At 67.8% G+C, this 115,343-nt stretch carries 101 protein-coding genes, 1 tRNA gene and 2 pseudogenes (1 of these 104 running past the window's edge); 27 read left to right on the forward strand and 77 right to left on the reverse strand.

Features of this window, described 5'->3' with window-relative positions:
* The first annotated feature begins 313 nt into the window (after positions 1-313).
* Together OXU32_11805 and OXU32_11810 are read left to right on the forward strand one after the other, a co-directional pair.
* Complete coding sequence (locus tag OXU32_11805) at positions 314-865, forward strand: hypothetical protein (protein MDE0074633.1); 552 nt, start codon at positions 314-316, stop codon at positions 863-865.
* A 5-nt stretch (positions 866-870) separates the two neighbouring features.
* Positions 871-2,247, forward strand: coding sequence for an aminotransferase class V-fold PLP-dependent enzyme (locus tag OXU32_11810; GenBank protein MDE0074634.1), 1,377 nt, complete (start codon positions 871-873; stop codon positions 2,245-2,247).
* 155 nt (positions 2,248-2,402) lie between these two features.
* On the opposite strand, the gene OXU32_11815 is transcribed toward OXU32_11810, so the two are convergent.
* Complete coding sequence (locus OXU32_11815; protein MDE0074635.1) at positions 2,403-3,653, reverse strand: ATP-binding protein; 1,251 nt, start codon at positions 3,651-3,653, stop codon at positions 2,403-2,405.
* 193 nt (positions 3,654-3,846) lie between these two features.
* Here OXU32_11815 and OXU32_11820 point away from each other — a divergent pair, with 193 nt between their 5' ends.
* From OXU32_11820 to OXU32_11830, 3 genes are read left to right on the forward strand one after another with little or no spacing between them, the layout of a single operon-like run.
* Entirely contained in the window at positions 3,847-5,013 is a 1,167-nt protein-coding gene (locus OXU32_11820) for a cation:dicarboxylase symporter family transporter (protein ID MDE0074636.1), read from the forward strand.
* A 38-nt stretch (positions 5,014-5,051) separates the two neighbouring features.
* Positions 5,052-5,735, forward strand: a complete 684-nt coding sequence (locus OXU32_11825; GenBank protein MDE0074637.1) for a hypothetical protein — start codon at positions 5,052-5,054, stop codon at positions 5,733-5,735.
* A complete protein-coding gene (locus OXU32_11830; GenBank protein ID MDE0074638.1) occupies positions 5,732-6,028 on the forward strand; it encodes a hypothetical protein in 297 nt (98 codons plus the stop codon). The genes OXU32_11825 and OXU32_11830 overlap by 4 nt, the downstream gene beginning before the upstream one ends.
* A gap of 87 nt (positions 6,029-6,115) precedes the next feature.
* Here the strand turns inward: OXU32_11830 and OXU32_11835 are convergent, their stop codons facing one another.
* From OXU32_11835 to OXU32_11865, 7 genes are all read right to left on the reverse strand, one after another.
* Positions 6,116-6,493, reverse strand: a complete 378-nt coding sequence (locus OXU32_11835) for a type II toxin-antitoxin system VapC family toxin (GenBank protein MDE0074639.1) — start codon at positions 6,491-6,493, stop codon at positions 6,116-6,118.
* A 2-nt stretch (positions 6,494-6,495) separates the two neighbouring features.
* The gene (locus OXU32_11840) at positions 6,496-6,747 is read right to left on the reverse strand and encodes a type II toxin-antitoxin system prevent-host-death family antitoxin (GenBank protein MDE0074640.1); all 252 of its coding nucleotides are present in this window, start codon (positions 6,745-6,747) and stop codon (positions 6,496-6,498) included.
* 46 nt (positions 6,748-6,793) lie between these two features.
* Positions 6,794-7,411, reverse strand: coding sequence for an HAD-IA family hydrolase (locus OXU32_11845; GenBank protein ID MDE0074641.1), 618 nt, complete (start codon positions 7,409-7,411; stop codon positions 6,794-6,796).
* Between the two features lie 16 nt (positions 7,412-7,427).
* Complete coding sequence (locus tag OXU32_11850) at positions 7,428-8,792, reverse strand: DUF1080 domain-containing protein (protein ID MDE0074642.1); 1,365 nt, start codon at positions 8,790-8,792, stop codon at positions 7,428-7,430.
* Between the two features lie 43 nt (positions 8,793-8,835).
* A complete protein-coding gene (locus OXU32_11855) occupies positions 8,836-13,161 on the reverse strand; it encodes an Ig-like domain-containing protein (GenBank protein ID MDE0074643.1) in 4,326 nt (1,441 codons plus the stop codon).
* Entirely contained in the window at positions 13,161-14,507 is a 1,347-nt protein-coding gene (locus tag OXU32_11860; protein MDE0074644.1) for a Gfo/Idh/MocA family oxidoreductase, read from the reverse strand. The genes OXU32_11855 and OXU32_11860 overlap by 1 nt, the downstream gene beginning before the upstream one ends.
* A gap of 157 nt (positions 14,508-14,664) precedes the next feature.
* Positions 14,665-15,666, reverse strand: a complete 1,002-nt coding sequence (locus tag OXU32_11865; protein MDE0074645.1) for a hypothetical protein — start codon at positions 15,664-15,666, stop codon at positions 14,665-14,667.
* Positions 15,667-15,762: 96 nt separating this feature from the next.
* On the opposite strand from OXU32_11865, the gene OXU32_11870 reads away from it, so the two are divergent.
* Positions 15,763-16,701, forward strand: a complete 939-nt coding sequence (locus tag OXU32_11870) for an ATP-binding cassette domain-containing protein (protein MDE0074646.1) — start codon at positions 15,763-15,765, stop codon at positions 16,699-16,701.
* Positions 16,698-17,957, forward strand: coding sequence for an ABC transporter permease (locus OXU32_11875; GenBank protein MDE0074647.1), 1,260 nt, complete (start codon positions 16,698-16,700; stop codon positions 17,955-17,957). Before OXU32_11870 ends, OXU32_11875 begins: the two co-directional genes overlap by 4 nt.
* Before the next feature lie 24 nt (positions 17,958-17,981).
* Here the strand turns inward: OXU32_11875 and OXU32_11880 are convergent, their stop codons facing one another.
* Complete coding sequence (locus OXU32_11880; protein MDE0074648.1) at positions 17,982-18,989, reverse strand: SDR family oxidoreductase; 1,008 nt, start codon at positions 18,987-18,989, stop codon at positions 17,982-17,984.
* 193 nt (positions 18,990-19,182) lie between these two features.
* Here OXU32_11880 and OXU32_11885 point away from each other — a divergent pair, with 193 nt between their 5' ends.
* Both OXU32_11885 and OXU32_11890 read left to right on the forward strand, forming a co-directional pair.
* Positions 19,183-20,409, forward strand: coding sequence for a 6-bladed beta-propeller (locus OXU32_11885; protein ID MDE0074649.1), 1,227 nt, complete (start codon positions 19,183-19,185; stop codon positions 20,407-20,409).
* A 61-nt stretch (positions 20,410-20,470) separates the two neighbouring features.
* Positions 20,471-21,751: a hypothetical protein gene (locus OXU32_11890; GenBank protein MDE0074650.1), complete on the forward strand. Its 1,281-nt coding sequence runs from the start codon at positions 20,471-20,473 to the stop codon at positions 21,749-21,751.
* A gap of 6 nt (positions 21,752-21,757) precedes the next feature.
* Here OXU32_11890 and OXU32_11895 read toward each other — a convergent pair whose 3' ends face one another.
* From OXU32_11895 to OXU32_11920, 6 genes are all read right to left on the reverse strand, one after another.
* The gene (locus tag OXU32_11895; protein MDE0074651.1) at positions 21,758-22,099 is read right to left on the reverse strand and encodes a P-II family nitrogen regulator; all 342 of its coding nucleotides are present in this window, start codon (positions 22,097-22,099) and stop codon (positions 21,758-21,760) included.
* Between the two features lie 28 nt (positions 22,100-22,127).
* On the reverse strand, positions 22,128-23,429 hold the full coding sequence (locus tag OXU32_11900) for an ammonium transporter (protein ID MDE0074652.1): 1,302 nt from the start codon (positions 23,427-23,429) through the stop codon (positions 22,128-22,130).
* A 251-nt stretch (positions 23,430-23,680) separates the two neighbouring features.
* Positions 23,681-25,186 (reverse strand): sigma 54-interacting transcriptional regulator, encoded by a 1,506-nt coding sequence (locus tag OXU32_11905; protein MDE0074653.1) that lies wholly within the window; start codon positions 25,184-25,186, stop codon positions 23,681-23,683.
* Positions 25,183-26,652 (reverse strand): amidohydrolase family protein, encoded by a 1,470-nt coding sequence (locus OXU32_11910; protein MDE0074654.1) that lies wholly within the window; start codon positions 26,650-26,652, stop codon positions 25,183-25,185. The genes OXU32_11905 and OXU32_11910 overlap by 4 nt, the downstream gene beginning before the upstream one ends.
* Entirely contained in the window at positions 26,649-27,737 is a 1,089-nt protein-coding gene (locus OXU32_11915) for a 6-bladed beta-propeller (GenBank protein ID MDE0074655.1), read from the reverse strand. The genes OXU32_11910 and OXU32_11915 overlap by 4 nt, the downstream gene beginning before the upstream one ends.
* 89 nt (positions 27,738-27,826) lie before the next feature.
* Positions 27,827-28,228: a hypothetical protein gene (locus tag OXU32_11920; GenBank protein ID MDE0074656.1), complete on the reverse strand. Its 402-nt coding sequence runs from the start codon at positions 28,226-28,228 to the stop codon at positions 27,827-27,829.
* A 128-nt stretch (positions 28,229-28,356) separates the two neighbouring features.
* On the opposite strand from OXU32_11920, the gene OXU32_11925 reads away from it, so the two are divergent.
* Positions 28,357-29,403, forward strand: a complete 1,047-nt coding sequence (locus OXU32_11925; GenBank protein ID MDE0074657.1) for a histone deacetylase — start codon at positions 28,357-28,359, stop codon at positions 29,401-29,403.
* A 55-nt stretch (positions 29,404-29,458) separates the two neighbouring features.
* On the opposite strand, the gene OXU32_11930 is transcribed toward OXU32_11925, so the two are convergent.
* From OXU32_11930 to OXU32_12075, 30 genes and pseudogenes are all read right to left on the reverse strand, one after another.
* Positions 29,459-30,733, reverse strand: a complete 1,275-nt coding sequence (locus OXU32_11930; GenBank protein ID MDE0074658.1) for an aminotransferase class V-fold PLP-dependent enzyme — start codon at positions 30,731-30,733, stop codon at positions 29,459-29,461.
* 118 nt (positions 30,734-30,851) lie between these two features.
* Positions 30,852-31,298: a hypothetical protein gene (locus tag OXU32_11935; protein MDE0074659.1), complete on the reverse strand. Its 447-nt coding sequence runs from the start codon at positions 31,296-31,298 to the stop codon at positions 30,852-30,854.
* A gap of 221 nt (positions 31,299-31,519) precedes the next feature.
* A complete protein-coding gene (gene selB, locus OXU32_11940; protein ID MDE0074660.1) occupies positions 31,520-33,424 on the reverse strand; it encodes a selenocysteine-specific translation elongation factor in 1,905 nt (634 codons plus the stop codon).
* Between the two features lie 15 nt (positions 33,425-33,439).
* On the reverse strand, positions 33,440-34,183 hold the full coding sequence (recO, locus tag OXU32_11945; protein ID MDE0074661.1) for a DNA repair protein RecO: 744 nt from the start codon (positions 34,181-34,183) through the stop codon (positions 33,440-33,442).
* 3 nt (positions 34,184-34,186) lie between these two features.
* Positions 34,187-35,407: a hypothetical protein gene (locus OXU32_11950; protein ID MDE0074662.1), complete on the reverse strand. Its 1,221-nt coding sequence runs from the start codon at positions 35,405-35,407 to the stop codon at positions 34,187-34,189.
* Positions 35,388-35,909: a bifunctional nuclease family protein gene (locus OXU32_11955; GenBank protein ID MDE0074663.1), complete on the reverse strand. Its 522-nt coding sequence runs from the start codon at positions 35,907-35,909 to the stop codon at positions 35,388-35,390. The genes OXU32_11950 and OXU32_11955 overlap by 20 nt, the downstream gene beginning before the upstream one ends.
* A 69-nt stretch (positions 35,910-35,978) precedes the next feature.
* Complete coding sequence (ahcY, locus tag OXU32_11960; protein MDE0074664.1) at positions 35,979-37,427, reverse strand: adenosylhomocysteinase; 1,449 nt, start codon at positions 37,425-37,427, stop codon at positions 35,979-35,981.
* A 74-nt stretch (positions 37,428-37,501) separates the two neighbouring features.
* Positions 37,502-38,689: a methionine adenosyltransferase gene (gene metK / locus OXU32_11965; GenBank protein ID MDE0074665.1), complete on the reverse strand. Its 1,188-nt coding sequence runs from the start codon at positions 38,687-38,689 to the stop codon at positions 37,502-37,504.
* A complete protein-coding gene (gene raiA / locus OXU32_11970) occupies positions 38,686-38,988 on the reverse strand; it encodes a ribosome-associated translation inhibitor RaiA (GenBank protein MDE0074666.1) in 303 nt (100 codons plus the stop codon). Before raiA ends, metK begins: the two co-directional genes overlap by 4 nt.
* 88 nt (positions 38,989-39,076) lie before the next feature.
* Positions 39,077-39,520 carry a transcription antitermination factor NusB gene (nusB, locus tag OXU32_11975; protein ID MDE0074667.1) on the reverse strand — a complete coding sequence of 148 codons (444 nt, stop codon included), beginning with the start codon at positions 39,518-39,520 and terminating at the stop codon, positions 39,077-39,079.
* 6 nt (positions 39,521-39,526) lie between these two features.
* On the reverse strand, positions 39,527-40,000 hold the full coding sequence (gene ribH / locus OXU32_11980) for a 6,7-dimethyl-8-ribityllumazine synthase (GenBank protein MDE0074668.1): 474 nt from the start codon (positions 39,998-40,000) through the stop codon (positions 39,527-39,529).
* 23 nt (positions 40,001-40,023) lie between these two features.
* Positions 40,024-41,223, reverse strand: a complete 1,200-nt coding sequence (locus OXU32_11985) for a bifunctional 3,4-dihydroxy-2-butanone-4-phosphate synthase/GTP cyclohydrolase II (GenBank protein ID MDE0074669.1) — start codon at positions 41,221-41,223, stop codon at positions 40,024-40,026.
* Positions 41,224-41,228: 5 nt separating this feature from the next.
* Positions 41,229-41,852: a riboflavin synthase gene (locus OXU32_11990; protein ID MDE0074670.1), complete on the reverse strand. Its 624-nt coding sequence runs from the start codon at positions 41,850-41,852 to the stop codon at positions 41,229-41,231.
* Positions 41,852-42,988: a bifunctional diaminohydroxyphosphoribosylaminopyrimidine deaminase/5-amino-6-(5-phosphoribosylamino)uracil reductase RibD gene (gene ribD / locus OXU32_11995; GenBank protein MDE0074671.1), complete on the reverse strand. Its 1,137-nt coding sequence runs from the start codon at positions 42,986-42,988 to the stop codon at positions 41,852-41,854. The genes OXU32_11990 and ribD overlap by 1 nt, the downstream gene beginning before the upstream one ends.
* A 13-nt stretch (positions 42,989-43,001) precedes the next feature.
* Positions 43,002-43,949, reverse strand: a complete 948-nt coding sequence (locus OXU32_12000; protein MDE0074672.1) for a hypothetical protein — start codon at positions 43,947-43,949, stop codon at positions 43,002-43,004.
* Entirely contained in the window at positions 43,946-44,983 is a 1,038-nt protein-coding gene (purM, locus tag OXU32_12005) for a phosphoribosylformylglycinamidine cyclo-ligase (protein MDE0074673.1), read from the reverse strand. Before purM ends, OXU32_12000 begins: the two co-directional genes overlap by 4 nt.
* Complete coding sequence (locus tag OXU32_12010; protein MDE0074674.1) at positions 44,976-45,905, reverse strand: PfkB family carbohydrate kinase; 930 nt, start codon at positions 45,903-45,905, stop codon at positions 44,976-44,978. The genes purM and OXU32_12010 overlap by 8 nt, the downstream gene beginning before the upstream one ends.
* A gap of 11 nt (positions 45,906-45,916) precedes the next feature.
* Positions 45,917-47,614 (reverse strand): arginine--tRNA ligase, encoded by a 1,698-nt coding sequence (gene argS / locus OXU32_12015; GenBank protein ID MDE0074675.1) that lies wholly within the window; start codon positions 47,612-47,614, stop codon positions 45,917-45,919.
* A complete protein-coding gene (locus tag OXU32_12020) occupies positions 47,611-48,045 on the reverse strand; it encodes a zinc ribbon domain-containing protein (GenBank protein MDE0074676.1) in 435 nt (144 codons plus the stop codon). Before OXU32_12020 ends, argS begins: the two co-directional genes overlap by 4 nt.
* Positions 48,046-48,104: 59 nt before the next feature.
* Positions 48,105-49,676: a methylmalonyl-CoA mutase family protein gene (locus OXU32_12025; protein MDE0074677.1), complete on the reverse strand. Its 1,572-nt coding sequence runs from the start codon at positions 49,674-49,676 to the stop codon at positions 48,105-48,107.
* Positions 49,673-49,945: pseudogene (locus tag OXU32_12030) on the reverse strand (acetyl-CoA carboxylase biotin carboxyl carrier protein subunit). Before OXU32_12030 ends, OXU32_12025 begins: the two are co-directional and overlap by 4 nt.
* Before the next feature lie 335 nt (positions 49,946-50,280).
* Positions 50,281-51,786, reverse strand: a complete 1,506-nt coding sequence (gene accC, locus OXU32_12035) for an acetyl-CoA carboxylase biotin carboxylase subunit (protein MDE0074678.1) — start codon at positions 51,784-51,786, stop codon at positions 50,281-50,283.
* A gap of 183 nt (positions 51,787-51,969) precedes the next feature.
* A complete protein-coding gene (locus OXU32_12040) occupies positions 51,970-53,514 on the reverse strand; it encodes an acyl-CoA carboxylase subunit beta (GenBank protein ID MDE0074679.1) in 1,545 nt (514 codons plus the stop codon).
* 67 nt (positions 53,515-53,581) lie between these two features.
* Complete coding sequence (locus OXU32_12045; protein ID MDE0074680.1) at positions 53,582-54,787, reverse strand: penicillin-binding protein activator; 1,206 nt, start codon at positions 54,785-54,787, stop codon at positions 53,582-53,584.
* A 12-nt stretch (positions 54,788-54,799) separates the two neighbouring features.
* Entirely contained in the window at positions 54,800-56,818 is a 2,019-nt protein-coding gene (locus tag OXU32_12050) for a 30S ribosomal protein S1 (GenBank protein ID MDE0074681.1), read from the reverse strand.
* Between the two features lie 229 nt (positions 56,819-57,047).
* A complete protein-coding gene (gene cmk / locus OXU32_12055) occupies positions 57,048-57,851 on the reverse strand; it encodes a (d)CMP kinase (GenBank protein MDE0074682.1) in 804 nt (267 codons plus the stop codon).
* Positions 57,849-59,153, reverse strand: a pseudogene (gene aroA, locus OXU32_12060) (3-phosphoshikimate 1-carboxyvinyltransferase). The gene cmk and the pseudogene aroA overlap by 3 nt, the downstream one beginning before the upstream one ends.
* Complete coding sequence (locus tag OXU32_12065; GenBank protein ID MDE0074683.1) at positions 59,105-59,974, reverse strand: prephenate dehydrogenase; 870 nt, start codon at positions 59,972-59,974, stop codon at positions 59,105-59,107. Before OXU32_12065 ends, aroA begins: the two are co-directional and overlap by 49 nt.
* Positions 59,971-60,924: a ribonuclease Z gene (rnz, locus tag OXU32_12070; GenBank protein ID MDE0074684.1), complete on the reverse strand. Its 954-nt coding sequence runs from the start codon at positions 60,922-60,924 to the stop codon at positions 59,971-59,973. The genes OXU32_12065 and rnz overlap by 4 nt, the downstream gene beginning before the upstream one ends.
* 27 nt (positions 60,925-60,951) lie before the next feature.
* Positions 60,952-63,171, reverse strand: a complete 2,220-nt coding sequence (locus OXU32_12075; protein ID MDE0074685.1) for a TonB-dependent receptor — start codon at positions 63,169-63,171, stop codon at positions 60,952-60,954.
* A 310-nt stretch (positions 63,172-63,481) separates the two neighbouring features.
* On the opposite strand from OXU32_12075, the gene OXU32_12080 reads away from it, so the two are divergent.
* Complete coding sequence (locus OXU32_12080) at positions 63,482-64,792, forward strand: aminotransferase class V-fold PLP-dependent enzyme (GenBank protein MDE0074686.1); 1,311 nt, start codon at positions 63,482-63,484, stop codon at positions 64,790-64,792.
* A gap of 181 nt (positions 64,793-64,973) precedes the next feature.
* Here the strand turns inward: OXU32_12080 and OXU32_12085 are convergent, their stop codons facing one another.
* The 3 genes from OXU32_12085 to OXU32_12095 form a co-directional block, all read right to left on the reverse strand.
* Positions 64,974-66,323 carry an aminotransferase class I/II-fold pyridoxal phosphate-dependent enzyme gene (locus OXU32_12085; protein ID MDE0074687.1) on the reverse strand — a complete coding sequence of 450 codons (1,350 nt, stop codon included), beginning with the start codon at positions 66,321-66,323 and terminating at the stop codon, positions 64,974-64,976.
* 154 nt (positions 66,324-66,477) lie between these two features.
* Positions 66,478-66,560: transfer RNA gene (locus OXU32_12090), tRNA-Leu, on the reverse strand.
* Between the two features lie 89 nt (positions 66,561-66,649).
* Complete coding sequence (locus OXU32_12095; GenBank protein MDE0074688.1) at positions 66,650-67,810, reverse strand: site-specific integrase; 1,161 nt, start codon at positions 67,808-67,810, stop codon at positions 66,650-66,652.
* Between the two features lie 359 nt (positions 67,811-68,169).
* Between OXU32_12095 and OXU32_12100 the strand changes: the two genes are divergently transcribed.
* Together OXU32_12100 and OXU32_12105 are read left to right on the forward strand one after the other, a co-directional pair.
* Positions 68,170-68,340: a hypothetical protein gene (locus tag OXU32_12100; GenBank protein MDE0074689.1), complete on the forward strand. Its 171-nt coding sequence runs from the start codon at positions 68,170-68,172 to the stop codon at positions 68,338-68,340.
* A gap of 89 nt (positions 68,341-68,429) precedes the next feature.
* Positions 68,430-69,059: a hypothetical protein gene (locus tag OXU32_12105; protein ID MDE0074690.1), complete on the forward strand. Its 630-nt coding sequence runs from the start codon at positions 68,430-68,432 to the stop codon at positions 69,057-69,059.
* A gap of 356 nt (positions 69,060-69,415) precedes the next feature.
* Here OXU32_12105 and OXU32_12110 read toward each other — a convergent pair whose 3' ends face one another.
* The 12 genes from OXU32_12110 to OXU32_12165 all read right to left on the reverse strand — a co-directional run bounded on the left by OXU32_12110 (position 69,416) and on the right by OXU32_12165 (position 80,017).
* Positions 69,416-69,601: a hypothetical protein gene (locus OXU32_12110; protein ID MDE0074691.1), complete on the reverse strand. Its 186-nt coding sequence runs from the start codon at positions 69,599-69,601 to the stop codon at positions 69,416-69,418.
* Positions 69,602-69,664: 63 nt separating this feature from the next.
* Positions 69,665-70,510: a hypothetical protein gene (locus OXU32_12115; GenBank protein MDE0074692.1), complete on the reverse strand. Its 846-nt coding sequence runs from the start codon at positions 70,508-70,510 to the stop codon at positions 69,665-69,667.
* 709 nt (positions 70,511-71,219) lie between these two features.
* Positions 71,220-71,825 carry a hypothetical protein gene (locus OXU32_12120; protein ID MDE0074693.1) on the reverse strand — a complete coding sequence of 202 codons (606 nt, stop codon included), beginning with the start codon at positions 71,823-71,825 and terminating at the stop codon, positions 71,220-71,222.
* A gap of 175 nt (positions 71,826-72,000) precedes the next feature.
* Entirely contained in the window at positions 72,001-72,324 is a 324-nt protein-coding gene (locus tag OXU32_12125; protein MDE0074694.1) for an MGMT family protein, read from the reverse strand.
* 374 nt (positions 72,325-72,698) lie between these two features.
* Positions 72,699-74,876: a hypothetical protein gene (locus OXU32_12130; GenBank protein MDE0074695.1), complete on the reverse strand. Its 2,178-nt coding sequence runs from the start codon at positions 74,874-74,876 to the stop codon at positions 72,699-72,701.
* 238 nt (positions 74,877-75,114) lie between these two features.
* A complete protein-coding gene (locus OXU32_12135) occupies positions 75,115-75,804 on the reverse strand; it encodes a hypothetical protein (GenBank protein MDE0074696.1) in 690 nt (229 codons plus the stop codon).
* Positions 75,801-75,950 (reverse strand): hypothetical protein, encoded by a 150-nt coding sequence (locus OXU32_12140; GenBank protein ID MDE0074697.1) that lies wholly within the window; start codon positions 75,948-75,950, stop codon positions 75,801-75,803. Before OXU32_12140 ends, OXU32_12135 begins: the two co-directional genes overlap by 4 nt.
* 127 nt (positions 75,951-76,077) lie before the next feature.
* Positions 76,078-76,473, reverse strand: a complete 396-nt coding sequence (locus OXU32_12145) for a hypothetical protein (GenBank protein MDE0074698.1) — start codon at positions 76,471-76,473, stop codon at positions 76,078-76,080.
* 427 nt (positions 76,474-76,900) lie between these two features.
* Positions 76,901-77,056, reverse strand: coding sequence for a hypothetical protein (locus tag OXU32_12150; GenBank protein ID MDE0074699.1), 156 nt, complete (start codon positions 77,054-77,056; stop codon positions 76,901-76,903).
* Positions 77,053-77,694 carry a transposase gene (locus OXU32_12155; protein MDE0074700.1) on the reverse strand — a complete coding sequence of 214 codons (642 nt, stop codon included), beginning with the start codon at positions 77,692-77,694 and terminating at the stop codon, positions 77,053-77,055. Before OXU32_12155 ends, OXU32_12150 begins: the two co-directional genes overlap by 4 nt.
* A gap of 1,135 nt (positions 77,695-78,829) precedes the next feature.
* Positions 78,830-79,729: a hypothetical protein gene (locus OXU32_12160; protein MDE0074701.1), complete on the reverse strand. Its 900-nt coding sequence runs from the start codon at positions 79,727-79,729 to the stop codon at positions 78,830-78,832.
* Positions 79,730-79,807: 78 nt separating this feature from the next.
* Positions 79,808-80,017, reverse strand: coding sequence for a hypothetical protein (locus OXU32_12165; protein ID MDE0074702.1), 210 nt, complete (start codon positions 80,015-80,017; stop codon positions 79,808-79,810).
* A gap of 454 nt (positions 80,018-80,471) precedes the next feature.
* On the opposite strand from OXU32_12165, the gene OXU32_12170 reads away from it, so the two are divergent.
* Positions 80,472-80,663 carry a hypothetical protein gene (locus OXU32_12170; GenBank protein ID MDE0074703.1) on the forward strand — a complete coding sequence of 64 codons (192 nt, stop codon included), beginning with the start codon at positions 80,472-80,474 and terminating at the stop codon, positions 80,661-80,663.
* Between the two features lie 346 nt (positions 80,664-81,009).
* On the opposite strand, the gene OXU32_12175 is transcribed toward OXU32_12170, so the two are convergent.
* The 6 genes from OXU32_12175 to OXU32_12200 form a co-directional block, all read right to left on the reverse strand.
* Entirely contained in the window at positions 81,010-81,318 is a 309-nt protein-coding gene (locus tag OXU32_12175; protein MDE0074704.1) for a hypothetical protein, read from the reverse strand.
* A 194-nt stretch (positions 81,319-81,512) separates the two neighbouring features.
* Positions 81,513-82,130: a hypothetical protein gene (locus OXU32_12180; protein ID MDE0074705.1), complete on the reverse strand. Its 618-nt coding sequence runs from the start codon at positions 82,128-82,130 to the stop codon at positions 81,513-81,515.
* The gene (locus tag OXU32_12185; GenBank protein MDE0074706.1) at positions 82,123-83,067 is read right to left on the reverse strand and encodes a DNA methyltransferase; all 945 of its coding nucleotides are present in this window, start codon (positions 83,065-83,067) and stop codon (positions 82,123-82,125) included. Before OXU32_12185 ends, OXU32_12180 begins: the two co-directional genes overlap by 8 nt.
* Positions 83,068-83,577: 510 nt before the next feature.
* The gene (locus OXU32_12190; GenBank protein ID MDE0074707.1) at positions 83,578-84,300 is read right to left on the reverse strand and encodes a hypothetical protein; all 723 of its coding nucleotides are present in this window, start codon (positions 84,298-84,300) and stop codon (positions 83,578-83,580) included.
* Complete coding sequence (locus OXU32_12195) at positions 84,297-86,921, reverse strand: hypothetical protein (protein MDE0074708.1); 2,625 nt, start codon at positions 86,919-86,921, stop codon at positions 84,297-84,299. Before OXU32_12195 ends, OXU32_12190 begins: the two co-directional genes overlap by 4 nt.
* A 159-nt stretch (positions 86,922-87,080) precedes the next feature.
* A complete protein-coding gene (locus OXU32_12200; protein MDE0074709.1) occupies positions 87,081-87,260 on the reverse strand; it encodes a hypothetical protein in 180 nt (59 codons plus the stop codon).
* A 302-nt stretch (positions 87,261-87,562) separates the two neighbouring features.
* On the opposite strand from OXU32_12200, the gene OXU32_12205 reads away from it, so the two are divergent.
* Complete coding sequence (locus OXU32_12205) at positions 87,563-88,210, forward strand: hypothetical protein (protein ID MDE0074710.1); 648 nt, start codon at positions 87,563-87,565, stop codon at positions 88,208-88,210.
* A gap of 625 nt (positions 88,211-88,835) precedes the next feature.
* Here the strand turns inward: OXU32_12205 and OXU32_12210 are convergent.
* The gene (locus OXU32_12210) at positions 88,836-89,798 is read right to left on the reverse strand and encodes an MBL fold metallo-hydrolase (protein ID MDE0074711.1); all 963 of its coding nucleotides are present in this window, start codon (positions 89,796-89,798) and stop codon (positions 88,836-88,838) included.
* Positions 89,795-91,267, reverse strand: a complete 1,473-nt coding sequence (locus tag OXU32_12215; GenBank protein MDE0074712.1) for a sodium:proton antiporter — start codon at positions 91,265-91,267, stop codon at positions 89,795-89,797. The genes OXU32_12210 and OXU32_12215 overlap by 4 nt, the downstream gene beginning before the upstream one ends.
* Before the next feature lie 559 nt (positions 91,268-91,826).
* Here OXU32_12215 and OXU32_12220 point away from each other — a divergent pair.
* The 9 genes from OXU32_12220 to OXU32_12260 all read left to right on the forward strand — a co-directional run bounded on the left by OXU32_12220 (position 91,827) and on the right by OXU32_12260 (position 103,477).
* A complete protein-coding gene (locus OXU32_12220; protein MDE0074713.1) occupies positions 91,827-92,117 on the forward strand; it encodes a DUF2335 domain-containing protein in 291 nt (96 codons plus the stop codon).
* A gap of 78 nt (positions 92,118-92,195) precedes the next feature.
* Positions 92,196-92,537, forward strand: coding sequence for a TIGR04076 family protein (locus OXU32_12225; protein MDE0074714.1), 342 nt, complete (start codon positions 92,196-92,198; stop codon positions 92,535-92,537).
* A gap of 78 nt (positions 92,538-92,615) precedes the next feature.
* On the forward strand, positions 92,616-93,620 hold the full coding sequence (locus OXU32_12230) for an aldo/keto reductase (GenBank protein MDE0074715.1): 1,005 nt from the start codon (positions 92,616-92,618) through the stop codon (positions 93,618-93,620).
* A 130-nt stretch (positions 93,621-93,750) separates the two neighbouring features.
* Positions 93,751-98,343, forward strand: coding sequence for a glutamate synthase large subunit (gene gltB / locus OXU32_12235; protein MDE0074716.1), 4,593 nt, complete (start codon positions 93,751-93,753; stop codon positions 98,341-98,343).
* A gap of 11 nt (positions 98,344-98,354) precedes the next feature.
* On the forward strand, positions 98,355-99,806 hold the full coding sequence (locus tag OXU32_12240; GenBank protein MDE0074717.1) for a glutamate synthase subunit beta: 1,452 nt from the start codon (positions 98,355-98,357) through the stop codon (positions 99,804-99,806).
* A gap of 235 nt (positions 99,807-100,041) precedes the next feature.
* Complete coding sequence (locus OXU32_12245; protein ID MDE0074718.1) at positions 100,042-100,515, forward strand: redoxin domain-containing protein; 474 nt, start codon at positions 100,042-100,044, stop codon at positions 100,513-100,515.
* A 107-nt stretch (positions 100,516-100,622) separates the two neighbouring features.
* Complete coding sequence (locus OXU32_12250; GenBank protein ID MDE0074719.1) at positions 100,623-101,024, forward strand: VOC family protein; 402 nt, start codon at positions 100,623-100,625, stop codon at positions 101,022-101,024.
* A gap of 634 nt (positions 101,025-101,658) precedes the next feature.
* Positions 101,659-102,210, forward strand: a complete 552-nt coding sequence (locus OXU32_12255; GenBank protein ID MDE0074720.1) for a hypothetical protein — start codon at positions 101,659-101,661, stop codon at positions 102,208-102,210.
* A gap of 772 nt (positions 102,211-102,982) precedes the next feature.
* The gene (locus OXU32_12260) at positions 102,983-103,477 is read left to right on the forward strand and encodes a hypothetical protein (protein ID MDE0074721.1); all 495 of its coding nucleotides are present in this window, start codon (positions 102,983-102,985) and stop codon (positions 103,475-103,477) included.
* A 161-nt stretch (positions 103,478-103,638) separates the two neighbouring features.
* Here the strand turns inward: OXU32_12260 and OXU32_12265 are convergent, their stop codons facing one another.
* From OXU32_12265 to OXU32_12305, 9 genes are all read right to left on the reverse strand, one after another.
* Positions 103,639-103,836: a hypothetical protein gene (locus OXU32_12265; protein MDE0074722.1), complete on the reverse strand. Its 198-nt coding sequence runs from the start codon at positions 103,834-103,836 to the stop codon at positions 103,639-103,641.
* A gap of 692 nt (positions 103,837-104,528) precedes the next feature.
* Entirely contained in the window at positions 104,529-105,404 is an 876-nt protein-coding gene (locus OXU32_12270) for a hypothetical protein (GenBank protein MDE0074723.1), read from the reverse strand.
* 60 nt (positions 105,405-105,464) lie between these two features.
* A complete protein-coding gene (locus OXU32_12275) occupies positions 105,465-106,511 on the reverse strand; it encodes a nucleotidyl transferase AbiEii/AbiGii toxin family protein (protein MDE0074724.1) in 1,047 nt (348 codons plus the stop codon).
* The gene (locus OXU32_12280; protein ID MDE0074725.1) at positions 106,504-107,100 is read right to left on the reverse strand and encodes a DUF6088 family protein; all 597 of its coding nucleotides are present in this window, start codon (positions 107,098-107,100) and stop codon (positions 106,504-106,506) included. The genes OXU32_12275 and OXU32_12280 overlap by 8 nt, the downstream gene beginning before the upstream one ends.
* Positions 107,101-107,255: 155 nt before the next feature.
* A complete protein-coding gene (locus OXU32_12285) occupies positions 107,256-107,843 on the reverse strand; it encodes a hypothetical protein (protein ID MDE0074726.1) in 588 nt (195 codons plus the stop codon).
* 41 nt (positions 107,844-107,884) lie between these two features.
* Complete coding sequence (locus tag OXU32_12290; protein ID MDE0074727.1) at positions 107,885-108,670, reverse strand: ABC transporter permease; 786 nt, start codon at positions 108,668-108,670, stop codon at positions 107,885-107,887.
* A 40-nt stretch (positions 108,671-108,710) separates the two neighbouring features.
* The gene (locus OXU32_12295; GenBank protein ID MDE0074728.1) at positions 108,711-109,925 is read right to left on the reverse strand and encodes an ABC transporter permease; all 1,215 of its coding nucleotides are present in this window, start codon (positions 109,923-109,925) and stop codon (positions 108,711-108,713) included.
* Between the two features lie 58 nt (positions 109,926-109,983).
* Positions 109,984-111,063 (reverse strand): ABC transporter substrate-binding protein, encoded by a 1,080-nt coding sequence (locus OXU32_12300; protein MDE0074729.1) that lies wholly within the window; start codon positions 111,061-111,063, stop codon positions 109,984-109,986.
* A 44-nt stretch (positions 111,064-111,107) separates the two neighbouring features.
* The gene (locus OXU32_12305) at positions 111,108-112,217 is read right to left on the reverse strand and encodes an ABC transporter ATP-binding protein (protein MDE0074730.1); all 1,110 of its coding nucleotides are present in this window, start codon (positions 112,215-112,217) and stop codon (positions 111,108-111,110) included.
* Between the two features lie 254 nt (positions 112,218-112,471).
* Here OXU32_12305 and OXU32_12310 point away from each other — a divergent pair, with 254 nt between their 5' ends.
* The 3 genes from OXU32_12310 to OXU32_12320 all read left to right on the forward strand — a co-directional run.
* Positions 112,472-112,936, forward strand: coding sequence for a hypothetical protein (locus tag OXU32_12310; protein MDE0074731.1), 465 nt, complete (start codon positions 112,472-112,474; stop codon positions 112,934-112,936).
* Positions 112,937-112,941: 5 nt separating this feature from the next.
* A complete protein-coding gene (locus OXU32_12315) occupies positions 112,942-115,113 on the forward strand; it encodes a TonB-dependent receptor (protein MDE0074732.1) in 2,172 nt (723 codons plus the stop codon).
* 70 nt (positions 115,114-115,183) lie between these two features.
* Positions 115,184-115,343: the 5' end (the start) of a hypothetical protein gene (locus OXU32_12320; GenBank protein ID MDE0074733.1), read on the forward strand. Its footprint extends 296 nt past the window's final position; only the first 160 of its 456 coding nucleotides appear in the window; it begins with the start codon at positions 115,184-115,186; its stop codon lies beyond the right edge, outside the window.

A 115,343-nucleotide genomic window follows, 5' to 3' on the forward strand; every position in this document is an offset into this window, starting at 1 on the left:
ACCCGCAATCGGCGGGAGTCAAACGGCTGGAATCCGCCCATCCAATCTCGTAAGTGCAACTTCCATAGGAAGATGCGAATTCACTCGCGTCCGCCGGACGGGCGAATCGTCGTCACGGACGTGAGACGCCTGGCTTTTCCCCACCCGCGAGGGCGCAGCGATCTTCTCGGACGGCATTCGCAAGATCATGCGCACCGACCTGTCGTCGGAGGAGGCGCGAGTCGAGCCGTTCGTGGAAGCATGGGCGCCGCCGGAAACCGAAGCGAGGTTCGGGAGTCTATCCGAGGTGGCGAGCGGCCCTGTATGGGGATTCGTGCCGCCTCTGGTCTTTGACGCGCTGCCGGGGGGCGGGATCGCGTTTTCGGATTCTTCCACGTATGCGATCAAGGTGACCGGGCCGTCCGGCCAGGTGTTGCGGATCCTACGCCGCCCAATCGTCCCGCAGCCGGTCACCGGTCGGCTGAGGCGGGCGGAGATTGACCGCCAGTTGGCGGAATTGACCTCGGACGACGATCCGGGGCTTGGCAACGTCCCTCCGACCGCTCGGGCGATGCTGGCAGGATTTCGCGCGGGCCAGGAGCAAGCGATCGAAGAGATGCAGTTCTTTCCGGAAGTGCCGGTGCTGTACGCGTTGCGCACCACCTGGGAAGGCAATCTGTGGGTTCAACGACGCGGAGAGGAACCGGACGTAGACCTCGGTCCGATCGACGTGCTTACACCGAGTGGCCGCTATCTGGGCACGCTCGACGGGCGGATGCGGATGCCGGACGAATTCGGCCCCGGTGGCCTCGTAGCCTTCATCGAAAAAGATGAGTACGATGTTCCGGTCATCGAGGTGAAGAGACTGCCGCCGGGAATTCGCTGAGACGAATGGCTTCAGAAGAATCTCTACCGGGATTCAGGCCCCAGGCGATCCCCCGACGCAGCTTTCTTCGCCGATCTGCGGGGGCGCTGGCGCTGGCTCCGGTGGTGCCGGTTGGGCAGCTCGCCCTGCTGGGCGGGCGGGATGGCGCGGGCGCTGAGCACACGACCGGCCCGGCGGCGGAAGCGGCTTTGCGACCGACCGGCCAGACAGCACCCCAAGAGGCCTGGGTCGCCCGCGCCCGCGCCGAAATCCCGGCCTCGACCGGCAGCCTCTACTTCCAGACCGGCGGCATCGGCCCCTCCCCCGAGGCGGTTATCGACCACGTCCAGGAGCGTCTCGCCTTCCAGAACGAAAGCCCCGCCGAGCCCCGCATCGCAACCGACATGGGCCGCATCGAACCCGACCTGCGGGCGCAGCTCGGGCGCGTATTCGGCGCCGGAACCGATGAGGTCGCGCTCACCCACAGCACCTCGGAGGGAATCTCCATCGTCGCATGGAGCCTCAACTGGATGCCGGGCGACGAGGTCGTGATCTCCAACACGGAGCATCCCGCAAACGTCATCCCGTGGTACGTCCTGCGGGACCGGTTCGGGATCGTGATCCGTGAGATCGACCTGAGCACGGGGACGGGACTCCTCGACGAGGTGCGCGGCCAGCTCTCGGACCGCACGCGCATGGTGAGCGTCAGCCATGTGTCCCGGAACAACGGACGGACGCTGCGTACCGATGAATCCGCCGAACTGGGCGCGCTGCTCCGCTCCCGCGCCGTGCGCTACCACCTCGACGGCGCGCAGGGCCCCGGCTGCGTCCCCACCGACTTCCGCGCACTCGGCTGCGACTGCTATTCCACCTGCGGCCACAAGTGGCTCCTGGGACCCAAGGGGACAGGCGCGCTCTTCGTACGGCGGGAGGTGCTCGACGACGTCCAGCTCAGTTGGGCAGGCTCGCACAGTCACGCAACCATGGACTACGAAGGCGCCTACACCCTGCTTCCGAGCGCCGCCCGCTACGAATTCGGCACGCGCGCCCTCGCGGACTTCGCCGGTTTCGCGCGCGCTGTGGAGTGGATGGAGGACGTCGGTCTGGCGCGGGTCGAGGAGCGGATCCAGTCCCTGGTCGACCACGCGATCGAGGCGGTCGACGGCACGGACGGGCTGGGCGTGTCGTCCCCGCGCACGCGGCCGGACCGGTCGGGCGTGTTCGTCATCGAACTGCCCGAAGGGTGCGACGCCACGCAGCTCTACAACGAACTGCGCGAAGACGATGGGATCCTCGCGTCGCCCGTCCGGCAGCCGCGCGATTTCCGGCTGTCGATCCACTTCTTCAACACCCGCGACGAGATCGACGCGGCGATCGCCGCGATTGGGGCGCGGTGCGGGTGAGTATGGGACCCCAGACGTTGTGGATCACGGAATGCGAAATGTCGACCAATCGAGAGGCCGATCAACGTCCGAATGAAAGGTTGGTGTCCGTCCAAACGAAAGAATATCGTTCGTCCAAACGAAAATACCAAGCGGTATCCCACGCCACGGACAGGCTATCCGGCGCCCTCCATGAGCTGCCGCAGCGGCACCGCAAACAGCCGATCGCCAAACGGCACCGTGGCTTCCCCATCGTACAGGACCACGCCAGCGGCGAATCGCTCTCGCAGTGCCTCCCGGAGCTTGCGGAGACCGCGAAAGTCCCCTGTTCCCACCGTCCCCGACGCCTTGACCTCGACGCCCGCGACCCCGGTAGCACCACGCTCGATGACGATGTCCACCTCCGCCCCGTCCTTGTTGCGGAAGTGGTGGAAGGACATGCGCGCATCGTTCCAGCTGGCCTGTCGCCGAAGTTCCTGGAACACGAAGGTCTCGAGAAGCTGGCCGAGCAAGGTACGGTCGTAAGCCAGAGCCGGACCGTCCAGGCCAAGAAGCGAAGAGGCGATTCCAGTGTCGCACAGGTGTAACTTCGGCCGCTTGATGAGCCGGCTCAAGCGGTTGCTGTGCCAGGCCGGAACGCGCTCCACAAGGAAGACCCGCTCAAGCAGCGTCGTGTAGTCGCGTATCGTCGGCCGACTCACCTCGAAAGGCGCGGCCAGGTCGCTCGCGTTGAACATCCTCGCGGTCTGGCTTGCGGCGGCCGCGAGCAGCCGCGGAAGGATGTCGAGCTTCCGGATGCTCGCGAGGTCGCGTACATCGTGCTGGACCAAGGCATTGACGTGATCGTTGTACCAGTTGGCGCGCCGACGGCCCGGCGGACGGGTAAGCGCTGCCGGATACCCGCCGGCGACGATGCGAGCAGGAAGGCGGTCACCCAGCCGGGCAGTGTGTCCGATCGCGAATTCGGCTGCGAACAGCGCATCCAGGAAACCGGAGTCACTCTGTTCCAGCTCGCACTGCGCCAGCGGATGGAGCCGGAGCGTCTGAAGGCGGCCAGCCAGCGATTCCGAGAGTTTCGGCACCAGGAGCACATGCGTGGAGCCGGTGAGCAGGAATCGTCCGGGGACGCGCCGCCGGTCGATCTCCATCTTGAGGGCCGTGAACAGCGAAGGCGCTCGCTGCACTTCGTCCAGAATGACTCGCGCGGGGAGGGCAGCGGCGAACCCCAGCGGATCCTCCTCGGCGGCGCCGCGAACCACATCGTCGTCGAAGGTGACGTACCTGTATCCGCGCGACGCTCCCACGATCCGCGCCAACGTGGTCTTGCCGCACTGGCGGGGCCCGTGAATCAGGACCGCCGGCGAGTCGGCGAGCGCGTCAAGCAGGTGCGGCTCGACGAAACGGGGATACAACGTGGTGTCGATCATCGTCCAAACGTAGCGTTTGTATCGTCTAAACGAAAGAACAATGTTCGTCCAAACGAAAACGCTACGGTCGTTCAAACCAACAAACCAAGCACCTGCACCGGAAATTGTCAAACATCGCCTTCCGCGGCTATGATATGCGCGCCCGAACCGAAAGGAGGCAAGGCTGCCGGCAACCCGCAGGATCCCCACGTATGTGTGGACGTTTCTGGCTCTGCTGGCGGGTCTGACGGCAGGGGGTCTTCTCCCGGGCCCTCTCGCCCCCGTCGCCGACGCCACCGCCACGCTCATCGCGTGGGTGGTCGCCATTGTGCCGCTCCTGATCCTCGCGGCCCTGAGCCCGGCCATCGCCACCCTGGTGCGGCGCGGGCTGGCGGGTCGTTTCGCGGGAGCGGTGGTTCTCTGGTACGTCTTCACGTCGACCGTCGCGGGGCTCATCGCCCTCATCACTTCCGCGGTCATCTTCCGCATTCCGCTGACCACGGGCGGCCGGGGCGTGTGGACCGAAGCCGCGACGATGCTCGAGAGCCTCGGGGCGGGAGGCGCCTCGTGGCCGCTCCTGGCGATCCTCGCGGGCGTCCTGCTGGGGCTCTGGGGCGCCCGCCACGACCCGACGTACCGGGTGCTCAAGCGCATCGCCGACGCCATCGAAAGCGCGGGCAGCGGGCTCGCCTATGTGATGCTGCCGCTCATCCTCGCCTTCGGCATCACCCTGGGCGTCCGCTTCGGGGCGCGGCTGGGGCTGTCCCACTACCTCACCATGACGGCCTACACGGGCGCGCTCGTGCTCGTCTGGTGGACGTTCTACACGTTCGTGCTCGTGCGCCGGGTCGGGCGCCGGCCCGTAGGACCGGTGCTGAGCGGATACTACGTCCCCACGGCCGTGTTCGCCGCGGGCACGTGCTCGTCGCTGGCGACGCTCCCCGTCAACCTCGCCAACGCCAAGCGGGTCGGCGTGCGCGACGAGGTGGCCGACTTCGTGCTGCCGTTCGGCGCGGTGGTGAACCTGGACGCCAGCGCGCTGGCCTACGTCGCCTACGGGCCCTTCGTCGTGAGCCACGTCTTCGGCCTGGAACTCAGTTGGATGATGATGCTGGCCGCGTGGCCCGCCGTCGTGCTCTTCACCATCGCCGCTCCGGGGCTGCCCGCGGGGATGGGGACGGCGCTCTGGAGCGCGACCCTCTTCGCGAGCATTCTGGGGCTCGAGGGCCCGGCGCAGGGTGAGTTCATCGCGAGCTGGATCGCCCTCTCCGGAGGCATCCCCGACATGCTGCGCACCGCGACCAACTGTACCGGGGACGGCTACACCGCGATCATCTTCGATGGCCGGTTCGACGAGTTCTTCGGGAGGAGACGTGGCTGAGGTGGGCGTGACTGCAGCGGGCAGCGGCGGAGGCGGGAATGTCTGAGGTGGGCGTGGACCTGTCCCCCGGCGCGCGGCGGCTCGTGCACGTGAACGGACGCGTCCAGCCGGGCGAGGCGGTGCTGGTGGTGACCGACCCCACGATGCGGCGCTACGCGGATGCCGTCGCCGGCGCCGCGCGCGAGGCCGGGGCGGCCGTCACCGTCAGCGTCATCCCGGTGCGGGACCAGGACGGCCAGGAGCCGCCCCCGTCCGTCGCGCGCGCCATGACCCAGGCGGCCGTGATCTTCTCCCCGGTCCGCATCTCCATCACCCACACGCGGGCGATGCGGGCGGCCCTCGAAGCGGGCGCGCGGGTGTGCATGATGACCGCGTACACCGACGCGATCATGACCAGCCCCGCCCTGCTCGAGACCGACTTCGAGGCGCAGGCCCACGTCTGCCGCCGGCTGGGCGCCGCGTTCACGGAGGGCCGGACGGTCCGCCTCACCTCCCCGCGCGGCACCGACCTCCGCTTCGGTATCGAGGGCCGGGCCGCCAACGTGCTGACCAACATCCCCGATCCCGGGCAGTTGGCGCCCGTCCCCGACATCGAGGTCAACGTGGTGCCGGTCACGGGTTCCGCCGAGGCACGATCGTCGCCGACGCCTCCGTACCCTATCTCGGCATCGGCATTCTGGAAGAGCCCATCGTCTGCTCGGTGCGCGCGGGCTACATCGTGAAGATGACCGGCGGCGCGCAGGCCGATTCCCTGCGCGAGCACCTGAAGTCGTTCGGCGACCGGCACTGCTTCAACGTCGCGGAGCTGGGCGTGGGCCTGAACCCGAACGCCCGCCTCACGGGGGAGATGCTGGAGGACGAAGGCGTGATGGGCACGATCCACATCGGCATCGGCACGAGCCACACGCTCGGAGGGGAGATCGTCGCCCCCACCCACTACGACCTGCTCATGTGGCAGCCGACCATCTCCGTCGACGGACGTATCGTGCAGCAGGACAAGCAGGTGCTGGTGTAAGGCGGCCACCACCGATAGCGACGCGACGGGGCCCGGTGTCCTCCGCCAAGGGGGAGTCGTCGATGAGCCGGGAGGACCGCGCGCTCGTCAGACCGCCATGGTCAGGACGTCATACAGACGCATGCGCTCGTCTCTTGTGACGAGGACAAGCCCTTCGGCTTGCGCCTGCGCAATCAGCATCCGGTCGAACGGGTCACGATGATGCAGCGGCAGAACCGCGGCTCTCTCGACGTGCTCGAAGGTCAGCGGAAGGTGCTCGAACTGCTTCGCCTCGACCACCGCGCTCAGGCTGTCCGGCGCGACGAGCCGACCCTTGGCCTTCCTGACCGCGATTTCCAAACCTGACACCGCACTTACGAAGACCTCGTTTCCGGGATCGGCGATGGCATCCCGGGCGGTCTCGTCGATTTCACCCCAATCCGACACCCACCACAGAAACGTGTCCGTGTCCAGGAGAAGGCGCATCGTCAGTCGGTGCCCGGGAAGAGCGTGTAGTTTTCGAAGGCCTCGACGATCTCTTCATCGTCCGCGTCGAAGTCGGGCCCGATGCGGATCTGGCCCTCCAGCCCACCCGGCTGCCGGCGTTCCAGTCGCTCCCGATACGGAATCAGCCGCAGCCACGGCTGTCCCGACTTGCAGATCACGACCTCCTCGCCTTGCCACGCCCGTCTCGCCAGACGCGACAGCTGCGACTTCGCCTCGTGCATGTTGACCTTCATTGGGCTTTCACCGGCCGGAGATAGTATCTAGCTAGACCAAGCTAAGCTAGATACTGGCGATCACGCCGTCCAGCTTCCTCAGATCGTCGACCACCGCGACAGCGAGCTTCTCCGCCCCGCCCCCATCCAGCCCCGCCGGATTGTGCCACACGACCTTGAGGCCCGCCGCGACCGCGCCCCGGATGTCGCGCGGCGAACCGGCCACGAACAACACCTCGGCCGAGGGGACGCCGAGGGCTTCCACGCCCGCGTCATACATGCGCGGGTCGGGCTTGTAGAACCCTGCCGATTCGGCCGTGACGACCGAGCGAAAAGGGGCTCCGACCAGCTCGGCCGCGCGCACGCCCAGCACCTGGGAGCAGTTGGTCGCGACGCCGATCGGCATTCTTCGGGCAATTCGCCGCAACGCCGCTCCCGCCCCCGGCCACGGGGCCAGTTCGTCCCAGCGCGCCTCCAGCTCGCCGGCGAACGCGCGCGGCAGGCCGACGGCGGCCGCCGACTCCTCCACGAGATCCAGGTACGGCACGTAGGCGCCGGTCCCGTACGTGAGCCGCAAGTACTCGAAGCGCCAACGACGCCCGCGCTCCTCGCTCCCCGCGATGTCGTCCCAGAGCGACCACGAGTCGATCAGCGCCGAGAGCAGGTCGAAGAGGACGGCTTTCACGGAATCTCCGCGCGCCTCATCCCCCGAGGTCCACTATCCGGAGATTCCGCCAGCGCACCTTGATCCCGCCGCCATCGTGGATCTGGAGCGCGATCGACCCCTCGGCTTCGCCGATCTGTGCATCCTCGAAATCCACCATGCGGGTCCCGTTCAGCCAGGTCGTGACCCGGTCGCCCACCGCCCGGACCCGCAGCGTGTTCCAGTCGCCCATCTTCAGCGCAGCGTCGAGCGCCGGATCGGGCTGCACCAGCCAGCCGCGCCCGTAGGACTCGTAGATCCCGCCGGTGAAGAGTCCCGGCGGCGCCACTTCGGCCTGCCAGCCGGTCACGACCGTGCCCTCCACGCTGGAGCGGAAGAACACACCGCTGTTGCCGTCCGCCTCCTGCCTGAAGTCGACGGTCAGATCGAAGTCTTTAAATAACTGTTCTGTCGTCAGGTAGCCGTATTCGGCATCAGGGCCGCTTTCGCACACCAGTTCCCCGTTCTCGACATACCAGCGCTCGGTTCCGTGCACGCGCCAGCCGTCGAGGTCCTCGCCGTTGAAGAGCGAAACCGGCCCCAGCGGAAGAATCTTGATGTTGCGATAGAAGACGTTGCGCCCGTGGTCCTGGAGCCCGATGGGACCCGAGGCCGCGCGCCCGTAGCGCGGATAGGGCGCGAACTTGCTGGCCCCGACCAGTGCCTCCCACTCCGGCGAGCCGAGCTCGTACTCCACCGTCTTCACGCCGTTCAGCCAGTGCTCCACATGGTTGTTCGCGATGCGGATGCGGCCCTCGTTCCACTCGCCGGGGCCGTGCAGGGTCTTCTCGCCCGCGGCGTGCAGGTCGTAGTTGTCGCCGGTGAGGTGGGTGCGCATGTCCATCGTGCCCATCTCGATATACGCGGTGTCGTCGAGCACCTGATACTCGGGGGCGTTGAACCAGATCTCGGCGCCTTCCTCCTCGATCACGCGGTAGAGGACGCCGCTGTTGGCCACCTCCGAGAGCATGAACTCGAATCTGAGGTCGAAGTCCGCGAAGGACTCGGTGGTGACGATGTCGCCGCCCACCGGGACATCGGGATCCACGGCGGTTGCTCCGACCACAAGCACGCCGTCGATCACCGCCCAACCCGTGTCGGGGAAGGACTCGCGGTTGTAGCCGCGCCAGCCATCCGTGGTCTCGCCGTCGAAGAGGAGGCGCCAGCCGGCGTCGCGCTCGGCGTCGGTGAGGGTGTTGGGGGCTGCAGCCTGTGCCGTCCCCGGAGCGGCCATGTCGGAATCGGGCGTGGTCTGCTCCGGAGCGTCGGCGGCATCTGCGCACGCCGCGGCCAGGACGCACCCCGCGAACAGCGCCACCGCGAGCAGCCCGCTGACTTGCGATCCCGCTCTTCCTCCAGCCATGAAGCCATGTCTCATCGTCTTACGCATTTGTGTATTCCATCCATCAAGGCACCGGTTCCGGCAATCCATAGCTGACCAGCACGCGCTCGCGAGGCACGGCCCTGGAACGCCCGTCAGCTGCCACCGTCGCACCGGCCGCTTCGGCGGCCTCGCCCCGCAGGATGGACCGGATCCGTCCGGTTGCGCGGTCCGTCACGATGGCCACCGGCGACGCGCGCGTCTCCCGGTCCAGCGTCGCGGTGCCTTCCGGTCCGGAGAGCACGATGCGCTCCAGTGCGGCGATGCGATCCTCGGCAAACGGGAGAAGGAAGAAGAAGCTGCCGCCGCCCTCCGAGACCATCTCCATGTCGAAGTCGAGCGCGAACGCGCGGCTGCCATCCGTGGAAAAGCCTTCGACGCGATAGGGACCGGACCCCGAGGGCAGCTGCGCCGGCGCGTCGAGCGCGAACGCGGGATCCAGGTGAAGTTGGCCCTCGGCGCTCACGTGGCCGCGCAGCAGCAGCCGGCTTCCCCGGGGTTCGTCCCGGGCGGCCAGAGCGCGTGGGCTGGTCTCCGCGCGGAGCCGGTACTCGAGCGCCTTCCTGAAGTTGTAGTCGCTGATCCATTGCGGATGGCAGTAGGACATCAGGTCGTGCGTCGAGGAGTCCACCAGCTCCTCGGATCGGGCGTCGTAGCCGAGCACGCCGATACTGCCGTCCGGATAGGGGTAATCCGGATCGATCTGCCATGGATTCCCGCAGGGCGAGTGCATGAGGCTCATGCTGTGACCCAGTTCGTGCGCGAAGACCTCGGCATCGGGGACGCCGAGCCCGACCCGGCCCTCCACCAGGGCGATCCCCCGAATGCCTTCGTCTCCGTCGCGGTTCACCACGCCATACCAGTATCCGCGGCCGCCCTCGGCCTTCCGGACCAGCTCGATGTCCTCGAGGATGACGATCCATTCCGCGCCCTTCGAGGCATCCGGGGCCGATGCGATTCTGAGCGGCTCGCGCACGGTCAGGTTGAGTTCACCGACCGGCAGCACAGCCCGCATGAACTTCACCGGCGGAGCTTCGGCGTCCTTGACCCATTCCCGCACGTTCGCGTCCGCGCTGGATCCGGTCACGACGGGTACGATGGTGAGATCCAGGGGCGGCAACTCGCGCACGTCGAGGGGAACCCGCACTTCATCCAGCGTCGCTCTGGGCATGGTGCTGTCGGGATCGATCCGCACGGCCATCTCGACTCCGGGACGCAGCGCCGCCGCCGGGATCGCAGCTTGATACCACTGGTCCAGTTGCCCTGGAAGGCTCTCGGCCAGGCCGCGGGACGATTCAAGCGCCATGTCGGCCGCGTGGGCCTCGCTGCCATCCACGACGAACGCGGCGCGGGCACTCGGCCTGAAGTCGTTGGCCCGGTCCGCGGTGGCCAGAACCCGCACAAGCCCGGGACGCCCGGCGATGAGCGGAACCCCGCCGCCGACGCCCTGGGTGGCCTGCGACAGGTGTGCTTCCGCGACTGACACCGAGAAGATCCCGTCGCAGGTCGGCCCGGAGCGGGTCTCCACCGACTCGAGCCAGGTCTGGAACCATGCCACCTCGGGGGCGCAGGCGCCGCTGTTTCTCCAGTTGAAGTCGGAAAGCGAACTCAGGCTGGTCAGGATGCCTGGGAGCGCGCCTCCCAGTTCGTTGTCGGACAGGTCCAGGCGTTCCAGCGTCCCGAGCTGCGCGAGATCGCGTGGGACCGGTCCCGAAAACCCGTTGCCCGACAGGTCGAGGGCCTCGAGTTCCAGCAGGTTTCCGAGGTCCGGGGGCAGACGGCTCGTCAGCGCGTTGCCCTCCAGGTCCAGACGCTTCAGGTCCAGGAAGTCGCCCACCGCGGGAGGGAGCGTGCCCGAAAGCCCGTTGTCGGGGAGGTCCAGCGCCGTGAGCAGGCTGTCCTCCACGGTCACGCCGAACCACGAAGCCACGGGTGCATCCCTGAGCCAGTTCGCGTTGTTGGTCCAGCCCGCACCGCCGGTCGCCTCGAAGAACGCCGTGAAGATCTCGCGCGGCGGGAGCGTACAGCCAGGGCCTCCCTGGTGGTTGAGGATACTCGCCAGCCATGACTGGAATACGCGATCGCGCGGGGCGCACAGGGCGGTGGCCTGCCAATTGAAGTCGTCCAACCGGACCTGCATGAGTTCGCGGGGAAGCGCCCCGGTGAGACCGGCGTTTCTGAACACCGAGAGGTACTCCAGGTTCGGCAAATTCCCGAGCTGGGGCGGCAGTGCGCCGGTCAGCAGATTGTTGCCCACCGCCAGCGATTCCAGGTTCGTCAGGCGGCCGAGTCGCGGCGGGATCAGGCCGAAGAGCCGGTTGGTGCCGAGGCTCAGCCGGACCAGTCCGGTCATCCGCGTAACGCTCGTGGGTATGGGCCCGGTCAGGAAGTAGTTGCTGGCGAGATCGAGGAATTCCAGGTCGTCCAGGTCATCCATCCACGCGGGGATGCCTCCTTCGAACTGGTTGCCGGACAGATCCAGGTGGCGCAGTTGGCGAAGCTGCCGGACGACCGAAGGAATCGGGCCGTCGAGCGAGTTGCAGGTCAGCGACAGGTATTCGAGCGCGCGGAGCCTGGCGAATGCGGACGGGATCGTGCCGGTGAACTTGTGTCCCCGGAGATCCAGCTCCTTCAGGCGGACCAGATTCCCGAGTTGCGGCGGGAGCCGTCCCGAGAGCACATACCGCGGACGCGGGGGCGTGAGCGTGAGATCGTAGCTCACCGCGAGGTTCAGGCTCTCGAGTCGGATCAGGTTGCCCAGCTCGGGTGGAAGCGTGCCCGTAAGCCGGTTTCGCGAGAGCGACAGTGTTTTCAGGTTCGCGAGCTTTCCCAGTTCCGGCGGGATCGACCCCGACAGTTCGTTCGAGTCGAGAGAGAGCGTCTCGAGATTGGCAAGTTCGCCGAGTTCGGGCGGAATGGGTCCCGCCAACCGGTTGCCACCGTTCCGGAGGCCGGTCGCAAAGCTGAGCGGCGCACCCATCGGGATGTCGGTCACCAAGCCGGCTCCGTGCTCGCGGCCTGCGTCGGTGCGCCTCGCCCACGAGAGCCAATGCAGGCTTCCGCCTCCCCGTGCGGATCCGGACCAGCCGATGTCGCTTCCGTTGCGCGCACTCGACTCGGGAGGACTGGACGGCCGATAGCACCAGGTCTGGGGGACCGTAGCGGCGTCGAGCAGGAGCTCCCTGAGCTCATCGAGGCGACCGAGTTCGGGCGGAATGTGCCCCTCCAGGTTGTTGGCGACCAGGTCAAGACCGACGACCCGTCCGTCAGCGTCGGTATCGACACCGTACCAGTCCCCCAGCGGCGCGTCGCTGAGCCAGTTGCGGTTGTTCCTCCAGAAACGGCCTTCGGTCGCGTCGTACACGGCTTCGAGGATCGCGCGGTCCTTGGCGGCGCCCGCAAGCAGGCTCACCGTCACCGCCGCGCTTCCCGCGACCGATGCGGTCGTGGCCGTCACCACGCCGGTCCCTTCACGTACCGCGGTCACTAGGCCCGTGGCGCTCACGCGCGCCGCCCCGCGGTCGTTCGACCACTCGAATTCCATGTCGGGCACTTCCGCCCCGTTCGCGTCCAGCGCCCGGGCAGCGAGCTGCGCCGTGGTGCCGACGGAGAAGAGCGTCACCCAGCCAGGCAACACCTGCACCTCCGCCACGGCCTGTTCCACGTTCACCGTCGCCTCGCCGGACACCGTCCCGGTGGTGGCCGTCACCACCGCGCTCCCGTTCCTCACCGCCGTCACCAGGCCGTCCCTGTCCACCGCAGCCACCGAATCGTTGCTCGACCACTCGAACACGTGTGTCCCCGGCACCCCCCGACCTTGCGAGTCGAGGGCCTCGGCCTCCAGCCGCAACGTGTCCCCGATGGCAATCAGCGTGGCCGAGTCGGGCGACACCCGTACCTGCGCCACCATCTGCTCGACGGTCACGGTCGCGACCCCCGTCGCCGCGCCGCTCGCGGCCGTCACCACCGCGCTCCCGTTCCCGATCGCCGTCACCAGGCCGAAACCGTCCACCCGCACCACCGACGCGTCGGTGGTCGTGTACGCGATCGGAACCCCGGTCATCGGGTCACCGTTCTGGTTGAGCACCGTGGCGGCGAGTCGAATCGTGTCGCCCAGCGCGTCCAGCGTCACCGACGAGGGTTCCAGGGTGACGGTCGTGGCGACCAGCCCGGGCGGCGGGGGCGGAGCCAGCACCGCGGGCACTTCGTCTCCGCAGTTGACGATCAGGCACAGGATGGCTGCCAGGCAGAGGACTCTCGAGCGGCGGTAGTTCGCCGCCCGGGCCGTCCCTCTCGCCGGATCGGGTCCAGCCGGCACGGATGTCATCCCGCTCGTCGGAGCCAGATCCATCAGGCGAGTCTCATCGCGTCGGGATCCCAGCGCACGATCCGGTCCTCGAAATAGCTGAGGTTGCACGCCAGCGCCGGAGCCGCCGCGCGCAGGCCGAAGACGGCATCCTCGATGACCGGCGGGCCTCCGCGGATCGCCTGGAAGAAGTTGAAGAAGTGATCGACGTGCGCGCCCCGGTAGCCGCGCTCGACCTCATAGCGGGCCTCCGCCGGCGGAAGCATGCGCACGCGCGCGGGGAGACCGCCTTCGCCCGCCGCCGCCTCGGCCATCTTCTCCTGCGAGAAGGCGTCCATGGGATCGACCGCTACGTTCTTGCGCAGCACCACGTCGGTCCAGGTCACGTCCATGGCGCCCTCGCTTCCCACCAGCCGAAGGAAGGTGCTGCCCGAGGTGCCGTCCACGAAGTTGACGCGCAGCGAAAGATTGAACCCCGGATGCGCGTCCGTCTCCGGATAGTCGAAGACGCCGAGGAGCACGTCCGGCACCTCCCGCCCGTCCTTCCAGTAGCGCAGCCCTCCCGCGGCCTGGATGCGCGTGGGTCCACGCGAAGAGACCACGAAGTGGAGGCTGGAGAAGAGGTGGACGAAGAGGTCGCCGGCGACCCCCGTGCCATAGTCGCGATAGTTGCGCCAGCGGAAGACCCGCAGGGGGTCGTAGGGCCGTTCGGGGGCCGGACCCAGGAAGCGCTCCCAGTCGACGGTCTCCTCCGAGGCGTCGGGCGGGATGGGGTACTGCCATGCCCCGATGGGATCGTTGCGCGCCCAGAAGCCCTCCGCATAGTTGAGATGCCCGATGGCGCCCTGCTCGTACAGCTCCTTCGCCTTCTCGTTGCCGAGCGAGCTCATCCCCTGACTGCCCACCTGGAATACGCGTCCCGATTCCTCCTGGGCGCGGATCAGATCGTGGCCTTCGGCGATGTCGTGCACCATCGGCTTCTCGCAGTAGACCGCCTTCCCCGCCCTGAGCGCGTCAATGGAGATGGGCTGATGCCAATGGTCAGGCGTGCCCACGATGACCGCGTCGATGTCGTCTCGGACGAGGACTTCCCGGTAGTCACGGGTGGTGAAGATGTCGCCATGGCGCTCGCGGGCAGCGTCGAGGCGCCCGTCGAAGATGTCGCAAGCGGCCACGAGTTCGACGCCGGGGATGCGCAGCGCCGTGTCCACGTCGGCAATGCCCATCCCGCCCGCGCCGATGACGGCCAGGCCGACGCGGTCGGAGGGGGCAACCTGACCGGGCGGAATCGGTTCCCGGGACAGCGTCCGGCGGACGGTTCGACTTCCTTCGGCTGCAAGCGCCGAAGGGAGACCCGCGGCGAGTGCGGACCCGGCTACCGCGGACTTCACGAAGTCCCGGCGGGTCCGGGAGCGAGGTTCGGATCTTGACAGTGAACGGGGCTTCGTTCTTCCGGTTTCGGTCATGATGAAAACGCGTGTGGAAGTCCGTGCGAGAGCGCTGTTCGCCAACGCTTGCGTCCGACAACCTAATTACACGTCGATCCGGTCAGCAAAGGTCGGATTTGTCGATGACACCGTCGGGCAGCAGGAGCCGATCGGCGATCGCGGCGATCTCCTCGGCCTCGCGCCAAGCCTGCTCCAGGCGCCACAGCTCACCTTCGAGCGCGCGCCGCTCATCTTCCTCGTGGAGGGCCATCTCCAGCGCGAGCCGGACCGGACCGGGCATCCTGACCAGAGAGCCGGGAGTTCCGTGGCGAAGATAGCCCTCGCTTCGGATCGCGATCTGCTCGAGGAATGCGTGCGCATGCCCGCGTTCGCTGATCTCCGAGACGGCGGCCTCCACCGTGCGCGCCTCGCCGCCAAGAGCGTTGAGGGCTGGGAGCGTGGCTCGGAGCACGCGCAGCGCGTCCTCTCCTTCAAACCACTCCGCCGAAGTGATGTCGAAGCGCTGAGGCAGCGCCAGCACCCGAAAGAGAGACTCGTCGTCGGTCGGCCGGATGCGCATCTCACGGAGACCACGGGCGCTCATCCGCCTGAGCAGCCCATCTTCCGGCCGAAAGCGGATTGAGGGACGAACGTAATTTAACAGATTCACCCAGTAGGCTCCCTCGAAGGCCAGGAGCGCACCCACGGCACCTCCCGCGACGCCCGCCACGGCCACCCCACCGGCCAGCCCCAAGCCCGCCACGGTCCACCGCAGGATGCCGCGCCTGCGCCTGCGCCCGAACTGGTCTCCGTAGCGCCAAGCGGCGAACTCCGCCCGCAGCGGCTTCCCGATCCGCACCAGTTCCAGCCCCTCGGGGTGGCGCGCCAAGCCGACGTTCTCCGAAGACATGCGCGTGCGGGTGTCGCGAAAGAGCTTGTCGCATGTCTCGACCGCTTCCCAGCGTTCCTCCAGCGGCGTCAGATTCCAGCGCTCGCACCTCCGGCATACGACCCAGAGACGTCCCCTGGCCGCGTCGAAGGCGAGCCGTCGCCCCACTGGAAAGGTCTCGACGACCTCGTTGGCGCCCAGGGACCGCTGGCAGAACATACATGTGGTATACATGGCATTCGGGCCTGCTTCTGAACATTCCGGCTCCACAAACGTACCTGCCAACGGCCATCGAAGTCATCTCAAGCCTCTTCAGCAGAGCGCCGATACGTGAACGAAACAGCAGTCCGGCTGTCGGGCGTCACCAAGTCGTTCGGGGCGCACACGGCGGTTTCCGACTTCGACCTCGACATCCCCCGGGGCACGATCCTCGGATTGCTCGGCCCGAACGGATCGGGCAAGACGACGACGATCCGCATGATCATGGCCATCCTGCTGCCGGACGAGGGCTCTGTCGAACTGCTCGGCGGCTCACCCGACATGAAACGCAGGGGCCGGGTCGGATATCTGCCCGAGGAACGGGGCGTCTACCCGAAGATGAAGGTGATCGAGCAGCTCGTTTTCCTCGGTGAACTCCGCGGTCTGGCGCGGCGCGATGCGCGGCGGCGGGCGACGCAATGGCTGGACCGGCTGGGTCTCGAGGACTGGGCGGCCAAGAAGGTGCAGGATCTCTCGAAGGGGATGCAGCAGAAGGTTCAGTTCATCGGTACGATCCTTCACGACCCGGACCTCCTCATCCTCGACGAGCCCTTCAGCGGGCTGGACCCGATCAATCAGGACGTGCTGGAGTCGATCGTCCGCGAGGAGAGGGAACGCGGCAAGACCATTCTCTTCTCCACTCACCTCATGGAGCAGGCGGAGCGGCTGTGCGAGCGCGTCTGCATGATCTCCCGGTCCCGCAAGGTGCTCGACGGCGACCTCAGGGAGCTCAAGCGGCGGGAGCGGACGGGCGCGATGGCCGTGGAATTCGAAGGCGATGCCGGCTGGCTCCATCGGGCAGGCGTTGTCGACGCCGAGAAGGTGAACGGCGCCTGGCACATCCCGCCGGGCCGGATCTCCCATCACGAGCTGCTCGGCGCCGCCATGCGCGAAGGCGTGAACCTGCGCCGCTTCGAGGTGCTGGAGCCCCGCCTGCACGAGATCTTCGTGCGCCACGCAGGGGAGGAATCGACCGAACCGGCGATGCTGCCCAAGGGAGGCGCTCGGTGAGACAGGTCTGGGTGGTGCTGCGGCGGGAGTACCTGGAGCGGGTCAGGACGAAGGGTTTCATCATCGGCACGATCGCCCTTCCGCTCTTCATGATCGGGATCATGGGGCTCAACATCTTCATTGCGGTGCAGGCCGCGGACTCCGACCGCGAGCTGGCCCTGGTGGACTTCACGGGCAGCATCGGCGAGGAGGTGGCCGGGCGGCTCGACGGACTGGGCTACGACGTCGAGGTAATGGGATCGGACGTCAGCCTGGAAGAACTGGATCGCCAGGTCATCGACGACGAACTGGAAGCCTACCTGGTGCTCGACGACCGCACGCTGTCGGAGGGGGTGTTCGCCTACCACGGGCAGGACTCGCCCGGCATCACGCGCGTGGCCCTCTTCGAGTCCGCGGTGAACGACGTCGCGCTGGAAAGCTACCTGGCGACGATCGGTACCGGGGAAGAGCTGCGGTCGCTCATCGAAGGCGGGCGGCTGGAATTCGAATCGGTCGTCGAAGTGGAAGACCAGGCGGAGGCCGAGGCGGCCCGGATGTCGGGGATGGCCTTCGGCTTTGGCGGAGCCTTCTTTCTGTACATGGCCACGCTCCTCTACGGGGCCTTCGTGCTCCGGTCCGTCCTCGACGAGAAGCGGAACCGGGTGGTGGAGGTGGTGATCTCGTCGGTTACCCCGTGGCGGCTCCTGCTGGGCAAGGTGCTCGGCGTGGGATCGATGGGGCTGACCCAGATGGGGATCTGGGCGGCGTCCGCGGGCATCCTGCTTCTCGTCGCGGCACCGATCATCGCGGTCCAGATCCCGAACGCGGACCTTGAGCTCTTCACGCAGGTCCTGCCGGGGCCGGGCGCCCTGGTGCTCCTCATCGTTTTCTTCCTTCTCGGCTACTTCCTCTATGCGTCCCTGTTCGCGGCGGTCGGGGCCATGTGCGCCACCGAGGAGGAAGCCGGACACGCCCAGTTCCCGGTGATCATGCTGCTCATCATCCCGTTGATCCTGCAGTCGGCCACCCTCGGGGGAGGCACGATGCCGTGGATGGACTGGGTGGCGCTCTTTCCGTTCTTCAGCCCGATCATGATGTTCCCGCGCGCATTGCAGGGAGCGGTGCCCTGGTGGATGACGGGGCTGTCGCTCGTCTTCATGGCCGGCGCCGTGGTGGGCACGTCGTGGGTGGCCGGGAGGATCTATCGCGTCGGGATTCTCATGCAGGGGAAGCGGCCCACCCTGCGCGAGCTGGTGAGGTGGGTGAAGGAGGCCTAGCAGCTCACGGACTGCCAGCCGGGTTCATTCGTGCCGTGCGAGCCAGGTGCGGAGGCGCTCAGCCTCCCTCGCGGCGGACGAGTCGAGTTCCGCCTGATAGAGCCGGCTGCGTACGACAAAAAGGTCCATTTCGTCCGGCGGCGCGTCCCGAGAGAGGATCTCCCGCACCTTGCCGAGGAAGAAGCTGCCCCAGTCCGGCCTGCGCCCGTCGACGTCGGTGAAGCCGTACTCCTTCGCCAGCTCCCAGCTCGAGTAGAGCCCGCCGCTCTTCCGGGCAACCTCGGGGTCGGCGGCGAGCGCCGCGATCGCACGGCCGACGAAGCACGGCGTCTCGGACTCGGCGAAGTACTCGTCCTTCTCGATGGCGTCGCGCCAGTTGCCCTCGGAGACCCCGAAGTGGTCGAGCACCGCCTCCGAGCGCAGGAATCCGGGGGTGACCGCCAGTGCCGTCACGTTGTGGGCGTGGAGGTCGCCGGCCATCGCGTAGGCGAGCCGCACGACCGCGTTCTTGGCGAGGTCGTAGAAGAGGTTGCCGCGGTAGCCGAAGGTGTCGCCGTCCGTGACCTCGACGATGAGCCCGGTGTCGCGTTCGACCATCGCCGGCACGCCGTGGCGGCTGGTGATGATGTGGGTGTGGACGGCGCGCTCGAGCAGCTCCGGCCCCTTGGCGGTGGAGAGCTCCCAGAAGGGTGTTCCCCACTCGGTGAGCGCGTCGCCGCCCCAGATGTCGTTGACCAGGATGTCCAGCCGGCCTGCCTCAGCGCGGATGCGCGCGAAGAGCCGCTCGACTTCCGACTCGATGGTGTGGTCGGCGCGGACGGCGATGCCACGGCCTCCTTCCGCCGTGACGAGCTCCGCTGTCTCCTCCAGCGTCTCGGGGCGGCCGGGGGTGGCGGGGCGGCCTTGGACGCTGCGGCCCGTGCAGTACACCGTCGCGCCCGCGGCCCCCAGCATGCGCGCGATGCCTCGGCCTGCGCCTCGCGTGGCGCCGGCGACGACGGCTACCTGGCCCTGGAGTGGAAGGACCGGCACGGTGCCTCCTTCGCTCTGGAGGATGGGAGTTGGTTGTCTTCGCTCGAAGATACAGCGACTTGCAGCTGCGGCGTCCCGCGACCCATGGTACGCCGATGCCGACACAAAGCGCGATGAACCGAAGCGAGCGTCGCCCCGGGACAACCCGAGCGAGCCGCGCGAGCCGCCCATGGGCCCTGTAGTGGACCCCGTAGTGCGTTTGAAGCGACTCATCGCAGTGGCGATGGTCACCGCAGCCACGTTTGGCTGCAGCGCGGACTCGCGCGTCGCCAGCGATTGGGCGGGCACCATCTACGACAGCGCCGGGGTGACCGTCGTCGCCAACCCCATAGCCGGCCTGTGGACGGAAGCCACGGCCTGGAGGCTCGAGGAGGAACTGCGCATCGGCGTGGTGGACGGCGATCCGATGCGGGAGTTCGGGTCGATCAGAGGTCTGGCGGTTGACGACTCCGGCCGCATCTACGTTCTCGATTCGATGGCCCGCGAAATCCGGGTCTTCGACCCTGACGGCAAGTTCCTCAGCGCATTCGGCCAGCGGGGGAGCGGACCGGGCGAACTGAGCTCGCCATCCGCCGTATTGATCGGCGGGGGCGACACGATCCTGGTACCGGATGTCCTCAATGGACGGGTACAGAGGTTCCTCACGGATGGATCGCCCGCCGGCCATTCCCCAATGGACCTGGCGGGCGGGATCCCTATCGACTGGCGCGCCCGGGATGGGCTCCTGCTTGAAGTACTCAGGCCACATCCCTCATCTGCCACCGGCGACGCGTCCCGGACCCTGTTACTGCTTCGGAACAGTGGCGGCGAGGTGGTCGACACGTTGCTCGAAATGGAGGAGAGCGGAGCGCTCGAGTATCGCAACGGCATGGCGCACATGGTCGCGTTTTCGCCTGAGCCGCGATGGACATTGCTCGAAGATGGTCGCCTGGCAAGCGGGCGTCTCTCGGCCTACCGGCTGGAGATTCGGGATCTGACTGGCCGCTTGGAGCGCGTCGTCACCAAGTCGTTCGAACCCAGGCCTCTACGCGACTCCGACCGGCGGGCGCTGCGCGAGCGCATACGAGCGTCCTACGGGCGTGGCCCTCTGTCCGCCGACAGGGAACACATGATCCGCACCATGGAGTTCGGAACGCACTTCCCCGCGTTCGCGAACCTGTTCGGAGGCCCTCACGGAACCCTCTGGGTGCAGCGGGCGCTTCAGGTGTCGGCGTTCGGACCCGACGACGATGTGGAGTTCGGCCTGCACGCGTTCGCCACGCCCGAGCACGACACCTTCGACCGCGAAGGACGCTACCTGGGCACGATGACACCACCCAGGGGTTTCGATCCGATGATGTCCCGGGGGGAGCATCTCTACGGCGTGCAGCGCGACGATCTCGACGTGCAGTACGTCGTGCGGCTGAGGGTCGTGCGGTGAAGTCGCCGCTGGCAACGGTCCGCGCGACGAGGCGTGACGACGCAACTTTGCGGGGATGAAGATGAAGACTCGCGGATTACTCGCGACCATTCTGGCCGCGACGGCGATCTTCATGGCAGGCGCCGCGTGCGACTCCTCCTCCCCGTCTGTGCGCACCATCCACACCGACTCGGCCGGCATCCCCATCGCAACGGCCGTCGAGCCGCTGTGGGGCCGCGGTGAAGGTTGGACCGTCGAACCCGAGCCGCTCCTCGAAATCGGCACCATCACCGGTGCGCCCGAGTACCAGCTTACCGATGTGGTCGCGGCCGTGCGTCTGAGCAACGGCGACATCGTGGTCGCCGAGCGGGCTGCTTCGGAACTGCGCGGCTATGACGCAGCAGGGAACTTCCGGTGGCGGGCGGGGAGGTCCGGGGAAGGACCAGGTGAGTTCAGGAGTCTCGACTTCGTCGGAACCACGGCCGGTGATTCACTGGTGACCTACGACGGAGCTCTGCTGCGGGCCCAGCTCTTCGACCCGCAGGGCCGCCTGGCGCGAAGCTACCGGGTGGCGATCACCGAGGGCGAGGGCGCCAACAGGGCGGCGGTGGCCGACAAGGCGGTGGGCGTCGTGGACGGTCTGCTCATCGTTCGCTTCGCCGAGTACGGTGACGAGGTTCCCAACGGCGTCGTCCGATGGCCCCTGGAGCGCTTGGCGACGGTCGACCTTGATGACGGCGCCGGGAGGTCGCTGATCGTGCTGCCGGGGAACGAAGCGTCTGCGCGGGTCCGGGAGGACGGAGGCTGGTCCCTCAGCACTTATGTCTTCGCCAGGGGGCCGGAGTTCGGTGCCGCGGACGGGCGCCTTGCGGTGATCGACACGGAAGCCTGGTCGGTGCGCCTGATCTCACCCCACGATGGAGCGATCACGGCAGTCTATCGGCGTGATGTGGCCCCCCGCGACGCGACCACCGCCCTCTTCGATCTCCATCTGGACGGCATCATGGAGATAGCCTTTCCGGATCCGGACCAGGCCGCTGCGGAACGCGTTGCGGGGTTGCGGCGGATGTGGCGGGGAATGCCGCGGGCGCCGCACCTACCCGTTCTCCGGTCCGTTCACGTGGATGAGACCGGGCACTTGTGGCTCCAGCCGTACTACGTGGCCGGCGCCGACCCCCCGCCCTTCGAGATCCTCGCCCCGGACGGCACCTGGCTCGGCAGCGTGTCGCTGCCCCCCGGCCTCCACCGGGCCTTCATCCAGTACCAGGCGCCCTACATGGAGATCGGCGACGACTACCTACTCGGCGTCTGGACCGACGAACTGGACGTTCAGTACGTCCGCATGTACCGGATCGACAAATAGTCGGGGTCAGCCGATCGCGGGGGAGCCCTCCTCTCCGGTCCGGATCCGGTAGCACTCCGCCAGTTCCAGCACGAAGATCACACCGTCGCCGATGTTCCCCGAGCGCGCGCCCTTGATGATCGCCTTCCTGGTCCGTTCCAGGAAGTTGTCGTTCACGGCGATCTCGAAGCGCACCTTCTTGCGGAGCCTCACCTCGAAGTCCGCTCCCCGGTAGGTCTCCGTGAACCCTCCCTGCTGCCCGCAGCCGAGGGCGTTGGTCACCGACATCCGTCCCACCTCCACCTCGGCCAGGGCTTCCTTGACGCTGTGCAGCCGATCGGGCTGAACGTACGCAATCACGAGTTTCATCATGCACTCCCGTTTCGGGTGGGTGGCCTTAGCGAGCCGTGAAGATGGTGTAGTCCGGGTAGGCTTCCATGTTGTGCTCGGCCAGGTCCAGGCCCCGCCGTTCCTCCTCCGGACTCACCCGGAGGCCGATGGTACTCCTGAGGACGAGGAAGATGAGGGCGGCGGCCGGGAAGGCGATGGCGCCGCACGCCGCCACGCCCACCAACTGGGTGAGGACGCTGTGATCCGCGCTGAAGATCCCCACGGCGAGCGTCCCCCAGACGCCGCAGGTCAGGTGCACGGAGATCGCCCCGACGGGATCGTCGAGCCTCGCGCGATCGAACGTCTCGACGGAGATGACGACGATGACCCCCGCGACGAGGCCGATGATGACCGCGGCCGTAACGCTCACCACATCCGCGCCGGCGGTGACCCCGACGAGCCCGGCGAGCGCCCCGTTCAGGACCATCGAGGCGTCCGGATGCCTGTGGACCACCCAGGTCGTCGCCATGGCCCCGACGATGCCGGCGGCGGCCGCGAGCGAGGTGGTGACGAGCACGTACGAGACCAGTCCCGGGTCGGCGCTCAGCACCGAACCCCCGTTGAAGCCGAACCACCCCAGCCAGAGGAGGAACATCCCCATGACAGCGAGCGGAAGATTGTGGCCGAGGATCGGCCGGATCTCGCCATTGACGTATTTCCCCAGCCGGGGACCGAGGAAGATCACGCCCGCGAGCGCCGCCCAGCCGCCCACGGAGTGGACGATCGTCGAACCGGCGAAATCGTAGAACCCCAGCCCGTCCAGCCAGCCACCGCCCCACTTCCACGACCCGACCACGGGATAGACGAACATGACGTAGATCGTCGCGAAGAGGAGGAACGAACCGAGCTTCACCCGCTCCGCCACGGCCCCGGACACGATCGTTGCCGCCGTGGCGGCGAACATCGCCTGGAACAGGAAGTCCGTCCAGTAGGTGTAGCCCGGGTTGTACTCAGCCGTCACGCCGGCGGCGTCCGTCCCGATGCCCATCCCGGTGAAGCCGAGGAAGCCGCCGAGCGCGAACTCGTCCGGATACATCAGGTTGAACCCCACCAGGGTGTAGGTGAGGAGCCCGATGGCGATGATCCCCATGTTCTTGAAGAGGATGTTGACGGTGTTCTTCGACTGGGTCAGCCCGGATTCCAGGGTTGCGAACCCCAGGTGCATGACGAAGACGAGGAAGGTCGCCACCATCATCCAGGTGTTGTTGACCGCGAAGAGCGCGTCGGCCGCTGAGCCCGTCTGCGCGGCAGCCGCATCGGGGAAGGCGGCAAGGAGCACGACTGACGCAAGCGTCATGAGGAACCGCATGGTTCACCTCCCGGGAGTCGGTCCAGCGTGGGCGCGGGCGCGCGGATTCGTCCGCGGGCTGCTCGGTCCGCGACCGGTTCGGGGCCGTGCATGGGCAAGCGGCGTGCCGGGGACGTGCTGGGTGCGCAACCCTTTGCCGCCAATATTCTTACGAGATGTGCCGCAGGCGGATGGGGGCACGGCCGCAAACACCCGTTCCTACATTTTGGTAGGATTGAGAAGGAAGCTACAGAATTGTAGGTCGCGGGCGGTCAGCGTCTGGAGAGACCGTACTTGGCGACGCGAAGCCCCATCACCCGCTCGGTGATGCCGAGCTGTCGGGCGGCGGCGGCGCGATTGCCGCGACTCACCTTGAGGGCGTCGACGATCAGCTCCTTCTCGAGCGCATCCAACTGGACCTTGAGCGGCCCCGAACGCCCGGCGCCCGGGGTGGCCATCTGGAGGCTGGGCGGGAGGATGCGGGCGTGGATCACGTCACCATCAGCCAGAAGCACGGCTCGCTCGATGGCGTTCTCCAGTTCGCGCACGTTCCCCGGCCAGTGGTAGGCCATGAGCAGATCGATGGCGGGGGTGGAGAGGCGGACGATCGCGCGCCCGTGCCGCCTGTTGTACATCTCGACGAAGTGGTCCGCGAGCAGGATGATGTCGGTCCGGCGGTCGCGCAGCGGCGGCACGTGAATCGGGAAGACGTTCAGCCGATAGTAGAGGTCCGTCCGGAAGCGGCCGTCCTCGATGTCCGCCTCCAGATCGCGGTTGGTTGCGGCGACCACCCGGACATCGGTCTTGAGCATCCTGTTGCCGCCAACCCGTTCGAACTCGTGCTCCTGCAGCACGCGAAGAAGGCGGATCTGCACGGACGGGGGAAGATCGCCGATCTCGTCGAGGAAGATCGTCCCGCCCGAAGCCCGCTCGAAACGGCCGGCCCGCTGCTGGAGTGCACCCGTGAACGCGCCGCGCTCATGGCCGAACAGCTCGCTTTCGACGAGCCCCTCGGGGAGCGCCGCGCAGTTGACGCGGACGAAGGGCCCTTCGGACCGCTGGCTTCCGTAGTGCACGGCCTGGGCGATCAGTTCCTTCCCGGTGCCGCTCTCGCCGCGGATGAGCACGGTGGCGTCGCTCCCCGCAACCTGGCCGATCATCTCGAACACCGGGACCATCTCCCGCGAGTTGCCGACGATGTTGTCGGGCCGGTACCTGTCGGCCAGCTCCCGCCGAAGGCGCCGGTTCTCGGCAACCAGTGCCTTCTCCTCTTCCGCGAACTGCCGGAGCCGCACGGCGTGGGCGATGAGGGAAGCCAGCACCGAGAGGATCTGGATGTCCTCGTCGAACGAGGCCGCCTCGCCGCAGGGGCGTTCGGCGCTCAGTGCTCCGATCGTTTCGTTGCCGTGCCGCACCGGAACGCAGACGAAGCCGGTCCCGTCGCGCTCCTCCAGGGGGCGGGCCCGGCTCAGAAAGCGCGGCTCGGTGGCGACCGACGGAATGACGACAGGGACGCCCGTCTCGACGACGCGTCCAGTGATGCCCTCACCGAGCCTGTATCGCGCGCGCTCCCGCTGGTCGTCCGTCAGGCCCACCGCCTCGTGTAGCAGGATCTCGGACGTCCGGCGGTTCAGAACGGTGAGCGTCGCGCACTCGAGCTCCATGCGCCGCGAAAGCGCGCCGAGGATGGGCCGCACCGACGAGCCCAGGTCCGCCGTCTCGTCCAGGATGGTGCTGACCTCGCGGAGGAGCGCGAGGGGGTGCGACTCGGCCGTCATCGTCCCGCTGGCCCCGCCCGCGGTGCTCCGAGCACGAAGTCCCGCCGGTAGTACGGGGTACCGCGCTTCACCGTCAGTACCACCGAACGCAGGCTCTCCGGCCCGGCCAGCGGGTCCTCCCGCAGGAAGACGATGTCGGCGTGCTTGCCGGGCTCGATCGTGCCGATCGAGTCCTCCAGCCCCAGCGCAACCGCGCCATGATGGCTCGCCGCCTTCAGCACGTCCGGCATCGGCATGCCCACGTCGTCGTGCAGATGGCGGATTTCGTCGAAGAGCGCCGGGAAATCGGAGGTGGGCGGAGTCATGCCGTCGGTCCCGGTCGCGACCATGACGCCCGCCTCCCAAGCCCGGCGGGTGAGCGCGATCGCGTCGGCGGTCTCGCACCCGGCACGCACGCCGCGCCGGCGCCGGTCGATGGGCGGTCGCCGGGGCCCCGGACCTGCCCCCGCCCTGTCCGCTGTCTCACCGGGAGCGGGCGCGTTGACCGTGTCGATCGCCGCCATGCGCCTCAGTCCGACCTGGACGACGACCCGGATGGTCGCGTCCAGCACCGTGCCGTGCCGCCTCATGAGGGCGAACACCGAGTCCACCGCGGGGTGGTTGAGGTCCACATCGACGAACCCGGTGCGGCGCCCCTCCTGCCCCTCGCGAAAGACGTCGTCCGGAATCGCCGCGCTGCCGACGCTGCACACGTGCGACATCGAGCGCACGCCCGTCCCGGCCACCTCGAGCGCACGCGCCGGCCCGACGTGCGTATGCGACCACACCGGGATCCCCTGCCTGCCGGCTTCGGCGGTGATCGCGGCCAACAGGTCTCCGTCGATCGCCGCATAGGTCTTGATACCGGTCGCCCACGTGCCCCGCGCCAGCGCCACGGCCTGCGCCAGATCGGTCTCCTCCGTGACGGCCTGCATCCACGACACCTCGCCGGGCGTCTCGCCCGCCGCCGATGAGACCGTGCGCGGATCGGTGAAGAACACCGGTCCCGCCATGAGCGCCGAGAAGTACAGGTCGGGCGCGTCGATCTCCTTGACGAGGGATGCGCGCTGCAGGTCCATGAGCGAACGCACGTCGCCCGCCATGTCCCGCGCCGTCGTGATCCCCGCATAGAGCTGGCGGTTGAGGATGAACTCGGCCCGCCCACGGTTGGCCATCGTGGCCACGTGGGTATGCGACTCGACCAGACCGGGGATGGCGAACCACCCGCTCGCATCGATCACCTCGGCGCCCTCGCGTAGCTCGTCGGTCAGGTCCGCAGCCGGGACGACGGCGGCGATCCCTTCCCCTTCCACCACGATGGCTAAGCCCGTCCGGGCCGAGGCTCCGGTGCCGTCGATCACCGTCGCCCCGTCGAAGATGGTTCTGGGCGGGGCGGAGGCCTGCCCCGGCGGGCCGGCCTGGGCTCCGAGCGTTACCGGCAGCGCCAGCCCCATGGCGATCAGGATCGGGATAACGCGGCCGGTCATTTCGCACTCCTCTCCGAGACGGCAATGACATCCACTTTCGGCCACGGATCGTTCGCGAACAATGCCATGCGTCCGCCGTGCCAATCGATCAGACCCGGATATGGAAAGTCGATCTCGCCAACCGCGCCCGAGGTTGGGTCGATGACATAGCTGTGAATCGCCTTCGGGGCATCCGCATCGACGGCTTCCTGGTCGTACAGACTCAATTGCACCAGAAGATGCGAAGCGACCGGCGCCACCGCGTACAGCATGTGCATCTCGCTGCGCCCCGGGGTCAACCCCATGGCCACGGAACCCGATTCCGCATTCTCGACGATTCCCATGGGCCGATGATCCGGCAGCCGGGCGATCCAGCGCAACACGCCATCCGTTCCATACATGTGCACTTCGTTCAGGCGCGTCGGCACCCAGGCGATGCCACCGATCTCCGGAAGGCAGGCGAGCCGGCCCTCCGTCGTCGCATCGCGGACGATCGGGTTGTCCCAGCGGTAGGAGATCCCGAACGACGCAACCACCTCGTCCTGTTCCAGCCGATGAATGAAGCCGGACGCCTCATCCCTCAGGGCAAGCAGGTACAGGCCATCGTCCATGAAGCAAGCGTCCATGGGGAAGAACGGGACGGGGACATCCCGCGTCCACGACCACTCCCCCTCCATTCGGTCGAACACATGGATCATCTGCCGCTCATCGGCCACGAAGATGCGATCTTCGGACAGCGCGAGGCCCCGCGGGAAGGCCAGTTCCCCCGGGCCCTGGCCCGGCCTCCCGACCCGCACGTGCGTTCGCGCCGGGATGTTCAACACGTGCACCACGTTCAACTGGTCATCGAGGACGAAGATCTCGTCGCCCCGAAGCTGCGCCATCGCGATCCTGCCGATGAGTCCGGCTTCCGGCGTTTCCCGGGCGCCGAAGGCGGCGACCAGCGAGTCGGGTCCCGTCTCGAGATTCACCCATACCGGCGCCTCCTGCACGTCTGCGACGAGGCCGGGATGAAATGCGCTCGCCAGGCTGTCCGGCAGGGGATGTTCGATGCCTGGGGTCTCGAGGGTGCAGCCGGAGGCGAGCCCCCACATCGCCAGGGCCATCAGCAGCCAGACGCGAACTCTGTACGAGGCCGTGGAAGATGGACCGACGCTATCGACCCCGCCCCTCGTCGACCGAATCCGGCGAAGCCTCATCCCGAGGCGCGGGCCTCCGCCGAGCCCCGCAAACGCGCGGCCCGGATGAACAGGCGCGCCGACACGACCCAGAGCACCACGAAGAACCCGTTCAGGCCCAGGATCTCGACCACGGAACTGACCGGGGAGTGCTGCTTGCCGATGATCAGGGCGATCACGGCCACCAGCGCCTGGGCGAGCGCCGCCGCGACCATCGCGCGCGCCAATCCGCGCGGCCGGAAGCGGGCGATCACGGCCCCCATCATGCCGACGGCGAGCACGCCCCCGTACGAACGGTCGAAGGGATCGCCCTCCACGCCGATGAGCCCGACCGCACCGATGATCCAGAGCAGGATGAGCCCCGTCGCGAGCGCGGCGACGATGGCGAGTCGGTACGCCGACCTCGGTTCGGACTTCATGGCTTTCTCCGGCTGGGGCGACCGTCTCAGGCAATCTTTCGGGCGACTCGACAACAGAAGTATTATGCCCGCCGGAGGAAAAGCGATCCCGGTCGACAAGTGGGGTGGTCATGGACAGGCGCGATTTTGTGAAATCCTCAGCCGCGGCGCTCGGGGCCCTGCCCGTCCTGGCGACACCGCTTTCCGCGCACGGCGGACCCTTCGGCGCGGGCACGGCCGCTTCCCCGCCGAGCCACGAGCGCCCGTCCGCGACGCCTGGACAGGCCACCGGAACCGCCCTCATCTACGACCCGCGCTACCTCGATCACGTGCTCATTCGACCGAACGGCTCCCGCCCGCCCGAGATCCCGGAGCGGCTGGTGCGCATGCGGGCCGAACTGGAGGCGCGCGGGCTCACCGAGGCGACCGTGCCCATCGCACCCACCGTCGATCCCCTGCTCCGCATCCGCGCTCACCACACCGGCGAACACGTAGATTCGGTGCGCCAGCTGGGCGTGAGCGCGAACGTGGCCGAACTCGCGGTGTCCGGCGCCCTGACCGGCGTGGACGTGGTCGCCGAGGGCCGGGCGCGCAACGTCTTCTGCGCCATCCGGCCTCCGGGGCACCACGCCAACAACACCGGCGCCGAAGAGGGCTTCTGCTACTACAGCAACGCGGCCATCGCGGCGAAGTACGCCCAGGAGATCCACGGTCATGAGAAGGTCCTGGTCATCGACTGGGACTACCACCACGGCAACGCCACCCAGAACGCCTTCTACGACGACCCTTCGGTGCTCTTCTTCTCATCCCACGACTGGAACGCGTATCCCGGAACCGGCGATCCTTCGCTCGCCGGAGAGGGAGACGGCGCGGGCCTGAACATCAACGTGCATCTGGAGTGCGGCTCCAGCGACGCCGACATGCTGCGCTACTGGGACAACGCGCTCTCGCCCGCGGTGGCGGCCTTCGACCCCGATTTCGTGATCGTGTCAGCGGGCTTCGACAGCCGCCGCGACGATCTGCTGGGATGCTTCGACCTCACCGACGACGCCTTCCGGCGCATGACCCGCATGGCGATGGACTACGCCGATAGCTGCTGCGACGGACGGCTCGTGTCGCTGCTCGAGGGCGGATACAACCTGGACGGGACCGCGCTCGCCGCTGCGGCGCACGTGGAGACGCTGCTGGAGCACTGACTCCAGTCCGCGGTCCGCGTCCCGTCCGGCGCCTGCGGGGGCGCTGGCGAACGTCCTAGACCATCCGCGAGAGCACCCCCAGCAGGCGGTCCACGTCCTCGCGGTTGTTGAACATCGCCACGGCGGCGCGGAGCAGCCTTCCCTCTTCCTGGAACGTGATGGCGATGCCCTCGTCGGCGAGAGCCTTCGCCAGCGCTTCATGTTCCAGGCCGTGGTAGAAGCTGACGATCGGCGAAGAATTACGGGGAGGGGTGAAGAGTTGCATCCCCAGCGCTTCCGCTCCGTCGCGCAGTTCGCCGGCCAGCGCGTGGGTGTGCCCGGCGATGCGGTCCAGTCCCACCCGGGCGAGGAAGTCGAGCGCGGCCGCCATGGCGGCCACCGGACCGTTGGCCAGGCTCCCGTACTCGAACTTGGCGGCGCTGCTGCGCAGGCGGTAGCGATGCCCCGGCAGGGTTTCGGCCACCTGCCGATGCCCGTAGCGGTCGGGCGCCATCCAGTCCAGGTGCTCGCGGCGGACGAAGAACGGGGCGCAGCCGAAGTCCGCGTGCAGCCACTTGTAGCCGTTTGCGCCAGCGAAGTCGACGCCCTCCTCCCTCAGGTTCACGGGGAAGGTGCCCAGCGCCTGGACGGCATCGGTGTAGAGATAGGCTCCGTGCGCGTGCGCCAGCTCGGCGAGCGCGGGCAGATCGTGGCGGAAGCCGTTCCGGTTGGACACCCACGCCACGCTGACGAGCCGGGTGCGCGCGTCCGTCCGGCGCGCAAAGTCCTCGGTCGTGACCACGCCGTCGCGCGACGGCACCACCCGCAGTTCGACGCCCATCCGCTGCTCCAGTTGCCGGTGGAGCACGTAGGTGGAGACGAAGTGCAGCTCGTCGACCACGATGTTGTCGCCCTCGCGCCAGTCGAGCGCGCTCGCGACGATGTTCTCCGCGTCGGTCGTGGAATAGAGCAGGGCCACCTCGTCCTCGTCGGCCCCGAACAGCCCGGCGAAGCCGGCGACGGCCCTCTGCCGCGGCGAAGGGCCGGAACCTCCGCCCTGTCTCCGCATCTTGCCGTCCGCGTACGCGTACAGCGCGTCGCGCACGGGGATCGGGATGGGCCCGACGGAAGCCGTGTTGAGGTACGCGAGTTCCTCGGTCACGGGGAAGCTGGCGCGGACGCCGAGCGGATCGTCGAGAGCGAGACTCGGGGGCGCGGGGCTGGCCGATGGGGTGCCCGATGCGGACTCGGCCCCTTCGGCGATGCGGGCCGCCAGCCCTCCGGCGGGAAGCGCGGCCAGACCGGCGGCCGCTGTGGTGCGGATGAAGTTTCGGCGGTCGAGCGGCGTCATGCGGCTCCTCCCCTGACGGTCGCCCGCTTCCACTCGGGCGATAACTGGCTGCGACCCGCGAATCGGGCGCGGACAGGCTAATCGTAGGGTTGGGACGGAGCGGTGGCCAGCCGCCAGCCTACTTGGTCACGAACATCTTGATGACGCTCGAACGACCGTTGACCTCCAGTACGAGGAGATAGATCCCGGACGCAACCTGGTTGCCTTCGAGGTCGCGCCCATCCCAGTAGGCCTCGTATTCCCCCGGTGTTTCGTACTCCATGTCGGACACGGGGAAGCCGTCGCTGCCCGGGTTGCGCAGGGCCGTGGGGGAGGCGACCAACTGCTGGAGCACGTTGTAGATGCGAATCGACACGACGACCGGCTCCCCGCCCGAAAACAACTCGTCACCCAACGAGAAGGGGATGCGGGTCTCCGGGTTGAACGGATTCGGATAGTTCTGACGCAACTCGAATCCGGGATTCTGCTGGCGTCCCCGATCACCCGTTTCCTGGGCCGAGGTAGGATCCAGACCAACGAGCGGGATGAGGAGGAGGCCTGTCAAGACGCGTAGGAAGCGTCTCATATCAACCCCTCCGCACAGTTTTTTCTGTGCAGTAGCTTAGGAACGATAGCCCTCCCAGGCATCCTTGAAAAAATGAATCTGCACCACCACGGCATGGTACGAGCGCCTCACCCTTTCTGTCAACATCGACGGGCGCCGGCGTGGCGTACCTGGTTGCTTCGATAGGACACCGCTCAGGCTCGAAATGTTCAACTCTTCCGTCAGGCCGCGAGACGCGTCGCTCACGGGCTCGGACCCGGGCTGGCGGGCACTTCCCGCCCGCTGCCGCGCCGAACCGTGACTCCGAGCCGGTCGAAGCAGGCGAGCAGAGGGAGCAGGTGCCGGCGGGTGACGGGCAGAACGTCGCGGAAGTCTGCGGGACCGAGGCCGGATCGGCCCGCGAGCCGTTCCTGAACGTCCCGTGCCCCCCGTTCGACCGCGTCTGCGTCGGCGAAGAAGTCGTCGTTCAACACGACGATGTCGCCCGCCTGTTCCATCAGCTTGAGGATGGGCCACAGGTCTGGATGGTCGCGGAGCGCGGCGGGAAGGTCGCGGATGGAGGGCGGAGAGAGACCCGCGGCCCGGTATTGCTCCGCCAGGCGCGACCGCACGCCTTGCTGCTCCGCGGTGAGGGAGGGCGTGAAGCCGGGCTTGCGCACCAGGTCGCGGCGGACCTCCAGTTCGCCCTTTTCCGCCAGGTGCGCGAGCAGGGCATCGGCCAGTTCCGCGCCCGCGCCGGCGGGCAGAGCCTCGCGCGCCTCGGCGAGCGGCATGCCGGGTCTGAGCGGCTGGGCTCGGTGGTAGCGGGCGACCTGGCGTTGGAGTAGGCGTCGGCCCTGGTCGGCCACCGTTCCCGAATAGAGCGCCCGGCCAGTCGCGAAGCCGGTCTCGTCCTCGCCGGAGGCAAGCGTCCCCGGCGGATCGCCGGTGCGGATGGGGAGTTCCTCCTCCGGGACGCCCGCCCACCCGGCCAGGTCGAGCGCCGCCCGGCGGCGGAGGCCCCCGTCCGGTCCCACAATCGCCTCGAGCAGTTCGCCCTCCCTGCCCCGCAGCCGCGTCCGCGGCGGCGGTGACGGCTCGGCCACGATGCCCCCGCCGATGGTGGTCATCGGCGAGTAGGAGCGCAGGACCACGTGGTCGCGCGCTCTCGCCACCAGGGGCGCCTCCAGCCGAAGCTGCGCCCACGCCACCTCACCCGCCACCATCTCGGCGCAGTCGAGCAGGAAGACCCGTGCCATCACCTCGGACGTGCCCAGGTGCACCCGCACCCGCTGGCCCCGCTCGATGCCCCAGGCGGTGTCGGGGAGCAGTTCGATGCGCGCTGTTACCCGGTCGGCGGCCACCCATGGATCGGCGCCGACCACCACCTGTCCGCGCCCCACCGCCTCCCTGCCCACGCGGCTGCCGGCGAGGGCGACGGCCGTGCGCTCCCCCGCGCGCGCCGTCCGCACCGAACGCCCGTGCACCTGCAGGCCGCGCACCCGCGCCGCCAGCCCGCCCGGCTCGAGCCTGACGCGCTGGTCGAGGGACAGCGACCCCGACCAGAGCGTGCCCGTCACCACGGTTCCGGTGCCGCGCACCGTGAAGACCCGGTCCACCGGCAGGCGCACGATGTCGTCGTCCAGGCGCGCATGCGCCCTCGCGCCCTCGCGCGCGAGCGCTGCCTGCAGCTCGTCCAGGCCCGCCCCGGTCACCGCGGAGGTCGGCACGATGGGCGCATCTGCATGCGGCGTGCCGGCGAGCAGCTCGCGGACGTCGTCCAGCGCGAGCTCCAGCCATTCCTCCTCCACGAGGTCGATGCGGCTGAGCGCCACGACCACCCGCTCGACCCCGAGCAGGCGCACGATCGCCAAGTGCTCGCGCGTTTGCGGCATGGTGGCCTCGTCCGCCGCCACGACCAGCAGCACCAGGTCCATCCCGGTGGCGCCCGCCAGCATGTTGCGGATGAAGGACTCGTGGCCGGGGACGTCGACCACACCGAAGGCCAGATCTTCGCTCACCGGGAGTTCGGCGAACCCGAGGTCGATGGTGATGCCGCGCCGCTTCTCCTCGGCCAGCCGGTCCGTGTCCACCCCGGTGAGCGCCTGGACGAGAGCGGTTTTGCCGTGGTCGATGTGCCCGGCAGTGCCGAGGATCAGCCGGCGCATGGGCTCTCGCGCGGTTCAGACAGCTTCGCCAACGACGCTCTCGAGAAAGGGAAAGGAGGGCAGCGGACGGGACCCGCAAATGTGATGGTGCACGTAGTTGCGCAGCACCTTCAGGTGCTGGGTGACGCGGTCGAGCCCGTCCACCGGTTCTCCCAGGAGAAGTGTCCTCAGCTGTTCCCGCGCGCGCGGCCCGATGCGGGGAGCCTCGGAGGCCGGCCCCGCGCAACGCGGGCAGCGCACCCCTCCCGCCGCATGGTCCAGGCGGCCAACGGCGGCGGTGTCCAGTCCGTCCCCGCACGCCACGCATACGGTGAGTTCAGGAGCGTACCCCATCAACGATACCAACGCCCAGGCGCCGGACAGGATGAGGACCGCGATCATCTCCGGAGGAGCCTCGGCCAGGCGCCCCAGCGACGCGTCGAGTCCGGCGAAGAGGGCCCCGCTCGGCTCCTCGCCGGCGTGGTGCAGCACCAGGTCGGCGAGCAGCGACGCCCCCGCGAACCGCCGCACATCGCCGGCCAGAGCCCGGTGCGCGTGCATGACCGAGAACTCGCGATAGTTCTGGAGGTCCCGGTTGCTGCGGTAGTAGAGCACGAGAACCCCCGAGGAGAAGATCTCGGGAGGGGTTCCGCGCCTGCGCAGGCCCCGCGCCATCACGCTCACCAGGCCTCGCTCGCGCGTAAAGAATCGGAGGATCAGGCTGGTTTCGCTGAACGGATGGGACTTGAGCAGGATGGCGCGCGTGGAAAGGAGCGACATCCTCTAACCCCGGGAATCGTCGGTGAGCCCAATGCGCGCCAGCAACCGCTCGCGCCTGCGCCGATAGGCCTTCCGGGCCTTGCTCCCCACCTTCCCCTCTCGCGCATACGCTTCGTCCAGAATGGCCACTTCGCGAAGCAGCCTGCGCCGCTCATCGGCGGCGGAAGCCGTCGCCGCCGCAGGATCGCGGTAGACCGCGTACAGCCCGAGCCATGCGAGCACGACGGTCAGGATGACCGCCATCCATTCCAGCGGAAGTCCCTCCGCTTCCTCCGCCAGGAGCAGGCCCACCGCGTCATCAACGATGTCGCCGGCGGCGTAGCGCCGATAGGTCACGCCCTCCTCCACCTCGATGGGCGGGAGCGGCTGGAGCCCGGTGACGGCGGTCGGCGGAGAAGGTTCGAGGACCAGCAGCTCCATGGTCTCGGTGAGTCCCGGAAGCGGCGCGACGAACTGGTGGCCGGGGACCGTGTAGCGGACCGCGTACAGGCGCTCGCCCGGCGGCACCGGAGCCGCGACGAACATGCGTCCGTCGGCGAAACGCACCGCGTCCTCCGCGAGATCACTCTCGCCGACTTCGAAGTCCTGCGCGCCGCCCAGCAACGGATACGACCACACCGGCTCGCCATTCGCGGGGATCAGGGTGCGGAAGCCGTCGTTGCGGATCTGGATGAGGTCCACCGCGCTCCACCCCGTGCCCACGTCCTGCAGGAAGAGGTTGCGCACCGAGACCGTGAAATCCGCGCCGCCCGGCGGGGCGGGTTCGGTCTCGTACACACGGATGACGTACGTGCTGTCGAGCTGGATGACGCTGTTTACGGGGATGCCGAAGTAGAGGATGTCCTCGTAGAGGGTCGACGCGAAGAAGACGGTTCCCGATTCCGGGTCCGGGACGCGGGGCAGCTCGAAGGCGAAGGATCCGTCGTCTGCGACCACGACGGAGTCGATTTCGCTTCCTCCCCCGAGCGCCACTTCGTGCAGCGTCACCAGCCCGGACCCGACTCCGGCGTCGCCAAGCAGCACCCTGCCCCGGAGCGTCGCGGTAGCCTGCTCGCTGGTCGCGGCGGCCGCGCCGGCTTCCTGCGACGACGGATGCGTCGCCGATGGCGGGCGTGCATCACCGGTCGACGCCGTCGCTGCGTGGGCAGGGATGGCCCCGAAGCCCGGCGCAGAGAGGAACGCGGCCAGCAGGAGCGCCCGCGAGTCAGGGCGTAAAGCGGCCAAAGTCCTCGGGATGAAGCTTGCGCAGGTGTTCCTTGAGCTCCTCCGCGTCCATTCCCGGCGGAGACTCCTCCTCGCCTTCCCCCGAGGCCGCATCTTCCTCGTCCGTCACCTCGATCGAGGTCTTGTGGAGGAGATCCTCCTGGGCGAAGATGCGCGCCTCGGTCCGGAGCGCGACCGCGATCGAGTCCGAGGGCCTCGCGTCGATGGAAACGACGTCGCCGTCCCGCTGCACGATCAGCTCGGCGTAGAAGGTGTTGTCGAGGACGCGGGTGATGAGCACCCGCTTGAGAGTGCCGCCGAGCCCGCCGATCACCGAGACGATGAGGTCGTGGGTGAGGGGTCGGCTGAACTTCATGCTGGCCAGCTCCATCGCGATCGAGCTGGCCTCCCCCGGACCGATCCAGATCGGCAGCACCCGTTCGCCCTCCACCTCCCGCAGGATGACTACCGGCGTGTTGGATGAGGGGTCAAGCCCCAGGCTCTGTACCCTGACCTCGACCAACGGTCCTCCTCGCGGGACGCTACCCCGCCGGCCGTCCCGGACGACCGCAGCAGCAATGCGCGTTGGCGCTCAGTAGCGGTAGTGGTCGGGCTTGTACGGGCCGCCGACCGGCACGTCGATGTATTCCGCCTGCTCGGGAGTGAGCGTCGTGAGCCGCGCTCCCAGTTTGTCCAGATGCAGTCGCGCCACCTTTTCGTCCAGGATCTTGGGAAGGGTGTAGACCCGTTTCGCGTACTCGTCGGTCTCGCGCTTCTGCCAGAGTTCGATCTGCGCCATGCACTGGTTGGTGAAGCTGGTGCTCATGACGAAGCTCGGGTGGCCCGTGGCGCATCCGAGGTTGACAAGGCGGCCGCGCGCGAGAAGGACGATGCTCTTGCCGTCCGGCCAGGTGATCTTGTCGACCTGCGGCTTGATCTCGGTCCACTCCAGGCCCGCCAGCCCGGCCACTTCGATTTCGGAGTCGAAATGGCCGATGTTGCAGACGATGGCGCCGTCCTTCATGCGGTCCATGTGGCCGCGGGTGATTGCGGAGACGTTGCCCGTGGCGGTGACGAAGATGTCGCCGAAGGCGCAGGCCTCGTCCATGGTCACCACCTGGTGGCCCTCCATCGCGGCCTGCAGCGCGTTGATGGGGTCGATCTCGGTGACGTAGAGGGTGGCGCCGAGCCCGGCGAAGGCCTGCACGCACCCCTTGCCGACATCGCCGTATCCCAGCACGACGCACTTCTTGCCCGCCACCATGATGTCGGTGGCGCGCTTGATGCCGTCGACCAGCGACTCGCGGCAGCCGTACAGGTTGTCGAACTTGGACTTGGTGACCGAGTCGTTGACGTTGATGGCCGGGAACAGAAGGGTGCCTTCCTCGGCCATGCGGTAGAGCCGGTGCACACCGGTGGTGGTCTCCTCGCTCACGCCCCGCACGTCGGCCGCGAGCGACCTCCAGAAGTGCGGATCCTCTTCCAGCACCCGGTCGAGCAGCCGGCCGATCTCCTCCTCTTCCTCGGAGGCTCCGGGCGCGCGCGCGACCCCGGCTTCCGCCTGCAGCTCGCGTTCGACCCCCTGGTGGATCAGGAGCGTGGCGTCCCCGCCGTCGTCGACGATGAGGTCAGGACCGCCCTCGGGGTGCGCGAGGGCCATCCAGGTGCACCACCAGTACTCCTCCAGCGTCTCTCCTTTCCATGCGAAGACGGGCACGCCCGCGTCGGCCATCGCGGCCGCGGCGTGGTCCTGGGTGGAGAAGATGTTGCAGGACGCCCAGCGCACCTCCGCGCCAAGCTCCACGAGGGTCTCGATGAGCACGGCGGTCTGAATGGTCATGTGCAGGGAGCCCGAGACGCGGGAGCCCGCGAGGGGCTTCTCGCCGGCGTACTCCTCGCGGAGCGCCATCAGCCCGGGCATCTCCCTGCGGGCGAGCTCGATCTCCTGGCGGCCCCATTCGGCGAGACCCGGGTCCTTGACCTTGAAGGGCGGCCGTGAGACGGCGGGCCGGGCCGGTCGGGATTTCGTAAGCGTAGACATTCTTGCTGGATGGACCCCCGCTTGCGGGTGAAGTTCCGGCAGTTCGACGCAGGGCGGAGCCCGGCCGCCCCGGGTCACATCCCCAGCGCCTGCCTCAACTCTTCGACCTGGTCGGTCTTCTCCCAGCGGAACAGCTCGACCCCCGTGCCGTCCTTCCAGCGCACGCACTCGGGCTTGCGGCCGAAGTGGCCGTGGACGGCGGTGGGGGTGAAGACGGGACGCCGGAGGCCCAGGCGGTCGATGATGGCGGCGGGACGAAAGTCGAACACCTGCTGCACGGCGGCCGCGATGTGCTCGTCCGCCGTCCCGCAGGTGGCCGTGCCGAAGGTCTCGACCGCCACCGAGACCGGCCGCGCCCTGCCGATTGCGTAGGCAAGCTGGATCTCGCAGCGGCGCGCGATCCCGGCGGCGACCACGTTCCGGGCCGCCCAGCGCGCGGCATAGGCCCCGGAGCGGTCGACCTTGGTGGAGTCCTTGCCGCTGAACGCGCCGCCTCCGTGGCGGGCGGCGCCCCCGTAGGTGTCGACGATGATCTTGCGGCCGGTCAGGCCCACGTCTCCATAGGGACCGCCGATCACGAACCGGTCGGAGGGGTTGATGTGGCGGATGCACCCTTGCCACTCGAAACCGGCCGCGGCGAACACGGGGGCGATGACCTTCTCGGTGATTCCCTCCCGGATCTCCTCGTCGGCGGCGTCATCGTCGTGCTGGGCGCTGACCACGACGGTGTGCACGCGCACGGGACGGTCGCCGTCGTACTCCATGGTGACCTGGGTCTTGCCGTCCGGCCGCAGCCAGGGCAGCAGGCCCGACGTCCGTACGAAGGTGAGCCGATGGGCGAGCTGATGGGCCAGGAGGATGGGGGCGGGCATCAGCTCGTCGGTCTCGTCGGTGGCGTAGCCGAACATGAGTCCCTGGTCGCCCGCCCCGCCGTCGTCCACGGCTGCCCCGATGTCCGGCGATTGCGGGTCGATCCTCGACTCGACCCGGCAGCTGTGGCCGTCGATGCCGTATTCGTCGCGGGTGTAGCCGGCCGCAAGGATGGTCTCGCGGACGATCTGCGTGTAGTCGAGGTCGCCGGCCGTCGTCGTGATCTCGCCCGCAACCAGGGCGAAGTTGGTCGAGACCAGGGTTTCGCACGCCACCCGGGCCCGCGGATCCTGCGCCAGGATGTGGTCGAGGATGGCGTCGGAGATCTGGTCGGCGAGCTTGTCCGGGTGCCCTCCGGTGACCGACTCGGAGGTGAAGAGTTTCGTGCTCACCGGCCGGCCCAGTGCTCCACCTGCTGGGTTCGGCCGCGGCGCAGGATCTTGCTCAGGCGATCGGCCACCTGGTCGAGCGCGGTCGCGAAATCACGCGCCTCCCCGCGGGCGACGACAGGCTCATGTCCGTTGAGGGAGAGAAAGGCTTCCACGCGGTGAACGTGGCGCTCAACCCGGAACACGACCTCGGCGGAGGTCAGGCGCGGGTCGAAACGGACCAGCTTGCCGATCTTCCGGTCGGCCCGTTTGGTCACGTATTCGGGCACGTCGCAGCCGCGAGCGACCGTGTTCACTTTCATATCTCTTCCAACCCTGGTTCCAGTGGGTTTGATTTGGGCCCCGTCGAAGGTAGAAAGGACGGGGGCACAGGTCTACGGGCCACGCCGGTCAGCGTTCATCGACGACCGTGCGCGCCTTCATCACCGCGTCCAGCACGCCGTTGACGAAGCGGTCCGAATGCTCGCTTCCGTAGCGCTGCGCCAGCCGTACCCCTTCCTGGATCGCGACTGCGGGCGGCACCCCGTCCAGGAAGAGCATCTCGGTCACCGAAAGGAACAGAATGCAGCGGTCCACGCGGGCGAGCCGTTCGATCCGCCAGTTGTCCAGCGCCTCGCTGACCGCCGCGCGCACCTCTTCCTCGTGCCGGGCGAAGCCGCGCACGACCCGCGCCAGATGAGCCTGGCAGGCGGGCGCCACCCGCCGGTTGGCCAGCGTGGTCTCAAGGGCATCAAGGACAGACTCGCTGTCCGCCGCCTCCCAGCGATAGAGCACCTGGAGCGCCCATGCCCGCGCGCGGGTGCGGTTGCGGCGGGGTCGCTCGGCGAAGGCCATGCCCCTTCAGGCGAGCCCGTCGAACAGCATCGCCATCTCGACCGCGGCCGACGCGACCTCTCCACCCTTGTCCATTTCCTTCGGATCGGCGCGGCGCTCAGCCTGCGCGCGGGTGTCGGTGGTCAGCACGCCGAACACGACGGGGACCGGCGACGAGCGCGCGACCTCGCCCAGCCCGTACGCCGCCTCGCCCGCCACGTAGTCGAAGTGCGGAGTCTCGCCGCGGATGACGCACCCGAGCGCGATGATGCCGTGATGGCCGGCACGCGTCGCCAGGCGCGCCGCGGTCTGCGGAAGCTCCCAGGCTCCAGGGACCCGGTAGACGTCGATGTCCCCGGTCGCAACACCGTGTTCGGCCAGACGAGCCAGGGCCCCGGAGAGCAGGCTGTCGGTGATCTCCGGGTTGAAGCGGGCCGCCACGACGGCGAAGCGCTTTCCCGATCCGTCGAGCGATGCGCTGAAGGTGTTTGAGCCGGTCATCCGGGCTGGCAGTCCACGGGCTGCTATATGAGGTGGCCGAGCTTGGCGCGCTTGGTGTCGAGATAGCGCTCGTTGAAGTCCGAAGGCTCGATCTCGAGCGGCACCCGTCCGGTCACGTGCAGGCCGTATCCCTCCAGGCCGACGATCTTGCGGGGATTGTTGGTGAGAAGGCGGATCGAGCTGAGGCCAAGATCGAGCAGGATCTGAGCCCCAATGCCGTAGTCGCGCAGATCGGGCTCGAAGCCGAGGGTGCGATTGGCCTCGACCGTATCCTGCCCGCCGTCCTGGAGCTGATAGGCCTTCAGCTTGTTGTGCAGGCCGATCCCCCTGCCCTCCTGCTTAAGATAGACGATGGCACCGCGCCCCTCCTCCTGCACCTGGCGCATCGCGGCGCGCAACTGCTGGCCGCAGTCGCAGCGGATGGAGCCGAAGACGTCCCCGGTCAGGCATTCCGAGTGCATGCGCACCAGCACGTCCGCCCGCCCGTCGATTTGGCCCTTCACCAGGGCCACGTGCTCGCGGTCGTCGAGCGGGCTGCGGAAGCCGATCACGTCGAAGGAGCCGACGCCGGTGGGGAGCCGGGCGGTGGCCACCCGCTCCACCAGCCGCTCCTTGGCCAGCCGATAGGCGACCAGTTCGGCCACCGTGATGAAGAGCAGGTCGTGCTCCCGCGCGAACTGTTCCAGCTGGGGACGGCGCGCCATGGTGCCGTCCTGGCTGAGGATCTCGCAGATGACGCCCGCGGGCTCGAATCCGGCAAGGCGGGCCAGGTCCACGGAGGCCTCCGTCTGCCCCACGCGGCGCAGCACGCCGCCGGGGACGGCGCGCAGCGGAAAGACGTGGCCGGGGCGGCGCAGGTCGCCCGGGCGGCTCGCGGGATCGATCAGCACTTCGATGGTTTTGGCGCGGTCGAAGGCGCTGATGCCGGTGGTGACCCCGTACTTGCGGTGCGCGTCCACCGAAACCGTGAAGGCGGTGCCCTGCGGGTCGGTGTTGTCCTCGGTCATGGGCGGAAGGCCGAGTTCGCTGGCCCGCTCGCGCGTCAGGGCCACGCAGATGAGGCCGCGCGCGTGCTTGGTCATGAAGTTGACGACTTCGGGCGTGGCGGCGGCGGCCGCGCACACCAGGTCGCCCTCGTTCTCCCGGTCCTCGTCGTCGGCGACGATGACCATCCTGCCTTCGCGAATGGCGCGGATGGCAGCTTCCACGCGGGAGTGCGGCACGGGGCTCAGCCTTGCGGAGAATCCGGGGTGTGAACTGACAGGAGCTTACCCACGTACTTCCCGATCAGGTCCCCCTCGACGTTGACCGGGGCTCCGGGGGCCAGGTCGGCCAGGTTGGTGTGCTCCCAGGTGAAGGGCACGATCGCGATCCGCACGAGGTCGGGATCGGGCAGCTCGCTGACCGTCAGGCTCACCCCGTTGAGGGTGATCGAGCCGTGCAGGATGGTGGCGCGGGCCACTTCGCGGGGGATGCGGAAGGTGAGGAGGCGAGCGCCGTCCCCGGGGGCGGGATCGGTCCGGGAGACCAGCGATCCGACCCCGTCGACGTGCCCCTGCACCAGATGGCCGCCGAGACGGTCGCCCAGGCGGAGCGCCCGCTCGAGGTTGACGCGGGTACCGGCCTGGTAGGCGCCGGCGATGGTGCGCGCCAGGGTGGCGGGCACCACGTCCACGGCGAAGGTGGCGGCTTCGAGAGCGGCGACGGTCAGGCACGCCCCGTCGACCGCCACCGAGGCGCCGTCGGTGAGGTCGGGCGCGATGCCCGGGGCACGAATGGTCATCCGCCGGCCCTCCGGCCGGGTCGTGACCGCCACGACCGTTCCGATCTCCTCCACCAGCCCGGTGAACATCAGCCGTCCCGGTCGAGGACCCAGAGAAGGTCGCGCGCGAACGCGGCCGGCGGCCCGGCGGGTCGCCATCCCTCCCAGGCCGCCTCGTCCATCCCCGGGAAGGCCGGGACCGAGCCGGATCCCAACGTGAGCGGGGCCAGGAAGAGGTAGAGACGCTGCACGCGGCGCTCGCGCAGGAGCGAGGAGGCGAGCACCCCGCCTCCCTCGCAGAGGATGGAGGTGATGCCCGCCCGGTAACAGGTAGTCAGCACCGCGCCCAGGTCGAGGCCGCTGGCCGAGCGGGGAACGGCGTGGACGGTGGCGCCCCGCCGCCCAAGGGCGCGCGCCCGGTCCGCGGGCGCGTCCACACCCGTGAAGACGCGCACCCGCCCGCCGCCGTGGTCCCGCAGGAGCCGGGCTTCCGGAGCCATGCGGGCAAGGGAGTCCAGCACGATGCGGTCGGGCGCGCGGCGGGGCTCGAGCCGCCCGCGAGCCGTGAGGCGGGGGTCGTCGATCTTCATGGTGTTCGCTCCCACCATGATCGCGTCGAAGCCGGCGCGCAGGTAGTGCACATGCTCGCGCGCCGCCGGCCCGGTCAGTCCGGTCTGCTCGCCCGCGCGCGAGATGCGTCCGTCCAGGCTGAGCGCGAGCTTGAGGGCAACGTACGGCGACCCGTTGCGCGCGACATGGAAGAAGGCGGGACTGGACGACGCGGCCCGGGCGCTGGAGAAGGCAGGCCCGTCTACGAGTATCCCGCCGGCACGCAGCACGGCGCCCCCCCCTGCTCCGACGCCCGGATCGGCGGCGCCGAAGACCACACGCCTGATCCCGGCGTCGAGGAGGGCACCCGTGCAGGGGGGCGTACGGCCCATGTGGGCGCACGGCTCGAGGCTGGTGTAGACGGTGGCGTCCCGGGCACTCTCGCCCGCCTCGGCGAGCGCGTGCACTTCCGCGTGCGGCCCGCCCAGTTCGCGGTGCCATCCCTCTCCCACCACCTCGCCCTTCTGCACCACGACGCACCCGACCATCGGGTTGGGCGACACCCGGCCCCATCCACGCCGTGCGAGTTCGACGGTTCGCTCCAGAAAGGTCAGATCCGCTTCCGACACACGATCATTCGGCGCCGGGGCGAGCCGGCCAGTCCCGCTCTCGGTCATGCGCCCATCTCCGCTATCGCGTAATCCGCAGGCTCAGGGACCCGAACATGCTGCCGGCGCTCGGATCGAAGGGTTGCACCGAGGGATCCGGCAGGCCATCGAACCCCGCGGCCCAACCGATCTCGCCCGCCACCACAAGCACCTGCCAGGTGCGGGAGATACCCATGTGCAGGAGCAGACGATCGAATGGGGGGCCGTCGAGCGTCACGCTGCGCGGCTGACGGCCCGATTCGGGGCCCTCGATGGTTACGGTTCCCGAGTACCGGTCCCATCCCGCGCCGGCAACGATGCCCGCGGCCGAAAACTCCTTGCCGACCAGGGCACGGACGGAGGTTGCCGCAGGTTCGAGTCGCACGGTGATCGCTCGCGCAGCCCCCAGCCGGACATCTCCGAGGAAGCGTCTCACGACGGAGACCGAGACACCCGGAACGTCGAAGGACTCGCGGAGCAGCCCGAGACGGGCACCGACTCCGGCCGAGTAGGCGTCGCCCTCAAAGCCGTGCGCCTGCGGAAGCCGGAGTACGCCGACGGAAGCGACAAGATCCAGCGACAGAAAGCCTCCGTACTGCGGCGCCCAGCGGAAGCCGTCGAACAGCCCGACCGCGCCCTCGAGCGAGGCATGGGAGACGGTGGCGCGGAGTTCCGGAAGTTCGAGGGCAAGGGCTTCAACGAGGTCGGGAAGCGGGATGCGGGCACCCGTGAAGCGGGCGCTCAGCGCCATGCGCGGACCCAATCCACGCCGCCATCCCAGGGTACTCGAAGTCCCCGGGATGTCACTGCCCGCCGATGCGGCCAGGCCGATGCCCGATGCGGCCGCCTGGTATCCCACGGCTCCGGCGGCGCACCAGTTTGCCCCCCCGGACGCGTCGCTGCAGCGGGCGGTGAGTTCCGCGGCCGATTGCGCGCGCACGGGTGCAACAAGGCTCAGGAGAGCGAGCATCAGCCCCGCGTCCAGCCTCACACCAACTCCACTCCCGAACCCCGGACGACTTCCCCAGCGATCCAAGCCTCCTCCCCCCGGTCCCGCAGGCGGGAGACGAGGCCGTCGGCATCCGCAGGCGCGACCACCACCAGCATGCCCACGCCCATGTTGAAGACCCGGTACATCTCCTCACGCGCCACGCCACCCGCGCGCGCCAGCACGTCGAAGACGGGGGGAGGTCGCCAACTGAAGGTGTCGACCTGCGCCCCCAGCCCCGCCCCGAGCGAACGCGGCAGGTTGCCGGGGATGCCCCCGCCGGTGACGTGCGCCAGCGCGCGAACGGCGCCGCGTTCGAGCTCCGGGGTGAGAGACGCCAGATAGCTCCGGTGCACCGCCAGCAGCGTGTCCGCGACCGTCCCCCCGGAATCGGGGAACGGGCTGTCGGCGTCGAGCCCCAGGACGTCGAAGACGATGCGGCGGGCCAGCGTGTACCCGTTGGTGTGGAGTCCCGTTGAGGCCAGTGCCACCAGCGCATCCCCGGCCCGCGTGCGCGAACCATCGAGCAGCGCGTCCCGCTCCGCGATGCCGACGATGAACCCGGCCAGGTCGTATTCGCCGGGGGCGTAGAAGTCGGGCATCTGCGCCGTCTCGCCTCCCAGCAGAGCGCAGCCGTTGTCACGGCACGCACGCGCGACCCCGGTAACTACCTGGCCCACCACCCCGGCGTCCATATCGCCGGTGGCGAGGTAGTCCATGAAGAAGAGCGGCCGCGCGCCCTGGACCAGGATGTCGTTGACGCAGTGGTTGACCAGGTCCGCCCCCACCGTGTCGTGGCGGCCGGAGAGGAACGCCACCTTGAGCTTGGTGCCCACCCCGTCCGCGCTCGACACCAGCACCGGCGCGTCCATTCCGCCCGGCACCGCGTACATGCCCCCGAACGAGCCCATCCCCGAGAGGGTGTGCCGGTCGTGGGTGCTCGCCACCAGCGACTTGATGGCCCTCTTCGCCCGGTCCGCGGCGTCCAGGTCGACGCCCGCGGCGCGGTAGTCCAGTCTCGGGGAATCGTCAGGCAAGGCTCGCTCCTTTCGGCGAGGTTTCGAAAGCAGCCTGCTCGCCGAGGATGCGCGCCCGCTCGGCTACCTCCCCGACATCCAGCTTCCGAAGACGGTCGAGGGCGAAGGACTCGACGGCGAAGGAGCCCATGACGGAGGCATGTACGAGCGCCTCGCGCAGTGCATCCATGCTGCTGCGGGACACCCCCGCCAGATATCCTGCGAATCCGCCGGCAAAGGCATCGCCCGCTCCCGTCGGGTCCACCACACGCGACACAGGAAAGGCGGGGCACCGGAAAGCGGCCTCTCCGTCGAAGAGCCGCGCGCCCCGCGCACCCTCCTTTATGATCACCCGTCGGGGCCCGCGTTCGCGTACCCAGCGTGCGGCCCGCACCGGATCGGCAATGCCGGAAAGCTGATGGACTTCGGTGTCGTTCACCATCAGAACATCGATACGCTCGAGAAGCGACATGAGCGCGTCCCGCTCCCGCTCGATCCAGTAGTTCATGGTGTCACACACCACCAGCTCGGGTTTCTCAACCTGGTCGAGCACCTCTCCCTGGAGAATCGGGTGGATGTTGCCCAGCGAAACGATGCGCGCCTTGCGGAAGGACGAGGGGATGGCCGGGCTGAAGTCGGCGAAGACGCCGAGGGTCGTGAAGGTGGTCTCCCGGGCGCTGAAGTCGGCGTTGTAGGTCCCTCCCCAGCGAAAACTCTCCCCGCGCGCGACTTGAAGCCCCGAGAAGTCGACGCCCCGCTCCTGCAGAAAGTCCAGTTCCGCCAGCGGGAAGTCGTCGCCGACCACCGCCACCACCTGGACCGGCTGATAGAGGCTCGCCGCCGCCGCGAAGAACGAAGCCGACCCTCCGAGCACCTCCTCGGCCCTCCCGAACGGCGTCTCGACCGTGTCGAGGGCTATGCTTCCCACAATCAGGGTCGACATGCCCGGCCGCCTCAGCTCACGCGCCGCGCCATGCGGGTCGGAGCCTGTACGCCCACGAGGGTGAGCGCGTTGCGCAGCACCACGCGCACGGCCCCGGTGAGGGCGAGACGCGCCGCCCTCAGCGCCGGGTCTCCGGCCAGCACCGCGAGGTCGGGATTGCGGGTCGGATTGCCGGCGTGATACCACGAGTTGACCATGCCGGAGGTGTGTTCGAGGTACTCGCACACCAGGTGCGGCGCCCGCGCTCGCGCTGCCCGGCGCACCAGCTCCGGGAACTCGCCCAGCCGCCCCATCAGCTCGCGCTCGCGCGGATGCTCCAGCAGGGACAGGTCGAGACCCTCGGGGGTGAGCTGGTCCGGCGTCATGGAGTCGGGATCCATCCGCGCCTTGCGGAAAATGCTGCACATGCGTGCGTGCGCATACTTGCTCTTGTAGACCGGGTTGCGGTCGGAATGGTCGAGGGCGGCGTCCAGATCGAAGACCAGGTGCGCCTCCGGCTTGCGCATCAGGAAGAAGTAGCGCGCGACATCCACGCCGACGGCGTCGACCAGCTCTCGCAGCGTGGTGTAGCCCCCGGAGCGCTTGGAGAGCTTCACCTCCACCCCGCTGCGCTCGACGGTCACCATCTGGTGAAGGAGGTACTCGGGGTATCCCCGCGGCCGGCCGAGCGCCTGCAGTCCGGCGCGCACCCGGTCGACGGTTCCGTGATGGTCCGAGCCCTGCACGTTGATGACCTCGTGGAAGCCGCGCCGCCACTTGCTCATGTGATAGGCGACGTCGGGGAGGAAGTAGGTGGGGCTGCCGTCGCTCTTGACCATCACCCTGTCCTTCTGGTCGCCGAAGGCCGTGGTGGTGAGCCACATGGCGCCATCGCGATCGTACACGTGCCCGGTCTCGCGCAGCGCCGCGATGGTCGCGTCGACCGCCCCGTCCGTGTAGAGCGAGGATTCGAGGAAGTAGCGGTCGAAGCGCACGCCGAAGTGGGCGAGATCGCGGTCCTGTTCTTCGCGCAGCACGCGCACCGCGAAGCGCCGGCAGACGGCGTGCCGTTCCTCCGGCTCGGCATCCACCCACCGGTCGCCCTCCGCTTGCGCGAGCCGCTCCGCGATCTCGACGACGTAGGCCCCGTGGTATCCATCGTCCGGGAAGTCGGCCTGGACGCCGAAGTGGTGCAGATAGCGGCAGGCGACGCTCTCCCCCAGCCGCTCGATCTGGCGGCCCGCGTCGTTGTAGTAGTACTCCCGGTACGCCGCCCAGCCGGTCCAGTCGAGCAGGTTGGCCAGCGTGTCGCCGAGCGCGGCCTGGCGCCCGTGGCCCAGGTGCAGCGGACCGGTGGGGTTGGCGGAGACGAACTCCACCATGATGGATCTGCCCTGCCCGTCCCCGGAGCGCCCATAGAGTTCACCCCGGCGGAGAATCTCCACGACGACCGAGGATACCCGCGAGGCCGAGAGGCGGAAGTTCAGGAAGCCCGGGCCGGCGACCTCCACCGAGGCGATCCCGGTGCCGTCCAGCTCGAGCCGTCCCGCGATCTCGTCCGCGATGGCGCGCGGAGGCCGCCGGAGCCGGGAGGCGAGGGTGAGCGCGACGGAGGAAGCGATGTCGCCGTGGTCCGGGTCGCGCGGCCGCTCCAGCCGGACTTCGTGTCCCGTCACTCCCATCCCGGCGAGCGCCTGCTCGAGGATGTCGCGCAGCGCCCCCCGGCTCATTGCTCCGAACCGGCTTGGGCCCGACTGCCCGCACCGCTCGCGGACCGGGAACCGCCCGAATCAGCTCCCGATGCTGAACCGGCCCGACCGGCGCCCGAGGACGTCTTGCCCGAATCCGAGGACGACGTTTCCGCCGTCTTCGCTTCGCCCTTCTTCGGGGATTCGCCCGCACCGTCGCCGGCAGCCCTTGCGCCGGATGCCGCGGCAGGCTCTTTACCCGCGTCGGCCGCGGCCCTGTCGCGGTAATCCTGACTGCGGTGATCGGTGATGTAGAAGCCTTCGCCCTTGAAGATGAAGCCGGCCCCGCCGGAGATCCTGCGCCGGGCAGCCGAGCCGCAGTCGGGGCAGCTGGAGACCGGCTCGTCCGACATTCTCTGGAAGACCTCGAAGGCCTGTCCGCAGCCGCTACACTGGTAGTCGTAGGTAGGCATGGATGATGAATCGCGGGGTTGGTTCGACCCGCCAAGGTAATCGTGTTTGCGGAGGACGCCTATTGCCCTGCGTAGCTCCCCCATTCGCGCGCGAGGACTTCGCTGATCTCGCCCAGGGTCGCGCGGGCGCGCACGGCGGCCACCATGGGCGGCACCAGGTTGGCGTCCGTGCGCGCCGCCTCCCGCACCTGGTCGAGGGCGCGGGCGGCTGTGCGGCCATCGCGGCGGGCGCGCAGCTCCTCCAGCCTGGCGCGCTGCCCGGCCTCGAGCACCCGGTAGTCGGGGCCGCGGCGGGGCGGGTCCGCGCCCTCTTCGACGTGGCGGTTTACTCCGACCACGACCTTCTCGCCCGACTCGACCGCGAGCTGGGTGCGGTACGCCGACCGGTGGATGTGGTCGCGCATGTAGTCGAGGGACTGCGCGGCCCCGCCCGTGGCGGCGATGCGCTCCAGGTGAACGCGCGCCCGCGACTCGATCGTATCGGTAAGCGCTTCAACGAAATAGCTCCCCCCGAGAGGATCGACCGTGCGGGCCACCCCGCTCTCGCGCAACAGGATCTGTTGGGCGCGCAGGGCAATGCGGGCGGACTCCTCGGTGGGGAGCGCGAGAGCCTCGTCGTATCCGTTGGTGTGCAGCGACTGCGTACCCCCCAGCACCGCCGCGAGCGCCTGCAGGGTGGTGCGGGTCACGTTGTTGAGGGGTTGCTGAGCGGTCAGCGTCGACCCACCCGTCTGGGTGTGGAAGCGCAGCCGCGCGCTCCGGTCGGAGGCCCCGAACTGCTCGCGCATCAGCCGCGCCCACAGCCGGCGGGCGGCGCGGAACTTGGCCACCTCCTCGAGCAGGTCGCTGTGCGCGGCGAAAAAGAAGGAAAGGCGCGGGGCGAAGTCCTCGAGCGCGACTCCGGATTCCAGCGCGCGGCGCACGTACTCGAGCCCGTTGGCGAAGGTGAAGGCGACCTCCTGGGGGGCGGTCGAGCCGGCCTCGCGGATGTGGTACCCGGAGATCGACACCGGATTCCACCTGGGCAGCTCGCGCGAACAGAACGCGATGACGTCCGACACCAGGCGGAGCGAGGGCTCAGCCGGATAGATGTAGGTGCCCCGGGCGATGTACTCCTTGAGGATGTCGTTCTGCACCGTCCCGGCCAGCTGCGCACGCGGCACTCCCCGCTCGTCGGCCAGCGCGACGTAGAGCGCGAGCAGGGTGGCCGCGGTCGAGTTTATGGTCATGGAGGTGGAGACGTCCTCCAGCGGAATCCCCTCGAAGAGAAGGCGCATGTCCTCGATGGAATCGATCGCCACCCCGACCCGCCCGACCTCGCCGGCGGCCATGGGGTGGTCCGAGTCGTAGCCCATCTGCGTGGGGAGGTCGAAGGCGACCGAGAGCCCGGTAGTGCCGCTCTCGAGCAGGTAGCGGTAGCGCCGGTTGGTCTCGGCCGCGGTGCCGAAGCCGGCATACTGGCGCATGGTCCAGGGACGCCCGCGGTACATGGTGCGGTGGATGCCGCGCGTAAACGGGAACTCCCCCGGCTGGCCGGGATCGTCGCGGGGCGCGGGATCCGACGAATCGGGGCCGTACACCCGTTCGACCGGGATGCCGCTGTCGGTAACCGGGCGCGGATCGTCACTCACGGCGCCGTCTCGCCGCCTGAGTCGCCCGGCGAGCGATCCCGGCCGTCCGCGGCGCCATTGTGGCCTCCGTCCTGCTCGAACTCGACCAGGACGTCGCCGCGCCTGACGGATTCCCCGGCGGCGACGTGGACGCGGCGAACCCGTCCCGCGGCGCGTGCGCGCAACTCGTTTTCCATCTTCATCGCTTCCACGATCAGCAATCCCTGGCCCTCCGCGACCTTCTGACCTTCCTCGACGTCGACCCGCAGCACGAGCCCCGGCATGGGTGCGCGCACAGGTTCGAGGCCAGCGGCAGGGGACATCCCGTCGCTCCGCGCCCGGCGCAGGCGCCAGCTCCGCTCATCCGTTACCTCGACCCGGAAGGCGCGGCCGCGGTGATGGATCTCCCAACTGGTTTCGCCGATCCGTACGCCGAATACGCGGTGAGGGCGGTCGTCCATCGACAGTATGAGAGACCGGCCACACCCTCCTTCGAGCACCCGCGCCTCGTCGCCGGCACCTTCCAGCCGCACGGTGTCGCCGTCCACCTGCACCGGCAGGACGCGTCCCTCGACGGCAACATGGAAGCGCACGGACTTCGTCGGATCCGCGCCCCCCGCCCCGCTCACGGCAGCACCGCCCACTTCGCGCCCGCTCTGCGCCAGGCCGAGAAAGCCGGACGCCCGTCCACATGCGCTCTCCGGGCCGGGTCCGGCCCCCGCTCCCTGTCCGCGAACAGCGCCGCGGCCGCCGCGACCACGGCCAGCTCGCCGGCATCGATGTCGCCGGCCGTGAGTTCGGGGTGGTCTTCGATGAAGCGGATGCTCAGGTCGCCTCGCCGGAAGGCGGCATGCCGCATAACCCGCTGGTGAAAGGGCACACCGGTGGGTACTCCCACGATGGTCAGTTCCTCGAGCGCGCGCGCCATGCGCCGCACCGCCGAGGCGCGGTCGGGTCCCCAGGCGACCAGCTTGCCCAGCAGCGGATCGTAGTGGCGGCCGATCTCGAACCCGGCGCGAATGCCGCCGTCCCAGCGCACCCCCGGCCCTGCCGGAACCTCGAGCACGTCCACCCGCCCGGTCGCGGGCAGGAAGCCCTGGAAGGGGTCCTCGCTCGTGATGCGGCACTCGATGGCGTGGCCGTCCAGGCGCACATCCTCCTGCGTGAAGGGGAGCGTCTCTCCCGCCGCCACCCGAAGCTGCCACTCGACGAGGTCGATGCCGGTCACCAGCTCGGTCACCGGATGCTCGACCTGCAGGCGGGTGTTCATCTCCAGGAAATGGAAGTCACCGTCGAGGTAGAGGAACTCTACCGTGCCCGCGCCTACGTAGTCGACTGCGCGGGCGGCCCGCACCGCCGCCTCGCCCATGCGTGCCCTCAGCCCGGGCGTGCCCACCGGAGAGGGCGACTCCTCCACCAGCTTCTGGTGCCGCCGCTGGATGGAGCACTCGCGCTCCCCCAGATGGACCAGGTTGCCGTGCTCGTCGCCCAGCACCTGCACCTCGATGTGCCGGGGCGCGTCCAGGTACCGCTCAAGGTAGACCGCCGGATCGCCAAAGGCCGCCTGCGCCTCGCGGCCGGCCGCTGCGAGCGCCCGCTCGAGCTCGTCCGGCCCCTCCACCACGCGCATCCCCTTGCCGCCGCCCCCGGCCGCCGCCTTCAGCAGCACCGGAAAGCCGATCTCGCGGGCCTGTCGGTGGACCTCATCCAGATCGCGCACCGGGCCCGGTGAACCCGGAATCACCGGGGTGCCCGCCGCCCGCATCAGCCTGCGGGCGCGCACCTTGTCGCCCATCGCCGCGATGGTCCGGGGCTTCGGCCCGATGAACACCAGCCCGGCGTCCCGCACCGCGCGCGCGAACACGGCCCGCTCCGACAGGAAGCCGTATCCCGGGTGCACCGCCCGGGCCCCCGAGCGCGCCGCGACCTCGAGCAGGCGATCGATGCGAAGGTAGCTCTCGGCGGAGGGCGCGGGCCCGATTTCGTGGGCCTCGTCGGCCGCAAGCACGTGCGGCGCGCCCCGGTCCGCCGCCGAATACACCGCGATGCTCCTCACGCTCAGCTCCCGGCAGGCGCGCACGATGCGCAGCGCGATCTCGCCCCGGTTGGCGATCAGAACCGATTCGAACACCCTAGCAGTCCGTGGATGAATCCGCGCGAGCACCGAGAGCGGCGAGGCGCCGGGCTGGCAAGGCGCTTTGAAGGGCCAATAGCAGCGCTCTTGGTCCGAAAAGCAACGCAGAGCGAAGCGATCCAGCGCGGATGCATCGCCGCTCGAATGCCGGGGGGAGTTCGTCCACGGGCTGCTGCCTCCTCAGAGCGGAATGTTGCCGTGTTTCCTGGACGGGTTGGCGTCGCGCTTGTTCTCGAGGATGTCGAGGGCGCCGGCCAGCCGGGCGCGGGTCTCGCGCGGATCGATGACGTCGTCGACGTACCCGCGGGCCGCGGCGATGTAGGGATGCGCGAAGCGCTCGCGGTACTCCTCCATCCGCGCCTCGAGCGCGGCCTCCGGGTCGTCGGCCCTCGCGATCTCCTTGCGGAAGAGGATCTCGACCGCGCCCTTGGGCCCCATCACCGCGATCTCCGCGCTGGGCCACGCGAGGCTCAGATCTCCACGGATGTGCCGTGAGTTCATCACGTCGTAGGCGCCCCCGTACGCCTTGCGCGTGATGACGGTGACCCGGGGGACGGTGGCCTCGGCGAAGGCGTACAGCAGCTTGGCGCCGTGGCGGATGATGCCCCCGTGCTCCTGGCCCACGCCCGGAAGGAACCCCGGCACGTCCTCGAACACCACCAGCGGGATGTTGAAGGCGTCGCAGAAGCGCACGAAGCGTGCCCCCTTGTCCGACGAATCGATGTCCAGCACCCCCGCCAGCACCGCCGGCTGATTGGCCACCACGCCCACCGCGTGCCCTCCCAGATGGGCGAAACCGGTGATCAGGTTGGGGGCGAAGAGGGCGTGCACCTCGTAGAACACGCCGTCGTCCACGACGCGCCCGATGACCTCCTTCATGTCGTAGGGCTTGTTGGGGTTGGACGGGACGACATCCAGGAGCGCTTCGTCCCCACGATCCACCGGGTCTTCCGTCGGCCGGCGCGGGGCGGGTTCGGCGTTGTTCTGCGGGATGTAGCGAAAGAGCTCGCGCACGGAGGCAAGGGTGTCGGGTTCGGATTCGCCCACGAAATGCGCCACCCCCGAAGTCGACGCGTGGGTGCCGGCACCTCCCAGGCTCTCCATGTCCACGTCCTCGTGGGTCACCGTGCGCACCACCTCCGGCCCGGTGACGAACATGAAGCTGGTGCCGCGCACCATGTAGACGAAATCCGTGATCGCCGGCGAGTAGACCGCCCCGCCCGCGCAGGGCCCCATGATGACGCTGATCTGCGGAATCACGCCCGAAGCCAGCGTGTTGCGCAGAAAGATGTCCGCGTAGCCCCCCAGTGAGACCACACCCTCCTGGATGCGGGCGCCCCCGGAATCGTTCAGCCCCACGACCGGCGCTCCGGTCTTCAGCGCCAGGTCCTGCACCTTCACGATCTTCTCGGCATGGGCTTCCGACAGCGAGCCCCCGAAGACGGTGAAGTCCTGGGAGAAGACATAGACCAGGCGTCCGTCGATGCGCCCGTGTCCGGTGACCACCCCGTCCCCGAGCACTTTGCGCTCCTCCAGTCCGAACCCGGTCGCGCGATGGGTGACGAAGCGGTCGAGCTCCACGAAGCTCCCGGGATCCAGAAGCAGATCGAGACGCTCGCGGGCCGAGAGCTTGCCGCGCGCGTGCTGTGCCGCCAGGCGCTCGTCCCCTCCGCCCTGCTCCGCTTCCCGGCGCAGGCCCTTCAGGCGCTCCAGCTGCTCGCGCATGCTCACGGGCGGGGAAGTTCGGGCAGGACCGGCGTCACCCGGGTGAGGGCGGGCGCACACCGGGACATCAGTAGACCCGGACCAGCTCCCGATCCCGGATCACGACGACCTCGTAGACCCGCGTGATGCGCCCGTTTTCCACGGCGAGGGTTCCGGTCGCCCCCTCGAAGCCGTCGATCTCCTCGAGCGCGGCGCGCACTTCGTCCGGGGCGCGTGCGCCCGTGCGGAATGCCGCAAGCAGCAGGCCCATGATGTCCCACCCGAGCGCGGGAACGTCGCTGCGCAGGGACTTCCGGTGAACCGTCTCGTACGCCCGCACGAAGTCCTCGTACGCCGGTTCCGGGCGTCCCGGCGGGCGGGCGGTCACCGTAAGGACGCCTTCGGTGAAGTTGACGTCGACATCGCGCAGCACGTCGGGTGTCGACCATCCGGCGGTCCCGAGCACGTCGACGCTCAGCGAATCGTCCAGCCCATAGTGCTGTACCTGGCCCGCCACCTGCGGGATGTCCATCGCGGGCAGGGACGGCAGCGGAAGCAGCACCGCATCCGGATCGATGCGGATCAGCTCTCCCACCTCCGCGCGAAAGTCGACCTGTCCCGGGGGATAGTAGAAGGCCCCGGCCAGAGCCCCGCCTCCTAGGCGGAACGCCTCGCGGAAGGTCTCCACCTCGAAGCGCGCGTACGCGGTGGAGGGAGCGATCGCCACAACGCGCCGGATGCCCTGCTCCCATGCCGCCCGGCCCAGCGCTCTGGCGGGACCGGGATCCGGTCCGGCCAGCGAATAGACGCCGGCCTGGCCCTCCGGCAGTTCCCGGGCGGCGGGCGCGATCATCGGCACCGGTCGCCTGCGGCCCTCGGCCACCCGAGCCACCGCGGCATCCTGCAGCGGCCCCACGATCGCCGACAGGCCCGCCGCCTCCAGCTCGGCGAGCGCCCGGCGGGCCTGGTCGACCCCTCTGCCGCTGTCGATAACCTGCACGACAGGCAGACCGTCGCGCTCCGAAGCCGAGGCGACCGCGGCGCGCACCCCCTCCTCGATCAACTCGGAATACTCCCGCATGAACGGTGAGCCCGACATGGGAAGCATGACCCCCACCACGGGAGCCGCGAGCTCCGGCTCGGGCTCGGGCACCTCGGATTCGGGCGCGGTCAGTGGTGGGGGTTCCACCTCCGGCGGCGGGGGCTCGGGCGCCGGCGGCCCTGTCGCCACCGGCACGCAGCCGGCTATGACCGTGAGGACGGCCTGGGCTCGGACACGGAGCGGGCTAGCCATCACGGATAGGCGCTACCCCTCGTCGTCAGGCCGGGCGGCGATCGTCTCGTCCACGGCCTCCCCATCGTCCACGGCCTCCCCATCATCCACGGCCTCCCCACCGCCGACCTCTTCGGCCTCGCCGGCCGCGGCTTCCGGGTCGTCCGCGGCTTCCCCACCGTCCTCTGGCGCATACTCGGTGTCGTCCTCCTCGGTGATGCGCCGGCGGGGCTCCGCCATGACCTCCACCACGATTCTGCGGTTGGCGGCATCCGACTCGAGCACCTTGAGGTCGACCTCGTCCCCGGGCCCGTAGTAGTCCTCGAGCGACTGGTTATCCCGCACACGACTGTGCGAGATGGGGACGAAGGCCTCGACGTTTTCGCCCAGGTCGACCACGACCCCCTTCTCCTGAACCCGCACGACACGGCCTTCGCACTCCACGCCCGGTGCAAAGCGCTCCGAGAGCCAGGGCCAGGGATCGTCGAGAACCTGCTTGATCCCGAGCGAGATGCGCTTGTTCTCGCCATCCACATCGAGAACCATCACTTCCAGTTCCTGGCCCTTGTTCACGATCTCCGAAGGATGCTCAACGCGCTTGGTCCAGCTCATGTCCGACACGTGAACCAACCCGTCGATGCCCGGCTCGATCTCGACGAAGGCGCCGAACGAAGTCAGGTTGCGCACCTTGCCCTGCAGCCGCGTCCCGGTGGGATACTTGAGCGGGAGGGCCAGCCAGGGATCCTCCTCGATCTGCTTCATGCCCAGCGAGATCTTCTCGGCCGCCGGATCCACCTTCAGCACGACGGCTTCGATCTCGTCCGCGATGGAGACCAGCTTCGAGGGATGGCGGATGTTGCGCGTCCACGACATCTCCGAGATGTGGACGAGCCCTTCGACGCCCTTCTCCAGCTCGACGAAAGCGCCGTAGTTCGTGATCGACACCACCTTGCCGTGTACGCGCACGCCGACCGGGTACTTGAGGTCGATGTCGGTCCACGGATAGGGAAGCAACTGCTTGAGCCCGAGCGAGATCCTCTCCCGCTTCCAGTCGATGTCGAGGACCTTGACGTCGAGCTCCTGGCCGATGCTCACCATGTCGGAGGGGTGTCCCACGCGTCCCCACGACATATCCGTGATGTGCAGGAGCCCGTCCAGCCCGCCGAGGTCGATGAAGGCGCCGAAATCGGTGATGTTCTTGATGATGCCGGCCCGCACCTGGCCCACCAGCAGTTCCTTGACCAGGGTCTCGCGCTTCTTGCCGCGCTCGGCCTCCAGGATCACCCGCCGCGATACCACGATGTTGCGGCGCCTCTTGTTCAGCTTGATGATCTTGAAGTCGTAGACGTCGCCAACCAGGTCTTCGATGTTGGGCACCCGGCGGAGGGCGATCTGCGAGCCCGGCAGAAAGGCGTCCACGCCCATGAGGTCCACGGTCATGCCGCCCTTGATCTTGCGCACCAGCGTGCCCTCGATCGGCGAACCGCTCTCGTAGGCTTCGCGGATCTTCTCCCAGACCCGAAGGAAATCGGCCTTCTTCTTCGACAGGACCACCACCCCGTCGTCGTCCTCGAGGCTCTCGAGCAGGACCTCGACCTCGTACCCGGGCGCAAGGGCTTCGTTGTCCCGGAACTCCTCCCGCGGGACCGCGCCCTCGCTCTTGAAGCCGAATTCCAGGATGACGGTGGCATCCGTCACCCGCACGACCTTCGCGCGTACGATCTCTCCCTCGCGCACCTCCTGGATGCCGGACTGGAAATCCTGGAGCATGGTGCCGAAGTCGTCGCGCGACATCGACGGATCGTCGTCGCCCCCGGGGTCGTCCGAGAGGCCGAACCCGGTATCGCCACGCGGATCGGCGAAGAGCTCGTCCGGGGCGTCGAACGCCGCGAAGTCCCCGAAGGCCTGGCTCGGGGACGGATTGACTCGGGCGGTATCGCCGGAACCTCCACCCTCATTGGAATCGGTTCCCTGAGAATCGCCGGAGGGGAGGGCGGAGGAGGGTACGGATTCCGGTGAAGGGGAGTGAGTGCCTTCTGTCTGGTCGGTCATTGGTTGTCGTCCCTGGCGCACCCCCTGGAGGGAGCGCCGTTTCTGGCCGGTCCCGTATGTCGCGGGCCGGGTTCGGGGTTTACGGGATCCAGGAGGAGGGGAGAAACCGGCCGGGCGGGCTTCCGGGTTCGCCGGAGGCCGGGATCGGCACTGCGTTCCTCCAGCAGAGGTACGGGCAAACGGCTATTTTTCAGCACGTTAAGGTATGCGTCGCCGGTCAGTGCGTCAATCATTCCGCGGAAGTGGGAATCCTCGCGTGCCGGTGGCCGGCCCGGGAGCGCACCACGCCGAGGATTGCCTCGACCTGCTCTTCGAACGAGAGGCGGGTTCCGTCGACTTCGAACGCGTCGGCCGCCTTCTTCAGCGGTGCAATCCCGCGGGTGGCGTCGATGCGGTCACGGGCGCGCAGGCGGGCCGCCTCCGCCGCCACCGCACCGTCCGAGTCCGGATCGCGCCCCTTGTCGCGCAGGCGGCGGCGGGCGCGTTCGGTGACATCGGCGACCAGGAAGATCTTCGCCTCCGCATCCGGGAACACTACCGTGCCCAGGTCGCGCCCGTCGCCCACCAGTGACCCCTCCTTCCCCGCCTGCCGCTGGCGGTCGAGCAGCCACCCGCGCACCGCGGGCAGCCGCGCGACGGCGGAAACGTGAGCGTCGACTTCGGGGCTCCTCAGTTCGGTTGTCAGGGCGCGCGCGCCGAGCATCATCCGAAATGCGGATCCGGCGGCCACCATCCGCACGGGATGAGCGTTCAGGTCCGACTCCGTCAGCGCGGGCCATGAGTCCGGCGGCCGGCCCGACTCGAGCAGGGCGCAGGTGAGGGCCCGGTAGAGCGCGCCCGAGTCCAGGTGGCGGAAGCCCAGCCGGCGCGCCACCTCGCGGGCGGTGGTGGACTTGCCGGAACCGGCCGGGCCGTCGATGACGATCACCGGTCCCCGCTCGCGCCCACGGAGGGGTCGCCCCGGCTCCAGGTCCTTCTCGCTCGAATCCGGGACGGAGGGTCGCCCGGCCGGCCTGGAAGCGCGCTCGAGCATCTCCCAGAAGCCGGGGTAGCTGACGCCCACGGCCGCCGGCGCGTCAACGGTGATGGCGTTTCCGGCGAGCGCGCCGAGCACGCCGAAGGCCATCGCGATGCGGTGGTCGCCGCGCGCCTCGACTGCACCGGACAGGGGGCGGCCGGTCCCTTCGATCACCAGGCCGTCGGGAAGCTCCTCCACCTCCACGCCCAGGTTCGACAGGTTGGCCGCCAGCGCGCCCAGCCGGTCGGATTCCTTGACCCGCAGCTCCTCCGCGCCGGTGATGCGCGTGATGCCCCTGGCGCGGGCGGCGAGCACCGCCAGGACGGGCACCTCGTCGATGAGTCCCGGAATCTCCTCGCGCTCCACCACGGTCCCGGTCAGGTCCGACGCGTGGACGATCAGGTCGCCGGCGGGCTCGCCGCCTTCCGGCGCGGACCCGATCTCCACTTCGATGCGAGCGTTCATCCTCTGCAGTACGGGAAGGAGTCCGGTCCGTGTCGGGTTGAGCCCGATACCGCGGAGCACGATCCCTTCCCCCGCCCCACCCAGCAGAGCGAGCGCGAGCGGAAAGGCTGCGGACGAGAAGTCGCCCGGCACGGATACGTCCAGAGGATCGAGGGCGGGCGGCGCGGCGGTCAGGCGCAACCGGTTGGCGCCGCCCTTCGGGGAACTGGCCAGCGCACACCCCGCGGCTGCCAGCATGCGCTCGGTGTGGTCGCGCGAGAAGCCCGGCTCGAGGAGCCGCACCGGCACGCCGCCGGTCACCCCTGCGAGCAGGAGCGCGCTCTTGAGCTGGGCGCTGGCCACGGGGAGGCGATAGTCGAGGGCGCGCAGGGGGCCGCCGGCAATGCGCAGTGGGAGTCTGCCGGGAGCGGCAAGCGGCTCGAAGCGCGCGCCCATCCGCGACAACGGGTCGGTCACTCGCCGCATCGGCCGGCGCCGCAGGGAATCGTCGCCGGTGAGGGTGGCCTCGAGCTCCTGTCCCGCCAGGACACCCAGCATCAGCCGCGCGGTGGTGCCGCTGTTGGCGCAGTCGAGGATCCGGCCCGGGGTACGCAGGCCGCGCACGCCCACTCCGGTGATGCGCAGTTCCCCATCGGCCGGCAGGGGCGGCACGCGCACGCCCAGTTCGCGGAGGATGGAGGCCGTGGCCTGGGGATCCTCTCCGGTAAGGATGCCGCGGATGCGGCTCTCGCCGGCCGCCAGCGCGGCCAGCAGCAGCGCCCGGTGGGAGATGGACTTGTCGCCGGGCACCCTCAGCTCGGTCGTCACTGGCCGGTCCGGCCGGCTTCGCCCGGGCCGCCGCCCGCGCGCCAGGAGCGAGTGGAGTTCATCCAGTCTTCAATGGCCTCCAGATCGCGGCGGTCGAGGGCGTCCGCGAACTCGCGCGCCACCCGCGAGAGGTCCCGGAGCGCGTCCCCGGCCTCGCTGCGCGCCAGCAGCGGAAGCCACATTTCCGGAGAACTGCCCGCGAGGCGCACCATGTCGGCGCCGCCGGTGCCCAGGTCGGAAGGGGCGTGACCGGATTCCTCCAGAACGCGCGCAAGGGCGTTGGAGACCAGTTGGGGAAGGTGGCTGCACCACGACATGAGCCGGTCGTGCTCGCCGGCGGTGGTCCAGCGCGGACGGGCGCCCACGGCCCGCCAGAGCGTCTCCACGGCAGCCGCCCCCGCCCCCGTCCCCGTCAGCCAGACGGTCGCGCCCGCAAACAGGTCGGCCGCAGAGTGACCGAACCCCGACCCTTCCCCGCCTGCCATCGGGTGCGATCCGGTGTAGCGGGCGCTTTCGCCGAGGGCCCCCATCGCTTCCTCCACCGGGCCCTTCAGGCTGACCACGTCGGTCACGACCGCTCCTGCCCGCCAGCGGCCCCGGTGGTCCGCGAGCAGGCGCAGGGTCACGTCGAGGGGGGTGGCGTACACGACCAGGTCGGCGACCGCGAGGACGGCCTCCGGGTCGGTGGACCCCGCGTCGATCGCGCCCGCACGCTCGGCCAGCTCCAGATTGGACGCCGTCTGCGAGGTGGCGACGACGCGAGGCGGCCGGTCGAGGGACGCCAGCGCGCGGGCAAGCGACCCGCCGATCAGCCCGAGCCCCACGATGGCGACCGTGCGGAATCCATGGTCGGGTGTCGAACTCACGCAGCTCCCTCTCGCCCGCGGGCGGGTGGGGTGGCGGGGGGATCATCGCGGTAGGGGACTTCCAGGGTCAGCCCGTCCGCGGCCACGACCGTCGCGGGGAACACCCGGCGCGCCACGCGCTCGAGGCGCGCCGGCTGCTCCGAGTACCGCGCGGAGATGTGCGTGAGCGCGAGGCGGGCCACTCCGGCGTCGCGGGCGACGCGCGCGGCGCCCGCAGCGGTGGAGTGGAAGGTCGCGCGCGCCCGCGCCGTGTCATCGCCGGCGAACGTGCACTCATGGACGAGCAGGTCCGCCCCGGCCGCCGCCTCCACCGTCGAGCGCACGGGACGCGTGTCGCCCGTGTAGACCACCGTCCGGCCGGCCCGGCCGGGTCCCACCACCTCTTCCGGCCGGACCGCCCGCCCTTCGACCTCCACCGTCTCGCCCCGATGCAGACGGCCGAAGGCGGGTCCTTCGGGGACGCCCAGGGCACGTGCCCTCTCGACATCGAACCGCCCCCGGCGATCGTCCTCGCGCAATACGTACCCGAGCGCCGGCATGCCGTGGTTCACCCGGAAGGCGCGCACCTCATAGCCGTCCCGGGAGACGCAGTCCCCCGGCCTGAGTTCCCGGACCTCGACCGGAAAGCTCAGGCGGTCGAATCCCAGGTGGACGGCATCCTCGAGCACCCGCCGGCCGGAGACCGGACAGGTGAGCAGCAGCGGATCTTCCCGCCCCTGCAGCGCCATGGTGCGCAGCATCCCGGTCACGCCCACGAAGTGATCGGCGTGCATGTGTGTGATGAACACCGCCCAGAGCGAGAACCCCGTGCCGTAGCGCATCATCTGGCGCTGGGTGCCCTCGCCGCAGTCGAAGAGCATGAGGTCGCCCTCCCGCTGCACGGCGATCGCGCTCACGTTGCGGCGCACGGTCGGACACGCGGCCGAAGTGCCCAGAAACGTCACTCGCATCATACCTGGCGCGTGAGGCAGGCCCGGTCAGCTCCGCACGTCCAGCCGCACGAAGAGGTGCCGGCCGGGGGCGTCGATGCCCGAGCCGTGAATGCGATACAACTCGTCGAAGAGGTTCTCGATCCCGGCGGAGATGCGCAAACGATCCCGCCAGGACGCGCCTCCCCGAAGGGAGTGGACATGGTACGCGGGCGTCCCCCCCTCCTGGATGCGGCTGTCGATCCGGTCGCGGAAGCCGAGCCGGTTCTGGCCACCCGCCATCTTGCCGAAGTACTCGATCCAGCCCGACCGTTCGTCGCGGGACCACGGCCAGCGCAGGCGATACGACAACGTCGCCGGGGGCACGCGGCTGAGCGGCTCCTCCGCGAGCATCCCGTCGCGCGCAACCACCGCATCTCCCAGGGTCCACGAAGCCGCAAGGTCCAGCTGCCCGCGGGCGGGGAGTCCGGCGGACAGGCCCGCTTCGACACCGTCGATGGTCGCCGAGCCGATGTTCTGAATGGTGAGCACGGGAAGCAGGTCGGGTCCGAAGGTGCTCTGGCCCCGGAAGGTCCCGAAGCTGCGTTCGAGCAGGTCGTCGATTCCGATGCGGAAGACGGTCAGCTCGGCCGTCGCCGAACCTCGCATCCAGCTCGCCCCCAACTCGAGTGTGTAGCTGCGCTCCGGGCTCAGCTCCGGATTGGGCAGCGCGATGCCGCCGGGGACATCTCCGACCAGCGTGAGATCGTAGATGTTGGGCGCGCGGAAGGCCTGGGCCGCGCGCGCCCTGAGCGACATCGCCTGCGCGGGGTGGTAGACCACGCCGAGTTCGCCGGTGACGTTTCCGACCCGCGAGTCCACGTCACCGCCGAAGTCGTCACCGACCCGCGTGGTCGTACGATAGGTGCTGGCGCGCCCCCCGAACTGCACCCGGAACCTCCCCCAGGGTTCGTCGGCGAAGGCGTACAGCGCGGCGCCGCCGAAGCGGGAGCCATCGGGAAACCGACCGGTGGGCACGGCCTCCTCCCCGCTCCAGCGGAACGAGGAAGTCTCCACGCCCGTTGCCAGGTTCTCCTCCCGGCCGTGCGAGCGGGTGACGTTGTCCCACACTTCCAGCCCGTAGGTCACGCCGCTCCGGCCATCGCCGTGTATCGCCTGCCCCTGGACGTCCAGTGCAACCGAACGCACGTCGTCGGAGACGTAGCGGACGCGGTCCGAGGGCATGACGATGTCATCCCTGAGCGATTGGCTCCTGATCGAGCGTCCCTCGCGCTGCACCTGCCACGATACCTGAACGTCCAGAGTGGACATCCAGGGCCGGCTCGTGGCCACGGTTCCCTTCATGCGCGCGAGCGACCGGTCCTGGGGCTCGAAGAGGTAGAGCGCGTTTCGTCCCACTCCTCCCCCGGCCACTCCCGGAGCCCGGAAGTCGACGTAGCGATCGTAGCGCGGGACGTCGCTCTGCTCGGCATGCTGGCCGGCCATCTCGATGCGGAACCGCCGGGTGGCCTGCAGGTCGAGGCGGAGGTCGCCACTCCACTGGTCGTAGCCGGTCGGATCCTGGGGCGGGAGGCCCCCGCCCGGCTTCAGGTGCGACCAGGTGCCGAAGCCGGCGCCGCCGAAGAGCTCCAGACCCGACAGAAAGTCCGGCACGGCCGTTGCCGCCGAGAGCCGCGCACGACTCCCGCTGGTGGCTCCGTCGAAGGTATAGGAGCCCTCCGTCACCCAGTTCTCGCCCGGCTCGAGCAGGTCTCCGGCACGCCGGGTGATCACGTTGATCACCCCGCCCATGGCATCGGAGCCGTAGAGCGCCGACGAGGCTCCGCGCACCACCTCCATGCGCTCCATGATCTCCGGATCCACCGAGGACAGATACTGGCTCGGACCTTGACGGAAAGTGCCGTTGTTGAGGCGCACCCCATCGACCATCAGGAGCACCTGGCTGCCGGTGAGGGCGCGCACGAAGGCGGCCCCCTGCCCCGCGGTGGTCTGCTGGACCAGCACGCCGGGCTCGGCGACAAGGGCATCGAGGAGGAGGCGGTTGGGCTGTTCGCGCAGTTCGGCCCGCCCCACCAGGCTAACCGACACGGCGAGTTCGTCGGTGGTGGTCGCCAGGCGGGTCGCGGTCACCACCAGGGGATCCAGCAGGAACGCCGTCGAGTCCGGATCCGTCTCGTCCGGCGGCGCCTGCGCCAGGGCGGGCAAGGCAGCGGCGAGAAGGGTGGCCGCGCAAACCAGGACGCAGACCCGGCAAGGCAACTTCGGCATCGCAATCCTCTTCCTGTTCATGCCTTGGTTGCCCGGCGCCGCGCGGGGCGGGCGAGGTTTTCGAGGGATCGGCCGCGTTGGACTGGATGAGCTCCGAAAGCACGGAGACGACGCCGGAATAGCCCGTCCACCGACGAAATGTTCCCGGTTGCGGGACGCCCGTGGAGACGCGCAAGGCAGGCATCCCTCCACGCGTGAGGTCGTCCTCATGCCGCCGGCCGGCTGCCTCCACGGGCAGGTGACATTCGATCCCGCTCGTCGTATCGTGCCTGCAACGGAGCGAGCCACCATCCTCTGCAGGAGAGACCCGATGATGCCCAGTCGCCGCCAGTTTCTCGGTTCCATGGCCGTGCCCGCCGTGGCCGCCGCCGGACTCCCCCTATTGCCCGCCCGCCTTTCCGCGGACGCCCGCAAGGTCGCTGACGAGCTGGGCAACTGGTCCGGGTCACCCGCGCAGATCGCGCGCGACGAGGACTTCTGGGTCGAGGTTGCGCGCGCGTTCACCGTGGACCGGAGCCTCATCAACCTGAACAACGGAGGGGTGAGCCCCTCGCCGCGCTGGGTGCAGGAGGCGATGAAGCGCCACCTCGACTACTCCAACGAGGCGCCCACCTACACGATGTGGCAGATTCTCGAGCCGCAGCGGGAGACGGTGCGCGCGCGCCTGGCACGCGAGTGGGGCGTGGATGCGGAGGAGATCGCCCTGACGCGAAACGCGTCGGAGGGTCTGCAGATCCTGCAGCATGGCTTCGACCTGCAGCCGGGCGACGAAGTCCTGACCACAACCCAGGACTACGGGCGCATGATCACCACCTTCCGGCAGCGGGAGCGGCGCCACGGCATCGTCCTGAAGCAGATCCGCATTCCCGTGCCCGCCGAGGATCCCGCCGAGATCGTGCGCTTGTTCGAGGAGGCCATCACGCCGCGCACACGCATGATCCTGTGCTGCCACATGATCAACCTCACCGGCCAGATCCTGCCGGTGAAGGAACTCACCGCCCTGGGGCGCCGCCACGGGATTCCGGTGCTGGTGGACGGGGCCCACGCGCTCGCCCACTTCGACTTCGATCTGGGCGAGCTGGACGTGGACTTCTACGCCACCTCCCTGCACAAATGGCTGTTCGCGCCCCACGGCACGGGGCTGCTCTACGTCCGCCGGGAGAGGATCCCGGAGGTGTGGCCGCTGACCGCCGCCCCCGAGAGCAGGGACAGCGACATCCGCAAGTTCGAGGAGATCGGCACGCACCCGGCGGCGAACTACCTGGCCATCGCGGAGGCGCTGACCTTCCACCAGGGAATCGGCGGGGCGCGCAAGGAGGCGCGCATGGTCTACCTGCGCGACTACTGGGCGGACCGGCTCCTGCAGCACGACCGCGTGCGCCTGCACACCAGCCGCAAGGCGAGGTTCGCCTGCGGGCTGGCCAACGTCCAGATCGACGGCGTCGATCCCGGTCCCCTGAATCAGTACCTCTGGAACGAGCACCGCATCATCGCGGTCGGCATCGGCCACGAGGAGTGCACCGGTTCGCGCATCACCCCCAGCGTCTACACGACCCTGGAGGAGCTCGACCGCTTCGGCGACGCGATGGAGCACGTGATCCGGCACGGCCTGCCGGCCTGACGAGCGACTCTGCCGGGCACCGACGGGCCTGGAGCGGTGTCGATATTGTCAGCAATATACAGTAGACGCCAGTAAACGTCAGAGGAGCAGTTCCGAAAAAGAACGGCGGCGGGCCCGGTGATCGCGACCCGCCGCCGTTCTTGCGTTCGGCCGGCAGACCCGGCCGTCCCGCGGTGTCGCCCTACGCGTTCGCCACCGCCTCGCCGAGGTTGTCGAGCGCCTTCTTCACCAGCACGCGCGAGGTGGCCAGGTTCATGCGCATGCGGCCGCTGCCGCCGGTGCCGTAGGAGTGCCCGGGATTCAGATAGATCCGGGCGTTCTCGGCGAACCAGCGCTGCATGATCTGCTCGGGCGTGACCACGGACTCGGAGGTCTCGTTCTCCTCCGCCGCCTTCTCGCGGGCGCCCACCTTGTCCATCAGCCCGTTCACGTCCAGCCAGGCCAGGTAGGTGCCCTGGGCCTTGGTGTAGTTCACGCCGGGGACGTTCTTCAGGTAGGACTCGGCGAGGTCGTGGTTGCCGTCGAGGTAGACCAGGAGCTGGTCGAGCCACTCGTCGCCGTCGGTGAGCGCGGCCCGGTTGGCCTCCATTCCCAGCGTGCTCAGGTCGGCCCGGGTGAAGGCGCGGGCGCGCGCCATCAGGTTGCGGTTGGTGGAGAAGTACCAGGCGGCCTTCATCGCGGCGAGGCTGAAGGTCTTGCTGGCCGCCTTGAAGGTGAGGCTGTTGTCGACGATTTCCTTGTCGGGCAGGCTCGCGAAGGGCGTGTACTTGTTGTCCGCGGTCACGAAGTCGCAGTGGATCTCGTCGGCGAGCACGATGACCCGGTTGCGGAGACAGATCTCCCCCATGCGCAGCAGATCCTCCTCCGACCAGCAGTTGCCGGTGGGGTTCTGCGGATTGCACAGCAGGAAGGTGTTCACCCGGGTGGCGCGCCGCTCGAAGTCGTCCCAGTCGACCTCGTAACGGCCGTTCACCACGAACATCTCGCTGTCTTCGGCGATCGTGCGGGTGAAGCGCAGGTCGCTGTAGAAACCGTTGTAGGTGGGGGTGTTCATGAGCACCCGCGACCCCGGGGGCGAGAAGGCGTGCAGGGCTGCGATGAGCCCGGGGTGCACGCCCGTGGTCAGCTCGATGGTGGAGGGGTCGACCTCGAGACCGTAGCGCCTGTGGTTCCAGTCGGCGATGGCCTGCGTGTAGGAGGCGGGCCGGGCCAGATAGCCCCAGTTCTCATGGTCGCAGCGCTTGGCGAGTGCCTCGGTGATGCAGGGGGCGGCGCGGAAGTCCATGTCCGCGATGCCCATCCCGACCTCGATGTCCTCGCCGAAGGCCGCGATGGCCCGGTCCCACTTGGTACAGTCGGTGCCGCGGCGGTCGTAGATCTCATCGAAGTCGAAGCTCTGCCGGGATGTCGAGGCCATGAGATCGGCGGCCCCCCCGATGCCGCCCGGCCGGGCCCCCACCGCGCCGAGAACCGCCGTCGCTCCGGCGCCTCTCAAAAAGGTTCTGCGGCTGAACTGATGCTTCTGCGACATGGGGCCTCCTCGCCGTTGTGTTCCTGGGAAACGGTTCTCGTTTCCAGATCGTTGTCGGGGTTCGACGGGCATAGTAACGTCTCGCGCCGGGTTTTTCACGCACGCGCGCAGTTCGCGCGATCGGGCACCGACATGAGCCCCGCCGCGAACCGAGTGCCGGGAGTGGGATTCGAACCCACACAGGCCTGAGCCTGGGGGATTTTAAGTCCCCTGCGTCTACCGTTCCGCCATCCCGGCAAGATGTCGTAGATCGGCAGCCTTCAGTGGGTATTGAACTTACGAGTTTGGCTGGCCGGATTCCAGCCATTTGGTTCCCGCTGATTGCGTCAGGTGCCGACTCTCTGACGCTTGGCAAGCGCCTTCCGAAGCTGAGCCTCGTCCGCCTTCTGATAGCACTGGAGCACCGTCTTGGCCGTCTGCCAGCCCCCGAGCTCGCAGAGCACCTTCAGCGGCTGGTTCATCAGATCCGAAGCGAACTTCCGCCTCAGCGAGTGCCAGCCCCGGCCACGCTTCGGCTCCAACCCCGCACGTGTTTCGGCCTTTTGCCACCAGTCACGGACCAGCCAACGGCTGACGCATGTGGAGGGATCCGTGGAAGTAGGTAGCACAGGTGTGTCTCCCGAGCCGGAGTTCCTTCGCCGCGCCTCTTCGAGGACCGCGAGCGCTTCGTCGGTCAGCGGCGTGATGTGCTCGTAGCCGGACTTGTCGTGCTCGCCCCGCCACCGGACGGTCTTCATCTCCATGTCAATGTCGGACCATCTGAGTTGCCGAATAGCCCCGATGCGATGTCCCGTCTCGTGTGCGAGGACGAGGGCTACGCGGAAGCGCCAGTCCGTATCCGCCGACACCCCGAGCAGGGCTTCGTATTCCGCCTGTGCCAGAAGCACCCGGGTCGGATTCTTCTCCTTCGGCGTCCTGAGGCCTCTCAGGGGATTCGAGTCGAGCAGGAGTTTTCCGTGCTCGTCCCTCGATTTCGCGGCCCAGTTGAGCACCGCGATCAGGAACTTGAGGTCATGTTCGATCGTTCGATCGGACACGGGCTTGCCGCTCGGTCCGACTGCGCCCGTCCCCCGCGCCCGGATGAACCGGTCCCAGTCCCTCCGGGACAGCGTAGCCGGATCTCGGTTCCGTCCGAGGAAGCCCAGAAACATCTTCATCGCGGCTCTGTCGTGGCACCGCGACTGCCAACCCTTGGTGGGCGTCACCTCATCGACGTAAATGTCAAAAAGCCTTTCCAAGGTGAGCGGTTCGGGCTCGGCTTCCGCCTTGCCGTTCAGGTCCGGGCCGACGAACCCGGCGGCGAATTCGTCCGCCTGCCGTTTCGCCCTCGCCCAATCGCGGTGTCCAAGCGACCGGGTGAGCCTCCGCCCGTTCTCGCGCCACTCAATCTGGAAGTTGCCGGTCTTCGGGTCCGGGAAGATCCGGACCCGGTTGCGGCCCCATTCGCCAGCGCCGTACGAGCGCCGACTTCGTTTCGTGCGTGCCATCGTTCGATTCCTCTCGATTCGATGGACTGCACGATCTGCGCAACGTAATCTCGCTGGACGACGGTCGCTTGACCAGTGCAGCGCCAGCGCCGTTCGCGCCTCGAAACGAGCCGCCAGCACCTTGGGATCTAAGGGGAGCGATGGAGCAGCGGCTGCCGGAAGCCGTCCCGCGTCCGGGACCGCACCGGACGGCTCGGGACGATTGCCCGCAGCTGCGGCTTGACGCCGCCGAACGCGGTCTCCCGATTCCCACCGGAGGTGACACGTTCACCGCACTCGATAACCGCTGCGGAGTCCGGATCCTATCGTTGGAGCAGAACCTTAATGTACGGCAGAGCCTCCGACCGAAGGCGGCCAGGTTGATTGACCATCTGAAGGGGCGCGAGAAGGCGCTGGAGCCGTTCGGCCTGACGGGCCGCCGCGCCGAGTGGATCGCTTTGGCGAGCCTGCATGGCGGCGTGTTCACCCGCTCCCAGCTCTCGGACTGGTTCGGCATGGACCGCTTCAAGACGCTCCGGTCGGAGACCTGAAGGTCTGCCGGGTCTGCGCGCGCGGCATCTACCGGGCGCTCGGGGCCGAAGGTATCCGCCTTCGGAGGATCACCGCGACGGAGGTGGCCATGCGCCGCCTGCTCTCGTTCGACTACGTGATCGAGCACCCGGACCTGCCCTGGCTCCCGACCGAAGCTGAGAAGGTCGCCGCGTTCGAGGCGATGGGCATCGGACGCTCGGCCATGCCCGTCCGGGTCTACCGGGGCGCGGCCGGAGGTGCGCGGCGCTACTTCCCGCGCGGGATGCCCGTGGCGCTTGACTCCCGCCGCGCCGTGTTCGTCCACGCCGATCCCGGCTGGGACACCTCGACCCCGCTCCGTTCGTGGCGGGACCGCCACCTGAAGCTCTGGGAGGCGCTGAGGGAACTGGGCCGGTCGGTCGAGGTCGCCGGGGTCGCGTGCGCCCGGAGGCCGCTTGAGCGGGCGCGGACGATCCTCGGGAACTGGACCAATGCGGACGCGGACGCGCGCACCGTCCACTCGCCCGGAACCGCCGTTGCGGCCCGGCGCGAGATCACGCGCATCGAGAATGCCATCCTCGGCATGGACGACGCGGCGGTCGAGGCGATGGGCGGCTTCCAAGCCTGCCTCCAGCGGATCGCCGAGATGAAGGAACTGCTCCGATCGGGCCTCCCCGGAGGAACGATCGACGGCCATTCGGTGTGGCGTTCGAGCCGCCTCGCCGGAGGCGGGATTTGACCGCCCGTGGACATGGCCCGTTGCCGATCCGGAAGTGCACATTGACATCGGGGCCGTTGTGCACGGGAAACGCGCTCGGATGTGACACGCCGCCGAGGACGCAAGCTGCTGGTGCAATTGCGTTTGTGCCGCAGCCGCAGGGGCGGCGGTGACGCGCGGGCACTTGCGCCCGTTGACGGGAGCGACCCACGTGTTCGGCATGCCTCACACGCCACGGCGGCGGTTGGGATGTGCATGGCCATCCCACCCTCGCCTGGGTCGCTCCCGTACCAGCAATCCCATGCGGGAAGGCGAAACGGCGAGCCGAAACGGAACGCGCTTCCGGCCCTGATTGTCCCGCGCCCTCGGTGCCCGCGCTACCGCTGCGTGCGCCCCGCGGCCTCGCCTAAGAGGCTCGGTTTCCTCTGGTGCATGCCGACGAATCCGACGATGACGCGTTCGTTCGGCTCGTCCCAAGCGAAGGCGATCCGGATCGTGTGGTGGGGGTCGTGGCTGGTCCCCTTGCCGAGATGGGCGGCCAGCTTCCACGTGGTTCCGTTCACGTGGGTCCGGTACCAGTCCCGGAACCGTCCCATCGTGGGAGCCGACTGGTTCGACTTGTAGAACTAGCCGGGGCAGGTCTCCCCGATCCGGTCGGTTGGTCCCTTCCGGTTAACGAAGGGCGCGTCCTCGTTCGAGCGCGAGTTGAGCTTGATGAGCAGCCGGTCGGGGAACATCCGCCGCGCCTGGGCGATGGCCTCGCGAACGCTCCCCACCGGCTCTGCCGCCACCGGCTCGCCATCGCCCGCCCGGGCTTGCCTACGCTCTTCGATGTAGGCGCGCCTCCAGTGCTCCTCCATCCTCCGGATCCGCGCAACCTCCTCGCGGAGCCGTCCGGCCTCCTCGTCTCCCAGCGCCTTCTCCTCCCGGAGCGTCCGGTTGTCCGCTTCGAGGCGCTCGCGGTCCTCGCGAAGGGCCTCGATCTCGCGGCGCGTGGAACCGTCCCCGTTCACGGACGCCAACGAGGGAGGTCGGGTTTCCGCAACGGAGCGGTTCGCCGCCCCCGAAGCCGCGCGCGCCTCTCCCCCGGCGTCGGCCTCCTTCCCGGAGCCGTCCTCGTCCGGCGGGTCGAGCTTGGCGACACGCTCCCGCCACGCATCGACCGCGGCGAGAATCGCGTCCTCGCACTCGGCGCGCTGTATGGCCCGCTCAAGCTCGTCTTCGCGCGAGGGAGCCTGGGGCCGAATCGGCTCGTACGCCTCGAAGCTGACTTCCAGGAAGATGAGGAGCGGGAGCGCCGACCCGGTCAGCGCGGGCCGCTCCTCGACCAGTCCGGGCCATGGATCCGGGTCGATCCCGAGGTAGCGCAGTTCCTCGCCGAACCGCTCGCGAAGGGTGCGGCAAAAGCCCGCCATCTGCTCGCGGCACCATCCGACGAGTTCGCGCTCCTTGTCTCGCCGGATGTCGTCCATCCACTTGACGAGGGTGCCGGCCTCGTCCCAATCGGGCGCGTCGGGCCGGAGGTCTTGCAGGATGTCGAGCCAATCCTGAAAGAGCGGGGACCCGAGGGGCGGCGGTGCGGGAAAGCGCCGGGCGAGGAGGACAGCATCAGCCCGGCGGACTCGCGGTCTACCGCGTCGTCGGCCGCTGCCAGCGCCTCGCGCTCGCCACGCCATTCCTCGCGCGTCCAAGAACGAATCGAAGCGTGACCCCTGCTTGCAAGATGCTCGGCGGTCCGGTCGCGAAGCTCGCCGTGCGAGTCGATCCAGGCATTGAGAACGGCGCGGGCGAGGTCGTGGTCGTGGTGCTGGATCGCCCCCAGGACGGGCTGGAGAAGCTTGGGCCGGGGCGCCCGGCTGGCGTCCCGATATCCGTCCACGCGAAGACGCCGCAAGGCGGCTCCGCGCTGGCGCCGCAGAGCCTTGGACTCGGAACGGTGCCTGAGGGCGCGCTTGACCACGCGGCGGCGGAAGTCCTCGCTCAGGATGGGAAAGATCTCGCTGGGCGTTCTCGGTTTGGTCGCGGGCTCGTCAATCACGGCGGTTGCTCCTTGCAGGAATGGGTCTCTCGCCATCCACCCGGGGTGAGAGGTGCGCCACGACCTTGTTCTGGACCAAATTGATGCCCAGGAGAACGTCTGGGTTGTCGCCGGTCCAGACGGTGCGGTTGTGCGAATTCGGCTTAGGCGTCTGGTTCCCTGGGCTCAGGATTTGAGGAGGTGACCGACGCGAAGCTCTGGTCAGCCCATGAGACCAAATCGGCCTGAGCGTATTCGGTAACGATGTCACCGTAACGATTCGCCAGCATCTTGGTGCTGCTAGGGAATTCCAGCGCGAACTCCTCTAGCACCATCTCGGCCACTTGATGGGTAGCCCCAACCAAGCCAGCTTCACCGGCCTCATGCATACCCTTCGCAATGCTGGTAACCAGGAGATGACCGCGTAGCAACGCAAGTGCCTTATCCTCGTCGACCCAGGTGGGGTGGGGATCAACGGGCGGCGCGTCCACTCGGGGATCCGGCGAGCCACCACCTGGTTCGGCATCAGCCGACGGCAGTGGCACTGCCTTTCCGACCTTCTTCGGGTCGTTTCGCCCAATTGCCACGCCTAGCAAGAGCAACCCTGTGCCCCCCAGCCCGCAGAGCAAGTAGGTAAGGTTGATCCATCCGACCATCAACTGGAACCACCCGACTAGGGTCGCCCAGAACAACGCTGGTCGATCCAAAACGGCACTGACACCCGCCTCTACGACGGTGGCTAATACCGTCGCACCGATTATGCCCGCCACGATCCGGCTCCAACGCCCTCGCGCCTTTGTCACACACCCACCCCTTGCCTCTGCGCTTGCCCCTAGAATGAGCTCGCCCTAACAGAACCTTTTGGGCGTTACGGGATCAAGGGCTAGCCCCGCGATGGCCTTGGCCTAGAGACCTTGCCTGAGCGTAACGCCTCAGTCCGCGCCCCTACCAATCCTCGCAGAAGTGCTTCTCAGCGATCCGACCATCGCCGTCGAACTCAACGCCCTCCCTCTCCAGGATGACGCGCCACTCCTTGGGGAAGACCGGCCGAATGGAATGCGCGTGAGGGTGTGGGATCATCCGCGTCTTCCGCAAAACGCGCCACCGAGGGACTTCAGGGTCCTTCGAGGACAACTCATGAAGCGCATTGCCAACCGCCAGCGCGGCCCTGTTCCGCCCGATCTTGCGTGCGACGGCAGCATAACTGGTGACCTTGCCGCTTGGAATCGTGTCGATTTCACACGCCGGTGCGGTCGTAAGCCGAAGCACAGGGGTCGTGGCCAACGCGCTCCAGCCCACCGGGTAGATCCGCCCTCGAACGCGACTGCCCGCCTCCTCTACGCCGTCCTCCCGATCCGGGTTTCGGCAGACGCGGCCCTCCAAGCCGCCGATGTGGCCATCCGCGGCGATCTGGACATCGCCTTCGTGGATCGTCGTTTCTGTGTCTTCGGCGGTGCTGATGGGGGGTCGCCGTTTGGGCTATTCGTCGCTTCGTAGAGCGCCGCCAAGTGCCACCCGCTCGCGCTCCTGTACTTCCTCAAAATCCGTCGTTCGCACAGCTTGGAGTTGGGGCACCCTCGCCGCCGCCAGCACCACGCCTACCCCGCAAACCTCTTACCCATGCTTTCGCGCTCACCCCCCTTCTACTCCGGAACCGGACGCCGTACGATCCGAACCTCCACCCGCTCCCGGAAGGGCTCGGCGGCCCTGGAGGCCGCCGCGTTGTCCCGCATCCGCCAAGGGGTCGCCTTTGTCATATCCACCGTGTAGCCCGCGTCCGCCAGCGCCGCGAGGGAAAGGCCGTCGCCGCCGGGGCCGCCCCCCCGTCCCATAAGCTCCGGAACATCCCAATGGCACCTGCACCCGTCTTCCTGAAGGGGGACGCCGGGCAGGCCTGAATCGCCGCCGCCCGCTCGGTACGCCTCCACGGCGCTGGGGCCCGTGAAATGCGCCCGGTCTAGCGTCGTCAATCCGGTACGCACCGGCCACTTCACCAAGCCGAGAATGTGGCCGATCTCATGACGCATCAGCCCCTCAACACCAGCAAATCTGGGGTGTGCCCGTACCTCTCCGCCTGCAGGCTCGTAGGTCGTGGAATCCTCTTCGCCGGGAGGGAAAAAGCATGCAACGGCATACCCTGCGTACCCCGTCTCCGCATCGATCCCGGCGTGAATCAGAAGCTCATCCGCCAGCGCCGTTGCCTCGTCGTTGAAGCATCCGGGCCGCCGATCCTTCCACTCCGTGCCGCCCAACACGGAAGACCACCAGTCGGCAGCCGCTACCATGGTTTCCTCGAAGGCCAGCGGGGCGGGTTGCTCCATCACAATGTCGATCCCGAACGTTCCCACGGCCCTCCGCACTGACACGCCCGCGACGGCAAGGTAACCGCCGCCGGAAGGCACTAGCTCCACATCCGCACGGCCGATGCTCCGGGGAATCAGTTCAAGCCAGCCGTCCGCGAAGGACGCGGCCACAACGCCGGGGTCCGAGACACTCACCGCCGGGGCGTGAAGATCATCCGGCAACGCCAGCGACAGGCCGTTTCCATCCGCGCGCATCAGCGCGAGAGGCAACAGCCGAACATCGGGGTTGGATCGGCAGGGGTACGGGTAGTTTCTCCGTTCGATCAGCCATGCCCGAAGCTGGGGATCGTTGGGCACGCAAAGCTTGGGATTGCCCGAAAGAAGGATACTCCCCGTCGGCAAATGGAAGCCGCTGGTAGTGGGCAAGCTCGGTATCAACGCGAGGTTGACAAGTTCCGGAGGGATCGGGCCGGACAGGTCGTTGTCGTGGAGCCACAGGTCTTTCAAGCTGGAGAGGCCGCCCAACTCCGGGGGGATCGGGCCGGACAGGTTGTTGTCGTTGAGCAACAGGGCTTCCAAGCTGGGGAGGCCGCCCAACTCCGGGGGGATCGAGCCGGACAGGTCGTTGTCTTGGAGCCACAATGTTTCCAGGCTGGCAAGGTTGCCAAGCTCCGGGGGGATCGGGCCAGTCAGGACGTTGTCGTGGAGCAACAGTTGTTCCAAACTGGCGAGGTTACCGATCTCCGGAGGGATTCGCCCAGTCAGGGCGCGGTTTTCGGTGAACGCCAAGCTTACAAGGCTGGCGAGGTTGCCGATCTCCGGGGGAATGGAGCCGGACAGGGCATTGCCATCGAGGTACAGGCTCGACACCCTGCCATCGTCCCACACCGACACCCCGTGCCATTCCGCAAGCGGAGCGTCTGTCAGCCAGTTTTCGTTGTTCGTCCAGTTCGGCCCGTCCGTCGCCTCGAACAGGGCCGCCAACGCCGCCCGGTCGGGATGCTCCGTCACTTCCACCGCAAACGCCGCCCGCGCCTCCAGTCCGTCGGGATCGCGGGCGGTTACGGTCACGGTTGCCCCGCCATGGGCGACCGGACGAAGCCACACCATCCAAGGGCCTCCGGATCGGGCAGAGCAGCAGCCAGCCTCGACAACGGACGTGTCGGAGCTTTCCGCATCGAACCACAACGAGTCTCCGTCCGGATCGGTGAACGTGCCCGCCAGCACGTCCACCAGTACTTGTCCCACTTCATCGATCACGGTTTGCGCCGGGATGTCGTCCCCCGCCGCCACCGGAGCCCGGTTCACCGTCACCGCCACCGCAGCCCGCGCCAACTGTCCGGACGGGTCCGTTGCTGTCACCGTCACCGTTCCCGCCCCCCCGGTTCCGCCGCCCGTCAGGCGCAACGTGTCCCCGGCCACCACCGCCAACACAACCGCCGTGTCCGTACTGGACGCCGCGAAGGTGAGCGCGTCCCCGTCCGGATCGGTGAAGTACGTCCCCAAAGCCACCGTCACGGGCTCTGCCGGTCCTGGAAGGCGTTGCGCGGGAATGTCCCCCGTCACCTCTGGAGGCCGATTAACGGGAGGGGGCGGACGATTTGGGTCCGGGGCAGATGGGGTCGGATCGGGGGCCGTCGCGTCACCGGAGCACGCGGCCACCAGCAGGACTACCGCTAGTCTGCGCTGGTGTCTCGCCATGGTTTCGAGGCCTGGGGAGCTTCGCGGTCGACGGGAGTAGTTGGCTTCCGCTTGGCTAGGCTTGAGAGTCCTCACGCGAGTGCTCCAAGTGCTTGATCCGTTCCTGGGCATCGCGCGGTAGAAACCGAATATCCTTCTCTCGGACGCGCTTGAACGTGTAGACGTGAACCCGGCCGTCCGAACTCGCGTTCATCAGAGTCCAGAGCTGGATGTCCGGGTTGGACAACTGGATCTGGTGGTGATTCAGAAGCGTGATGATCCTATTCAACCACCGGGGAGCCGCGTCCAGAAACGAGAGAGGATCGGCAGTTGGCCCCAGCGTATGAAGCATGTTGCTACACCTCCCGTATAGCCTCGGGCACTCATTTCTGGTCAGGAAGCCCGACTCGACCGAAACCGTCTCGATCACCCTGCCGTCCGCGTCCAAGACCTGTCTGGTGGGGACCGGGTAGTAGTCCTTGTTGGCCGCATCCATGGTCTTCATCAGCAGGGACATCCTCCTCGTCTTCCTGATGTCGGTCCTTCGCTTCTCGTACTCGGAGAGATCCGACACGAGGGAACCGAGAACGATGGTCTCGAGGATGTTGCGAAGCTGCAGAGCGACAGATTCCGCCATAACCTGTGCGTACATACCATGCATGCGCAGAAAGAAGTTCACCGCTTCCGTGCGCTTCTTCACCTGCTCCATCAAGTCGCGGTACGAATCCGCGGCGGTGCGGGGCAGTTCCTTGCCGGCGACCGTCACGGCACCTTCCCGCTGCGCCATGGATTGAGCTTCTCCTCGATTCTGGCCACCCGTTCTCTGAGGTCGCCCACATCGTGCATTACCTTGAGCTGGAACGCGAGGATGGGTACGCCGATGCCGATAATGGACCATGCTTCGACCGTCATCTGTTTTCTCCGTCCCGCCGTCTTGCTCTACGTTCTTGTTTTTCCCCGATACCTCCGTTCGCCTCCGGGCGACTCCGCAAGGGCACCAGGGCCTTTCGGCGCGTCACCGCCAGCAACAGCCGCAAGTTTAGGGCTTCACCGGGTTCGGCTTCCGCTCCGAGGGCTCGGGAGTCGGGGCGTCTTCGCGCCGTTGCGATCTCTCCGCGAGCAAGGCCACGGTTCGCCGTACGTCTTCAACGGCTGCGCCAATCCCGCGCACTTCCGAAAGCGCGTCCCGCAAGCGCCCGTCCATGCGGCCCACCCGCTCACCAATGGCCTTCATTCCGTCTTCGACGTGCCGGAAGTCATTCCCCCGCAGCCGCTCGTACAGGCGATCCGCCGCCGCTTCGGCGGCCTTCTCGGCCTCCCGCCCCGCCTTCTCCACCGCCCGCGAAACCGTGCGGTCGGACAGCTTCGCCCACGACCACGCCGCCCCGATCAGCGCGAGCATCGGGAGCACGTCGCCCCATCCCGGCCAGTTCATGGTTCCTCCCCCTCTATGGGGTCGTGTGTGTTTAACTCGCGGTCTTCCTGTCAGGTGTTCCGCCAGCGTCACAGCAACATGTTTCAGGGCTTCTGGTGCGTCACGGGTGTGGGAGTCGGTGGCCGGCCTGTCGGCCAGCGCCATCACTACGGCGCGTACGTCATCCGCCGCATCCGGCACCCGAGGGAGAAAGATGCACTCTAGGAGGCACGTGACGCAATTTCCGCTTCATCCGGTAGTACAGCGCCCGGTAGTAGCTTCCTTTCGTCCGGGCCGCCGCCCACGCCACCTGCGACAACGCATCCCTAAGAGCCACGCGTCCCCCTTCCTGTCTTCGCGGGACTTTCGCTTCCCGGCGCTCTCGTGGTTGCCCGGGCAGACCCGGGCCCAGGACGCGAGATGCGCGGCGGTCGGGAATCTCGACATGTCATCGCCGATCTCTGCCAGAAATCGCCTCCGCCGACCGCCGCGCCACCCCCGGAACGCTCTCCAGAAGGGCGAGGGCCGCCCCGAAAGGGCCGGTCGTCTCCGCGAGGATCCGCGCCTCGATCGTCGCGATCTGGCGGTCCAGCTCGTCGATCATGTCCAGATGTCGGCGAAGCAGGAAGCGGTGGTGGTCGCGAACCAGCCCGAGAACGACTTCCGCCAGCTCCCGGCGCTTGCACGCAGGCTCCCCTTCGCCAGGCCGGCCGACGGATCGCCCTCGCCCGCGATCATCGCCTCCAGGATCGCCCGCCCGGTCGCACCGATGACGTGCGACACCACGGAGCCCAGCTTGACGTTCGTCATTTCCAAGACCTTGCCCACCCGGTTGACCTGCGAACTCCGCTCCCGCACCAGCGTCTTGCGCAGCCGCGTCAGGTCCCGAGGGTCGCGGATCTCCGCGGGGGGCACGAAGCTTCCCCTGAGCAGCTCACACTCCAGAAGCTGGGGAACCCATTCACAGTCTCTCACGTCCGTCTTGCGTACGGGAACGTGCTTGACGTGCCGAGCGTTAACCAGCAGCAACCGGAAGCGGTCCTCCAACACGGCCCACACCGGACGCCAGTACACCCCCGTCGACTCCAATGCCGCGTCCGTCACGCCGCGCGACAGCAGCCACGCCCCCAGCCCCTCCAAGCCCTTCATCGTCGTCTTGAAGGTCCGCGTCTCCTTCCGGCGAGACCTCTCCCCACCCGGCCGCGGCGTCCGTACGAACGCCACCACCGTCCTCTTATGCACTTCGAGGCTCGCGCACCGCTCGATCACTACCCTTCATGGCTCCCTCCCTTGGTCTGATGGTGGCCGGGCGGAGACGGGGCGCATTTTCGATTGCGATTTTTCCGTCCGCGATGTCGGCCCTCGCGGGCCTTCTCAGCACTGCGGGGTTCCCCGAAGCGCCCCTGGTTCTGCCATTACGGCAGCAGCGGCGACCGGGTGCAAGTGTTTCGGACTGTCCGCCCCGGACGCGCAAGTTCGGCCTCGCCTTTACGGACGGACCCTTTCGGCCCGTTGGATGTAGGAGGCGAACCCCCAACGCCACTCAGGAGGAGAGCCTAACCCGCAACCGTCAGAATCATCCGCGTAAGCTGGAGGCTGCCATGTGCGATTTCGCCAGAGCCCCGGAAGCGTCCGATCGGTCCCCGGGGCTCGCACGACCGAGGAAGCGGTTGAGACTAACACGGTAGAGGAGGGTGGCACCATGCGCGGGAGCAGAGTTGCTCAGAGCAAGGCTCGGCAGCAGACGGACGTTAGGCGTAGGGCATCGGATATGTGGATGGGCGCCAGCACGATGTGCGGCGAAACCTCCATGGTGCTTGGAATCACCGTTGGCGAACGGACCTCCGTTTTCCTGGCGGCACCTGCGGTGATCGAGAGGTTGGCGGATCAGATCGCGACGATGCTCGCGGTACCCGGGGCTGGTGTGCCCGACGGGCTGGCCCAACATCGGCTCCCGGGGAATGAAGCCCCCCGCGAGAACGAACGGGCGGGCGTCAGGTCCGTAAAGGCGGGGCGTGGCGCTGCTGGCGGGACTGCTTCGGCGAAACGGTGGTGAGCCGGACGATTTAACCGATCTTTCTTCGGCATCCAACAGCCTTCCCGCAGGGATAATTGGTGGGGGAGCGGACCCCAGAAGGGGGCGGGGACGAGCCTGTGAAAACGCGCACGGCCCCGCGCCCGAACCGGGCACCTGTGCCCCTGGGGTCGCTCCCCACCAAGCCCCAAGCGGCTCCTGCGCCCCGGCCGACCGTGCGGTGAAGCCGCAAGACGTTCCCGCGCCAGCGGATATGCAGGCCGGGTGGTGCGGATCACCGGAGCGCCAAAATGTGCATCGACCCTCCATGTCGCTTGCACACCTCCGGTACGGCCCAGCACATCAGGACTCCCACCAGATTCGAGCCCCCGCCAGCCGGTCCGAACTCCATGTCTTGACGCGTTCCGTCAGCCCCCGGCCCGCACGCCTGCGCGCCCGGTTCTCAAGGGCGATGGCGTGCTTCAGGGCGGCGTTCAGGCCACCGTATTCGTCGAGCGTGCGGACATCTCCCCCGAGGATGGCCTGCTCGATGCGGGCGAGATCGCGCCGGGTCTCCTCGTCGATTTCGGACGGGCGCGGATACCGCGACCAGTTGGCCAGCACCCGGCTCGTCCTCCCGTACTCCTTCCATCTCCGGACGACCGCCACCACCTCGATCTTGAGGCCGAGGTCCCAGAGCCCCTTCCAGAGATCGCCGTGCTTCGCGCCCCACGAGCGGATCGCCGTCGCGGTCTCGTAACCCGGTTCGGCGTAGACGAAGACGGCGCGCTCCGTGTCCAGCGCGATGGGCAGCCCGAGCGGGAAGAAGCGCCGGAGACCCCCGAGCGCGCCCCGGTAGACCCGTTGGGGAAGAAGCCCCCGCTCGATCCCGAGCGCCTCGAAGGCGGCCACCCGGTCGGCTTCGGTGGGAAGCCACGGCAGGCGGGGATGTTCGAGCACGTAGTCGAGCCCGAGCAGGCGCCGCATCGTCACCTCCGGCGACGTGATCCTCCGGCGGCGGCGGTCCCCCAAGCCGAGCGCCTTGTAGATCGGGCGACCGTGGATACGGCAGATCCGGCCGATGCCCTTGATGCCGGGCGGCTTCTCCTCGATCGCCACGCCCTGGGCGACGAGCTTGCGGACGGCGCGGCCCACCTTTTCGTGGTGGCACCCGAGGAAGCTCGTCCACTGCGCACGGGTGAACACGCCGCCGTGGCGGCAGGCGAGCGCGATCCATTCGGCCCGGTGCCCCGTCCAGCCCAAAGACCTCAGCGCAGCTGCGCGTTCGCTTGGGTCTGGTAGAGCCTCGCCAGTTCCGCCCATCCGGCTAGGCTGGCGACATCACGAGCCGCGCCCAAGGACGCCGAGAAGCTCGTCGGCCTTGCCGGATTCCACCCTGGCCCGCTCCTTCCCGTGGTCGGCGATGCCTTGGCCTACGATGTACGCTACGAGAGGCAGCAGCGCCTCTTCCGAGATTGGGAGACCGAGATCTTCGAGGACGACCACTGCCACCCCCGTGAGGGCGGTCAGGAACTTCTTCGAACCAAACATCGTTGCGAATGCGTTTCGCACAGGTCCTCCTCCTGTAGGGTTTGCACCATTTGCAAACTACGCCCTCGCAGGGCCTTGGACACCCTTATCGGGCATGAGCGGGGTGTTGTCGAAAGTCGCCGGACGGCCTTCGTGCGACGCCAGCCTACCCTGTACCCCTGATGTACCCATTCGAGCGTGTTTCACGTTAGATCGAAGGATTGCAACAAGAGCGACAGGCTACCGGGCCGGGAGTAACCACAGCCTACCTGTGCCACCGAGCACCTACACGGGAGTTGTACCCCGATCCGGAAGCCGCGATGGATGCCCAGTGGGGAGTTCGCGCCATCGAGCGCCAGTACAGAGCAGCGGGGACCGGTACGTGTCGCTGCCGGCCGGCACGGTGGTCCGTCCGGCCTTCATCATCGACGGGCGGCCCTACTTGAAGCTGTCGAGGGATTGAGGAGGGAGTTGCGTGACCGATTTGGAGCGGCGGCTGACGGCCGCATTGGAAAAGTTGTCCGGGCAGTACGAAACGGAACAGCGGCGGCAATCCGGACGGATCGAAGCCTTGCAGCGGCAAGTCGAGCGGCTGAGCGCGCGGGTGATGGACTTGACCGGCTACTCCGGGACGTACGGCGCAGGGCCAGGCAGCGGGTGGCGATGACGAGGCAACTGCTGGAAAGGATCAGGAGTCCCGGACCGGACCGGGACTCCGCGCCGAGCCGGTGAGTTCTCGGGGAAGGACCTCCGTCAAACCCTCCAGAGGCGGCGCAGGACCGCTCCCACGCTGGCTCAAGTCGCCCGTATGAACGTGCTTCAGCGCCCGTCCTGCGCGCCCCAGCACTCGCCCCTCACCTCTAGTCCGGGATCCGGCCGGGATCGGCGTCAAAGCCGGGATACTCGCGTCGGATCGCCTCGCTGTAGCACTTGAGCCGAGGCCGGGGCTGCTACTGCCAACGCCACGAACGTTGCTGCCATGCGAGTCATTTCAGTTACCTCCTTATGCGCCTTCACCGTTTGTGCTCTCGCTTGGGTGAGTGCGCCGGAAGGACGCGTGCGCGCATCCCGACCACGTCGCCTGCTTCCATGAACACCAGATTCCTCACCAACTGGATTTGCGTTTCGAGCGAGTCGCGCAACTCCGCGTCATCGAACTCGGCGAGGCACTCTGCGGCGCACTCGTCGAACTTGTCGCGCACGACGGCGGACTCTTGCTCACCTGACACCAACGGTGCCAGAACCTCGGCCAGCATGGTCCAAACCTTCGCCAGTTTACGGGGTGCTCTTTGGGCACGGTCATTTGACTCCATCACGCTCATGGCCAGTCCCTCGGAGAATACTCGAAGGTGGAGGGTTCCGACACGAGCCCTTGTTGCCGGAGCGCGGCCCCTCTAGAGCGTCCGATCTTCGCTCGCAGTTGGCAACTGGACACGCCGAGATCACGGTCACAAAGACAATGAAGATCGAGTAACACGCCCAACCTCACAGAGGGGAATCCCCGGCGTGCTCGAGTTCACTCTGAAACCTCTCCGTTGACCGGCACCGGCTTACCGCCCTTTAGACGGATTCCGGGATACCGGTACGCGGCGCAGGTACGCAGCTTGCTGGCTGGCCTTCGGACACCAAAGGTGTGCGTCCGCCCCCCTCGGCCCGATCTGGCCTTGCTTCCTTCGTACTTCCAATCCGACTTGTCCAGGAAGACCACGTCCACTCGCCAGATCACCACATACGCGCCCGGCTTGATGGTGCGCGTCGGGTCCACGAGATACCGCCACACGACGTACCAGCCGGGATGGTTATAGTGTGATTGGATCGACCAAGGTCGCTTGCTGGCCTTACTCTCCAAACAATCCGCAGGGCGCAAGGGCATGGGCGCACCCCGCTTCCGCAGGTCGGGGAATCGCGTCTGCGCCTCGAAGCTGTGTCGGTGCTTCTCGTAGTTGCTCACGCTGTCGAGCGCCTTGGTACCGAACATCCCGACGATGGCGCTGAATACGTTCGCTTGCTCGAAGTACAGATCGATGAAGTCCCGGTCGTTCAGGGACTCCTCGATGAACTGAATGGCCCGACGGATGGCTGCTATGTCCAGCCCCGAAGGCAAGGCCACACCCGAATCAAACCCGTCAGACATCCAGTGCGGCCAGCTTGGGGATCGCTGCGACGCCCATTGCGTGGTACTCGGGATTCCACTCGATCCCGACACTATGGATGCCCCACGCGGCGGCGGCTGCCAACGTTGATCCAGACCCCGCAAACGGATCAAGCACGATTCCCTTGCCGAGCGGCAAGCTGGACCTCACCAGTGGGCGAAGGAAGGCCTGTGGCTTCAGTGAAGGGTGTGGGGCGATGGCCCGCTCTCGCCGGGGAGCGCGGCAGGACTTGATCAAGTCCCGAAACGGCTCGGTCTTGGAGAGTCTTCGCAAGCCCCCGGTACCCCACGCTCGCAGATTGTCCTGAACCCGCCCCTCTATTGGCCGCCTGAAGATCCCCCACGGCTCGAAGCACGATTTCGGCATGACAGTCACGTCCGGAAACTCCTCGTGCGCGTTCTTCGGACGGTCCCCACCCCTCAACGTATGGACTTCGCGAATCAGCACTCCCCGCTTCTCGAAACCGGAAGCCAGGAACGGACCAAAAACGAAATCAGATAGCAGCGGGTTCGTGGCAACGAAGACGTGAGCGCCGGGAACGAGCACGGGAAGGAGCAACCGGGAGAATCTCCCAAAGAACAGCCGGATTGCTTCCTTGTCCTTGTCGCCCAAGACCGTGAAGCGTGGTACGGGTTGACGCTTGCAACCGTCGAACGAGGGCGGCTGCCTCCAGACGCCGCCCTTCCCGTTCCGGCGCTTCTTCAGTTCCTCCGAAGTGTATTCCACCAACCCGTAGGGTGGGTCCGTGACGACGGCGTGAATCGACTTGGGCTTCGCGCTCTTGAGCCACTCGAAAGCATCGCCGTGGATAAGCTCGTAATGAGCAGCAATCGAGGGAGAGGGCTGTGGCACCTCCCTCGGTGAGCCCAACGGTAGCCGATTCTGGGCGGGGCGGATGGTGGCCTTCACGACCTTCACGCTCCGCTTCCTTCCCTTTTGGTTCGCGCCGGGTGAACTGGCGCAGGAGGTCGATTCGCAGCGTGGCCCGACGCCGCAACGGTGCGGGGGCCTAGGCGGCTCGGTGAAACCGCTCGTGAGGTTCTCGTCGTTTGCTGTTTTCGGCTCATTTTCTCCGAACGTGGCCTCCACGCCCCGTTTCGTAGCATGGTAGCCACAGCGGCTCGTCCGCCGCAAGGCGTGGGCGTCACGCGCCGTTCAGTATCTCGTCTGAGTCAGACGACTCGACACCCGCCGCCGGTCCAGTGCTAGGCGGTCAGTGAGCCGTGGTCTCGAACTCCTGACGGCGTTCGCCCTCGAAAGCAAATCGAGCAACTGACCCTTGGCTGGCTTATCCAAGTGTGGCCCTCCGGCTACCCAGTGGACCGAAAAGGCACAAGTCAGGAACGGTTCTTCGAGAGCCATCGCAAGAACTCGCCCCTGAACCCAAGACGGAAGCCTGTGAGCATCGGCCCGCAGAGCATCTTCGCATCAAGGCTTGGACGACTTGGTACGCGGTTGTTGCGGGCCGACGAGAGCTTGTGCTCTGGCTACGCGATGGGCTGCCATGAAGACCCGCCCCCCCAAGAGGTCGTGCTCGGCAAGTTCCATTTCTACCGCGATCTTCTGTCGCACCACGTCATCTCCCGGGTGGTCTAGCTTTGCCGCCGCAATCACGGAGCACCCGTCGAAGATCACGGCCTTCGCGACGACTACAAGTGCACGCTCAGACACGATCCGTCCGCTTGCGAGATGAGCTTTCTCGGCAGCCACGGCTGCCGACTTATGGGTCAGGGCGCGAAACTTCATAACGGCCCCATCCCAAGTTGCGGCGTTGCGGACGGACTTCCAATCGTTGGGCCTCCGGTGCCACTCGTTGCGAGTGCCTCCGTGCCGGGGCGGCAGGGCGGCGTAGAAGCGCTCACCGTGGCGACCGAGGAGAGCACGTGCTTCGGCCACGAGTTGTTCTGCCATGAAGACCGGGCCATTCGATAACTCAGGTTTGCCGAGTTCCTTCTTTATCTCCTCTCGAACCCTGGCGGCCTTGGCGGGGGTCACCCGCCCGAGGCCGGGTCTAGAAGGTGGCGCGCCGTCTGCGGGGTAGGCTTCATTTGCCGCGTCGTAGACTAGTCTTGCTGCATGCCTCACGCGACGGAGAATCTCTTTAGCCGGCACGGTTGATTCCTCGCCGTTCCCCCAGCCGGCGGGGCTCATCGTCGGGGCTCCGGAACCGGAACCGGCATGATCCGAACCTCCACCGCTTCCCGGAAGCGCTCCCCGGCCATGGCGGCGGCCGCACAGTTGGCTACTTCGCGGCGTGGAACGGTACGTAGCCACGATTGAAACGCCTCGTCCGTGGGAGCGCATAGGCCGGTGCCCTCCGCTCTGAGCACCCGCAGCCGCCGGAGTTGCGTCAAACTGCTCGGCAACGGGCCGGTCAGCTCCCTATTCCGCCGGAGGTCCAGCGTTTCCAGGCTGGCGAGGTTGCCCAACTCCGGCGGGATCGGCCCGGTCAGGCCGGTGCTTCTGAGGTCCAGCCGTACCAGGCTGGTGAAGTTGCCCAACTCTGGAGGAATCGGGCCGGTGAGGCTGTCGTTGCCGCTGAGGTTCAGCGTTTGCAATCTGGCGAGATCGCCCAACTCCGGCGGGATCGGGCCGGTGAGGTCTCTGCTGACGAGGTTCAGCCCCGTTACCCGCAGCCCGCGTCCTGGCACCGGTCTTGTGGCGATCACCCCATGCCATTCCCAAAGCGGGGCGTCCGTCAGCCAGTTCCGGTTGCCCGGTCTATGCCAGTTCGGGTTTGTCCAGTTCGGCCCGTCCGTCGCATGGTACAGCGCCGCTAGCGCAACCACGTCACAGGTAGGAGCTACACCCGTCCCTCGCGGACCTGACTCGATCCCGGGTCCCCCCAGATCGCTCAGCCACGATTGCAACGCCTCATCATCCCAGGGGACGCAAAGAAGGGTGCCCCGCGCGCTGAGCCATCGCAGCCGGAGTTGCGAAAAGCTGTTCGGCAACGGGCCGGTCAGCCCCTCGTTCCGGTCGAGGTCCAGCGTTTCTAGGCTGGCGAGGTTGCCCAACTCCAGAGGGATCGGGCCGGTGAGTTCGTTCCTGCCGAGATCCAGCCATTTCAGGCTGGCGAGATCGCCCAACTCTGGAGGGATCGGGCCGGTCAGGCCGTTGGCGCCGAGGTCCAGCCGTTCCAAGCTGGCGAGGCCGCCCAACTCCGGCGGGATCGAGCCGGTCAGACCGGGGCTATCCTCCCGGCAACACTGTCCATATCGCGAGGCGTTGTATCCGAGGCGCAGCCTTTCCAGGCTGGCGAGGTTGCCCAGCTCCGACGGGATCGGACCGTCGAGACGGTTGTCTCTGAGGTCCAGCCATACCAAGCTGGCGAGGCCGCCCAACTCCGGCGGGATCGGGCCGGTGAGGTTGTTGTTTTCGAGGTCCAGTGATCGCAGCCTGGCGAGGTTGCCCAGCTCCGGCGGGATCGAGCCGGTCAGACCGCCCAGTTCCGACCGATATGGGGTGATCGAGACGTTCCGGCCGAGGTGCAGCGTTTCCAGGCTGGCGAGGTTGCCCAGCTCCGGCGGGATCGGACCGTCGAGGCCGTTCCAGCTGAGATCCAGCGTTTTAAGGCTGGCGAGATCGCCCAACTCCGGCGGGATCGGACCGGTCAGGCCCTTGCCGCTGATGTTGCCCCTGAGGATCAGCGTTTCCAAGCTGGCGAGGCCGCCCAGCTCCGGCGGGATCGAGCCGCGGAGGACGTTCCCGCTGAGGTCCAGCGTTCGCAAGCTGGCGAGGCCGCCCAACTCCGGGGGGATCGGACCGGTGAGGTAGTTCAGCTCGCCCCGGCTTCCCCAATCCATATCCGGACAACTTGGCCATGTCAGGCAGACTTCCAAGCTGATGCCGAGATGCAGCGTTTCCAAGCTGGTGAGGTTGCCCAGCTCCGGAGGAATCGGACCACCGAGGCCGTTGTCTCTGAGGTCCAGCGATTCTACCCTTCCATCGGCATCGACCGTCACCCCATGCCATTCCCCAAGCGGGGCGTCCGTCAGCCAGTTTCCGTTGTTCCTCCAGTTCTGGCCGTCTGTCGCTTCGTAGAGCGCCGTCAGCGCGGCCCGCTCGTCCACTTCCGCCACTTCCGCCGCAAACACGGCCAGCGCCGAGAGTCCGTCCGGATCGCTGGCCGTGACCACCACCGCTCCCGCGCTGCCGGCGCTCCCGCCCACCAGGCGCAGCGTGTCGCCGTCCACGGCCACCGAGACAACCGCCGTGTCCGCACTGGAGGCCGCGAACGCCAGCGCGTCCCCGTCCGGATCCGCGAAGTACGCCGACACCTCCACCGCCACCGCCGCCCCCGGTCCCGGAAGCCGTTGCGCCGGGATGCCGCCGCCCACCGCCTCCGGAGCCCGGTTTACCGTCACCGCCACGGCAGCCACCGCCGACAGCCCGGACGGGTCCGTTGCCGCGACCGCCACCGCTCCCGCGCCCCCGGTCCCGCCGCCCGTCAGGCGCAGCGTGTCGCCGTCCACGGCCGCCGAGACAACCGCCGTGTCCGCACTGGAGGCCGCGAACGCCAGCGCATCCCCATCCGGATCCGCGAAGTACGCCGACACGTCCACCGCCGCCGCCGCCCCCGGTCCCGGAAGCCGTTGCGCCGGGATGCCGCCGCCCACCGCCTCCGGAGCCCGGTTCGCCGCCCCCGCCACGCCAGCTCGCGCCGACAGCCCGGACGGTTCCGGATCGGCCGGGGAAGGATCGGGGGCCGTCGCGTCGCCCGAACACCCGGCCGCCAGCAACAGCGCCGCCAGTTTCAGATAAGGCTTCATGGGTTGGGTCTCCGTTTCGTAACGTTCGGGGCGTCTTCGCGCCGTTGCGACCGATCCGCAAGCACGGCCACGGTTCTCCGCACGGCCTTCCACGACCGCCGTGATCCCGCGCCGTTCCGCTCGTGCTTCCCGCAACCGCCCGTCCATGCGGTCCATCCGCTACCGGATGTCCTTCATCCCGTCTTCGACGTCGCGGAAATCGTTGCTCTTCAACTGCTCGTACGGGTCTTGCTGCCGGCACCATAGCGCCGCCCGCTTCGTTTCGTGTATGTCATCATTCGATTCCTCGGCGATGGACCCCACGACCTGCACGATTGCAAGTTCGCGGAGACAAGCCATCTCCGCCATCCGGTCGCTGCCCGTGCGGCCCGAGACGCGTGCTCTCTTAGGACCGAGGTCAAACAGGATCGACATCGGGAGCACACCAGCTACGCCAGCGATCCCGCTGCGAATGGGACACGATACCGCGTCCGTCCCGACCAAGACCGCCAGCAAGTAACCGAATGCGAACGCATAGAGCCAAGGCCAAGCCACGCCCCCCATCATCGTTACCGGACCAACAGGATCACGGACGCCAGTAAGACGCCCGCCACCGCAATTATTGCATTTGAGTCAAGCGGGGGCGGGCGTTAGCATGGGGTATGAACAAGCTAGATCGGGTACGGCGATTCGTCGTCCGAGAAGGCATTGCCGAGGGCTTGGCCCTCCTGGGGCATAAGATTTTCGGCGCTCTCGCTTTTATCGCGGGGCTCTCGGCACTCGCCGTAGTGTTGGTATCCGGGAAGTGGGTGTGGGAATACTTGAAGCGCTACACCCTGATAGACTTGGAACGAGCGCTGGCGCTTCCCCCCGCGCCCATCGACGCGGAAGTCGTCCGTGGCGCCACACGCCCGCAGCCGATCCTGCGGCCCTCCGGCATATACACCATGCCGGAAGAGGATCGGGGGATTGATGAGCGGGCGGCGCTGGGGATGCTCGATGCGTCATCGCTCATTCCGTCCGCGATTCACGGAGAGCGCCGCCGCGAGATAGTCCGCGAACTGCTGAGGGATTTCGCGGGTGGTGGCTGCGATGTCTATGACGGGAAGACCTACAGCGAAACGCTGTTGCGGGAGTGGATCGACCGGCGCGCCTACAACTTGTTGACGCCGAGTGGCGGGAGGGGAAATGGAACTGACGCTGGCGCAGCCGCCGGCAATTCGTCGAAACCATCCCCGCCGCAAGGGTATTTGCACTTCTTAAACTTCCGTCCAGAGCAACCGGGCGCCGGCTTGCGAGCCCGCGCTTGAGGCGGTTACTCTGGGGTTACAGGGAAGCGGTGTAGTCATCGAGTCTTCGTTGAATCGGGTTCCGCTTCATGCGATCACCTCCTTTGGAAATCACGATTTCCTTGCGACGGGGACGGTGACCTTAGCCCTTGGCGGGACTTCCGACCGCCAAGGACCTTCTCTCAACAGCTGACGCTGACGGAGCGCCTACGCGACCACGTCGCGGTACTCGACCCACCTGTGGCATAGGCTCTCCGGATCCGGCAGCTACACAGCAATCTCGCCGCTCTCTCTCCGGTTCGGCAATGCATGGCAGGAGCCTCAGCCAACGTCCATCCAAAGACGTGAGCTGCCGTATTGGCACGTCTGTTCATGACGGCAAACCTCTCCGGTCAATTGACTCAACACTGGTGGTGACAGGTGAGGTCGCGTTGACGACAGGCGCTAAGACGCCGAATGCCTTCGGCAAGGAGGTGGGGCGGGTGAGAGTCCCGCTATTCAGGTCCAGCTTTCCCGCTTCCCCGGCACGATCTAGCAGGGTACAGCCCGATGGCAAGAAACGCAGATCGTGCAGTCCTGATTGAACTTAGACGATTCCTTGCCGCGATTCATAGCATCCATATCCTGCCATCCCGGCAGGATGTGATTATCGCGGCCCTGGCCGCTCTCTGCGAATCCTGGCCATCAGCGCGAACGGATCGCCGGGCTGCTCGGCCGAGCCGAACTCCCGATACAGCGTCGCGACGTTGATAACGATCCGTTCGGCATCGCCCCAGGAATCGAAGTCGGCGAGCGAGATGTCCATTGCCGCATCATGGACGCTCAAACCCGCGTCGAAGCGGATCCTGGCCTCGTCCCGCACATACACCAGGTAGTCCCGCACCGCCCGGATGCCGCGCTTGTCGGTGACCGGACCGTGGCCCGGGACCACGACTTCAACAGGCAACCCGAGCATGTAGTCGCACGCAGCGATCCAGTTCGCAACGGGTCCGGCCCACAGGATCGGGTGGCCCTCGATGAACAGAATATCGCCCGTGAAGACGACCCGATCGTCCGGTACGTAGACCAGGATGTCACCCGTCGTATGGCACGGGCCGAACTGCTTCAGGACGATGCTCTTGTCTCCGACGCGCGTCCGGTGATGGCCTTCGAAGGTGGTTGTCGGAAGGACCTGTGTGATTCCTTCGAAGTCAAAGGCGCCGAACGCCTCGATGAGGAATCGGCCCGTCTCGCCCATGCCCGGGGCCGCGTCCATGAGCATTGCGAGCCGCTCAGGACTCTGGGCGGTCATCTCCTCGGCTGCGGCCCGTGAGGCGATGATCTCCGCCCCGGCCACCAACTCGTTGCCGTTGCAGTGGTCGGGGTTGGCGTGCGTGTTGACGGGCTTGTCGACGTTGCGCGCGGCCACGGGCTCGGCGTCGCGCATGCCAGCGAGCATGGCACGGGTCAGCTTGAGGTCGAACAGGGTGTCCACGAGCAGACTCTCGTCGCCGTCAACGACGAGCCCGGCATTGCTCCAACCCCAACCGCCATCGGGCTGGATCCACGCATAGCATCGGGACCCGAGTTCGTGCAGGCCGTGCGTGAAGGGCCGAACGCCAAGTGTCATATAGCCGGATCCGTGTCGGCTTCGGACCTCCCCAGTCCCGTCCAGATCGCCGCCAGCATCACGGCGAGGAGCGCCCAGGAATATGTGTTGGCCAGACCGGCTTCGAGGGCCGACACCCGCGCGATCCCGAACGATTCGCCGGATGCCGTGGCCGAGGCCGCCAGGATGGTGGGAATGAAGAACGGGAGGAGAAACGGGTAGGTGCACACGGTCATGTCGAGCAGGTTGGCGCGCCTGAAACGGCCGATGCCGGCGCGCCTGCCCGAGTCCCGGACCAGGTCGCCCACGGCGAGGATCGCCATAACCGAATGCGTTGTCAGCAGGACCGCCACGCTGGTCACGCCGAAGATGCGCAGCTCCGCGGCGCGCGCGGTTTCGGCCGCCGACCGGGAACTCTGTGCAAAGCGGTCCAGGATGCCCGCCTCCTGCGCGGCCCCCACGATGCCCATCAACAGGATGGTGAACACGACGATCCCCACGGCTCCCTCCATCCCGTCGAGGATGAGCCCGCGGGCCTGGAAGGCCTCCCGGTCGATGTAGACGAGGTCGGCCGGCACAACGAGCCCGAGCGCCAGGGCCAGGACCACAGCCGCGGCCACACCGGAGAAGAGGCTCTCCACCAGGCCACGCCCCCGCCACAGCATCACGAAGGCGGCCAGAGGGGCCAGCAGCATGGGGAGCGCGGCCGGGCTGCCTTCGAGCGTCGCGCCCTGTCCCGGCGTCTGCGTGACCGCGGTTTGCGCGCCTCCCAGCAAGGTCAGGACGACAGCCGCGACCACCGCGGCAGGAAGCGCGTAGCGGAGGCGGCTGCGCACCACGCCCCCCATGGGCGCCCCCTGGCTGCTCGCAGAGGCGATGGTGGTGTCGGATACCGGCGAGACGTTGTCGCCGAAGGTGGCCCCGGCCAGGATGGCCCCGATGAGGACGACCGGACTTGCCTCCAGGACGCCCGCGGCGGGATAGAGGAGCGGAGCGCAGATCAGGATCGTGCCCAGGCTCGTCCCCGTGGCCGTGGAGAACAGCACCGCGATCAGGAACGACATGAGGACGAAGCCTCCGCCACGTACACCGAGTTCGCTCCCTGCCCAGACGAGGGCATGTACGAGCCCCGCCTCGCGCAGCACGACCGAGAAGACGCCCGCCAGCAGCCACGCGGCGACCATGAGCATCACGATGGGGCGGGACATGCCCCGGAGCGCGGCCGCGCTGTATGCGGAGGCGCTGCGGGCGACCAGCAGTCCGACCCCGAGGGCCGCCAGGAGGACCGGCCACAGCCCGCGCTCGTCGGGAGCCCCGGAGAAGCCCAGCCAGGCTGCGCCGGCGGCGAAAACCAGGATGGGAGCCGCCGCCCCGGCAAGGCCGAGGTGGAAGCCGAGCGGCGCCGGCGGCTGCGCGTGCGAGCGCGAGGACGGTGTCGGATCGGGTGCGGAGTTCACGGTGCGGGGCGGGTTTTCCGGGTGACGGGACACGCCCTATGATCGAGGATCGGCTCCGGATGGGCCAGCTTGGCAGCCATCGTTACAGCCTCCACGTTCGCTCGCCTCCAGGCCCGTTGCCGCCAAGTGCTCGGCGCGCGTATACTCTGCTCATGGAACGATGCCATGCGGCCTCCGTATGGGGAGCCGTAACAGACGGCCACGGACACATAAGGAACATGAGAATTGGGCTCGACGGCTAAGCGAAGAACCCGAGGTGCCAGCCATCACTTGGCGTGGAACCTGGGGTCGATGGTAGAGATTTGGCCACGGACGCCCCCCACTGAAACGCTGATCGCCGAAGCATGGCAGTCTACCGGAGACATCCTCAAGGATGCCATCACGGAGGTCGAGCGTGGCCAGAGGAAAGCGCCGTCAAGAGAGGTCCGGGCTCGCGAGAACAGACGAGCCATCCCCTCTCCCAGCTCCTGACTCATCGGACGACGATCCCAGATCCGCAGCTGCCGCTGACGCAAAGGAACCAGTAGCGGAGCAACGGACGGTTGTCACGCGGCGATCCCAGACCTACCAAGGCCCTCTGCCACCCCCGCAGATGATGGCCGGATACGAAGAGGTCCTGCCGGGACTCGCCGACCGGATCATGGCCATGGCAGAGGAAACCTCTGCGCACATCAGGAAGGTCAGGGAAAGAGGGCAGTGGTTTTCGCTATGGATCTCCACGCTCGTGATCGTTGTCGGCGCCTGGCGCGGCAACGCGGAGGTGAGCATTCAAGCCCTCTATCTCCTGGCGGCCATCTATGTCTTCTCAAGGCTTCCCGACTGGTGGCACAGCTGGAAGCGGCCTCCGGACGAGGCTCCCCCGGAGTCGGATGAAGACGATTAGATGGAGTTTAAGACAACCCTGGGCGTGACCGGTAAGACAAAAGCCCGATAGCATCGCTCCCACAAGTCGAACGAGGGTATGCGCATGAGCGTCGATGACGTCTTCGAACTCTACGACCTGCGGGTCGAGGTGGTCGCCGGCGAGCGCGACATGGTGTGCAACCACAAGGTGGGCGACTACTTCGAGCTCAGCGGGGAGAACCTGTCCTTTCCCGCCGGCCAGACCTTTCCGCTCTACCCCCTGGCCGCCCTTCTTCCCCTCCTCCCCGCGAAGCAGCGCGAAACCCATTCCCACGACTGGATGACCACGGACACGGAGATCGCCTGCCCCGACCCGCACTGCGGCGCCCGCTTCCGCATCACCCGGACCGGCAGGTCGACGTTCCGCCACAGCGAGGTCACGCGTGTTCCGCTGGACTGACGGCTTCCGCTGGACTGACCGCCCGTGGACGACATGCCCCCGGCGCACGGGCCGCGAAGCGTCCACGGACTCCCCGCTGTGAATCCAGTTCAGCCACCCCTCCGACTGCCTCCGTCCGGGGTGATCCGGGGGTGCTGGCAGCTCTCCGAGGGCCACAGCGACGGTTGGAGCAGGGAGCGCGCGTTCGCGGCCCTGGACGCGGCGGCCGCGGCTGAAAGCCCCCTCGTGCTGGACTGCGCCGACATCTACACCGGCGTGGAGCGCGTCATCGGGGACTGGCTGGCCGGACGGCCGGACATCGCCGACGACGTCGCCGTCCATACCAAGTTCGTGCCCGACCTCGACGCACTGTCGGCCATCGACCGCAACTACGTCCGCCGCGTCGTGCAGCGGTCACGGGACCGCCTCCGGCTCGACGCACTCGAGTTGGTGCAGTTCGCGTGGTGGGACCTCACGCAACCGAAGTGGGTGCATGCCGCAGAGTGGCTCGCGGAACTCCGGCAGGAGGGGATCATCCGCCACCTGGGGGTCACCAACTTCGACCGGGCCGCGCTCGGCACCCTCCTGGACGCGGGCATCCCGGTGGTGTCCAGCCAGGTCCAGCTCTCCCTTCTCGACCGTCGTCCCCTGAAGGGCCTGACGGAGGTCTGCGGGGAGCGGGGTGTCACCGTGTTCGCCTACGGGGCGCTGGCGGGCGGGCTCCTTTCGGACGCCGGCGGCACGGCGCTGGAGTCCCGGTCGCTGACCAAGTACCGCCTGATCGTCGAGGAGGTGGGCGGCCGGGAGGTGCTCGGCCGGGCTCGGGGGGCGCTCGCGGAGCTGGCCGCGCGGCACGGGGCCACCATGGCGGACGCGGCGGTGGCCTACGTGCTCAACCAACAGGGTGTCGGGGCCGCGATCGTCGGGTTGAGCCGAAGAGGCCTGATGGTGGACGGGCGCCGCGTGCATCTCTCCCCGTCCGATGTGGCGCACCTCGAGGCAATGGTGCCGCAGACCGTCAAGGGAGAAGTGTTCGAGGTCGAGCGCGACCGGCAGGGCCCGCACGGCCGTATCATGCGCTACAATCTGAACCTGGAGCACTGACGGGCTCGGTTGCCGACTCCGGCGCATCGTCCCAATTTGCCAGGTCCATCCCGTCCATTCCCCGTGAGAGTCGAACCTGCGCGCAGGAATGGCGGGATATTCTGCAGGTAACAGTTCCGGGGAGGGGGCCGTGCGACGCACGATCAACGCAGGGTCGGCGGTCGACGGCGGCCTGCCGGCTGCCCGCGGGCTGTACAGTCCCCGCTACGAGCACGACAGCTGCGGTGTCGGCTTCGTGTGCGACATCAAGGGGCGCGCGAGCCGGGCGATCCTCGACGATGCCAACCGCATCAACTGCCGCATGGGGCATCGAGGCGGGATCGGCTGCGAACCCGGGACCGGGGACGGCGCCGGCATCCTGACGGGGCTGCCGCACTTTCTGCTCGACCGGGTGGCCCGGGACCAACTGGGCATCGCCCTTCCCCCTCCCGGCCAGTACGGGGTCGGCATCGCCTTCCTCCCGCGCGACCGCCGGGAGCGGCAGATCTGCAAGGAGCGCACCGAGGCCATCATCGCCGAACAGGGACAGCGCCTTCTCGGGTGGCGCAGGCTCCCGCACAGCGCCGAGCGCGCCGGGCTGACCCCGACCGCGCTCGGGTCGATGCCGCACCTCGAACAGCTCTTCGTCGGGGCCGGCGACGGGTTCGCCGACTCCGCCTTCGAGCGCCAGCTCTACATCATCCGCAAGTACGCAAGCCACTGCCTTCGGGGCGATCCGCGCCTCTCGGGGCGGGAGCTTCCCTACTTCTGCTCGCTCTCGGCCAACACCGTCATCTACAAGGGGATGCTGACGCCCCATCAGCTCTTCGAGTTCTTCGACGATCTCCGGGCCGCCGACTACGAGTCGCACATGGCGATGGTGCACTCCCGCTTCTCCACGAACACGTTCCCGTCGTGGGACCGAGCCCAGCCCAACCGCGCCATGTGCCACAACGGCGAGATCAACACGCTGCTGGGCAACTGCAACTGGATGAACGCCCGCGAAGGCGTCCTGCGCTCGGAGCTGTTCGGGGATGAACTGGAGAAACTCTTCCCGATCATCGAGCCCAACTGCTCGGACTCGGGCAATTTCGACAACGTCCTCGAGTTCCTGCTCATGACCGGACGCAGCCTGCCGGAGTCGGTCATGACAATGATCCCGGAGGCATGGCAGCAGCGGCCCGGCATGCCGGCCGACAAGCGCGCCTTCTACGAGTTCCAGTCGTGCCTGATGGAGCCCTGGGACGGCCCGGCCCTCATCCCCTTCACCGACGGCCACTGCATCGGGGCCGTGCTCGACCGCAACGGGCTGCGCCCGAGCCGCTACTACGTGACCGACGACGACCGCTGCGTGATGGCTTCCGAGGTGGGCGTGCTGCCGGTCGCGCCCGAGCGCGTGGTGAAGAAAGGGCGGCTGCACCCGGGGCGCCTCTTCCTGATCGACTTCGATGCGGGGTGCCTGGTGCCGGACCACGAGATCAAGGCGGAATGGGCGAGGCGGCGGCCCTATGGGGAGTGGCTGGCGCGACAGCGCCTCGAACTGGGCGAGGCCGACGATACGCACGGCTACGACGAAGCGACCGTCCTCCGGCGCATGCGAGCGTTCGGCTATACCGCCGAGACCGTGCAGTTCATGCTGCTGAGCCTGGTGCGCGACCGGCGCGACCCGCTCGGCTCCATGGGCAACGACGCGGAGCTGGCGGCGCTCGCCGACCGGCCGCGCATGCTCTACGACTACTTCAAGCAGCGCTTCGCGCAGGTGACCAATCCCGCCATCGATTCGATCCGCGAGGAAGTGGTCATGTCGCTCGAGTGCTACATCGGGCCCGAGGGCAACCTGCTCGAGGTCACCGAGCAGCACGCGCACCGGCTGCGCCTTCCTCATCCGATCCTCTCGAACCGGCAGTTTGCAGCACTCTCGCAACTCGAGGAGCGCGGATGGCGGAGCCGGACGCTCGACACCACCTTCGCGCGCGGCTCCGGGAAGCGCGGTTTGCTTGCCGCCCTCACCCGCCTCGAGAAGGAGGCCGACCGGGCGGTCGAGGAGGGCTATCGGGTGCTCGTGCTCTCGGACCGCGCGATCGGCCCCGACCGCCTCGCCATCAGCTCCCTGCTCGCCGTCGGCTGCGTGCATCACCACCTGGTGCGCACGCATCAGCGCACCCGCATCGCCCTTGTCGTCGAGACCGGCGAGGCGCGCGAAGTGCACCATCACTGTCTTCTGCTCGGCTACGGTGCGGACGCCATCAATCCCTATCTCACCTACGAATGCCTCTGGCACGTCCGGCGCACCGGGCGGATGGGCGACTTCGCCCACATCGCCTCCGACGACGACGTGGTCGCCGCATACCGCAAGGGGGTCGGCAAGGGCATCCTCAAGGTGATGGCCAAGATGGGCATCTCGACGCTGCAGTCCTACAAGGGGGCGCAGATCTTCGAGGCGGTGGGGCTCGGAGCCGAGGTGGTGAACCGCTGTTTCACCGATACCGAGAGCCGCGTGGGCGGGATCGGGTTCGGGGTACTGGCGGAAGAGATCGAGCGTCGCCACGAGCTGGGCTTTGCTGGCGAGGGGCGCCGCAACGGACGCGCGTTGCCCAATCCCGGCGACTTCCACTGGCGCAAGGGTGGGGCGCGCCACATGTGGGACCCCGTGTCGGTGCGCGGCCTCCGAGTCGCCGCGCGCACCAACTCGCCGGAGGCCTACTGGCGCTTCGCCCGCCACGCCAACGAAGAGAACACGCGCAAGGCGACGCTGCGCGGCCTGCTCCGGTTCCATCCCACCGGTCCGCCCGTGGATCTGGACCACGTCGAGCCCGAGGCCGAGATCGTGAAGCGCTTCGCGACCGGCGCGATGAGCTTCGGCTCCATCTCGAAGGAAGCCCACGAGTCGCTCGCCCTGGCCATGAACCGCATCGGCGCCAAGTCCAATTCCGGCGAGGGCGGCGAGGATCCGGCGCGCAACGTCCCGGACGCGGACGGGGGGCTGCGCCGCTCCGGGATCAAGCAGGTGGCCAGCGGACGCTTCGGCGTGACGATCGAGTACCTGACCGCGGCCGAGGAACTGCAGATCAAGATCGTGCAGGGAGCCAAGCCCGGGGAGGGCGGCGAGCTGCCGGGGCGCAAGGTGGACGACTACATCGCGTCGATCCGGCATTCCACGCCCGGCGTGGGCCTGATCAGCCCGCCCCCGCACCACGACATCTACTCCATCGAGGACATCGCCCAGCTCATCCACGACCTGAAGAACGCCAACCCGCAGGCGCGCATCAGCGTGAAGCTGTGCGCCGAGATCGGCGTGGGCACGGTGGCCGCGGGGGTGGTCAAGGCGCGCGCCGACCACCTGGTCATCTCGGGCGACAGCGGGGGGACGGGCGCCTCGCCCCTCACCTCCATCAAGCACGCAGGCCTGCCGTGGGAGCTGGGGATCGCGGAAGTCCACCAGACCCTGGTGATGAACAACCTGCGCTCGCGGGTCATCGTGCAGACCGACGGGCAGCTCAAGACGGGCCGCGACGTGGCCATCGCCGCGCTGCTGGGCGCGGAGGAGTTCGGCTTCTCCACCGCCCCGCTGATCACGCTGGGCTGCGTCATGATGCGCAAGTGCCACCTGAACACCTGTCCGGTGGGCGTGGCGACCCAGGACCCGGAGCTGCGCAAGAAGTTCTCCGGCAAGCCGGAATACATCATCAACTACCTGTTCATGGTCGCGCGCGAGCTGCGTGAGATCATGGCCCGCCTCGGCTTCCGCACGGTGAACGAGATGATCGGGCGCGTGGACGCGCTGGAAGCCGCGCCCCGGCCCGACCACTGGAAGGCCCGGAGCGTGAACGTGGACGCGCTCCTGATGCCGGCGCTCGAGCCGGAAGACTGTCTGGGGGTGTATTGCCGGCACGAACAGGATCACGGGCTGGAGGGCGCCCTCGACCACACCCTCATCCGCCTGGCCGGGCCCGCCATCGAGGAGGGCCGGCCGGTGCGCCACGACATGGCCATCTCCAATGCAAACCGGGTGGTGGGGGGCATGCTGTCCAACCACATCATCCGCCGCGTGGGACCGGCCATGCTTCCCGACGACTCCATTCACTTCCGCTTCCGCGGCAGCGCGGGACAGAGCTTCGGCGCCTGGCTGGCGCGCGGGGTCACGCTGGAAGTCGAGGGCGACGCCAACGACTACGTCGGCAAGGGGCTCTCCGGCGGCAGGATCATCCTGTATCCGCCGAGGGCATCCCGGTTCAAGGCCGAAGAGAACATCCTGATCGGAAACGTGGTGTTCTACGGCGCCATCAGCGGCGAGGGCTTCTTCCGGGGCATCGCGGCCGAGCGCTTCTGTGTCCGCAACAGCGGCGCCACCGCCGTGGTGGAAGGAATCGGCGACCACGGCTGCGAGTACATGACGGGCGGACGCGTCGTTGTGCTCGGCCAGACCGGGATCAACTTCGGGGCCGGAATGTCGGGGGGGATCGCCTACGTGTGGGATCCCCGCGGGACCTTCGAGCCCCGCTGCAACATGGATCTGGTGGTGCTCGAACGCCTCGTCGACGCGGAAGAGTGCGAGGAGATTCGCCGTCTCATCGAACGGCACCGCGAGTACACGGGATCCACCGTCGCGGCCGCGATCCTCCGCGATTGGGAGGCTCCCCACCCGGAATTCGTCAAGGTGGTGCCCATCGACTACAAGCGGGCGCTTGAGGAGCGCGCCGCCGCGGGCCGTTCCGAGGCGCTGCCCGTCGCCGCAGGCACCTGACGGCGGGCTGCATGGGCAAGGTCACCGGCTTCAAGGAGTTCGCGCGCGAGGCGGCCCCCTACCGCGACCCGGCCACGCGCATCCGGGATTTCGACGAGATCTACACCCCGCATGCCGATGAGCGCCTGCAGACCCAGGGGGCGCGCTGCATGGATTGCGGCGTGCCGTTCTGCCAGTCGGACGACGGCTGCCCGGTCTACAACCTGATCCCGGAGTGGAACGACCTCGTCTACCGGGGGCGCTGGCGCGAGGCGCTCGATCGCCTGCACCGGACCAACAACTTCCCGGAGGTCACGGGCCGGGTGTGTCCCGCTCCCTGCGAAGGCTCCTGCGTCCTCGGCATCGCCGATCCCCCCGTCACCATCAAGAACATCGAGATGGCGATCGCCGACCGGGGCTTCGACGAGGGGTGGGTGCGGGCTCACCCGCCGTCCGCGCGCACCGGCAAGAGCGTGGCGGTCGTGGGTTCGGGCCCGGCGGGTTTGGCGGCGGCGGCCCAACTCAACTCCGCGGGGCACCGGGTGACGGTCTACGAACGCGATGACCGCATCGGCGGCCTGCTCATGTACGGAATCCCCAACATGAAGCTCGACAAGGGAATCGTGGAGCGCCGCGTTTCGCTCCTGCGCGAGGAGGGAGTCGAATTCGTGACCAACGCGAACGTGGCCGATGGCGGCGGCGGGTCGCTGGACGTCCGTCAACTGAGGAGGCGCTTCGACGCCCTGCTCCTGGCCACGGGCGCCACTCGCGCGCGCGATCTGCCGGTGGGCGGACGCGAGCTGCCCGGCATCCACTTCGCCATGGAGTACCTCACCGACAGCATACAGGCGGGGCTTGGCGATCATCCGCCCAGAATCCCCGCGAACGGCCTTGATGTCGTCGTCATCGGCGGGGGCGATACCGGCACCGACTGCATCGGGACCTCCCTGCGCCAGTCGTGCCGCCGCCTGATCAACTTCGAACTCCTGGCGAGGCCGCCCGCTGAACGCGCCCCCGACAATCCCTGGCCTGCCTGGCCGCTCATCTTCCGCGTGGAATACGGGCACGAGGAGTCGATCGCACATCTCGGACACGATCCGCGGGTCTACGCGATCTCGGCGGAGAGCTTTTTCGCGGGACCGGACGGCAAGGTCGCGGGCGTACGCACGCTCGACGTCACCTTCCATGGCGGCCGCCTGCGCAAGATTCCAGGGAGCCAGCGCGAGTGGAGCGCGGATCTCGTCCTTCTTTCGATGGGGTTTCTGGGCCCCGAGCACGCGCCTGCGGAGCCACTGGGCATCGAATACGACGAGCACTCCAACTACGCCGCCGAGTTCGGTGCCTACGCGACGAACGTGGACGGCGTGTTCGCCGCCGGGGACTGCCGACGCGGACAGTCGCTGGTGGTGTGGGCCATCCGCGAAGGACGCGAGGCCGCGCGCGAAATCGACCGCTGGCTGATGGGCGAGACGCGGCTGCCCTGAACGTGGTCTCCTGACTGCCGTCTACCCTTGTCGCGACGGGCACCGACAGCGCACTTTGTCCGTGGCCGCGGGCGTGGTCTCGCGACGCCTTCCAACCCGCTCATCGACTCCAACTGTTCACCGACTCCAGGGAGGATCAGACATGCGCAGGTTCGCCGCCCTATTCCTGCTTGCCGGGGTACTCGGGCTCGGGGCCCCCGCGGAGGCCGATGCCCAGCTCCTCGAAGTGGGAGAGATGGCTCCCGACTTCGAGCTGCCTGGGGCCACCCGCTTCGGCGTGCTGCAGGACCCGGTTCGACTCAGCGACTACCGGGGAGAAACCGTCGTCCTCGCCTTCTTCTTCCGCGTTCGAACACGTGGCTGAACGGTGCAGATGACAGCGTACCGTGATCAGTACGCAAGCTTGTTCAACGAAGGCCGGAACGTCGTCGTCGTCGGCATCTCCAACGACAGTCCCGAAGAGCTGGGCTCCTGGCTCAAGGACGAGGACTTCCCCTTCCTGTTCCTCAGCGATGCCGGAACCGAAGGCGCCACATACGAGGCGTTCGGCGGCGGCAAGCGCGACAACAACATGGTCGACAGCCGCTCGGTCATCGTGGTCGGGCCGGACGGCCGCATCGCCGGGGTGATCCCCCAGTTCGCCCAGGTGGACCCGACCGCCTACGAGGAGCTGGCGGCCATGGTCGACGAGGCCACGCCCGAGCCGTAGGCGAAGCTCGATAGCCGACTCATCTCCCGGGCCCGGGGTTCGGGTCCGGGGGGTGGGGGCTTCCTGCGGGCGCACCTACCCTGTCCCCCTTCCTGGACCTCGTTCCGATGCTGATGTGCGCCGACGTGCGGGCATCGGTGCGCTTCTATCGCGATGTGCTCGGGTTCGAGGTGGTTGACCGCATGGACGATGTGGGCGCCACCGGCTTCGCGTCGTTGCGCAACGGTGCTGCGCAGATCATGCTGGCGAGCCCGACCTACATCCCGCGGGCTCCGAGGGTCGAGGGACGTTATCCGCAGGCGGCCTACTACTTCTACGTGGAGGATGCGGATGCGTTGAGAGCGGCAGTCGTGGATGCCGGATGGCCGGCGACCGAATGCGTCGACCGGTTCTACGGGTTGCGAGAGTTCGAGGTGGCGGATCCGGAGGGACATGTGCTGCTGTTCGGGCAGGACATCGGTCCGGTGCGGGAGGGGGCCCATGCAGGTCAGCACAGTCCGGCGACCTGACAAAATGGCAGACAATCAGGTATGCGTCTGCCAAAATGGCAGGGTGAAGGGTGATGCGACCTTGCAGCAAAGAACCGTCTAAGTTCAACTGGGGCTGCACGATCTACTGCACCCGCCTTTGAACCGCGCCTGACTGCACCGTGTCGCGATCGCGGGAACAGGCATCGTTTGGCGGGAACCAATAAGCCTCGTCTTCCGCACCCGACGGCGCCTCGCCTCCAGCGCGATCCGCAAGTACTCGACCACATTACATACCGCGAGACCCGCACCCGTCGGCGGGCAGAGAGGCGGCTGCGGTGTCGGCTATCTGACGAAGACCTGAAACAGGCCAACGAGTGTGGCCCATCCCTCCCGATTCTGTTTGTCCATCGGGCTCCCGCTCCCACTTGGTGGATGGAAATCCTCGCAACCGAGGTTGGTAGGAATCAGATGGGGGGCGCACCGTGACTCTGGTCAAGGAGGACGGCACCGGCGGGGTGCCCGCCAGAGCGGGACAACCACGACGTAACCCACGGGTGTGAGTGTTTGTCGAAAAGGGACGCCTCGGCCTGACGACGGGGGCTCCGGGAGAGTGGCGGACGGGCTGTGTAAAATCCTACCTTGTCTGAGCAAGCATTCATTTCGATTCTAGCGGATGGTGGATGAGATTGTCATGTCGTCCTTCGCGTGGCCGTTGGCCGTACTCGCCCTCAGTGTGGTCTTCATGTTCGTGTTTAGGCGTTCGATCAGCCGATTCATTGATCGCACCAGGAGCGTCAGCAGGGATGGTGTCCGTGCCTACGAAGATCCGCAGCCGTTAGCGAAGAAGCCGGACGCTCTCGCCGAGTTTCTGGGGACCTACCATAGTCCGATGCTCCTTGAGGTGGAGAGCGCCCTCGAGGGAGAGATCGAGAACCTGGGACTCACCGATCCGGCCGATATCCGGAAGGCCTTGTCTAAGGGCTTGGCGGCGAACCGCATCGTGCGGTGGTTCGAGGCGGCTCAACACCAAATCTTCGCGAGTCAGGTAGCAGCGCTAACCTACCTCAACGCACAACCCGGCCCGATCCTCAAGGATGGTCTCCAAGGTTTCTACAAGAAGGCGGCGGCTGACTTCCCACACCTGTATGTTGGACGAACGTTTGATCAGTGGTTTGCGTTCCTCACGGGGCGCAACGGTTCGTTGTCGAGGGAGATGCGGGCGTAGGCATCTCCGTTGCTGGTCGAGAGTTCTTGCAGTGGCGTGTGAATCAGGGACACTCAGGTCCGTGGCACGGCTGACGGTCGTTTCCATGTCAAAACGTCGACGAGGGGGTGCTGCGCCCGCTTGCCGATCAAGAGGGCCGTCCGGCTATTCGGTTGGGAGAAAATCCCGACAACGACGGTCGGTACTACCGACTGGTCACACGCCTTGCCCGATGAGTGCAGCCGCTCCCATGCCCGAGGACTGATGCAGATGTCTGTTCAACCGTTCTCCGGTGAGTCTGCGCGCGACGAGTGGAACGCGCGATCATCTCCGCTCGCGGCCGTCCCCGGCTATCGGGACCGGGGTCGTCGGCTCCCGGCATCTACGCTCTGTATCAGGGCGGTGTGCTGAAGTACGTTGGCCAGAGCCGCGATTGCGCCGCGCGCATCCATCATCACCGCACGCAAGCCCGTGCCTGGCTCGAAGCAAAACCCGATTGGGAATCGGGTATGGACTTCACCGCACGCATCCTGCCGCTCCCGGGATTGTCCGGCGGACGCCGTTCCCCCGACGGACGGACGCGCCGACAGTGGGCACAGTACTGGGTTTACCACCTGTGTCCGCCATGCAACCGACATCCCTCGACCGAACCCACGCGTCCCTTGACGCCTTACCCGAATTGACCGAACCGTTGGCTAAGAGGAAGAGCGGCCGGCCGGGAAGACCCGATCGACGGAGAGGTACGACCCAGCAGTCCTACAGGGATCGCGGTTATTCCGAAATATCGCTGAGCATGCTGGAGTCGGAAGAGGGCCAGCTGAATGCGGTGTTCGCATGCTACGGGTCGGCGGCCCAGCACGGACAGTTCTTCGAGGAGTCGGTCACCAGATTGATCGTCGCCCTCAACGAGATGTCGGGTTCTGAGGGAGGGGCCGAAAAGATGGAGAAGTGGACGCTCGGCCGACTGCTGAATTACTTTCAAGAGAAGTTCGTGCACCAGATCGACGAGTGGGTGCCGGAGCACCTCGAAGAGGGGAGAAGACTCCGCAACTTCCTGATTCACGACTACTTCCTTGAGCGCAAGGGGAAGTTCCGCACGCGGAAGGGGCGGATGGCGATGCTGACGGAGTTGTTGGACATCGAACAGCACCTAAAGCGTGGCGCGGATTTGCTGAACGGCCTGCGCGTCGCGGTCGGTGAGGCGTTGGACGGGCGTACCGGAAGGGCCAGCGAGGGCGAAGAGGTAGTGTTCTCTGTCGAGCTGGATGTCCGGACGAGAGACGCGTAGGGCGATAACACCGGGCGGATGGTGCGGGATATCAGAAGCTGAAGGCGGTGGCGCGGATCTGACCCTTGGGGGGGAGATCCGTCTTCCCAAACGGAGTCCACGGGCGGACCAAGTTCAGGTTTCGACCAATCGCTCTCTGACAGTTGCGCGGCGATCCTGCACTACCGCAACCGCGACGGAACAAAGTCCCCCAGCGCCTTCACCTTCACCTCGTCGACCGCACTCCTCAAGGTGGCCTTCACGCTCTCCTTTTCCTCGTCCACCAACGCGGTCAGCGCCTGCTCGAGCTCGTCCCGGTTGAGCAACTCGTCCAACTCCCGGAGTGCGATGTCGATACCGACTCCCGCGGCGGCGGCCACGATAAACCCCGCCGCACGGCCCAGGACGGGCCCCTGCCACCCGGAGCGCCACGCCCCCTGCCAATTTCTCGGCCAACCCCCTTGTGAGGGTCGTCACACCGACCGAGGTCCCGACGCCAGCTGTCGCGGCCGCGACAGCCGTCGGACCGATGGCCATGACGAAGTGACGTCTGGCGTCCCTTAGGAGGGCTTCCATGGCCCGCCCGCCCCACCTCTCAACCCCGGTGGAAGCGCCTCCGCGTCCCGGCCGACTAAAGCGCTGGATTTCCGTGAGCATCTCCTCTTGCATCACCCGGCCAACATCCGCAACGCCGAGGCTAATGCGCTGGTCCAGTGCCCCGAACAGCCGCGACTCGATCTCTTCTTCCAGTCTTCCAGTCAGCGCCAGACCCAGCTCGGCATACTGTCCAATGAACGAGTAGTGCCAGTCCAGCAGCGACGGCATCGCGGCGTAGACTGGCGCGAAGGCCTCGTCGACCCCTACGTCGATGGCCTGGCGCGTTTCCGGCAACGGGGCCCGGCGAAGCGCCTCGGAGAACTCTCGCCAGCGTTCCTCGGCCCGCAACTGCAGCATCTGATCGCCCGTAGCCACCAGCACAGCCAGCGGAACCAGTGCGAGCATCACCCGCCCGGCCCACGCCGTCCGTCCCGCGCGCGACGTCCCCCGGCCCGCGTCCACATCACTCGCGTGCTTATTCGACATCCGTCAAATCCCTTCTTGATTTCGGGCGACGACGATTCCGGGCGCCTATTCGCCAAGCCGCCAGCATGCATCCCTCAAGCCCACGAACGAATCCTGCGATCGCCAGCGCGGCGTTCAGGAAGAACCCGATCCATACAGCCAACCGGATCCCGTCCGGCGTCCACCACGCAGTCGCCGCGCCCGTCACCACGTACCACGAGGAGCCCTCGAGCGCGGCCGCCGCACGCAGCCCGTCGTCCACCATCGGGCACGCCGACTGGACGCCCGCCGTGAAGGCCTCCACCGTCAGCTGAAGGGAATCAGGATAGATGTACGGCGGACCGCCAATCACCATGTAGTTGAAGTAGACGTAGGCGACGGCAACCAGCGCCAGCAGGACCCAGCCCGCAAGCCGCGCACTAAGGATGTCCGCGACCGCAACGCCCCGGCCGCCCTCGTCAGCGTCACGCCTGAAGTGCCGCCCCGGCCACCGCGAGATGCGGTTGAACAGGAAGGGCGCCGCCACAGCCGCCGCCGCTAGAAACAGCCAGTCGCTGGGCCGCGAGAGAGCCGCGAAGATGACCAGAAAGACGGCCAGAGGCAGCGCCGCCACCATGCTGATCACCACCGGCAGCCAAGTCCCCCGCAACCGCCTCCGCCAAGAGGACCGGCCATCCAGGTAGTAGTCCACAGCGAAGCGCTTGCGCTCCAACCGGTACTCCAGGAGCCCGTAGAATATTGCGACATAGACAAGCCCGGGAGACGTCAGCGCCACGCACGAGTGGTCGTAGGTGCGTTGCCAGAGGAGCAGGAGCCCCAAGAGGAGCGTGGTGCCTACTAGGGGTTGGAGGAGCCGGTCGACCCGAGCGATCTCAGGGAGGTTCACGGGTTCGGGTCGGAGTCCACCGGGCGGCACTCCCGGGCCTTGCGCTCCAGCCGTCGCACCTCAGTCATTCGGTGCGGGCGGCTGTGATGGCCAGCGAGCGTTGGCCATCTCCTCGATCAGCGCACACCGCTGCATGAGCGTCTCAAACGGATCGTCCTCGTCCACCAACATCCCAGCGGCAAGCATGCTGGTGTAGTCTTCGGCAAGCGACTCCTGGGCGGCACCCGAGGGAACAAGCCTGAGGTTGCCCGAGACGGCGGCCTCGTAGTCGATCCTCCGGCGATTGGAATCGTTCTCCCGGAAGAACATCGCCTTGTGGCGCGCAACCGACAGAGCGAGTTCGCGGTCCGTCAGAGCCCGGGCCGCGATTCCGGCATCGCCAAGCCGAGCGAGGTCGTGCCAGTGCCTCGACCAACGCTGGCCTCGCACGCGCCCCTGAAGGCAGTAGACATGCATTGAGGTGGCCTTCTCCCAGAATGTTCGCTCCGCCAGCATGACGGCTGCCCGGGCCATCGGGAATCCGAGGTCGGGCAGCACGGCGGCGGCATCGCACACCACGGACTGAACGGTGTGAGGCTCGCCAGTCGAGCGCGCTCCGAAGTCGACTCGAACCTCCGGTCGGACGGGCCCGATCGGTTTGAACAGCGGATCGTACGCGACGTAGAGTTGCTCGGCCTCGGCTCGAACGCTTGCGGCAAAGCCAGCCTCGTCGAGTTCCCTTTCGACGAGAGGATGCGCGGTGTCTCGAACCCACTCAGCGAGGCGGGGGCGGATCGCCCGCGTCCAGCGCCTCTCCTGGCTGCGTGTGGGTGGCAGTGCCTCCTCGTCGCCGCCTGCGACGAGATCGGGTGCGAATCCGCGAATGTCGTAGGTGATGTCGATGTCTTCGGAGAAGCGGCGAATCGCTCGCCACACCTTGGAGAGCGACGTGCCTCCCTTGAATACCAGATGTCGTCCGAACGGTGCTTCGAACAGGACTCGAAGGGTTGCCACGACCCAGGTGTCCTTCTCCAGGAGGTAGGTCCTATGCCCGCCTCGCTGCTCCGCCACCTCCAATGCGTCGCGCTTCTCGGTAGCCGAGAGCATTGCGTAACGGACCTCAGCCATGTGCCAAGCGCCTGACGAGTGGCTCCGCCATCCATGCGGGCATGAGCGCCCGCGCGGCGACAAGCTCGCTCACGTCCTCCCTCGATAGCTTGGGAAGCACAGCGTCCAGGCTATCCTCGACTTCGTTGGGACCGAGCCATGCGATCGCACGGATGACTGTGCCGACCGTGCGGTCTGGTGCCGTCAGTTGCCACTCCGGAGCGTGGCGCAACTCGACCCGATGAGCCCCGAAGTGCAGGAAACGGTCGGGTCCGGAGGTGAGATAGACCGAGCGAACCGTATTCTGAGTCGTCAGCCCAAGCCAGTTGGCGGCATCGCCGCCGTTGGGAACGATGGTCTCGCCCCAGAGTTCGGACAAGGCCGCGAGCGCCTTCTCGCGACGCGGTGCGCGAAGGCCGAAGCGAGTCGGGATCGGTCGCATGTAGATGCCACGGCAGATCCGTAGGAGTCGCTCCGAACGGGCAAGGCGGGAGAGAGCCCTGGCCACTGCGGCCCGGTCGTCGAGATGCAGCAGGTCCTCCGCTTGTATCGGTGTGGCCTCCGGCATGTCCTCGGCGTATTGCATGATCCGTTTGGGCAGGCTGCTCATGGCGTCCGTGTCCTCCATCGGAAGTCGGTCACTGCACCCAATATAGGCACAGGCCATGCGGGAGCGACTCTGACCCGTTGTGAGTCCGGCGACCTGACAAAATGGCAGACTCCGGCGCCTCCCCCGTCAGCGTCTCGACCGCCGGGGGCAGAGCGTCAGGGACATAGATCCGCGCACTCGTCAGGGTGTACCCGCCAGACGGTCAGCCAGAGTGCTTCGCCAGCGTAGTTGACGGCGTCTGCCCTGATGTCGAAACGCCAGACCCCGTGGCACCACCACCAGCCGCATCGCGGGCGCGGTTCGTTGATCTCGGCCTCATCAATGAAGGCACCTATCGGATAAGGCGAGCGTTCGAGTTCGACTTCCCACTCGACCTCCGGTTCGAGGACCCAACTGGTGGCCCCTTCCGCCACGATGTCACCCTGCTGTTTGAGCTGGACGGTGACATGGATCCTCCCGGAGCCCGGGACACCAAAGCGCTCCACTCCAGCCTTGAAATCGCGGGCATCAAGGGTCACCGACTGCCCGATCCCCGTGATCTCGACCTCGATGCCAGCCATGTCGGTTGGATCGTCCAGCGAGTTGTCGAGCGTGATGATGTTGTCAGATCCTGTCGGCCAATCGAAGGTGGCCCGGCTGTCTGACGGAACTGTGACCGTCAGCGATGCGCTGGAGCCGAAGATGGTCGAGCATGAGACGCTCACCAGGGCGAGGGCGAAGACGGAAAGCACCCATTCCTTCATGATGTCTCGCTCTTCTTGCCATCCCATGTCCCTCTCACAGCCTACCTCCCCGCCGCCCTCCTCCTCAGCCACCCCACCGTAAGCAGCAGCGCCGCCGCGAACACGATCAGGAAGGTCGCGACGGCCAGAATGGCGGGGCTGATCTCCTCGCGGATACCCGCCCACATCTGGCGCGGGATGGTGTTCTGCTCCACTCCGCCCAGGAAGAGCACGACCACCACTTCATCGAACGAAGTGGCGAAGGCGAAGAGCGCCCCCGAAAGCACCCCCGGAGCGATCAGCGGCAACTGCACGCGGGTGAAGGTCCGGAGTGGTCCGGCCCCCAGCGACGCGGCGGCGCGGTTCAGGGTGGTGTTGTAGGCGGTCAGGGTGGCGGTCACCGTGATGACCACAAACGGCGTCCCCAGCGCGGCGTGCGCCAGGATCAGCCCCAGGTGGGTCTGGCCCAGGCCCATGCGGGAGTAGAAGAAGAACATCCCCGCGGCCGAGATGATCACCGGGGTCACCAGCGGCGAGACCAGGAAGCCCATCAGGAAGCGGCGAGCGGGCATGTCGGGGCTCGAGAGCCCGAGCGCGGCCAGAGTACCCAGGAAGGTGGCCAGCGCCGTGGCGGCGGTGCCGACCACCAGGCTGTTGACCAGCGCGCTCCGCCAGACGTCGCTGGTCGCGATCTCCTGGTACCAGCGAAGCGACCAGGCTTCCGGGTCCAGCCTCAGCATGCCCTCCGTGAAGGTGAAGTAGGGCTCCGCGTTGAAGCTCAGCGGCACGATCACGAGGATGGGAGCCATCAGGAAAAACAGCACCGCCGCGCAGAACGCGACGTGCATCGTCCTTCCTGCCCGCTCCGCCCGGCTCAGCGCGCGCACGTCAGGCGACCCTCACGCCCGCGGTCCCGGCCAACCGCTCGTACAGCAGGTAGAGGCCAATCACGCACGCCAGGATGATCGCGCCCAGCGCGGACGCCAGCCCCCAGTTGAGGGAGGTCTGCATGTGGTACGCGACCATGTTGGAGATCAGCTGGCCGGTGCTCCCTCCCACCAGCGCCGGGGTGATGTAGTACCCTATGGCCAGGATGAACACGAGCAGGCTGCCCGCCCCCACCCCGGGGAGCGTCTGGGGCCAGTAGACCCGCAGGAACCCCTGCGCCGGGCCGGCTCCGAGCGAAGCGGCCGCGTCCATGTGCGAGCGGGGAATCCCGCGCATGACCGAGTACAGCGGCAATACCATGAACGGCAGCAGAACGTGCGTCATCGCGACGAACGTGCCCGTCATGTTGTAGATGAGCGCGAGTCGTCCGCCATCGGGCACCAGCCCCAGCGCGACCAGGATGTCGTTGATCACGCCCTGGCCCTGGAGCAGGACGATCCAGGATGTCGTGCGCACCAGCAGCGAGGTCCAGAACGGGACCAGCACCAGTGCCAGGAGCAGGCCGGCGCGGCGTGGCGGCGCATGGGCGATGAAATGCGCGAGCGGGTAGCCGAACAGGAGGCACAACCCGGTGATGGACAGGCTGACCAGGAAGGTGCGCGCGAACAGACGCAGGTAGATGCGGCGGTCCTCCTCCTGGCGAGCGATCGATCCGTCGGGAAGTCGCCGCAGATCGACCGCGGCCAGGTAGTGACGGCTGGTATAGCGCTCGCCGGCTGTGCGCAGCGCGTGCCAGGTGCTCACCTCGCCCCAGGCAGCGTCGATCTCGACGAAGGTCTCGCGCCAGGAGCCGTCGGGGGCCGCGGCAAGCCGCCGGCCCGTCACCGCGACGATGCTCCGCATCCCCCCCTGCACCCGGTTGACCCGGCCGGCCACCCGGCCGATCACCCGCTCCTCCTGCGCCTCCATCAGCTCGCGCGCGGCCGCCGCGAAGACCTCCTCGCCGGGCACGCTCTCCCCGTCCCATCCCTCCAGCAGGGCGAGCGTCTCGGGCAGCGCGTCCGCCACCACCGCGTCATAGACGCTGCGGCTGAACATCGTGGCGAGAGGCGCCACAAAGGTCACGCCGACGAAGGCTACAAGCGGTAGCGCGAGCCCGGCCGCCCGCAGTTGCGGCCGCCAGTCGCGCCCTCGCGGCATCGATTCGGAGCTCACCGTCGCGTACCGCGGTGAGCGGCGTCGCTGTCGGGTCCTCCCGCCATCGAGCCTTCCCTCATCGGGCCAGCCACGAGCTGAAGCGCTCGTTCATCTCGTCCGTGTGGTTCACCCACCACTCCCAGTCGTTGCGCAGCGCCCGCTCCAGGTTCTCCGGATAGGTAGGCATGTGCGGCAGCATGTCGACCCCCGCCTCCGCGTGCGTTCCCACGAGCGGCAGTCCGGAGTAGCGCGTCGGGCTGTACGAGATGTTGGCGCTGACCCGGGCCATGGACCGGGGGGTGGTCGCGAAGGCCAGGAACTCGAGCGCCGCTTCCAGATTCGGCGTCCCGGCCACGACGACCAGTTGGCCGAAATCCAGCAGCTGCCCGTCCCAGATGATCTCGAAGGGCTGGTCTTCCAGCACCTGGGCGTTGAAGATGCGGCCGTTGTACGCCGTCGTCATGGTCACTTCGCCGTCGGCGAGGAGCTGGGGCGGCTGGGCGCCCGCCTCCCACCACACGATCTGGTCCTTGATGGTGTCCAGCTTGCGGAACGCGCGTTCGATCCCCTCGGGGGTGTCCAGCAACTGGTACACCTCTGCCGGCGGCACGCCGTCGGCCATGAGCGCGAACTCCATGTTGCCCATCGGCTTGCGGCGCATTCCGCGGCGTCCCGGAAAGGCTTCCAGATCGAAGAAGTCCTGCATGGTCCGGGGCTCGGGGCTGGCAATGTTCTCCCGGTTGTAGGCGATTACGGTCGCGTAGAACTCGGCGCCGACGCCGCACTCGGTCAGGGTGCCGGGGAAGAAATCCTCCCCGGGTGGCGTTCCGTCCGCGCCGGGAGCCCACATCGCCGGATCGAGCGGCTCGAGCAACCCCTCGTCGCAGCCGCGCACGGCGTCGGCGATCTCCATGGGCACCACGTCCCAGTGAATCCGTCCCACGTCGACCTGCGCCCGGACTTCGGCCAGGCCACCGTTGTATTGGGCGTCGCGGATGACGATGCCCGTCTCGGCAATGAACGGCTCGTAGTAGGCGAGCTTGCAGGCGCGCGTATAGGCCCCGCCCCACGCACCGACGGTCAGGGAATCGCCGCTGTCGCCCCCACAGGCAGCGACCAGGGCGGCGAGCCCCAGCACCGCGAATCGGCGAGCCATGGGAGCCTCTCGCTGGCGCGACGGGCGCGCGCTGCAACACTCGTTCACACCGCGCCCTCCGCGCCGCCGTAGTCCAGGACCCGGCAGTCCGCAGCCGTCCATCCCACGCGGATTTCGTCGCCCTCCAGCACCGCGCCCTGTCCCACCACGTTCGAGATCTTCGCGACGAAGTCGGCCCGCCCGCAGGTCTCCATGTGGATGCGCAGGTGATCGCCCACGAAGGTGATGTGCTCGATGACCGCCTCGAACTGGTTCGAAAACAGCCCCGGCTCGGGATGCAGCGTGATTCGCTCGGGCCGGATGGAGAGCGTGACCGGGTCCCCCGGCCGGCAGTCCACTACCCGATACCCGCGCACCACCTGGCCGCCCACCACCACGTCGCACACGTCCCCATTTACCGTGGCGACACGCCCGTGCAGGCGGTTGTTCTCGCCGATGAAGCGCGCGACGAACGAGCGCTCGGGTTCCTCGTACAGGGCTTCGGGCGCGGCCACCTGCTCCACCATGCCGTCGCGCAGCACGGCGATGCGGTCCGACATGACCATGGCCTCCTGCTGGTCATGGGTCACGTAGACGATGGTCACGCCGAGCGTCCGGTGGATGCGCCGGATCTCGTACTGCAACTCTTCGCGCAGATGGCGGTCGAGGGCGCCGAGGGGTTCATCCATCAGCACGAGTTCGGGCTCGAAGACCAGCGCGCGCGCGATCGCCACCCGCTGCTGCTGCCCGCCCGAGAGCTGCCCGGGCCGACGCTTCTCGAATCCCTCCAGCCGGACCAGCTTGAGTGCCCGGTCCACCAGCTCCCGCCGCCGGTCGCGCTCGATGCCGCGCACGTCCAGCGGAAAGGCCAGGTTGTCCTCCACGGTCATGTGGGGAAAGAGCGCGTAGTCCTGAAACACCATGCCGATGCCCCGCTTGCGCGGCGGCAGGGCGTGCACCGATCGGCCGTCGATGCGGATGGCTCCCGCGGTCGGAGTCTCGAATCCCGCAAGCATCATGAGGCATGTCGTCTTCCCCGAGCCGGATGGCCCGAGCAGGCTCAGGAACTCGCCCCGGCGCACGCTGAGGTTCAATCCCTGGACGGCCATCACCCGGCCATCGTAGCTCTTGGCGATGTCCTCGAACTCGACGTGGGGGTCTGCTTGAGTCGTCACCCGCTGGTCCTGTTCCGTGTAGACGAAGGGCTGCACGCCGAAAAGGCGCGGGCAATGTAGAGTCAAAAGCGTTGGCGGCAAACCGGCAAATCGCCCCATTGGGCCATCCGCAGCCTGTTCTGGTGAGAACCCCCGGCCACCAATAGGTTATCAAGGGTGTTGCGCTGGTTCCGGGCACGTCCGGTGCGCGGTGAGCACGTGCCGCCACGGCTCGTCGGATCGTTGGTGTCGGTCCCGTCAACAGCGAGAAAGCAATGCTCCGTTCCAGGTCACCCCGACTCTTTCCCCTCCTCGTCGCCATTCTGGCGCTCGCGGCCTGCGGCGGGGGTGAGGATCCGGTGGAACCCGAGCCGGAACGACCGCCCGATCTCACGGGCACCTACACGCTGGAGTCGCTGTCCTCAATCGTAACCGGCGGGCAGACCTTCACGCCGCCGATCGTGTCGGGTACCTTCACGGCGCAACAGACATCGGTAACGGGTCCCGAAGCGTCGGGCACAACGATGTTAAGCGTCACACTTCCGGTCGGTACGCCGGGGGGCGAGACCACCACCATTGAGGATGAGGGCACCTACGTCAACCGTCTTGACGGAACCTGGGAGCAAAACGGCCGGATCCTTCAGGGCATCGGGACGTATACCTTCCGCAATAACGTCCTGACCGTTGAAGTGACCGAACCCGCGCTCAACGTCTCGACCACGGTCTGGCGGAAGAACTGACCGTGATGAGCGGCCGTCGCATGCGCGGTGCTCCCCTGGCCGTGGCCGCACTCTTCGCTCCCTTCATGCTGCTCGCCGGCGCACCCCTGACCGCCCAGGCCGTGGCCACCATCCGGGGCGTGGTGGTGGACGACGAAGACGGCAACCCCGTCATGGGCGCCGAGGTGCTCGTGCAGTCGACCCCGCTGCGCGCGCTTACGGGCGACGACGGGAGCTTCGAGATTCCCGTGCCGAACGGCGGCACGTACACGCTCTTCGTCATCGCCGACGGCTACGGGAGCGCGGAGTTCGCAGCCGATCCCGCCGCCACCGCATCCGCGCCGCTTCGAATCCCGCTCGAACCGCAACTCTTCGACGTCCCGGGCGTGACCGTCACCGCGAGCCGGACCACCGTGCGTCCCGGCGACGCGCCGGTGAGCGTCGCGATCCTGAGCGCGGACGAACTCCAGCGCCGCGACGTAACCAACCTCAAGGAGGCGCTCCCGTTCGCCCAGGGCGTGACCTTCAACGCGGGTCACATGGATATCCGCGGCTCCAGCGGTATCGCCCGCGGCGTCGGCAGCCGGGTCCTGATGCTGCTGGATGGCCATCGGGCGCTTACGGGCGTGGAATCGAGGATCGACTTCAGCATCCTGCCACTGCTCGACGTGGACCGCGTCGAGATCGTCAAGGGCCCCAACTCCACCCTGTGGGGCACGAACGCCATGGCCGGCGTGGTCAACGTGATCACGCGCCCGCCCCTGGGCCCCCCGCGCACCGCCGTGCGCGGCTACTACGGCGTATTCGACACCCCGGGCAACCTGGACTTCACCGACGAGCGCCTGAGCATGCGCGGGCTCCAGATTCAGCATTCGCGGCAGATCGGGGGCGCGGGCGTCACCGTGTTCGCCGGACGAGAGGGATCCGACGGCTTTCGCCAGAACGGAGGCCAGGAGCGCTGGCAGTGGCGCGCCAAGGCCGTCTTCGGGGCCGAGTCGTCCAAACCGCTGGAGGTGTTCGCCAGCGGGAAGCGCGAGGACCTGGAGGAGTTCTTCACCTGGCTCTCCCCCGAGCGCCGTCTCGAGGTGGATCCCGCGGACCTGGGCGACTGGAAGCGCAATTCCGATCTCGTCTTCGGAATGACGGCCACCCCGGTGGTCACCTCGACGCTCAAGCTGCAGCTGCGGCCGCAGGTGCAGCATGTCCGCAACCAGAACTACTTCCACGACAACGAGGACTTCCACCGTTCCACGCGCTACGGCACCGACGTCCAGCTCTCGTTCTTCTCCGGCGGACGGCACGCGGTCACGGCAGGAGGAGAAGCGTCCCGAACCGACGTGAGCTCCAACTTCCTCAGCCCGACGCCGGACGTCACCGATCTGGCCCTGTTCGTCCAGGATGAAATCGATTTCTCGGATCGGCTGCGCGGTTCGGCGGGCATCCGGCTGGATTCGCACAAGGCCTCGGTAGTGGAAGGCGATCTGACGCTCAATCCCAAGATCGGTCTCGTCTTCGAGGCCACGCCGGACGTGAGCCTGAGGACATCCCTGAGCCGGGGATACCGGTCACCCAGCGTCTCCGAACAGTTCACCAGAACCACCACCTTCGGTTTTCGCGTCGTGCCCAATCTCGAGTTGCGCGGCGAATCGGCGTGGGCCGGGGAAGTGGGCACCACCATCACCCCGACCGAACGGCTCTGGCTCGACGCAGGGCTGTTCTGGAGCGAGTACTCCGGCCTGATCGAGGTCACCGGCGCCCCGAACCAGCCCCTCACCTTCCAGTTCCGCAACGTGGCCGAGGCCCGGGTGCGCGGGCTCGACGCCGGCGTGCGCTTCGGCGTCGTGCCCCAGAAGCTCAACCTCCACGCGAACTACCTCTTCATCGACTCGCAGGATCTCGACACCGGCCGGCCGCTCGCGTACCGGTCGCGCCACAACATCACAACGACCCTTTCCGGCTGGGCCGATCTGCTGGCGCTGGACGTGCGTCACCGGAGCGAGGCGGAAACCGTTCTCGCCTATCCTCTGGATGAACGCGGCCCCATCACGCTGCTGGACCTGCGGCTCGCCCTCGAAGTCATGGACATGGATGTGCGGGCGAAGGTCGAGAACCTTCTGCAGGCGGAGTACGTAGACGTTCAGGAGCGCAATCCGGGAGCCACCCGGAGCTTCCGGGTCACCGTGACCTCCCGCTTCTGAGGCGGGCTCCGGGGCAACTCCAGGATATGCGCGGGTGTCCAACGGATACCACCGCCCAGCGAGGAAGTCCGTGACCCCATCCGATCCAATGAGCCTGGAGCAGTGCGCGGCGGGCGACGGCCCCGCGGAGTCGGCTCTCGTCCGCTTCCTCTATCCCGCCCCGGCCGAACGCAAGGTCGGCGGCATCATCAAGTGGTGGGAGAAGCGGCGCCTTGCCTACAACGCGGTGC

The sequence above is a fragment of the Gammaproteobacteria bacterium genome (assembly GCA_028819075.1).
Taxonomy (GTDB): domain Bacteria; phylum Gemmatimonadota; class Gemmatimonadetes; order Longimicrobiales; family Gaopeijiaceae; genus BD2-11.

What these genes read in the sequence shown, in the direction of transcription:
- OXU32_12180 (MDE0074705.1), bottom strand. Translation starts at nt 82,130, where the DNA reads ATGTCTGACGGGTTTGATTCGGGTGTGGCCTTGCCTTCGGGGCTGGAC.
- OXU32_12050 (MDE0074681.1), bottom strand. Translation starts at nt 56,818, where the DNA reads ATGACCGACCAGACAGAAGGCACTCACTCCCCTTCACCGGAATCCGTA.
- nusB (MDE0074667.1), bottom strand. Translation starts at nt 39,520, where the DNA reads ATGGCCTTCGCCGAGCGACCCCGCCGCAACCGCACCCGCGCGCGGGCA.
- OXU32_11930 (MDE0074658.1), bottom strand. Translation starts at nt 30,733, where the DNA reads ATGACGCCGCTCGACCGCCGAAACTTCATCCGCACCACAGCGGCCGCC.
- OXU32_12210 (MDE0074711.1), bottom strand. Translation starts at nt 89,798, where the DNA reads ATGACACTTGGCGTTCGGCCCTTCACGCACGGCCTGCACGAACTCGGG.
- OXU32_11910 (MDE0074654.1), bottom strand. Translation starts at nt 26,652, where the DNA reads ATGACCGGCCGCGTTATCCCGATCCTGATCGCCATGGGGCTGGCGCTG.
- argS (MDE0074675.1), bottom strand. Translation starts at nt 47,614, where the DNA reads ATGAGCCGGGGGGCGCTGCGCGACATCCTCGAGCAGGCGCTCGCCGGG.
- OXU32_12220 (MDE0074713.1), top strand. Translation starts at nt 91,827, where the DNA reads ATGATGGCCGGATACGAAGAGGTCCTGCCGGGACTCGCCGACCGGATC.
- OXU32_12175 (MDE0074704.1), bottom strand. Translation starts at nt 81,318, where the DNA reads ATGAGCGTGATGGAGTCAAATGACCGTGCCCAAAGAGCACCCCGTAAA.
- OXU32_12275 (MDE0074724.1), bottom strand. Translation starts at nt 106,511, where the DNA reads ATGGCTGAGGTCCGTTACGCAATGCTCTCGGCTACCGAGAAGCGCGAC.
- OXU32_12240 (MDE0074717.1), top strand. Translation starts at nt 98,355, where the DNA reads ATGGGCAAGGTCACCGGCTTCAAGGAGTTCGCGCGCGAGGCGGCCCCC.
- selB (MDE0074660.1), bottom strand. Translation starts at nt 33,424, where the DNA reads ATGCGCCGGCTGATCCTCGGCACTGCCGGGCACATCGACCACGGCAAA.
- OXU32_12310 (MDE0074731.1), top strand. Translation starts at nt 112,472, where the DNA reads ATGCTCCGTTCCAGGTCACCCCGACTCTTTCCCCTCCTCGTCGCCATT.
- OXU32_11835 (MDE0074639.1), bottom strand. Translation starts at nt 6,493, where the DNA reads ATGCGCCTTCTCCTGGACACGGACACGTTTCTGTGGTGGGTGTCGGAT.
- OXU32_11815 (MDE0074635.1), bottom strand. Translation starts at nt 3,653, where the DNA reads ATGATCGACACCACGTTGTATCCCCGTTTCGTCGAGCCGCACCTGCTT.
- ribH (MDE0074668.1), bottom strand. Translation starts at nt 40,000, where the DNA reads ATGACCGGCTCAAACACCTTCAGCGCATCGCTCGACGGATCGGGAAAG.
- OXU32_11915 (MDE0074655.1), bottom strand. Translation starts at nt 27,737, where the DNA reads ATGGCCCTGGCGATGTGGGGGCTCGCCTCCGGCTGCACCCTCGAGACC.
- OXU32_11850 (MDE0074642.1), bottom strand. Translation starts at nt 8,792, where the DNA reads ATGGCTGGAGGAAGAGCGGGATCGCAAGTCAGCGGGCTGCTCGCGGTG.
- OXU32_11855 (MDE0074643.1), bottom strand. Translation starts at nt 13,161, where the DNA reads ATGGATCTGGCTCCGACGAGCGGGATGACATCCGTGCCGGCTGGACCC.
- rnz (MDE0074684.1), bottom strand. Translation starts at nt 60,924, where the DNA reads ATGCGAGTGACGTTTCTGGGCACTTCGGCCGCGTGTCCGACCGTGCGC.
- ribD (MDE0074671.1), bottom strand. Translation starts at nt 42,988, where the DNA reads ATGACCGAGAGCGGGACTGGCCGGCTCGCCCCGGCGCCGAATGATCGT.
- OXU32_12225 (MDE0074714.1), top strand. Translation starts at nt 92,196, where the DNA reads ATGCGCATGAGCGTCGATGACGTCTTCGAACTCTACGACCTGCGGGTC.
- OXU32_11900 (MDE0074652.1), bottom strand. Translation starts at nt 23,429, where the DNA reads ATGCGGTTCCTCATGACGCTTGCGTCAGTCGTGCTCCTTGCCGCCTTC.
- raiA (MDE0074666.1), bottom strand. Translation starts at nt 38,988, where the DNA reads ATGAAAGTGAACACGGTCGCTCGCGGCTGCGACGTGCCCGAATACGTG.
- OXU32_11810 (MDE0074634.1), top strand. Translation starts at nt 871, where the DNA reads ATGGCTTCAGAAGAATCTCTACCGGGATTCAGGCCCCAGGCGATCCCC.
- OXU32_12105 (MDE0074690.1), top strand. Translation starts at nt 68,430, where the DNA reads ATGCGCCGCCTGCTCTCGTTCGACTACGTGATCGAGCACCCGGACCTG.
- OXU32_12080 (MDE0074686.1), top strand. Translation starts at nt 63,482, where the DNA reads ATGATGCCCAGTCGCCGCCAGTTTCTCGGTTCCATGGCCGTGCCCGCC.
- OXU32_11840 (MDE0074640.1), bottom strand. Translation starts at nt 6,747, where the DNA reads ATGAAGGTCAACATGCACGAGGCGAAGTCGCAGCTGTCGCGTCTGGCG.
- OXU32_11990 (MDE0074670.1), bottom strand. Translation starts at nt 41,852, where the DNA reads ATGTTCACCGGGCTGGTGGAGGAGATCGGAACGGTCGTGGCGGTCACG.
- OXU32_11890 (MDE0074650.1), top strand. Translation starts at nt 20,471, where the DNA reads ATGAAGACTCGCGGATTACTCGCGACCATTCTGGCCGCGACGGCGATC.
- OXU32_12260 (MDE0074721.1), top strand. Translation starts at nt 102,983, where the DNA reads ATGCTGGAGTCGGAAGAGGGCCAGCTGAATGCGGTGTTCGCATGCTAC.
- OXU32_12300 (MDE0074729.1), bottom strand. Translation starts at nt 111,063, where the DNA reads ATGGCTCGCCGATTCGCGGTGCTGGGGCTCGCCGCCCTGGTCGCTGCC.
- OXU32_12140 (MDE0074697.1), bottom strand. Translation starts at nt 75,950, where the DNA reads ATGACGGTCGAAGCATGGTCCATTATCGGCATCGGCGTACCCATCCTC.
- OXU32_12280 (MDE0074725.1), bottom strand. Translation starts at nt 107,100, where the DNA reads ATGAGCAGCCTGCCCAAACGGATCATGCAATACGCCGAGGACATGCCG.
- OXU32_12075 (MDE0074685.1), bottom strand. Translation starts at nt 63,171, where the DNA reads ATGCCGAAGTTGCCTTGCCGGGTCTGCGTCCTGGTTTGCGCGGCCACC.
- OXU32_12085 (MDE0074687.1), bottom strand. Translation starts at nt 66,323, where the DNA reads ATGTCGCAGAAGCATCAGTTCAGCCGCAGAACCTTTTTGAGAGGCGCC.
- OXU32_12285 (MDE0074726.1), bottom strand. Translation starts at nt 107,843, where the DNA reads ATGAAGGAATGGGTGCTTTCCGTCTTCGCCCTCGCCCTGGTGAGCGTC.
- OXU32_12190 (MDE0074707.1), bottom strand. Translation starts at nt 84,300, where the DNA reads ATGAGCCCCGCCGGCTGGGGGAACGGCGAGGAATCAACCGTGCCGGCT.
- OXU32_12250 (MDE0074719.1), top strand. Translation starts at nt 100,623, where the DNA reads ATGCTGATGTGCGCCGACGTGCGGGCATCGGTGCGCTTCTATCGCGAT.
- OXU32_11895 (MDE0074651.1), bottom strand. Translation starts at nt 22,099, where the DNA reads ATGAAACTCGTGATTGCGTACGTTCAGCCCGATCGGCTGCACAGCGTC.
- OXU32_11905 (MDE0074653.1), bottom strand. Translation starts at nt 25,186, where the DNA reads ATGACGGCCGAGTCGCACCCCCTCGCGCTCCTCCGCGAGGTCAGCACC.
- OXU32_12095 (MDE0074688.1), bottom strand. Translation starts at nt 67,810, where the DNA reads ATGGCACGCACGAAACGAAGTCGGCGCTCGTACGGCGCTGGCGAATGG.
- OXU32_12045 (MDE0074680.1), bottom strand. Translation starts at nt 54,787, where the DNA reads ATGGCTAGCCCGCTCCGTGTCCGAGCCCAGGCCGTCCTCACGGTCATA.
- OXU32_11865 (MDE0074645.1), bottom strand. Translation starts at nt 15,666, where the DNA reads ATGTATACCACATGTATGTTCTGCCAGCGGTCCCTGGGCGCCAACGAG.
- OXU32_12010 (MDE0074674.1), bottom strand. Translation starts at nt 45,905, where the DNA reads ATGTCGACCCTGATTGTGGGAAGCATAGCCCTCGACACGGTCGAGACG.
- OXU32_12040 (MDE0074679.1), bottom strand. Translation starts at nt 53,514, where the DNA reads ATGCGCGAGCAGCTGGAGCGCCTGAAGGGCCTGCGCCGGGAAGCGGAG.
- ahcY (MDE0074664.1), bottom strand. Translation starts at nt 37,427, where the DNA reads ATGTCTACGCTTACGAAATCCCGACCGGCCCGGCCCGCCGTCTCACGG.
- OXU32_12115 (MDE0074692.1), bottom strand. Translation starts at nt 70,510, where the DNA reads ATGGACGACATCCGGCGAGACAAGGAGCGCGAACTCGTCGGATGGTGC.
- OXU32_12145 (MDE0074698.1), bottom strand. Translation starts at nt 76,473, where the DNA reads ATGAACTGGCCGGGATGGGGCGACGTGCTCCCGATGCTCGCGCTGATC.
- OXU32_12200 (MDE0074709.1), bottom strand. Translation starts at nt 87,260, where the DNA reads ATGGCTTGTCTCCGCGAACTTGCAATCGTGCAGGTCGTGGGGTCCATC.
- OXU32_12255 (MDE0074720.1), top strand. Translation starts at nt 101,659, where the DNA reads ATGGTGGATGAGATTGTCATGTCGTCCTTCGCGTGGCCGTTGGCCGTA.
- OXU32_12205 (MDE0074710.1), top strand. Translation starts at nt 87,563, where the DNA reads ATGAACAAGCTAGATCGGGTACGGCGATTCGTCGTCCGAGAAGGCATT.
- cmk (MDE0074682.1), bottom strand. Translation starts at nt 57,851, where the DNA reads ATGCTCGAGCGCGCTTCCAGGCCGGCCGGGCGACCCTCCGTCCCGGAT.
- OXU32_12290 (MDE0074727.1), bottom strand. Translation starts at nt 108,670, where the DNA reads ATGCACGTCGCGTTCTGCGCGGCGGTGCTGTTTTTCCTGATGGCTCCC.
- OXU32_11825 (MDE0074637.1), top strand. Translation starts at nt 5,052, where the DNA reads ATGTCTGAGGTGGGCGTGGACCTGTCCCCCGGCGCGCGGCGGCTCGTG.
- OXU32_12315 (MDE0074732.1), top strand. Translation starts at nt 112,942, where the DNA reads ATGAGCGGCCGTCGCATGCGCGGTGCTCCCCTGGCCGTGGCCGCACTC.
- OXU32_11935 (MDE0074659.1), bottom strand. Translation starts at nt 31,298, where the DNA reads ATGAGACGCTTCCTACGCGTCTTGACAGGCCTCCTCCTCATCCCGCTC.
- OXU32_12020 (MDE0074676.1), bottom strand. Translation starts at nt 48,045, where the DNA reads ATGCCTACCTACGACTACCAGTGTAGCGGCTGCGGACAGGCCTTCGAG.
- OXU32_11920 (MDE0074656.1), bottom strand. Translation starts at nt 28,228, where the DNA reads ATGAAGTCCGAACCGAGGTCGGCGTACCGACTCGCCATCGTCGCCGCG.
- recO (MDE0074661.1), bottom strand. Translation starts at nt 34,183, where the DNA reads ATGTCGCTCCTTTCCACGCGCGCCATCCTGCTCAAGTCCCATCCGTTC.
- OXU32_12195 (MDE0074708.1), bottom strand. Translation starts at nt 86,921, where the DNA reads ATGAAGCCTTATCTGAAACTGGCGGCGCTGTTGCTGGCGGCCGGGTGT.
- OXU32_12165 (MDE0074702.1), bottom strand. Translation starts at nt 80,017, where the DNA reads ATGTTTGGTTCGAAGAAGTTCCTGACCGCCCTCACGGGGGTGGCAGTG.
- OXU32_12150 (MDE0074699.1), bottom strand. Translation starts at nt 77,056, where the DNA reads ATGATCGACGAGCTGGACCGCCAGATCGCGACGATCGAGGCGCGGATC.